The following is a 115,343-nucleotide window of genomic DNA, read 5'->3' as shown; positions in this document are numbered from 1 at the left end:
TGTGACTATAGCGTGTAACGTTATAGTATTGATTGCCAGAGGCTAATACTAAAGGGCAATGAGGGCAAAAGTAAACGGTAACAAGCAGGATTAGCTCATTATCGGAAAAAGTCTGTTTATCTCTTTATAAAGAGAGATAAGGCGTGAAGCAATGCGTCTGTTGTGTTAGATTTAGTTTTAAGTATGGGTGGTTTAGTTTACGTCCCAATAGCATGAGTTGGGAATATAATAGCGCCCCTCATTCACCGAATATACGTAGAGACAGGCCCAATTTAAGGTTGCCTGTGTCTTTTTTTGTCTTGAGAAGAGTAAATAGATCCTTTTCTCTGTGTTGTTAGTATAAAAAATCAGGATGATACCTATTTTTTATTAGGAATAGTATTGAGGTATTAACACATGAATCAGATCCCTATGACAGTTCTAGGTGCAGAAAAATTACGCGAAGAGCTGGAATATTTAAAAGGTATTCGTCGTCCCGAGATCATTGCAGCTATTGCTGAAGCTCGTGAACATGGAGACTTAAAAGAAAACGCGGAATATCATGCTGCAAGAGAGCAACAAGGTTTCTGTGAAGGCCGTATACAAGAAATTGAAGCAAAATTATCGAATGCTCAAGTCATTGATATTACAAAGATGAATAACAATGGTCGTATTATTTTTGGTTCAACAGTCACATTGTTAAATGTTGAAACAGAAGAAGAGCAAACTTACCGCATTGTGGGTGATGATGAAGCCAACATTAAAGAAAACTTAATTTCTGTTAATTCACCGATTGCGCGTGGATTGATTGGTAAAGAGTTAGATGATGTTGTTGTGATTACTACACCGGGCGGACAAGTCGAGTATGAAGTTTTAAACGTAGAATATATTTAATTTATAATTTTACGTTTCTATAGAAAACTAGAGTGCCATCCTGTGGTAATATAAAAAAGGCCTTAAAAGGCCTTTTTTGCCATAGAGTTAGTTATGGCATTTTTATATAAAGATACAGGTTTTATTTCGGTAAAATAATCTTACGTGCTTCTGAAGGACGATAAAGAACAAGAATTTTTCCGATAACTTGTACATTCTGTGCACCGCTTTCGCGTACAATCGCTGCCACGATCAAGTTTTTAACATCTCGATCTTCGCCTGCGATTTTGACTTTGATAAGCTCATGGTGTGCCAGAGCGAGTTCAATTTCTGCAAGAACGCCTTCAGTCAACCCGTTGTTACCAATCATAACGACTGGATTCAGGTGATGAGCGAGCCCTTTCAGGTGTTGAATTTGTTTTTTGTTAAGAGTCATCATTAATTTTTGCTTTGTTGGGATTGAAAACGATCTATTCTAACGCCATCTCTCACTTATCACCATAAAATGTCGTTAATACGGGGTTAAATGAGTGAAAGAGTAAAAATATTGATAGCTAAGTGTATGATAGTTGGAAAACGCAATGGCCAATAAAAAACGTTCGGCAAGCTCTAGCCGCTGGTTACAAGAACATTTTAGTGATAAATATGTTCAGCAAGCACAGAAAAAAGGGTTTCGCTCTCGTGCTTGGTTTAAACTGGAAGAAATTCAGCAAAGTGACAATATCTTTAAACCAGGTATGACCGTTGTCGATTTAGGAGCAGCCCCTGGAGGGTGGTCTCAATACGTTGTACAGCAGTTAGGAAGCAAAGGTCGAATCATCGCATGTGACCTTTTACCTATGGATCCTATAGTTGGAGTCGATTTCCTTCAAGGCGATTTCCGTGATGAACTTGTATTGAAGGCATTGCTTGATAGAGTAGGTGAAAACAAAGTCCAGGTTGTCATGTCTGACATGGCTCCAAACATGAGCGGTACACCCGCGGTCGATATTCCTCGATCCATGTATTTAGTAGAGTTAGCGCTTGATATGTGTCGTGATGTACTGGCTCCCGGGGGAAGTTTTATTGTCAAAGTGTTTCAGGGAGAAGGCTTTGATGAATACCTGGGGCAAATACGCTCCCTGTTTACGAAAGTGAAAGTTCGTAAACCAGACGCTTCGCGGTCTCGTTCTCGTGAGGTATATATTGTAGCCACAGGGCGTAAACTTTAGTACCCTAAAGCTATTTGTTAACACAGTTGTAATATGAGGTTAATCCCTTGAGTGACATGGCGAAAAACCTGATCCTCTGGCTAGTTATTGCAGTCGTTTTGATGTCATTATTCCAGAGCTTCGGACCCAGCGATTCGAATAGTCGTAAGGTGGATTACTCTACCTTTATCAATGAGTTAACTAATAACCAATTACGCGAGGTCAGCATAAGTGGTTATGATATTAATGTAACTAAAACAGATAACTCAAAGTACAGCACGTATATGCCTATGCGTGATGACAACCTGCTGACCACTTTAATGAACCGTAATGTAAAAGTAACGGGTGAACCACTTGAAGGCCAAAGTCTTCTGACTCAAATTTTTGTGTCTTGGTTCCCAATGCTATTACTGATTGGTCTTTGGATTTTCTTTATGCGCCAAATGCAAGGTGGTGGCGGTAAAGGTGCGATGTCTTTTGGTAAAAGCAAGGCGCGCATGTTGACAGAAGACCAAATCAAAACAACCTTTGCTGATGTTGCGGGTTGTGATGAAGCGAAAGAAGAAGTAAGCGAATTAGTTGAGTATTTACGTGATCCAGGTCGTTTCCAGAAATTAGGGGGTAAAATCCCTAAAGGTATTCTGATGGTGGGGCCTCCAGGTACAGGTAAAACATTATTAGCAAAAGCTATCGCGGGTGAAGCGAAAGTTCCATTCTTTACCATTTCGGGTTCTGATTTCGTTGAAATGTTTGTGGGTGTGGGTGCTTCTCGTGTTCGTGATATGTTTGAACAAGCGAAAAAAGCAGCACCTTGTATCATCTTTATCGATGAAATTGATGCGGTCGGTCGTCAACGTGGTGCTGGTTTAGGTGGTGGTCATGATGAACGTGAACAGACACTGAACCAGATGCTGGTTGAAATGGATGGTTTCGAAGGTAATGAAGGTATTATTGTTATCGCAGCAACGAACCGTCCAGATGTGTTAGACCCAGCATTACTTCGTCCTGGTCGTTTTGACCGCCAAGTGGTTGTTGGTTTACCTGATGTCCGTGGACGTGAGCAAATCCTTAAAGTCCATATGCGTCGTGTACCGTTATCACCCGATGTTGATCCCGCTATTTTAGCGCGTGGTACGCCAGGTTTCTCTGGTGCTGACTTGGCTAACTTAGTTAACGAAGCGGCTTTATTCGCTGCACGTGGTAATAAACGTGTTGTCTCAATGGTTGAGTTTGAGAAAGCGAAAGATAAGATCATGATGGGCGCAGAGCGTCGTTCAATGGTGATGACTGAAGAACAAAAAGCATCAACCGCTTATCATGAGGCTGGTCACGCAATTATTGGTCGTTTAGTCCCTGAGCATGATCCTGTGCATAAAGTGACGATTATTCCTCGTGGACGTGCATTAGGTGTGACGTTCTTCTTACCTGAGGGCGACCAAATTAGTGCGAGCCGTCAGAAATTAGAGAGCCAAATTTCAACACTTTACGGTGGACGTTTAGCTGAAGAAATTATCTATGGTGTAGAGCATGTTTCTACAGGGGCTTCTAATGACATCAAAGTTGCAACCAATATTGCACGTAACATGGTGACACAATGGGGCTTCTCTGAAAAATTAGGACCATTGCTGTACGCAGAAGAAGAAGGTGAAGTGTTCTTAGGTCGTTCTGTTGCTAAAGCACAACATATGTCTGATGAAACAGCTCGTACAATTGACGAAGAAATTAAAGCTATCGTTGATCGTAACTATGTTCGAGCTCGTCAGATCTTAATGGATAACCTTGATATTCTGCACTCAATGAAAGATGCACTGATGACTTATGAAACTATCGATGCGCCTCAAATTGATGATTTAATGAATCGTCGTGATGTTCGTCCACCGGCGGGTTGGGAAGGCAATAATGGCAATAGTGGTACAACGACTACTGCCCAGCCAGCACAAACGCATGTCGCGAGTGATCCAAAAGATAAGCCTGAGTCAGAAAGTGATACACCTTCTGATAAAAATACTCACTAATCCTTATTGGGTTATGCCTGAGTAAGTTATAAATATAAACCCCAGGCTTCTGGGGTTTTTTTATGAAGGTATCAATGAAATGAAATTAATGGCGAGAGGAACAGAACTTAACTTATCAACACCTCAAGTTATGGGGATTTTGAATGTCACTCCAGATTCTTTTTCTGATGGTGGCACTCATAATTCACTTAATGATGCAGTAAACCACGCGGCAAAATTAATTGCCGAAGGGGCTTCTATCATCGATATTGGTGGCGAGTCTACTAGACCTGGTGCGAGTGATGTTTCTATTGATGAAGAGTTGCAGCGTGTGGTTCCTGTTGTTGAGGCTATTCGTCAGCGTTTTGATGTATGGATCTCTGTTGATACATCCAAAGCGCAAGTCATTACTGAATCAGCAAATGTAGGTGCTTCAATTATCAATGATATTCGCTCTTTACAAGAGCCAGGAGCACTTGCAGCAGCGGCTAAAACTGGTTTGCCAGTGTGTATTATGCATATGCAGGGTGATCCTAAAACCATGCAACAATCACCACATTATGAGAATGTGATGATGGATGTTGATCGTTTTTTACAAGAAAATATTCAACGTTGTGTTGATGCCGGGATCGAAAAAAATCAAATTATTCTTGATCCAGGATTCGGCTTTGGTAAAAATTTAGCGCATAATTACCAATTATTAGCGCACTTAAGTGAACTTCATCACTTTGGTCTACCCATACTTGCCGGAATGTCACGCAAATCAATGGTTGGACAACTATTGAATGTACCACCACAAGAGCGTGTTGCTGGTAGCGTGGCATGCGCAGTCATTGCAGCGATGCAAGGCGCACAAATTATTCGTGTACACGATGTTAAAGAGACTGTTGATGCGATGAAAGTCGTACAAGCGACTCTTTCTGCAAAGGAAAATAATGAATGAGCGAACGTAAATACTTTGGAACAGATGGTATCCGTGGAAAAGTAGGTGATAGTCCAATTACACCTGATTTTGTATTAAAACTAGGTTGGGCTGCGGGCAAAGTATTAGCACGTCATGGCTCTCGCAAAATCATTATTGGTAAAGATACACGCATCTCCGGTTATATGCTGGAATCAGCATTAGAAGCAGGTTTAGCCGCCGCAGGTTTATCAGCTTCATTCACTGGACCAATGCCAACACCCGCTGTTGCTTATTTAACGCGCACATTCCGTGCGGAAGCAGGGATTGTGATTTCAGCTTCTCATAACCCTTATTATGATAATGGGATCAAATTTTTCTCTATTGATGGGACAAAATTACCCGATGAAGTAGAAGAAGCCATTGAAGCTGAAATGGAAAAGCCAATAACTTGTGTTGAATCAGCAGAGCTGGGTCGTGCAAATCGTATCGTGGATGCGGCAGGTCGTTATATTGAATTCTGCAAAGGGACTTTCCCGAATGAAAACAATCTTAATGGTCTAAAAGTGGTTGTTGATTGTGCGCATGGTGCAACATATCATATTGCGCCAAACGTATTTCGTGAACTAGGTGCTGAAGTGATCACTATTGGTTGTGAACCAACAGGTATCAACATCAACGAAGAATGTGGTGCAACAGATGTTCGTATGTTGCAAAAACGCGTATTAGAAGAAGGCGCTGATGTTGGTTTAGCTTTTGATGGTGATGGTGACCGTATCATCATGGTTGATCATCAAGGTCTAAAAGTTGATGGTGACCAAATTCTCTACATTATTGCGAGAGAAGCATTACGCCAAGGTCAATTACGCGGTGGTGCTGTTGGTACTCTAATGAGCAATATGGGATTAGAGATTGCACTTAAACAACTGGGTATTCCTTTTGTAAGAGCAAAAGTGGGTGACCGCTATGTGCTTGAAAAATTACAAGAGAAAGGCTGGCGTTTAGGTGCTGAAAACTCAGGTCACATTATTTTATTAGATAAAACGACTACAGGTGACGGTATTGTTGCAGGTTTACAAGTTTTAAGTGCAATGGTACGTAACCATATGAGTCTGCATGATCTATGCAGTGGCATGAAACTATTACCACAAATTTTAGTGAATGTTCGCTTTACGGGTAGCCACGATCCGCTACAGACACCTGAAGTTCAGAAAGTCGCTAAAGCAGTTGAAGAAGAACTGGCTGGTAAAGGGCGTGTATTGCTGCGTAAATCAGGAACAGAACCTTTAATTCGTGTCATGGTTGAAGGTGAAAATGAAGAACAAGTCACTGCGATGGCAAATCGTATTGCTGACGCTGTGAAGCACGTGGGTTAATTGATGATTTTTTCTTCAATCAATCACTTTGTAGAAAAATAACCTTGCTTGTCAGTTCAGCTTTGGTTAGTATTCACACCCGCTTAGTAAGGTCTTGAACTAAAGCGGGTGAAGCAATCGAAGGTTATCGTTAAGACGATAAGTTCCATAGAAAAGGTAACGCAAATGTATACGGCACTCATTGTTATTCTTATCATTGTAGCAACAGGGCTAGTTGGTCTGATCCTGTTACAGCAGGGTAAAGGTGCTGATATGGGCGCTTCTTTTGGTGCAGGTGCTTCCGGTACAGTATTTGGTTCGAGCGGTTCAGCTAACTTTATGACCCGTATGACCGCTGTTTTAGCAACAGCTTTTATTGTACTTGCCCTTATTTTAGGTAATCTAAGTGCCAATAAAACTGTGCGTGAAGACAGCAAATGGATGTCTATCGAGCAGACTACAGAAGAAGCTAAAAAAGCTGAGCAGTTAGCAGCGCCTGTAGCGCCAGCAAATACAGATATTCCGCAGTAAACTAAGTAAAGATTTAAATGAGATTGTTAATTTTTACGCAGTAACAGTCTCATTAAGTGCCGAGGTGGTGAAATTGGTATACACGCTACCTTGAGGTGGTAGTGCCTATAAAACGGGCGTACGGGTTCAAGTCCCGTTCTCGGCACCATTATTCCAGATAGCTTGCGTTTTGCTTGTTATCAGCGTAAAATTTGCCACGTTTTTCGAACGCGGGGTGGAGCAGCTTGGTAGCTCGTCGGGCTCATAACCCGAAGGTCGTCGGTTCAAATCCGGCCCCCGCAACCACTTCTAACAATACAGCACTTTTCTCATTAATCATCTTGTTGAACCGATTATGATCCTGAGTGGAATGTGCCGTAAGAAGAGGTTATTCTCGAATGGCAAGTTACAGGGTCCAGTTGCATAAAGCCCCGAATTTCGGGGTTTTTTGTTATCAGAGAATAGAATACTGGGCTATAGGCCCTTTTTTTATGCCTTGGGGGTGGGTTTGTCCACATTAGAGCAAAAATTAACAGCGATGGTTTCAGCACCAGTAGAAGCATTAGGCTTTGAATTTGTCGGTCTTGAGTTTATTCGTGGCCGAGAATCAACATTGCGCATCTATATTGATAGTGAAGACGGTATCACTGTTGATGATTGTGCTGATGTTAGCCACCAGGTCAGTGCTGTGCTGGATGTTGAAGATCCAATTCAAACAGTTTATAACCTTGAGATCTCTTCTCCTGGTTTAGAACGACCTTTATTCACTGCAACGCATTATGAGCAATTTATCGGTGAAGAAGCCGCTATTGTATTACGAATTGCAATGCAAAACCGCCGTAAATGGCAGGGCATTATTAAGTCTGTCGCTGGCGAAATGATCACGGTTACTGTGGATGGTAAAGACGAAGTGTTCGCACTGAGCAACATCCAGAAAGCTAACCTGGTACCCCACTTTTAAGTTTTGAAGAGGCAACTAGGATGAACAAAGAGATTCTGGCTGTTGTGGAAGCGGTCTCTAACGAAAAATCTCTTCCTCGTGAAAAGATTTTTGAAGCACTGGAAACCGCACTAGCGACAGCAACTAAGAAAAAATACGAGCAAGAAATTGACGTTCGCGTTTGTATCGACCGTAAAACTGGTGATTTTGATACATTCCGTCGTTGGGTTGCTGTTGATGAAGTGACTCAACCAACTCGTGAAATCACACTTGAAGCGGCTCAATATGAAGATCCTAGCATCGAACTAGGTGGCTATATTGAAGATCAGATTGAATCTGTTACTTTCGACCGTATTACAACACAAACAGCGAAACAAGTTATCGTACAAAAAGTACGTGAAGCTGAAAGAGCGATGGTTGTTGATCAATTCCGCGAACAATTAGGCGAAATTATCACGGGTGTTGTGAAGAAAGTGAACCGTGAAAATATCACTTTAGATTTAGGTAATAACGCCGAAGCGGTTATTTTACGCGAAGATATGTTACCGCGTGAAAATTTCCGTCCAGGTGACCGTTTACGTGGCGTTTTATACGACGTACGTACAGAAACCCGTGGTGCACAACTTTTCGTGACACGCTCTCGCCCTGAAATGCTGGTTGAACTTTTCCGTATTGAAGTACCAGAAATTGGCGAAGAAATCATTGAAATTAAAGCTGCAGCGCGTGATCCAGGTTCTCGTGCCAAAATCGCAGTAAAAACTAACGACAAGCGTATTGACCCAGTGGGTGCTTGTGTTGGTATGCGTGGTGCACGTGTACAAGCCGTTTCCAGCGAATTGGGCGGCGAGCGAATTGATATTGTTCTGTGGGATGATAATCCTGCACAATTCGTCATTAATGCAATGGCTCCGGCAGATGTTGCTTCTATTGTTGTCGATGAAGACAAATGCACAATGGATGTTGCCGTCGAAAGCAGTAACCTTGCTCAGGCAATCGGCCGAAATGGTCAAAACGTTCGCCTGGCAGCACAGTTACTGAAAAAACATCGTGGTGATGACAAATGGGAATTAAACGTCATGACTGCTGATGAACTGAATGCAAAACATCAGGCAGAAGCAAACGCAGCCATTGAAATATTTACTAAGCATCTCGACATTGATGAAGACTTCGCAACGGTTTTAGTTGAAGAAGGTTTCTCTACCCTTGAAGAGTTAGTTTATGTGCCAATCAGTGAACTGCTGGCTATTGACGGATTAGATGAAGACACCGTTGAAGCTCTACGTGAAAGAGCAAAAGCCGCACTAACAACGATTGAGTTGGCTCAAAAAGAAAGCCTAGGCGATAACCAGCCAGCAGAGGACTTATTAGCTCTCGAAGGCTTGGAGCGCTCTTTAGCATTTGATCTAGCTGCCCGTGGTATCTGCACACTGGAAGATCTTGCCGAACAGGGTATCGACGACCTAACTGATATTGAAGGTTTAAATAGTGAACGCGCAGGCGAACTCATTATGGCCGCACGTAATATCTGCTGGTTTGGGAATGATGCGTAACAACTGAGCAGGAAGGAACAGAATGACAGATGAAACAGTAAAATCACTGGCAGAAGAGATTCAGACACCGGTTGAACGTTTGGTACAGCAGTTTGCTGATGCCGGTATTAAGAAGACCGTCTCTGATTCTGTCTCCCAAAAAGAGAAAGAAACCTTACTGGCTTGGTTGAATCGTGATAAAGACGTATCAACCAACCAACCAGAAAAATTAACGTTACAACGCAAAGTGCGTAGTACGTTAAGTGTTCCTGGTACAGGTGGCAAAAGTAAATCAGTAGCCATCGAAGTCCGCAAAAAACGCACTTATGTGAACCGTGACGCAGTTGAAAAAGCGCAAGCGGATGAGCAAGCTCAGCGTGAAGCGGAAGAAAAGGCGCATCGCGAAGCCGAAGAAAAAGCCCAGCGCGAAGCACAAGAGAAAGCACAGCGCGAAGCTGAAGAAAAAGCAAAACGTGAAGCTGAAAAGGCAAAGAAAGACGCCGAAGAAAAAGCGAAACGTGAAGCTGAAGAAGCAAAACGTGAAGCAGCGGAATTAGCTAAGCGCGAAGCAGCGGAAAAAGATAAAGTGAAACAAAACGATAAACCAAAAGCTGATAAAGCAGCAGATCAGGAAAAAGCACGTCGCAATGCTGAACAGGCTGAACTGAAGCGTAAAACGGAAGAAGCACAGCGCCGTAAAGCGGAAGAAGAAGCACGTATAGCAGCAGAAAAAGCACGTCGCTTAGCTGAAGAAAATGCTGAAAAATGGACTGCTGAACCTAAAGCACCAGAAACTGAAGGCTCAGACTATCATGTAACAACATCACGTTATGCTCGTGATGCAGAAGATGAAAGTGATGCTGAAGTTGAAGGTGGCCGCGGTCGTGGTCGCAATGCTAAGGCTCCTCGTCCTAAGAAAAACAACCGCCATTCTGAAAAAGCAGATCGTGAAGAAGCACGTGCTGCTGGTCGTACTAACAAGAAAGGTAAACGTAAAGGTAGCTCATTACAGCAAGGCTTTAATAAGCCAGCGGCTGTTGTAAACCGTGATGTAATTATCGGTGAGACAATTTCTGTTGCTGAACTTGCTAACAAAATGGCAGTAAAAGGGTCTGAAGTTATCAAAACGATGATGAAAATGGGTGCTATGGCGACCATTAATCAGGTTTTAGACCAAGAAACTGCACAGCTTGTTGCTGAAGAAATGGGCCACAAAGTTATCTTACGTCGTGAAAACGAGTTAGAAGAACAAGTCATGAGCGATCGTGATACTGGCGAAGAAAGCGCAGTATCTCGTGCACCTGTTGTGACTATTATGGGTCACGTTGACCATGGTAAAACATCATTACTGGACTACATTCGTTCAACGAAAGTAGCATCAGGCGAAGCGGGTGGTATCACCCAGCATATCGGTGCTTATCACGTTAAAACTGACAAAGGTGAAATCACCTTCCTAGATACTCCAGGTCACGCCGCGTTTACTTCAATGCGTGCTCGTGGTGCTCAGGTTACGGATATTGTTGTTCTGGTTGTTGCGGCAGATGATGGTGTAATGCCACAAACTATCGAAGCAATCCAACACGCAAAAGCAGCAAACGTACCGGTTGTTGTTGCAGTGAACAAAATTGATAAACACGAAGCTGATCCAGATCGTGTTAAAACTGAACTGTCTCAATATGGCATTCTGCCAGAAGATTGGGGTGGTGAAACTCAGTTTATCCATGTATCTGCAAAACAAGGTTTAGGTATTGACGAACTGCTGGATGCTATTCTTTTACAAGCTGAAGTTCTCGAACTGAAAGCAGTCAAAGAAGGTATGGCAAGCGGTGTTGTTATCGAATCTTACCTTGATAAAGGTCGTGGTCCAGTTGCCACTATTCTTGTCCGTGAAGGTACCTTGAATAAAGGTGACATCGTTCTGTGTGGTTTCGAATACGGTCGTATTCGTGCAATGCGTAACGAATTAGGTCAAGACGTTCAATCTGCTGGCCCATCAATGCCCGTTGAGATTTTAGGTCTGTCTAACGTTCCTTCTGCGGGTGATGAAGCAACGGTTGTACGTGACGAGAAGAAAGCGCGTGAAGTTGCATTATACCGTCAAGGTAAATTCCGCGATGTTAAACTGGCTCGTCAGCAGAAATCTAAACTGGAAAACATGTTTGCTAACATGGAAGAAGGTAAAACTTCTGAGCTGAACATCGTTCTGAAAACAGACGTTCAAGGTACTTGTGAAGCGATTACTGATGCATTAGTTAAACTGTCTACTAATGAAGTTAAACTGAAAATCATCGGTTCAGGCGTCGGTGGTATCACCGAAACTGATGCAACATTAGCTGCGGCTTCTAACGCAATCATTCTTGGCTTCAACGTTCGTGCTGATGCATCTGCTCGCCGTATCATTGAACAAGAAAGTGTTGATTTACGTTACTACTCCGTTATCTATAGCCTGATTGACGAAATCAAACTGGCAATGAGCGGTATGTTGGCACCTGAATATAAACAAGAAATCATGGGGCTTGCAGAAGTTCGTGATGTGTTTAAATCACCTAAATTTGGCGCGATTGCGGGCTGTATGGTGGTTGAAGGTAACATTAAACGTAATAACCCAATTCGTGTTCTACGTGATAACGTGGTTATCTATGAAGGCGAACTTGAGTCACTGCGTCGCTTTAAAGATGACGTCAACGAAGTGCGTAACGGCATGGAATGTGGTATCGGTGTGAAAAACTACAACGATGTCCGTGTTGGCGACATGATTGAAGTCTTCCAAGTTATCGAAATCAAACGTTCTATTGATTAATTTAGTCCGTTTTGTTTTAAAAGGGAGCTCAAGGGCTCCCTTCTTATTCCTTTCTTTGCTCTATTCTCCTTTTATTTCCTCTCCATTTTTCAACATAACCGAAATAGATTGCCTTTCAGTAATTTATGAAAGTGAAATAACAGGGTAAAATAGCACCAAAGAAACATTTTATTTCTAAAGAAAGAAATCAGAGAAGCGGTTGTTAAATACCACTTCATGTATACTCTTTAGATATCATTGATTTTAGATTTGAATTAACAATGACAATCAGGGCGATACCCTATTGTCAGGGAGAAATAAAATGGCAAGAGATTTTAGCCGTAGTCAGCGTGTTTCTCAGGAAATGCAAAAAGAAATCGCCATCATTTTACAACGCGAAGTCAAAGATCCACGTATTGGAATGGCAACGGTTTCCGGCGTTGAAATTTCTCGTGATTTGGCTTATGCCAAAGTATTCGTCACCTTTTTAAACTTATCCGGTGGTGAAAAAAGCGAAGAAGAGATGGTTGCAGAGGGGTTAACTGCACTTAATGAAGCTGCTGGATTTATTCGTTCTTTATTAGGCAAAGCGATGCGTTTACGTATTGTGCCTGAACTGACATTTGCTTATGACAACTCATTAGTTGAAGGTATGCGTATGTCTAACTTGGTTTCTAACGTCGTTAAAAGCGATGAAGAGCGTCGTCATAAAGAGGACAAATAATGGGGCGTCGTCGTAAGGGGCGTGAGATTAACGGTGTATTGTTACTCGATAAACCCCAAGATATTTCCTCTAACGATGCACTCCAAAAAGTTCGTCGTATGTTTAATGCCAGTAAGGCAGGGCATACGGGAGCACTGGACCCTTTAGCAACAGGTATGCTTCCTATTTGTTTAGGTGAAGCAACGAAATTTTCACAGTTTCTATTGGATTCAGATAAGCGTTATCGCGTTATTGCACGTTTAGGGCAACGAACAGATACCTCTGATGCACATGGTGAGGTTATTCAAGAGCGCCCTGTACAATTTACACAGCAAGCTTTAGATGATGCCTTGGATAGTTTTCGTGGCGAAACATTGCAAGTCCCTTCAATGTACTCCGCTTTAAAGCATCAAGGTAAACCGCTTTACGAATACGCCCGACAAGGTATTGAAGTTGAGCGTGAAGCAAGACCCATCACGGTTTATGAACTTCAGTTTATTCGTTGGGAAGGTAATGAGCTAGAGCTAGAAATTCATTGTTCTAAAGGTACTTACATTCGAACAATTATTGATGATCTTGGTGAGAAATTACAATGTGGTGCCCACGTGATTTTCTTACGTCGATTAGAAGTCGCAGATTATCCTAAAGAGCGAATGGTAACGTTAGAGCAATTAAGCTCGATGATAGAGAATGCACAAACTGCACAAGACGATCCTTTCTTGGCACTTGATGCGCTGTTATTGCCTATGGATACCGCTGTTGCACATTTCCCTGTTGTGAATCTAACCACGATTATTGCGGGTTATCTCAAGCTGGGGCAACCTGTTCGTGTTAATCATGACATCGATGAAGGCGAATGGGTCAGAGTCACGGAAGGCGATGAAAAAAAATTCATTGGTCTTGCTATCATTAAAGATGGCCTAGTCGCTCCGAAAAGAGTGGTTGTAGACTATAGCGCACAAGATAACACTTAATAGCAATCTTGCGCTAAAAGTGTTTGAAGCGTAGAATAATACGGCTATCTGTTTAGGTGGCTGAGTTGGGTAGCTGAATTAGAGATTGGCTATCTGAAAATTTTACTTAATTTGGAGTTTATTATGTCTCTAAGTACTGAAGCGAAAGCACAAATCGTTGCTGAATTTGGTCGTGATGCTAACGATACTGGCTCAAGCGAAGTTCAGATTGCACTGCTGACTGCAGAAATCAACCACCTGCAAGGTCACTTTTCAGAGCATAAAAAAGATCACCACAGCCGTCGTGGTCTGCTGCGTAAAGTTTCCAGCCGTCGTAATCTGCTGGACTACCTGAAACGTAAAGATGTTGCTCGTTACTCTGCACTGATTGAACGTTTAGGTCTGCGTCGCTAATCAAGCGAGTTTCAGTGGAAAGGGGCCTGTTGGCCCCTTTTCTACTAGAAAGTGCTATTTTTAATATTAGTCGTTATGTTTTAATGTGGTGATTGTTATTTAGTCTCTCTAGTTACGACAATTCGCGCGGCTAATGAAAGTATTTCTCACGAAGTGGTTAATATTTTCATTAGTCGCGAGGGGACGTAGCGGAGAAAAGATCATTCATCGTCGCTAAACATCTGGCGACAATAAGATAAAGGATATTATTTTGCTGAATCCTACAGTTCGTAAATTTCAATACGGTCAACATACTGTTTCATTAGAAACTGGCATGATGGCTCGTCAAGCAACCGCTGCTGTTATGGTTGACATGGACGGCACCGCTGTTTTTGTTACCGTTGTTGCCAAGAAAAAAGTTAAAGCGGGACAAGATTTCTTCCCATTAACGGTTAACTACCAAGAGCGTTCATACGCTGCGGGTCGTATCCCTGGTAGCTTCTTCCGTCGTGAAGGTCGTCCTGGTGAAGGCGAAACGTTAATTGCACGTTTAATTGACCGCCCTTTACGTCCATTATTCCCAGAAGGTTTTTTAAACGAAATTCAAATCGTTGCTACCGTTGTTTCTGTTAACCCACAAGTTAACCCAGATATCGTTGCAATGATTGGTGCTTCTGCGGTATTAGCACTGTCAGGTGTTCCATTCAATGGTCCTATTGGTGGTGCTCGTGTTGGTTTCATTGACGGACAATATGTTTTAAACCCAACTGTTGATGAGCTGAAAGTTAGTAAATTAGACTTAGTGGTTGCAGGTACTGCAGGCGCGGTACTGATGGTAGAATCAGAAGCTGATTTATTATCAGAAGAAGAAATGTTAGGTGCAGTCGTATTTGGTCATGATCAACAACAAGTTGTGATCGAAAACATCAATGCATTAGTTGCAGAAGTGGGTAAAGAAAAATGGGATTGGGCGCCAGAAGCTATCAACCAAACTTTACATGACCGTATTGCACAACTAGCACAAGCTCGTATTGGTGATGCTTACCGTATCACTGAGAAACAAGAGCGTTATGAACAAATCGAAGCTATCCGTGATGAAGTTATCGCAACGTTAGTCGCTGAAGATGAAACTTTAGATGAAGCTGAAATCAGCGAAATCTTTTCAGGCCTTGAGAAAAACATCGTTCGTGCTCGCGTATTAGCTGGCGAACCACGTATTGATGGTCGTGAAAAAGACATGGTACGTGCATTAGACATTCGCACGGGTTTATTACCACGTACTCACGGTTCAGCACTGTTTACTCGTGGTGAAACTCAGGCTCTGGTAACGGCAACATTAGGTACTGCACGTGATGCTCAAACTATTGATGACATCATGGGTGAGCACACGGATACATTCTTACTGCACTATAACTTCCCTCCATACTCTGTTGGTGAAACAGGCATGATGGGTTCACCAAAACGTCGCGAAATCGGCCATGGTCGTTTAGCAAAACGTGGTGTGTTAGCAGTAATGCCAACAATTGAAGAATTCCCATATACCGTTCGTGTGGTTTCTGAAATCACTGAATCAAATGGTTCATCTTCAATGGCGTCTGTTTGTGGTGCTTCTTTAGCACTGATGGATGCAGGTGTACCAATTAAAGAATCTGTTGCAGGTATTGCAATGGGGTTAGTGAAAGAAGGCGACAACTTTGTTGTTCTTTCCGATATTCTGGGTGATGAAGACCATTTAGGCGATATGGACTTTAAAGTTGCGGGTAGCCGCAATGGTGTCAGCGCATTACAGATGGATATCAAAATCGAAGGTATCACTCGCGAAATCATGCAAGTTGCATTAAACCAAGCGAAAAGCGCACGTCTGCATATTTTAGGCGTAATGGAAGATGCAATTAGCAAACCTCGTGCTGATATTTCTGAGTTCGCACCGCGCATTCACACTATCAAAATTAATCCAGACAAGATCAAAGACGTTATCGGTAAAGGCGGTTCAGTTATCCGTGCATTAACGGAAGAAACTGGCACAACTATCGAAATCGAAGATGATGGTACAGTGAAGATTGCTGCAACAAGTGGCGATCAAGCAAAACAAGCTATCGCGCGTATCGAAGAAATTACGGCTGAGGTTGAAGTAGGTCGTATTTACAACGGTAAAGTCACTCGTATCGTAGATTTCGGTGCATTCGTTGCTATCGGTGGTGGTAAAGAAGGTCTGGTTCATATTTCTCAAATCGCAGACAAACGCGTTGAGAAGGTGAGTGACTACTTGGAAATGGGTCAAGAAGTGCCAGTTAAAGTACTGGAAATTGACCGCCAAGGCCGTATTCGCTTAAGCATGAAAGAAGCTCAAGCTAATCAGCAGGAAGCAACAGAAACTTCTTCTGAAGATTCTGCGAATTAATGATATTCTACTACCGATATCAAGACATAGGTATCGGTAGAGACTTATTATGATTGACAAGTAGGACGTCTTGAACGCTTTTTGTTGAAAGGTCTGACTTTGGGAGTGAGAAATGAAAACATTTCTGCGCAGTTGTTCTATTGCTGTTTTCATCTTTATTTCCGGATGCAGCACTAGTCCAGAGTGGCGCCAGAATGCGATTTTTGCCACACCATTGCAGCCTTCTTTACAACAAGAAGTCATATTGGCTCGTATAGAACAGATCCTTGCGAGCCGCTCATTAACCGAAGATGAGTACGCACAGCTTTTATATGAGCGTGGTGTGCTGTATGATAGCCTCGGTTTACGAGCTTTAGCGCGTAATGATTTTTCAATGGCGCTATCAATACGACCAGATATGCTAGAAATTTTTAATTTTCTGGGTATCTATTTTACGCAGGCAGCGAATTACGATGCTGCTTATGAAGCGTTTGATTCTGTTTTAGAGCTTGATCCAACTTACAATAATGCGCGTTTTAATCGTGGTATCGCGTTGTACTACGGTGGCCGATTGAAATTGGCGCAGGATGATCTGCAGGCGTTTTATCAGGTCGATCCAAATGATCCCATTCGTTCGCTTTGGTTATATCTTGTAGAAAAAGAGATAAACACGGTTTTGGCTAAACAGCAGCTAAAACAGCGATACCAGCAAGCGAATAAAACGGGACAATGGGGATGGAATATAGTTGAGTTTTATTTAGGCGACATTAATGAGAAAACATTAATGTTGAAACTAAATGAGGCTTCAACCGATAACACTTTGCTCGCTGAGCATCTTAGTGAAACTAACTTCTATTTAGGTAAGTATTACCTAAGTCTGGGGGACATGGATAGCGCAGAAGCGTTATTCAAGCTGACGGTTGCTAACAACGCGCATAACTTCGTTGAGCACCGCTACGCATTGTTGGAATTAGCACTGTTAGGCCAACAAGAAGACCTAGCGGAATCGGACCAGCAATAGCTGACGAACATTTCTCTGATCAGTTTGAAGCCATCATCTACATAGGATGAGGGCTTGTTTGTTCGTTTAATAATATAATTTGAGCCAGTTCACATTTTAGATGATAAAGACCGACAAACCATGCGGTATGTTATGTCAACTGGCTGCCATAATGAATGAGGCACAGTGACATGACTACTGAAACCGATATGACTTTTGCTGATCTAGGTTTATCAGCACCTATTTTGACTGCACTGAATGACTTAGGCTACGAGAAGCCTTCTCCAATTCAGCAACAATGTATCCCTTTCCTTTTAAACGGCAATGATGTTTTAGGTATGGCACAGACAGGTAGTGGTAAAACTGCTGCATTTAGCCTGCCATTATTACACAATCTTGATGAATCATTAAAAGCACCACAAATTTTAGTTTTAGCACCTACTCGTGAACTTGCGGTTCAAGTTGCTGAAGCAATTGAAGATTTTTCTAAGCATTTACCAAAAGTAAATGTTGTTGCACTGTATGGTGGTCAACGTTACGACGTGCAATTACGTGCATTACGCCAAGGACCACAAGTTGTTGTGGGTACACCTGGTCGTTTATTAGATCATTTAAACCGTGGCACATTAGATTTATCTAAACTGAAAGGTTTAGTATTAGATGAAGCTGATGAAATGTTACGTATGGGCTTTATTGAAGATGTTGAAAACATTTTAAGTAAGATCCCAGCAGAACACCAAACTGCGCTGTTCTCTGCAACAATGCCAGAAGCTATTCGTCGTATTACTCGTCGTTTTATGAACGATCCGAAAGAAGTACGCATCCAAAGTAGCGTAACGACACGTCCAGACATTAGCCAAAGCTATTGGATGACATTCGGCGCACGTAAGAATGAAGCATTAATTCGTTTCTTAGAAGCTGAAGATTTTGATGCGGCAATTATTTTCGTTCGTACTAAAAACGCAACATTAGAAGTTGCTGAAGCTTTAGAGCGTAATGGTTATAACAGTGCGGCGTTAAACGGTGATATGAACCAATCACTGCGTGAGCAAACATTAGAGCGTCTGAAAAATGGTCGTTTAGACATTTTAATCGCGACTGACGTTGCTGCTCGTGGTCTTGACGTTGACCGTATCAGCCTTGTTGTGAACTATGATATCCCAATGGATTCAGAATCTTACGTTCACCGTATTGGTCGTACAGGTCGTGCGGGTCGTGCGGGTCGTGCAATTTTATTCGTTGATAACCGTGAGCGTCGTTTACTGCGCAATATCGAACGTACAATGAAGATGACTATTCCTGAAGTAGAACTGCCAAATGCAGAGCTTATCAGCCAACGTCGTCAGGAAAAATTTGCACAGCAAATCGCACAACAATTAGAAACTAGCAACCTTGACCAGTATCGTGCTCTGTTACCTAAATTAGCGCCACAAGGTGAAGATGCGCTGGATATGGAAACATTGGCTGCGGTATTACTGAAAATGGCTCAAGGTGAGCGTGCACTTATTCTGCCACCAGATCCCGTTCGTCGTCCTCGTCGTGAATTTAACGATCGTGATGATCGTCGTCGCGGTGATAGCGATCGTGAGCGTTCTCCTCGTCGCGAACGTCGTGATGCTGGCGAAATGGATTTATACCGCATCGAAGTGGGTCGTGATGATGGTGTTGAAGTGCGTCATATCGTGGGTGCGATTGCTAATGAAGGCGATATCAGCAGCCGTTACATTGGTAATATCAAACTGTATGGTTCTCACTCAACCATCGAGTTACCAAAAGGTATGCCAACAGATTTATTAAGCCACTTCACACGTACGCGTATTATGAACAAACCCCTGAATATGCAATTAGTGGGTGATGCTCAATCTCAGCCTTTCCGTGAGCGTCGTAATAACAGCCGTCGTGATGGTCAACCACAAGGTGGTCGTCGTTTTAATAATGGTGATCAACCACAACGTCGTGGTAATAACGACCGTGGTGGTGAGCGTAGCAACGATCGTGGTGGCGAGCGCGGTAACTTCCGTGGTCGTAACAACGAAGGTACACCTCGTCGTCGTAGCAGTTCTCATAACCAATAAGAGTTTGCATTCACTCAATGTTAAATTGAGTTGATACTAAAAAAATTAAAACCAGTCAGCGAAAGTTGGCTGGTTTTTTTATACTTATTTTAATGATATAAAATTTGTCACGACCGACTTCTATTAATCATAGGAAAGTTCATGCAAACCAATCAATTAGAATTACGTTGTATTCAGCAAGATGCTGATACTCAACGTACAGACTTCAATTTTTATATTGATGGTATAGCATTGGATAAATGGTTGGGGTTTGAGAAACAAACAGATTTACGCTTTTCAGATTTTGACTTGGATTTTTTCGTTGTTGATAAAGCTCGTTTCCCGAATTATGACCGTCATAAAATTATTCGCAGTAAAATAGAGCAATATTTAGGAAATAAACCTGTTTATACTCAATTAGATAATAATCGATTGGTGCTGTATCGTTGTCATTGTGGCAGTGATTATTGCTCGGTGATCGCTTGTGATTTAGAAATTACAAATGATTACGTGAAGTGGTTCAATATTGCTTATGAAGACGGATTAGAGAAAGACGACGCACTAGAACTTGATGAACATGGAATTACGCCTATTAAACAGCTTATTTTTAACCGTAAGCAGTACCAACAAGTTTTTGATGAGTATTTAGAACAATACTTATCATTATCTAAATACTCATTTATTACAGGGTGTTATTAATTAGCTTAAACCAATTGCTTCTTTTAATGGTTTTAGATATCGACGGCTAACAGGGATTTGGCTGTTATTGTGTAATATCAATTCAGCTTGCCCATTATCACCAAAAATAATCTCATTAACATAATCCATATTCACTAAATATTGGCGATGGCAACGAACTAATTGTGTGCGTGTTTCCAATGTACGTAGTGTTAATTCTGTAAAACCTTCTTGACCTTGGTTATTGGTAACATAAACACCACTGAGTCTTGATGTTGCAAATACAGCCTCATCAATGGGCATTAACCAAATACGGCTATGACCTGTACATGGAATGCACTTTAAACGCTCTTCAGGCGGTGTTAAGAGATCAATATTCTGTTTATTACCTTGGCGTAAACGATTTAATGTTTTAGTAAGTCGCTCTTGCTCTAAAGGTTTGAGTAAATAATCAAAGGCATGCTCTTCAAAGGCCTGAATGGCATACTCTTCAAATGCAGTTAGAAAAACAATATAAGGGCGATGTTCAGGATCAAGCATTGTGACCATTTCAAGACCAGTAATGCGAGGCATTTGAATATCAAGAAAAACAACATCAGGCTTTTTGCGATGTATTTCTCCTATGGCTTCAATTGCATTACTGCATTCACCAACAATATGAATATCCTTTTCAACTTCAAGTAAACAACGTAAGTTTTCACGAGCCAACGGCTCATCATCAACGATTAATATATTCATTATTATGTAACGTTATCCATGCTTTTTTCGAGAGGTAAACAAATTTTTACCTTTGTGTATTCATCGGCTTGGCATTCCACTAAAACACCGTAAAGCTCGCCATAACGTAATTTTAGTCGCTTATCCACTAGTCTCATGCCTAAGCCTAATTGATGCGATGGGCATTGAAGACGGTAAAGTCCGGCATTATCACAAATTTCGATAATGATTAAATGATGTTCTTGATGTGCTCTAATTGTAATCTTTCCTGTATCTAATAACTGTGACGTTCCATGTTTAATTGCATTCTCAACCATGGGTTGAAGCGAAAAAGCGGGTAGGCGAGCATTAGCTAAGCTTTCAGGAATTTGAATATCAATCTGTAAACGCTCCTGAAAACGTGCTTTCTCTATTTGCAGATAAGCGTTCACATGTTCGATTTCATCACTTAATGTCACCACAGCCTCTGGTCTTTTTAAATTCTTACGAAAGAAAGCCGAGAGAAATTGCACGAGTTGATTTGCTTGTTCACTATCACGGCGAATAACCGCTTGTAATGTATTTAGTGCATTAAAAAGAAAGTGTGGATTCACTTGAGCATGTAAAAGTTTAATCTCTGATTCTAAAAGAGATTGCTTATTTCGCTCATATTGCCCTGCCAGAATTTGTGCAGATAAAAGACTTGCGATGCCTTCACCTAAGGTACGATTAATCGAACTAAAGAGGCGATTCTTCGCCTCATAGAGCTTTATTGTGCCAATGACTTGGTTATTTTCACCTCTTAGTGGAATAACTAAGGTTGCTCCTAGTTTGCAATGAGGAGAAAGGGTGCAACGATAGGGGGTTTCATTACCGTCTGCATAGACAACTTCATTATTATTAATGGCTTGCTTGGATTGATCTGATGAAATAGGTGTACCCGGTAAATGATGATCGGCGCCAATGCCAATAAAAGCGAGCAACTTTTCTCTATCTGTAATAGCAACTGCACTGACTCTCAATTCCTGATAAATCACTTTTGCCACACGGGTGCTATTATCTTGGTTAAACCCTTTACGTAAAATACCTTCAGTACAGACAGCGATTTTTAAAGCTTGAGCTGAGAATGCACTGGTATATTTTTCAAATATAGCGCGCCTATCTTGTAAAATTCGAATAAACATTGCCGCGCCAATGGTATTGGCTACGATCATCGGCGCGGCAATATCTTTCACTAAAGCAAGAGCTTCATTAAACGGACGAGCTAATAATAAAATGATGCTCATTTGTATTATTTCAGCAAAGAAAGTAACGGCGGCAGCTGTCCATGGATTAAATATCCGATGCATCTGCCCGTGTTTTACGTAATAACGGTGGACTAATCCGCCAATTAAGCCCTCTACAATGGTAGAAACCATGCAGCTAAATGCAGTCATACCACCGAGTGAATAACGGTGTAAGCCTCCGGTAAAACCAACGAGAAAGCCGACGTAAGGTCCTCCTAGTAATCCACCTAAGACAGAGCCAATAGCACGTGTATTGGCAATAGAATCATTAATATGTAGCCCAAAATAGGTACCCATAATGCAGAAAATAGAGAAGATGACGTAGCACATCAATTTATGTGGTAGTTTTATCGTGACCTGTAAAAGTGGCGTAAATAGAGGTGTTTTACTTAAAAACCAAGCAATAATTAAATAAACGCACATTTGCTGTAATAACAGCAAAATAAGATCAAATTCATACATAAGTATTGAGTACCGTTCTCTTTTCTATCTGATATATATAAAAATTCAGATAAAACGGGGATATTAATTAGGCGATAAAGTTTGATATAAGAATAACTTAATCGCACTATCAAAGAAAATATTCCTTTGCGTCAGTGATCTGGCGCACAAAATTCTTAAAGAAATTCTGAGTTATTGTGTAATATAACTCTGTCAGTGAGTGTTCTACTTCACTATTAAGGTCTAATCGTTATATGAAAAAAAGAGCCATTTATCTTATTTTATTAATGCTAATACTAATTGCATTAGCCGTACTTTTCCGCGCGCATAATCAATATTTATTATTGCAAGGAGAAGTTGACGCTCCAGAAGTGATTGTTGCCTCTAAAGCCAAAGGTCGTGTTATTGAACGCCATATAGAGCGAGGTGATGATGTCAAAAAAGGGCAATTGATGATCACATTAGAAAGCCCTGAACTCAACGCTCAAGTTGCTGCACTTGAAGCCGCTAAAACTCAAGCACAAGCTCAATTAGACTTGTCATTACATGGTACAAGAGAAGAGAGCATTCGTAACTTAGAAGCGGTGCTATCTCAAGCCAAAGTAGAAGCAGCCAATGCGACAAGAGATTATCAGCGGATCAGCGCAGTGGCTAACCAAGGTTATGTATCAGCGACAGAACTGGATAATGCACGCCGTAGCCGTGATGTTGCATCACAACGAGTCAGAGGCGCGCAAGCAGAGTTGGATGAAGCCAAAAATGGCGATCGCATTGAATTACGCCAGAAATATACAGCAGCAGTACAACAAGCAGAACAACAGCTTATCGAATTGAAGATCCAACAAGACGATTTACAAGTCAAAGCACCTGTTGATGGTGAAGTTGGTCCTATTCCGGCGGAAATAGGTGAACTTTTTAATGCCAATAGCCCGCTGGCTACTCTTATTCGTATTCCTGAAGCCTATTTTGTTTATAACCTTCGTGAAGATATTTTAGCGGATATTCGCAAAGGTGATCGCATTACGATCATGGTGCCTGCATTAGGTAATAAAGAAGTAGAAGCTGAAATTCGCTATATCGCTCCAATGGGTGACTACGCAACAAAAAGAGCGACAAGAGCAACGGGTGATTTCGATCTAAAAACGTTTGAGATCCGACTGTATCCTGTGACGCCAATTGAAGGGCTTCGTCCTGGCATGAGTGCATTATGGCGTTGGGATAAATAAGGACAAACAATGAGAGTAAAGGCAGCTTGGCGTGGCTTTAGTAGCGCATTTTCACGAGAAACTTATATGGCAGTTCGTAGCCCGGTTTTTCACTGGCTAAGCTGGCTATTTCCATTGATGTTATTCACGTTAATTAGTGCTAACTTTTCTGAAGGTACATTGCTGAATTTGCCAGTTTCAGTGATCAATAACGATAATAGCCCGTTATCAAGAACATTGATCAGAGACTTAAACGCGGGCTCTCATGCGCAATTAAATACGCTAGATGGCAATCCTCGTACAGCAATGGAACGGCTTGGTAGTGCAAAAGATTATGCGATACTGACCATCCCTCGACACTTTGAAAGTAAGGTCTTAGCTGGAAAACAACCCACTACACGTATGTATTATAACGGGTTGTATTATGCCGCTGGGAGCTATGCAATACAGGATTTTAGTGGACTCATTGCAGAGCTTAATGCGCAATATCGCACGGTTTTAGCGCAAGAAATGAATAAACCTGTTCCACCATTAGCAAAAGTGACTTTCTCTTATGACAGTTTATTTAATGCCAGTGGCAGTTATATTTATTATCAGCAATTTGCGGCTACCATCCATATGCTTCAACTATTTGTCGTGACCTGTACGATTTATTCGTTGTCACGCGGTAATATGTTATTGAATATTAAGCCCTTCACATTTGCACTTATTGGTAAACTCACACCTTACACACTGTTCTTCTTAACCTTATTAATTGTTGAATTAGCGGCATTAGTGCATTTCTCGGGGGCGAAGGTGAACGGCAATCCGCTCTATATGGTGTTAGTGGGATTCTTCTATATTATTGCTGCTCAAAGTGTGGGATTACTGCTCTTTGCGTTTACCAATAGCGCGATAACGGCATACAGTATGATAGGGATGTTGGTGAGTATTGCATTGGCATTTTCAGGCATGGCTGTACCTGAACTTTCGATGATCTTACCTGCACAGATTATTTCTAATTTAGAACCATTAACTCACGCCTTAAATGCGATGTTTGATATTTTCTTAAGAGAAGTATCACTACAAGGTATTTTATATGTTTGTTCACTCTTGCTGATTTATCCTTTTGCTATCGCCTTCTTAGTTCGTAAGCGTATTTTTAAACGATTGGAATTACAGGTAGGTGTGGCATGATGCAGATGTACTTCCAAACCTTTAAGCGTGTTCTATTGGGTATGCTAGAAAAACCGATGTGGATGTTACTTATCGTTTCTCTATGCATTATGAGTTTGGTGTATGCCAAACCTGTTTTATGGGATTTGCCTGTTGCCGTGATTAATCAAGATCATAGCCCAGCAAGTTATTCACTTATTCGGGCATTAAACTCGACACCTAAATTAAGCATTAAGAACTACGATAATTTAGAGGGCGCTCGCCACGATATGATTATGCGTGAGCTTTTTGCCATCATTATTATTCCAACTGATTTTGAGAAAAAACTACTCAATGGTAAAGATGTCACCGTACCCGTTTTTGGTGATGCCACAAACCGCCTTGCTAGCGGGCAAATTCAGCAGGAATTGATGTTAGCTTATCAACAGTTATTAGATTCTTACAATGGGCGTATTTTACAAAATGCGGGCTTTAGTGTTGAGCAATCAAAGATCCTATTAAAGCCTATTCAGGGTGAAACCATTGCTATGTATAACCCCGGAGTAAGTTTTGCTGCGATCATTTTCCCTGGATTATTAGTGATGTTATTACAACACTCCCTTTTAATTGCTTGTGTGCGTGTCAGCATTGCCGTGCGAAGTACGCCAAAAGGAAAACCACCATTAGCGGTTTATTTAGGGGCGCTATCGGCACTTATTCCTATTTGGTTATTTTTATCTGCCGTCTTCTTTGCATTATGGCCTTGGGTATTAGGTTACCGACAAGAGGCTCCGCTTTACCAAATATGGATGCTTACTTTCCCATTCCTATTGGCAGTATTAGGTCTCGGCAAGCTAATTACAGAATGTTTACGCAGTGTTGAGATGATTTATCTGACACTCGCATTTGTTACAACGCCCGTGTTCTATATTTCTGGTACGATTTGGCCATTACAAGCAATGCCTGATTGGGTATTTGCGATTTCATCCGCATTACCTTCTACATGGGCAGTAAACGCCATGGCAGGAATAAATCAAATGGGATTGTCATTCCAAAGTATATTGGGTGATATCGTGATGATGCTGGTTTTAGGTGTGATTTACACCGTATTAGGTGTGCTGGTGGGTATGTTACGTAATGGTGAATTAAGACATATTACACACCAATTTAAACATTGGTTACATCATCGTGGTGAGTCAAAATAAAAAGCCCATAAGGGCTTTTTATTCCAACATATTATATTTTTACTCTACTAATTCTAATCCAGCCAACTTACGCCAATAGCCATTACAGTCATGGTGATGAACGGTTGTCAGTGGTTGTTGACCTTGTTGATTTTGGCGAAATTGTTGTAATGTATCGAAAATCGCGTCTGATTCTGGTGAAAGGCGAACAATATCAACTAAACCTGCCATTGAAGCTTGATCGTTACCCAAGTTATAACAATAACCACTTTGTGTTTGAATGCCATTAAGCACAAATACTTGCTGATTTTCTTGTGATAATACTTCACGACCTTGTGGGTATTTTACACAACAAGTTTCACAATCGTCTTTAGAACGATTTTCAGAACGAGCAGTAAAACAACGTGCTGAATAGGCTAAAGGAAGATGCCCATAAGCCAATACTTCAACTTCAAACTTATGGCGGATACCTAAGTCTTCGCATTGATTTAAAAGATTATTTAACCACTCACGAGAAAGTTCAACTGGCATACACCAACGCATCATGCCTTGCTTATGCAATAAACGTAGTGCATAAGCGTTGTAGCAGTTAAGCCCATGCCCTGCGACGAAAGGAAGATGGCGCTCGTAAAGCATATTGATCACACCAAAATCATGTGCTTCAACTAAAAATTCACCGTTATCAACTAGCTTAGCAATTTCTTTCAATTCAGAAGGTGCTTGTAATAATGCTAAGGTTGAAAGAACTACTTGTTTGCCACTTGTTGCCACTTCTTTGGCAAGATTTATCCAATCTTGGGGCTTGGTGTCTCGACGTTTACTACAAACCGTTTCACCTAAATAAATAATATCAGCATCACACTGTTTTGCTTTTTCATAGAACGCTTCAAGTGTCTCTTTTTGCCAATAATAAAGTACAGAGCCTAATGCGTATTTCATTTACTTATCCTTATTATTGCCATTTACGGTGATAAGCACCCAATGTTGTTTGTGTTCCTTCTGAAATTTTTCCTAATGCATTCATCCAATGCGGGTTTGTGCTAAAACGTTGAGGATCTTTTTTGCATTGATCAATTGCCGCGCGCCAAACTCGTGCAACTTCTGTGACATAAGCAGGGCTGCGTTGACGACCTTCAATTTTGACGGATGCAATATTCATCGCCATTAACTCAGGTAATAGAGAAAGTGTATTGAGGCTTGTTGGCTCTTCTAATGCGTGATAACAGTGGTCATCAACAAAGTAGCGCCCTTTGCACAATGTGGGGTAACCAGCATTTTCATTGGGTGAATAGCGGTCGATAAGTACATCATTAAGGCGAGATTCCATTCCTTGTGGTGTTTGTTGCCAACGTACAAAACGAGCGGGGGAGCAAGCACCTACCGTATTAGGGGATTCGCCTGTTAAATAAGAAGAGAGATAGCATCGACCTTCCGCCATAATACATAAACTACCAAAGGCAAAAACTTCTAAAGGTACTGGGCTCGTTTGTGCTAATTGTTTGACTTGATGAAGAGATAGAACACGAGGAAGAACGATACGTGCTACATCGAAGTTACGTTGATAAAATTCAATAGCTTGTGTATTGGTTGCTGAAGCTTGCACTGAAACATGACGTTCAATATGAGGGTAACGTTCCGCAGCGTACTCGAGCATAGCAATATCCGCCAAAATAAGCGCATCAGCACCTAAAGATGCCGCCATATCAACAGCTTTTTGCCAGCGTTCAAATCCATCAGGATGAGCAAAGGTGTTTATTGCAATATGCAATTTTCGCTGGTGGCGATGAACATAATTAACCGCTTCTTGTAATTTCTTTTCTGTGAAATTCAGACCCGCAAAATGTCTTGCATTAGTATCATCTTTTAAGCCGATATAAACGGCATCCGCACCATTATCTATGGCCGCTTTTAAGGCAGGTAAATTACCCGCAGGGCACAGCAATTCCATCTTCACTTCCCTTTAGAAATTAAGAATGATCAGAAATTGTAATGAGCAAGATAAAAAAAGGTTTTGATTTAGGGCAGAGAACGCTGTTTTTTGCTTAAGTAAAATCAAAGAACTCAAAATGTGAGCGACGGATTAACTGAATATTGATATAGGATCGCAGAATATCTGTCTATATCTGGCACAATAGCCCGTAATTTTCTTTATAGGAGTCCGAACGTGTTTAACAAAATTCGTACCCACTTGGTTAAAGAGGGACCTCGTTTTTTACGTTATCCCTTACAAGTCACCCCATTTGCCTTGCAACGCGACATCTTAGAGCAGTTTTTAAGTTGGCAGTTTCGTGAATCGTTAGCGGAAGGTGATTTACACTTTTTAGAAGATAAGTGGCTGAAAGTAGAAATAAGAGACTTACATTTACAGTGGTTTATCAGTGTTCGTGATGATAAATTAGTGGTCAGTCGCTTAGAAAAAGAAGATGTCAGCTTTAGTGGAAATGCTAATGATCTTATTTTAATTGCTGCTCGCAAAGAAGATCCTGACACCTTATTTTTCCAACGTCGTCTACAAATTGAGGGTGATACAGAACTTGGGTTATATGTTAAGAACCTGATGGACGCAATTGAATTAGACTCAATGCCATCTGTGTTGCGTTTTGGTTTATTACAACTGGCTGAATTTGTAAAAAGTGGACTTCAAGAAGAAAAAGAAGACACTCTACATAGCCATGAACTGAGCTCAACTTCATGCTAATACGTGTTGAAATTCCCGTTGATATTCCAGCTATTGATAACCTTTTACGTCAAGCATTTCCTACCGGTGCAGAAGCTGATTTAGTGGGACATTTACGAGAAGAGGGACTGCTGACATTAGGTATGGTCGCAGTCGATGATGAAGGTCACGTTATGGGTTACATTGGCTTTACACCGGTTGATATTGATGGTGTAGATTGCCAGTGGGTAGGGCTTGCGCCTCTTGCTGTTGCACCTGATTTCCAGAACCAAGGTATTGGGCGCCAACTGATTAATGAAGGGTTAGATAGCCTAAATGAATTTGGTTATGGCGCCGTGGTGGTATTAGGTGAGCCAGCATACTATCAAAAGTCAGGCTTCATTCCTGCAAAATCACAAGGGTTGCATTGCAAATGGCCTGATACAGAAGAGGCATTTCAGTTCTATGCTCTCGATAATGGTAATGTTGAGAATATTCATGGTTTAGTGAATTTCTCGCCATTATTTGATGAGGTTTAATCGAACAGGTAGCCTATCGTGTTAAATACAACACAATGTCTGAAGGCTGGTCTTTGATCAGCTTTTCTTTTTGTATTTTTTTTAATTGTTTTAATTGGTATTCAAGTTGAGATGCACGTTGCCGAGAGCCTATTTGGCAATGAAACTCTAATAACAATGGTCCTTTCCCTTTCAGTGCTTTAGCACCGGTTCCATTCTGGTGTTGAGTAAAACGTCGCTCAACATTTGTCGTGATCCCTGTATAAAGATAGCCAAGACGATTTCTAACAATATAGAGTGACCACACTGTATCAGTCATCATTTTTTCCTTTTCGTGCTACTTTCTCTTTTGATAAATAATATTTCTTAATTTTTGAATTGAGTAATTTATAGCTTTATTAAAATGAAATCTATTAAGCATATCAATATGTTGTGAAATATTTGTGACAGAAAGATTTGTTATTTATAAAATAATATTCAAATTTTTTGAAAATGAACAGCAATTATTGCTAATTTTAAAGTTAAATTAAAGCGCATAATATGATCCACATCACAGAGAGACACTCCGCGATACCTAACAAAATTAGAATTTATTTGGAGTTTATTATGAAAAAATCTACATTAATCGCTGCTACATTAGCTTTAAGTGCTGTTTCATTTGGTTCATTTGCATCTGATAGTGTATCAAAAAGCCCTTCAGTTAATGGTGAGTATATCACAATCACTGGTAGTGATACTCTGGATGGTTTAACCACCAAAATTGCTCAAATCGCAAAAGATGAAGGCGCAAAAGGTTTTAAAGTTGTTGGCGCAACAGGTGATGATTATCTCACTGTAAATGCTGAGATTTATCGTTAATTTTAACTGATTGCGATAAATAACCTGTAATAAGAGACACGCGGTAAGACGCTCGTTTTGATGATATAATTATCACCTAAACAGCGTCTCTTTTTGTATCTAAACAGGTATATTATGTCTTCTCTAGACTCGATCAAAATAATTAAACAATATATACGTAATAACCATGTATTTACCTTATGTACAACGTGTTCATTAGAGGATATTTGGTGCGCAAATTGTTTTTATTGGTTTGATGAAAATCAGATGAGGCTTGTTTTTCTTTCTGAAAAGAAAACGCGTCATGCTCAAATGATGCAGAAAAATTTATTTGTTTCAGGAAGTATTAGCACACAAGAAATTGCAGTATCCGATCTGCAAGGGATTCAATTTACAGGTTCGGTTGCTTTATTGGCTGGTAAGGACGACATCAACGCAAGAAAACATTATTGTTTACGCTTTCCTGTCGCATTAGCCGCCATCCAGGTGCCTTTATGGGAATTACAATTACAAGAAATTAAGATGGTCAATAATCAATTAGGTTTTGGTACTAAGCTCTATTGGCAACGTGATTAAGCTGATTGTTTTTCTCCAATTTCTTTTATTCCCAAAAGTAATGATTTTTCTGTTCCCACCCTTTTAAAGACATACATGAGGTATAGAAGGTTCTTCTGTCTTCTTAATTGATGTCTTCAACATAGCTTTCTGTCATTGGGACACGTTCAGTGTAGGTTTTTTTATCACCACAGTGGTCTTTATCATCTTTTCGACACGTCTTTTGCACATCATGATAAACGGTACGTTGTAGCACTTCTTTGCGGATAGGGTAGCGAGTATTAGCATCAAGATCGCAAATGAGCTTTGCTTCTTGTAATGTGTAATCGGATATACCTTTGGGTTCCCAAGTACTGCTGCAACCCGACAGTAAAACCATTGAAAATAAAGGGAGGAGTGCTAATTTCATATCAAATATCATCATAAAAAGAATAGTCAAGAGAGTTAATAATAAAACAAAACTAATTACTTTGACTATCTTTTTTGAAAATGATTCGCATTTGATAACGGACGTGATTAGGTCAGAGTGGTAAGAGAAAAAAGCCCATTATATAAATGGGCTTTTAAGGATTACTCAAATGATGAAAGATTTTTTTCTATCTCAGCATCTATTTCAGTATGCTGGAGATGTTTAGCACCGAGTTTCTTTTTCAATTCGGTGCCTAGCTTCACGAGTTGTTCTCGGTTCGCTTTAGATTGCTTCTTACCCCATTTTTTTAAATGGTAGTTCAGTTCATGATCTTCAGAAAAGCTTACATATTTATTATCACTTAAAGGCATACATCCTCCAGTTAATTCAATGTGTATTATTTCAATTTATGGATCACCTGATTACTACTACCACGCCACAGTAATGCGGGATCATAAAGTTCTTGTACGAACTTCCCATCAATCAGTACGTTAATATGGTTAACGACTTCTTGCTGCTCTGGGGTTAAGTCAGCCAGTAAGTAGCCAGTCCAAACCCAAATATCTTTATCAGGGCATTCCGTTTTAATACGTAGTACCAATTTTAATATAGCAGAAAGATTTTGAGGGTGTAGAGGATCGCCACCTGAAAGTGATAATCCTTGTCGTTTAATCCGACTGTCTTGGAGATCAGCGATGATCTGATCTTCCACTTCTTGTGTAAATGGCTTGCCTGACGTTAATGACCACGTTGATTTGTTATAACAGCCTCGGCATTGGTGTATGCACCCTGCAACGAACAGGGTGCAACGAGTACCTGGGCCATTGACCACATCAACAGGGTAATATTGATGATAATTCACACTGTTAACCTAACTGACCATTTGCTAGATGTTTCACACGACGCTTAACTTCTTCTTGTTTACCTGCATTAAATGGACGTGAGTCTGGGCTGCCTAAATATCCACAGACACGACGAATAACAGAGACTCTTGCAGGGTTGTGATTACCACAACGAGGACAAGTAAAACCTTTACTGGTACAAGCAAACTCACCTGTAAAACCACAGTCATAACACTCATCAATTGGCGTATTAGTGCCATAGTAAGGAACTCGGGTATAGCTATAATCCCAAACATCTTCTAAGGCTTTGAGGTTATGTTGTAGGTTAGGGTATTCGCCATAACAGATAAAACCGCCATTAGCTAAAGGAGGATAAGGCGCTTCAAAGTCTAATTTATCGTATGGGTTTACTTTCTTTTCAACATCTAAGTGGAAGCTGTTGGTGTAATAACCTTTATCTGTAACACCAGGAATAATGCCAAATTCAGCTGCATCTAAACGACAGAAGCGATCACATAAATTTTCACTTGGTGTGCTGTAAAGGCTAAAGCCATAACCAGTCTCCGCTTTCCACTGATCTGTAGCTTCACGTAGACGATTGATAATCGCTACGGCTTTTTCTCTTAAGGTCTCGTCGTCAAAAACGTGTGTTTGAGTGCCAAACAGTGCATTAATGGTTTCATGGACACCGATATAACCTAATGAGATTGAGGCTCTGCCATTTTTAAAGATTTCAGCCACATTATCATCTGCTTTTAAGCGAACACCGCACGCTCCCTCCATATAAAGGATTGGGGCAACACGTGCTTTGACGTTTTCTAAACGTGCAATGCGTGTCATCAGTGCTTTTTTCGCTAATTCGAGGCGATCATCAAGTAGTGACCAGAATGTCGCTTCATCACCTTGTGCTTCAATAGCAATACGCGGTAAGTTTAGGCTGATAACACCTAGATTATTACGACCTTCATGGATCATCTCACCATTTTCTTCGTAAACACCTAAGAAGCTACGGCAACCCATTGGCGTTTTAAATGACCCCGTTACTTTAACGACTTGATCGTAATTTAAGATATCGGGATACATGCGTTTACTTGCACATTCAAGAGCAAGTTGTTTGATATCGTAATTAGGATCACCAAATTTATGGTTTAAGCCATCTTTAATGGCAAAAACGAGTTTAGGGAAAACGGCTGTTTTTCGATTTTTTCCTAAACCTGCCATACGATTTTCAAGTATAGAGCGTTGAATTAAACGTGCTTCTTTTGACATGCCAAGGCCAAAACCAAAAGTGACAAAAGGTGTTTGTCCGTTAGCAGTATGTAGTGTATTAACTTCATACTCTAAAGATTGGAATGCGTCGTAACACTCTTTTTCAGTGCGTGCATTAGCATAAGCTTCTTTATCAGCAATTTGCCATTCTTGCGCGACTTTATAGTGTTTGTCATAACTTGATTTTACAAACGGCGCTAATACTTCATCGATACGATTTATCGTCGTACCGCCATAAATATGGCTTGCCACTTGTGCGATAATTTGTGCAGTTACGGCTGTTGCTGTTGAAATGGATTTTGGCGGTTCTATTTCCGCATTTCCCATTTTAAAACCATTGTTTAACATGCCTTTAAGGTCAATCAGCATACAGTTAAACATAGGGAAAAACGGTGAATAATCGAGATCATGATAATGAATTTCGCCACGCTCATGAGCGAGTACCACATCTCTTGGCAGGATATGCAATTTTGCGTAATGTTTAGCCACTATACCCGCAAGTAAATCACGCTGGGTAGGGATAACCTTACTGTCTTTATTCGCATTTTCATGCAGAATAGAGACATCACTTTGTTCGATAAGACCTCGGATTTCCTGAGTTAGTCTTCCACGTTGCTCACGAGCAACATCTCGGTCATGACGGTATTCAATATAGGCTCTGGCGACATCTTTATGCTCACCAGCCATCAGCTGATTTTCTACGGCGTCTTGGATCTCACGGATATCGACATTCGAACGTCCTGCGAGAGATTGTGAAACAGATTGAGCGACGGATACGCAATAATCATCATCAGTGATCTCACAAGCTACGGCGGCTCTTTTGATAGCATCGCTGATGCGGGTTTGGTCAAAAGAGACTTTACATCCGTCTCGTTTTATCACTATGGTTTTCACAATCTTGCTCCTTAACTATTTATCCACAGGCTCAAATCCCATAAAAACAGGTGATGGCACAGCATTCAGGCTTATTGTGGATAAGATGTGTATAATTACTATATGTTGTATGTCGATATGTATTAAAGCACAATATATAGTAATTGAAAGGGAAATAATCTTCATTAAAACTGATCTACATCAAGGTATTTTTGCTACATCAGGCATCAAGAGGGATTGGCAGAATTGTAAATATGTGCCAAAAACAGAAGTGATAAATTATTCATCAAAAAGTGAGAACATAAAAAAAGCAAAGTGCTCATAAAGAGACCTTTGCTTTTTTATAGCTTGCTATTGAGACGAAATTAACGGATAGCGATAACTTCGATTTCTACTTTTGCATCTTTTGGTAAACGTGCAACCTCGACACAAGAACGTGCTGGGAATGCAGCGTTATGCTCTTTAAAGAAAGCTTCATAAGCGGCATTGATTGTACCAAAATCGTTTAAATCTTTAACGAAAACAGTAGTTTTAATAATATTAGCGACAGTTAAACCCGCTTTTTCAATAATCGCTTTCACGTTTTCTAAAGATTGACGTGCTTGTTCTGCTGCATTGTCAGAAACAAATTCACCTGTAGCCGGATCAACAGGTAATTGACCTGATGTAATGACTAAATTACCTAAATCAACACCTTGCACATAAGGGCCGATCGCTGCAGGGGCTTTTTCGGTATTAATCTCGTAAGACATGTATAACTCCTGTTTTTATAAGATTGACGCTAACGTTGGGTTAGCACGTTGCCATTATAGCCAGCGGATAGTATTAGCAATATGATAGATATCAGGCTTTATCATAAAGTCTATGCAGATAAAAAGAAAATGAACGTAGAGTTTTTTTGCGTTTTGACGCTATTTTTAATCCACCAAAATGGTGAAATTATAGCAATATTTTTTATAAAAAAGAGAAAATAGACTATTTCTATTTTTAGTGAAAATAGTATTGGGGATCTTAAGAGGTTATTATTCTATTTTTATAAAAAACTATCTGCTCTTGCGAGCAGATAGTCAAAAGAATTAACGAATAACCGCGTGGCGTTCGAACTCTTTTTCACAGTACTTGCAGGTTAATACAACATCTGAGGCCAGTTTTTTGACACGAAAACTACTTTGTACTGGCTCGTTATGGCTAATACAGTTGCTATTAGGACAAGGCACCACATCTTCAAGTAGTTCAGGCAAGCTTAATGCCATCTTATTAACGACTTGATAATCATCGATAATATTTACAGTTGCTTGCGGTGCATACATCGCTAAACGGTTTGCTTGCTCAGAGGTTAAAAAGACATTTTCGATTTTAATTAAGTCTTTCTTACCTAAATTTTCTGAAGGTAAATTAAAACCTACTGTTATTCTTTCATCAGTTTCTGTTAAACGAAACAAGGAGAGAATTTTAAAGCCCACCTGCGCTGGAATATGATCAATAACAGTCCCACGTTTGATAGCTTCAACTTTTAGTTTGTGATCATGTGTCATGGTGTGCTCCTTATTAAAGAACTAAGTTTTTATTCAGAACTAAGGCAAGTAATGCCTGACGTGCGTAGATGCCGTTGCCTGCTTGTTGGAAATAATAAGCGTAAGGGGTTTTATCTACATCTGTCGTAATTTCATCAATACGTGGGAGTGGATGTAAGATCTTGAGGTTGTCTTTTACATTCACTAAATCTGCGCTAGTTAAAACAAATTGTGCTTTTACATTCGCGTATTCAGATGGATCTAAACGCTCTTTCTGTACTCGTGTCATATAGAGAATATCCAGTTCTGGCATCACTTCATCTAAGGTTTCATGTTGGCTATATTCAACGCCATTTTCTTCCAGCAAGTGAAGGATATGCTCTGGCATCGCAAGTACTTTAGGGGCGATAAAATAGAGATGATTGCCTTTAAACTTCGCTAATGCTTGTGCCAGTGAATGCACTGTTCTGCCATATTTTAAGTCACCAACCATCGCGATATTGAGATTATCTAAGCGACCCTGTGTCTCTTGAATGGTAAACAAATCCAGTAAAGTCTGTGTTGGATGTTGGTTGGCACCATCTCCTGCATTAAGTACGGGAATATCACCCGCAAACTCAGAAGCTAAACGCGCTGCACCTTCTTGAGGATGGCGAATAACAATGGCATCCGCGTAAGTGCGAAGAACCGAAATAGTATCTGCTAATGTTTCGCCTTTTTTCCCCAAGGATGTGTTGCTTCCATCAGAAAAACCGACAACTGATGCACCTAAACGGTGAATAGCTGTTTCAAATGATAAGCGAGTACGTGTTGATGCTTCAAAAAAGCAGCTCGCAATCACTTTGTCTTTCAACAATTCGTTATTAGGTTGCTGTTTTAGTTTGTTAGCAACGTGAAGAACAGACTCCAAATCTTCCCTGTCCAGATCATTGATGGAGATAATATGCTTTTGGTAGAGCGGATTAGTCATTAGAGTTCTCCTTTAGCGATGAATTGTGCGATAGATGGTTTTTTATAGGCCAAAAAAAACCCCTCAATAAGAGGGGTTTTAAAAAATTGGGCTATTGGAAAAAAGAGAATGCGCTTGCGACCAGTTAAGGTGCTTGTTTTTGTTACTAATTGGAATAGGCGCTGTTTCATCTTTCCTCCTGACAAATTGTGGCGCATTATACGCATCTTAGTGTTGTGCGCAAGCGTTTGCTTTTGTTTTTTGCAAAAAAATTTTTTTTAATTTAAAAATCAATAAGCTTGAGGTAAAACGAAGAAAACACCTATTTTTTCATAAATAAAAAATAGGTGTTTTGCATGATTATGTATTTTAGAAAGGATTTGCAAGGGTCGCAACCATCACCGCTTTTATGGTATGAAGACGATTTTCGGCTTCATCAAACACAATGCTGTGTTTCGATTCAAAAACCTCATCAGTGACTTCAAAACCACCATATAGGTTAAATTCTTCCGCTAATGCTTTACCCATCGTTGTTTCTTCGTCATGAAAAGCGGGTAAACAGTGAAGGAATTTAACGTCTGGATTGCCGGTTAATTTAATGACATCCATATTGACCTGATAAGGCTTAAGTAAAGCAATTCGCTCTTTCCAAACTTCTTTGGGTTCGCCCATAGAAACCCAAACATCAGTGTAAAGAAAATCAGCGTTTTTGACGCCTTCAGCGACATTTTCAGTTAGCGTGATATTTCCACCATTTTTCTTGGCAATCTCTTGGCATTGAGCAACTAAACTTGCTTCTGGCCAACATGCTTTAGGTGCAACTAGACGTAAATCCATACCCGTTAATGCAGCCGCTTCCAGCATGGTATTTCCCATGTTATTACGAGCATCACCAAGGTAAGCAAAGGTAGTTTCTGATAACGGCTTGGTTTGATGTTCAGTAATAGTGAGTAAATCGGCTAATAACTGTGTGGGGTGAAATTCATTGGTTAAACCATTCCAAACAGGTACGCCTGAATATTGGGCAAGGGCATCTACCGTTTTTTGTCCGTAACCCCGATATTGAATACCCTCATACATACGGCCTAATACTCGAGCAGTATCTTTTATCGATTCTTTATGTCCAATTTGGCTTCCGCCCCCTAAATAAGTCACTCTAGCGCCTTGATCAAAGGCAGCAACTTCAAATGCACAACGGGTACGTGTTGAATCTTTTTCAAAAATCAGTGCGATGTTTTTTCCAGTAAGATATTGAATTTCTTGACCTGATTTTTTGGCTTTTTTCAGTTGTGCTGACAATGTAAGCAGTTGCTGAATCTCTGCAGGTGAAAAATCAAGTAAACGTAAGAATGATTTTTGATAAAAAGGGTTCATAGAGTGATATCCTGTTATTGAATTTATATTCAATTTATATCAATAAATATTCATCATCAACCCCTAAAGGAAAACTTTTAATTTAAACAGTCTGCGATAAGGGCAGCATATTAAGTATGGAGTGTTGATTCGCCCTGTGGGAGAATGAATAAGATACCTTTTCAGACTATTGCGGAGCATGATTATGGCGGACAGCAAAGAATTAGCAGAACAACGTGAAGAAACACGTCTTATTATTGAAGAATTACTGGAAGATGGCAGTGATCCTGATGCACTGTATGCCATTGAGCACCATATTTCTTGTGAAAATTTTGAAACCCTAGAAAAAGCAGCAGTTGAAGTCTTTAAATTAGGCTACGAAGTGACTGAGCCTGAGGAGATCGAAGTCGAATCAGGTGAGATCCTAGTTTGTTTTGATGCGGTAAGTGAAAGTGGTTTGAATGCTGAACTTATTGATGCCCAAGTTGAGCAATTAATGAATTTAGCTGAAAAAATGGGTGTCTATTACGATGGTTGGGGGACTTATTTTGAAGATCCTGACGCAGAGTATGATGATGAAGAAGGTGAAGACGAAGACGGCGAAGAAGAAGAGTCTGATAAGTCATCACGCTTACATTAATTTTTGCTAAATGTTGTCCCTTGTACTTGATTTATCAGTGCAAAATAATAGCACCAGCCACAAACGTATTGCTTTGTGACTGGTGTTATTGGTTTTAGGGGAAAGCCATTACTCCATTACACCAAATTTGCCATTGTCATAATCATCAAAAGCTTGTTGTAACTCTTCTTGTGTGTTCATCACAAAAGGCCCTTGTCCTGCAATAGGTTCATTAATCGGCTCACCCGTTAGAATTAAAACAATGGTGTTACCCATTGATTCTAATGTCAGCGTATCGCCATGATTATCTAACATCACCATATCGTGTTGACGTGCAATTTCACTGTCATTGATATGTATTGCTCCTTTTACCACAAACAACATTGCATTATGACCTTCAGGAATACGGTAATGTGACACACCCGCGTGATTTAAACGCAGATCCCACACATTTAGCGGTGAGTAGGTCATTGCCACACCTTGTGTATTGGCGTAATCCCCCGCAATCACTCTGACATAACCTTGGTTATTTGGTAATTCAACGTGAGGGATATCTTCTGCTTTCAGCGCCTGATAACGAGGCTGTGTCATTTTGTACGTTGTCGGCAGATTCACCCAAAGTTGCACCATTTCCAATACACCACCCTCTTTGGTCATTTTTTCAGAATGATACTCTTTATGCAAAATGCCAGAAGCCGCGGTCATCCATTGCACATCACCTGCACCGATAGTGCCGGCATGACCTTTAGAGTCATGGTGAGAGACTTCGCCTTGATAAGCGATTGTCACAGTTTCAAATCCACGATGCGGATGCGCGCCGACACCACGGGCATTGGTAACAGGTTTAAACAGTGTTGGTTCAGCATAATCCATCAGCAGAAACGGGCTATGTTTCTCACCATTTTCCTGATAGGAAAATAAGGTGCTGACTGGAAAGCCATTACCTACCCAGTGTGAATTTGGCGCCGAATAAATATGATTAATCTGTCTGATAGTCATGATTGTTCTCCGAGTTTAGGAAAGAAACCGCAATAACCAAGACACAGAAGGAGGTAATACAGATTATTGCGATTTCTTAATGAAGCTGATCATAATGTGTTCGCAAGATGAACAAAATAGGGGGAATTTGTTGATGGTGTTCAAAAAAAATGAATGATGTTTAAAAAAGAAAATAAATAGGAGTATTGATTGAATGGGTAATAGTCTTTCATTTTATTGATAAATTATACTTCTTTTAGTTAACTTTATATTTTCTTAAGGTATATATTAAATTTTTAGAGAATTATAATAATTCTATTTTTCATTACCTCTACATTTTTATATATTTCATATATGAAACATTGTTTTTAACCAAATATTTAATTTTATTCTTTGAATATAAAAATCTAAAGTTAGATAAATATAAAAATAACGTGACGATAATAATCTTGTAGTTATATGTCATATAAGATTACCTAAAATAGATTTCATTAATGGTTAATTTAATCTATCTTGCATTGAAATGGAAACACTAAGCTCTGATTTATGATGATGATGATGAGAAAGAAATGAGAGTTGCGAAAAACAAGTAAAATATAAGACATGAAAAATAAAAACTACACTCTTTCTTAGCAACAATAAGTCAGAATGTAGTTTATTAATACGTTTATTTCTTAAATCTTATTTGCTTGTGTCGCCACAACCGCCAATGATTTTAGAAATAGAAACTGCTGGATGCAGTAAGTAGTCGTAGTTACAGTCTTTTTCTTTATTGTATACGCTACCTGTACAACCAGTCATTACAGTAATTACAGAAGCAATAAGTGCAATTTTAACAAAGTTTTTCATGAAAAAATTCCTTTTAAATTTTAGAGTTATAAAAGCCAACGCATGACTTTATCTGCATAAAGATATTAAATTAGCTATAAATAGCAATATAAAAAAATCTCTTTTTTAAAATACAAAATAAGATAAATGATATTTTATTTAAGAAGGGGATTCTCATTATCTAGAGTGAAATGAAAAACAATTTAAACTTGTGAGTTTTAATAAAATTTAAGATAAAAATTATCATTGATAATATTTTGATGATAATTAATTAAGAAATTAATTGTGAAAATAAGCATAAAAATATACTGTATTTATATCATTTTGATAAACAGAATTTGTGTTAATAGATGCTATTTATTGTTAATAAAAACCCGCATAAAAATGCGGGTAAAATCGAACTTATTTTATTTATTTTTACGTAGGGAACTGCAAGAACACTTAAAGTGGCTTCACCATACGGATTTCACAATCACTATGCCCAGTGTTGCCTAATGCTTCATCAATAAATTCGAATCCTAGTTTTTCGTATAAACCAACCGCCGCTTTTAAGATATCGGTGGTTTCTAAATAGCAACGGCTAAAGCCTTGCTCTTTACCAAATTCTAGAGATTGTAGGACGATTTTTTTTGCAATACCTTTACCTCGTAGTTTGGATGAAAGGTACATTTTTTGTAATTCACAAGTCTTGCCATCACCACCTGCAAGTGGTGCGACACCGCCACCGCCAACAACTTCTCCATCCATCTCAACAACCCAGTAAGCACTGCGTGGCTGATGATAAACTTCATATAAAGTATCTAGAATGGGATCAGCAACAGCAAAGCCTTTATCGGCAGTTAAACCGTGCTCGGCTGAGACTTCACGAATAACGCGTGCAATACCTGCGTTGTCTTTTTCTTCAATTGCTCGGATAACAATACTTGAGGTTATAGTTTGGGTTGCAGTCATAGTTGCACTCATCGTTTTCACTTATTAGTAGAATATTTTTTGATTATTTATTGAGAGAGCACCGGAAAGGAACTTCTTCATTGAAAGTAGCACGGATGGCTACAAAAACTATCTTAATTGATTAAGCGTGTTTGTAAACCGCTAACCTTTTTTCTTTGCTTACTTATTCTTTTTATTTCTAGGGTTATATTTTATTGAATGATTAGATTTAAGCGGAAATAAATGATGGAAATGCATATTAACGAGAATAGCACTGAGAATAATAAGAAATGGAGTGAAAAAGGGTTTTATTTTTTATCTGAAAAAAGCTAAGTAAAAACCCGCGATAAACGCGGGTTTTCATTATCAATCTCAGTGTCTTTAAAACGAAAGTGCTTATAAAGAGGCGATAGAGATTTTCTGTGCGATTAGCTTCTCTTTGGCACTTAAGCATGTTGCTAAGCGTTCACGCTCTTTAGCAACAACGGCTTCTGGCGCACGGCTAACAAAGCCATCGTTAGATAATTTGCTGTCTAACGTAGTGATATCTTTCTCTACTTTTTCCAGTTCTTTATCTAAACGTGCAAGCTCTGCATCTTTATCGATAAAGCCAGCCATTGGGATCAGCAATTCTGCACCGCTAACCAGTTTAGTGACTGATAATGGCGCTTCTTCACCTTCTGCTAATGGACGAATATCCGCTAAACGTCCCATGGCTTTTAAGAAACCAATATTGTCACTAACACGGCGTTTAGCGTTGTCATCGGCACCACGTAAGATAACGTCAAGTGGTTTACCCGGAGCAATATTCATCTCAGCACGAATATTACGAACCGCAACAATCACTTCTTTGATCCATTCAAGATCGTTAAGTGCGTGTTCATCCACCAGCGAAGCATCGAACTCAGGGAAAGCTTGTAGCATGATGGTTTCACCTTCAATGCCTTTCACTTCCTTCACTCGTTGCCAGATGGTCTCTGTGATAAATGGAATAATTGGATGCGCAAGACGCAGTAAGCCTTCTAACACTTCAATCAGTGTATGACGTGCTGCGCGTTTTTGTGCATCATTGCCTTTGTGGACTGCAGGTTTAGATAGCTCAAGATACCAGTCACAGAATTGGTTCCAAGTGAACTCATATAAAATACCCGCAGCGATATCGAAACGATAATTGTCTAACGCTTCACGATAGGCTTTAACTGTATTGTTAAATTCCGCTAAGATCCAACGGTCGGCGAGTGAGTATGTCATCTCACCACCTTGGTAGCCACAATCTTGCTCTTCTGTATTCATCAGAACAAAGCGGCTTGCGTTCCACAGCTTGTTACAGAAGTTACGGTAACCCGATAGACGTTTCATATCCCAATTGATATCACGACCCGTAGAGGCTAATGCCGCTAAAGTAAAGCGTAGGGCATCTGTACCGTGTGCTTCGATCCCTTCTGGAAACTCTTTGCGAGTACGTTTAGCAATTTTTTCAGCCATTTGTGGCTGCATCATATTACCAGTACGTTTTTCTAACAGGTTTTCTAATGAAATACCGTCGATCATATCCAGAGGATCAAGGACATTACCTTTGGATTTTGACATCTTCTGACCTTCTTCATCACGAATAAGACCTGTCATATAAACCGTATTAAATGGAATTTGCGGTTTACCGTCCTCATCTTTGATAAAGTGCATGGTCATCATGATCATGCGCGCGATCCAGAAGAATATAATATCGAATCCACTGACTAAGACATTCGTTGGATGGAATGTTTTCAGTGCTTCAGTATTCTCAGGCCAGCCTAGTGTTGAGAATGTCCATAGTGCAGATGAGAACCAGGTATCCAGTACGTCCTCATCTTGGCGTAATGCAACATCAGCTGCGATATTGTTTTCACGACGAACTTCGTCTTCGTCACGACCCACATAAACGTTGCCTTGGTTGTCATACCAAGCTGGGATACGGTGACCCCACCACAGTTGACGAGAAATACACCAATCTTGGATATCATTCATCCATGAGAAGTACATATTTTCGTACTGTTTTGGTACAAATTGGATATCGCCATTTTTAACTGCCTCAACAGCTGGCTTCGCTAAAGGCGCTGCGCGAACATACCATTGGTCTGTTAATAAAGGCTCGATAACGACACCACCACGGTCGCCGTAAGGTACGGTTAAATCGTGAGGCTTGATCTCTTCTAATAAACCTAGACGTTCAAATTCAGCGACCATGGCTTTACGGGCAGCAAAGCGTTCCATACCTTGGTAGGCTGCTGGAATTTCAGTGCTATAAACGTCAGATTCAACACCATTGGTATCTAAGACTTCTGCACTCACACGGATATTGCCGTCAAAGTCCATGATATTAATCATTGGCAATTGATGACGACGTCCAACTTCATAGTCATTAAAGTCGTGAGCAGGGGTGATTTTTACGCAACCTGTACCTTTTTCCATATCAGCGTGTTCGTCCGCTAAAATAGGGATACGACGGTTAACGATTGGTAGAATAATTTCTTTACCAATTAAATCTTTATAGCGAGGATCTTCTGGGTTAACAGCAACACCAGTATCCCCTAACATGGTTTCAGGACGTGTTGTTGCAACAATAAGGTAATCTTTACCTTCAGCGGTTTTTGCTCCATCGGCTAAAGGATAACGCAGATGCCACATCGATCCTTTAACTTCACGGTTTTCGACTTCAAGATCAGAAATCGCGGTGTGTAATTTAGGGTCCCAGTTTACAAGGCGTTTACCACGGTAGATGAGATCTTCTTTATGTAAGCGAACAAAAGCTTCTTTAACCGCTTTAGATAACCCTTCATCCATGGTGAAACGTTCACGTTCCCAATCAACAGAGTTACCTAAACGACGCATTTGGTTAGAAATGTTACCACCAGATTCCGCTTTCCATTCCCAAATTTTGTCGATAAATGCATCACGACCATAGTCATGACGATTTTTACCTTCTTCAGCGGCAATTTTACGCTCAACAACCATTTGAGTTGCGATACCTGCATGGTCAGTACCTGACTGCCATAGGGTGTTTTTACCTTGCATGCGCTGATAACGGATCATGGTATCCATAATGGTCTGCTGGAAAGCATGACCCATATGTAGGCTACCTGTGACGTTTGGCGGTGGGATCACGATACAGAAGCTTTCTTTCGTTGTATCGCCATTGGCTTTGAAATAGCCATTTTTTTCCCAATGCTGATACAGAGGTTGTTCAATCTCTGCTGGATTATATGTTGTGTCGAGCGATGGCTCTTTCGGTGCGGATTTATTTTCCATATTCTTTACGTATTCAATAGGTTGGCGGCGTAGCCATTGTCAAAGTAAAGCCGACGCTACGATAAATTTTATATCGTTCACGCGCCAACTGTTTCAATTGTTCATCAATAGGTACAAAGTCTATCACTTCATGGAAAGCTGTGGCAAAGTCTACGAATTGGGATTGCAAATTAATCAAGAGATCACGGGGTGCATTACCACGTTTTCCTGGCCAACATAATTCAACAGGAGAGCCATAACGAGGGCCTTCACCTGCAAGATTATGAGGAACAAACTGATGAGGTTCTCTTGCCCATAATGCCTCATCAAGCAATTCAGCTTGAGCTTGAGACTCACAAACCAACAAAATACGTTTGCCTAATCGCCAATGTTCAGCGGTAAGTTGACAGGCAAGCCACTCATGAGCCTGTAAATCATCGTGTATTGATGGGTGTTCCATTAAATAAAACGTGGCGTTTTTCATGATATCCCGATAACAGAAGGGTATTGCGTTGCAATACCCTTCTTGGAGTCTGCTCTATTTACCCTAATAATAAGGTAATACCTTAACCCTGATAATTATGCGGTATTACTCGTCGCTATTCAAACCCGCGCGATTAAGTAAGAACTGAGACAATAAAGAGACAGGACGACCAGTTGCCCCTTTTGCTTTACCAGAACGCCATGCTGTGCCTGCAATATCCAAGTGAGCCCAGTTATATTTAGTCGCAAAACGCGCTAAGAAACAACCTGCAGTAATTGCGCCACCTAAACGGCCACCTGTATTGGCTAAATCAGCAAAATTAGATTCGATTTGTTCATAGAACTCATCGCCTAATGGTAAACGCCAAGCGCGGTCACCGGCTTGCTCTGATGCATTCATTAATTCATGTGCTAATGGATTATGATTAGACATTAATCCGCTGTAATGATGTCCTAAAGCCACCATACAAGCACCTGTTAATGTCGCGATATCGACAACTAATTCAGGCTCAAAGCGCTCAACATAAGTTAACGTATCACACAGTACTAAACGACCTTCGGCATCGGTGTTTAATACTTCAACGGTTTGACCAGACATGGTGGTTAAAATATCACCAGGGCGATAGGCTTTCCCACCTGGCATGTTTTCACAACCCGCAAGTACACCAATGACATTAATTGGTAACTGGAGTTCAGCAACAACACGCATCACACCATAAACTGTTGCTGCACCACACATGTCGTATTTCATCTCATCCATGCCATCAGCAGGTTTGATAGAAATGCCACCCGAGTCAAATGTCAGCCCTTTACCCACTAACACAATTGGACGAGCTTCAGGATCTTTATTGCCTTTATATTCGATAATCGACATTAAAGACTCATTTTGAGAGCCTTGTCCTACCGCAAGGTAAGCATTCATATTTAGCTCTTTCATTTGTTCTTCGCCAATAACACGCGTAGAAACATTTGAAGACGAGTCTGCTAATTGACGTGCTTGAGATGCTAAATAAGCCGCATTACAGATATTTGGTGGCATGTTCGCTAAATCTTTACATGCTTTAATACCTGATGCGATGGCTAAACCGTGCGCGATTGCGCGTTCACCACTAGGTAGCTCACGACGAGTAGGTACATTAAAGACCATTTTACGTAATGGACGACGTAATTCTGTCTTATTGCTTTTTAGTTGATCAAAGGTATAGAGGCAGTCTTTTGCAGTCTCAACCGCTTGACGCACTTTCCAGTAATTATTACGACCTTTAACATGTAACTCAGTCAGAAAGCATACGGCTTCCATAGAGCCAGTTTCATTGAGTGTGTTAATGGTTTTTTGAATGATCTGTTTATACTGGCGTTCATCCAATTCACGCTCTTTACCGCAACCAATCAGTAAAACGCGCTCAGAGAGAACATTTGGTACATGATGTAACAGCAATGATTGTCCGACTTTGCCTTCCAGTTCACCTCTGCGTAACAGGGCGCTGATATAGCCATCACTGATTTTATCAAGTTGCTCCGCGATCGGAGATAAACGACGAGGCTCAAACACCCCCACGATAATACAAGCGCTGCGTTGTTTCTCTGGGCTGCCGCTTTTTACATTAAACTCCATGCGTTCTCCTGAATATTAAAGACAAAAACGGAAAGTATCGTTTAGAATAGTGATCCGCATTAATCTACCCCATAGAAAGTTTACTTTTTATGTTAAGCTAAATGCATTAATTGAACACAACTAATTTAGCTAACTTATAAGCTTGTTCTTATTGGGAACCTGTTTATAGCATGTTTTGATATCATTTGGGCTGCAAGAATGTCTAACTGAGATGCACAAATGATAGATATACAACGAAGTTAGCGATTTTCCTGCAAAAAGACAAGTTTTCACAGGCATAACTAGCGTGATTATAATTCGATATTTAGCTCGGGAAACCCTTAAAAGTCAGATAGCCATCTTATTTATTTTGATGCTTATCTTCTTTAGCCAGAAACTGGTTGAGATTTTAGGGGCTGCTGTAGAAGGTAATATTCCTACAAACCTCGTGATTTCTCTGCTGTGGCTGGGAATTCCTGAGATGGCACAGCTTATTCTTCCATTAAGCCTTTTTCTTGGGCTTCTGATGACTTACAGCAAACTTTATGTTGAAAGTGAGATAACCGTCATGAATGCGTGCGGAATAGGTAAGAAAGCATTAGTGCAAGCTGCACTGTTGCTCTCATTACTGACCAGCGCATTAGCTGCAGGAAATGTCATTTGGCTTATTCCTTGGTCTTCGGTACATCAAGAGCAAGTCCTTGAGGATGCTAAAGCAAACCCAAGTTTAGCGGCATTGATGGAAGGGCAATTTAAAATGTCCAGTGATCGCAATATGGTGCTCTATCTTGGTAGTGTCAAAGGAAATCAATTCCAAGATGTGTTCCTTGCACAACTGCGTCCAACGCAAGATCAGCGTCCTTCTGTCGTGGTGGCAGATAAAGGCTATACCAAAGAATTACCTAACGGGAATCAGATAGTCGTATTAAGTGAGGGAACTCGCTATGAAGGTACGGCAGTGCTACGTGATTTTCGTATTACCGATTTTAATGACTACCAAGCTGTTATAGGACACCGTGAATCGACCATTAGCAGTAATCGTGTAGAACAAAAAACGATGACTGAACTTTGGCATTCGAATGAAACAGAGTCTATCGCTGAATTCCATTGGCGCTTAACCTTGATTTTCTCTGTTGTCATTATGGCGGTGATGGTTGTGCCTTTAAGTGAGGTAAACCCACGTCAAGGTCGCGTATTAAGCATGCTACCTGCCATGCTGCTTTATCTGGTGTTCTTCTTACTACAAAGTTCATTGCACTCTAATGGTGAAAAAGGAAAACTGGACCCCCTCATTGCAATGTGGAGTGTTAATGGTATTTATCTTGCCTTAGCTATCTTATTGAATGTTTGGGATACCTTGCCTATGCGTAAATTCCGTGCTCGCTTTAAGAAAGGAGTTGCCTGATGTTTGGTGTATTAGATAGATATATCGGGCGTACTATTTTACAGTCAATCTTGATGACACTCTTTTTGCTGGTTTCACTATCCGGCATTATCAAATTTGTCGATCAACTTCGTAAAGTAGGGCAAGGGGATTTCACCACACTCGATGCGGGTATTTACGCGATTTTAAATATCCTTAAAGATGTGCAGATTTTCTTTCCTATGGCGGCATTACTTGGTGCGTTATTAGGATTAGGCGCATTAGCAACGCGTAGTGAGTTAGTGGTGATGCAAGCATCGGGATTTACCCGCTTGCAAATTGCGGGCTCTGTGATGAAAACCGCTATTCCATTAGTCCTGTTAACAGTACTGATTGGTGAATGGGGGGCGCCACAAGGTGAACAATACGCACGTAACTATCGTGCCGAAAAAATCATGGGTAATTCTTTAGTTTCGACTAACCGTGGTATGTGGGCTAAAGATGGCAACCAATTTATTCATATCAACCGAATAAAGAGCCAAAATGAGATGCAAGGCATCACACTCTATGATTTTAATAATGATAGAAAACTAGAAACGGTACGTTATGCCTCAAGTGCAACCTACGATGTGAATAAAAAAACGTGGATGTTGAAGCAAGTTGAACTGTCAGATTTAACTGATCCACAAAAAATCACTGGTAAAAAACAGGTATCACTTGAATGGCCAACACGACTCACGCCAGAAAAATTAAGTGTTGTGGCGTTAGATCCAGATGCATTATCGATCAGTGGACTCTATCAGTACGTTAAATATCTAAAACAGAGTGGGCAAGAGTCAGCAAACTATGAGCTGAATTTCTGGAAAAAAATCTTTGCGCCAATCTCTGTTGCGGTAATGATGTTAATGGCATTGTCATTTATTTTTGGTCCATTACGCACTGTACCAATGGGATTAAGAGTCTTAACGGGTATCTCTTTTGGTTTCTTATTCTATATTGTCAATGAAGTTTCAGGACGATTAAGTTTGGTTTATGGCATACCTGCAGTGATTGCAGCATTAGTACCGGGAATACTCTTTCTAACGTTGAGTTTATGGTTATTGATGAAGCGTAATCGCTAAGTAAAGATCAGCCAGAAAAATAAAAAGCGCCTTATAAGGCGCTTTTTTTATCACTAATGAATAGGTGATCACTGATAAAAATCTTTTGCCAATGCACGAACCAGAGCATTAGTCCCCTGAGTCACTTCACTAAATTTAGTGCCATTAGGTTTGCGGGTGATCACCACAAATACACCGATATTTAATTCAGGAATGGTTGCCATATAAGTATTAAATCCACCGCCACCGCCTGTTTTTTGGTAAATCGCCGGAATACCATTGGCGGGTGCCATATAAACCCAACCTAAACCGATACCATCCGCGCGACCTGCAACATCCATTCCTTCTATTGAAGAGAGTCGATTGCGAGGGAAGTAGACAGACTGTTCTTTACTTGCTGTTGCCTTTCGCATGGCATTATGAGAAGTCAAAAAGCCTTGCATCCAACGTTGCATATCGGCAGGCGTCGAGTACACCCCGCCACTTCCTGCGGCTGCAATAGTGTCAGAGCATGGGCTGGGTTTATATCCTACTAATAGTCGTTGGCATTGGGCTGGCGTCGGCGTCAATGTAGTATTCGTCATACCTGCGGGGTGAGTGACATATTGTTGTAAAAGTTGAGGATAACTTTTACCTGATGCTTTCACCAAGGCATCTGCTAATAGATCATAAGCTAGGTTTGAATAAGCCGCTTGTTCCCCTGCGGTAGATGTCAGTGTTGCTTTTTTCAACCAATTCCAGCGGTCGCCATGCGTTGGCCATATAAAAACGGGTCTTCCCCATTTTCCACCAGGTTGTTCTCGCGGAAAACCACTGGTGTGACTCGCTAAGTGATAAAGGCGGATAGGGGATTGAGTGCTGACTAATGGGATGTCTACACCATAGTAGCTGTATTTTTGCAGTGGATCGGTGACTAATAGTTTTCCATCATCTTGTAACTTTAACATCACTTCACTGGTCATCAGCTTTGTAATTGAAGCAATCCGAATAAGCGAGTTCATTGATGGTGCATTGCGGCTTTCTGGGGTTGTCGTCCCAAAAGAACGATTCAAGGTTTGAGAGTTATTGATCATGACAATAACCATACCTTGAGGATGACTCTTTTGATAAATCTGTGAGGCATATTTATCAAACAGCGCACTTGCATTGCTTACATTAGGGCTTAATGCTGTAGGCCATTGCGTTAACTCAGGCACACTGTTCTGTTGATTTAACATAGAGGGTTGTGTCGCTGGTGGCAATGACGAACGTTGGCTACACGCATTCAATGTCAGTAAAGCGACTGGGATCATAAGATATTTTAGAAAATGTTTTTTCATTTTTACTTTCAACAGAAGTCAGTGAGGTGAAAGGAATGCGATCAACATAAAATAGTTTATGTTTTAATTTGGTGCCTTTCTTATCGCGCTATTTTTTCTTTATCATTTTTAATACGGCACCTAAGATAATACCAACAAATATGCCTGTGATAATCCAGCCAACAATGCCCATAACACCGCCTTCTAATCAGATTTAAACCAAATTTTGATTATATTATCAGAAATAAGAATGTCTATCAGTGCAAGAGTCAGTTATCAAAAAGTTGGCATTAAATGTGTCAAATTGTCTCGAAGGAAAAGATAGTGAAGAAAAACTGCATCATAAAAAGACATTTCTCTCATATTTCCCCTCTAAAAACGAAGTAAGTATTACCGTTAAGTTACAATCTTCCTCGGTTTACCCCCATTTCTAACCCTATTATTAGCTTTTCTTTATTATTAAGTTAGGATGTGTATATCAAGAAAATGTTAATGAATGGTGTTATAGTCTTTCCTGTTGTATTCTTGTGGTTTATTATGCTAAATAATATTTTAATTTGATTTAGTTTTGGGTTGTTGTAAAGATAATATAAGTGTGTGTCATATTTTGTAATAATTTACTGATTGTGGAATTGTGAAATTAAATTTATTATAGCTTCATCAAGTCGAGAGACTGAGAATATAAGCGTTACAGAGCAAAGATAACACAGTAATAATAGAGTGAAGTAATAAGAAGGCATTTTATAAAATAGCCTCTTTATAATAAATTAATTATATATTAATAGTAATATTTCAACACCATTATATTAAATAGTCGTACTTTCGTTATAGCCGTAAATAAATACCTTTATATTAGATAGCAGTACCTTTGTAGTAAATAGTAATTTCCTATGTAGTCGTAAGAAGTATCTTATTAAAATAGTAAATCCTTTATATCAATAATATGCAGTATAGATAAAGAAGTACATTATATTAATAAAACATAACTATTTTCTTCCTCACACCAGGGAAGAAAAGGGCAGTGACGCTATAAAAACAACTTATAGTCATTAAAATAAAACTAAGCCCTCGTTTAGCAGTACTGTCGGATCAAAACACTAACCCAAGTTTTGATCCTTTTTTTATTTATCGTTATATATATTAAAATATATCGATTGGGAGGGTTAATTTTAATGAATTTATATAATGACGATGTAGACTTTTAAAAAAAGATAAGATAAGAAAAAAGTAGAAATAAAGTAAAAAATAAACTTAGATACAAAAACAACAAGATAATTGATTTATTGATACAACATGATTAAAGCATTAACGATAAATACCTTGATGTAACCTACAGGTCGTGTTTTATGATAGCAATAACCCCTAAATGCACTTTTTTTCGCCAATCAAACTGAAAACTAACAATAATTGTTGCGAGGGTTCTTTACGCAAGTATAATGGGCAGGTTTTCCAAACACACTTCAGTGCCGGAGTGGCGAAATTGGTAGACGCAGTTGATTCAAAATCAACCGCCTTCGGGTGTGCCGGTTCGAGTCCGGCCTTCGGCACCAAAAATCAGACGCTAAAAGCGTCTTTTTTTATGTCTAAAATTCTAGTGTTACAAATTTTCCACCCAGTTTTATAGTCAATACAGTATTATCATCAATGAGATAAGTTGAGATATTGAGATAAGTTGAGATAAGTGGATAGCCAGTATCCACCGTTTTATATTTTAATGTTTCGCAATTGGGTTGTAGACGTTGTTTTGAAACGTTAGGAAGTCAAAAATTTCCTTTTCTGATTAATGGCGTAAAATACGCAGCAATAACTAATTAAACTCCAATACAAAGTTTGCGGAGGCACTGAGTTTGCCTGGTTTTACTTCATCACCATAACGATAATATTCAGCTTTTAATGGAACGTTATTAATACCACTCGCTAAATCCGCAAGTTTTACAAACTCATTATTAATTAATACAGTATTGCCATTTGAAGGGGATGAAACCACAAAACCGACACCCTTGGCATTATTTCTATCACCTTCATTATCAGGTTTGATAATGGTTTTTTGTCCTTCATAACTTGTGGTGTTATGCGCCATGAGTTTTATTTTAGCGGAGGCATTACCAGTACAATTAATTCTCAGATGATCTTCAGCATATTGATTATCACGAGGAAATCCGATGTCAGAAAATGCAGTGATAGGCATTTTAGGTAGGTTCATTTCAAGGTTCGTATTTTCTGCACTACAAGATGTTGGTGCGCTAATAATATTGACTGATAAACGATAACTAAAACCAACCGCTGTTGTGCCGCCACCTGAATTAAAGCGATTAATTAATATTGAGCCAATATATTGAGTCGTAAAACGCTGTGATTTAGGGTTATCTTTAGTGGAATAAATAATTACAGTAGCATCCCTTGTATTAAGCTTAGGGCTGTTAACAGGAACTTCTTGTCCGGGCTGACTTCTAAATGAAAGGCCTGACTCATTTTCAATGAGAACATAAGCATAATCATCTAAACCTGTAATATGACCATTGCGTACAACATAATAAGCAGGTCTTCCATCGATATCCATATAATAGGTTGGCATTACGCCACTGGCTTCGCTATATGTCGCATAAGCATAGAACTCCGCACCATCGGGGCAATCTGCGACTGCAACATCAGAGCCATCACGCTTAAATGTAAAACGTGCTATTTCTTGATTTTTTTTAATCATCCCTTTTAGTTCAATGGTACCGCCTCTGGCATCCATCGTGCCATGTTTAATCCCGCCATTATTGACACAATCAGGCGCGGCATGGCTGTAAAAAGAGAGGGTAGATAAACTAAGAATAAAAATTAGAAATAATAATTTATTCATTTTATTTTTTAAGTTAGCCATTTTATTTCCTTATTTACACTCAGTATCTAAAATATATAAGCCATTAACAGGCGTTTTATTATCAATGTGATAAGTTGCATGGCAGCTTTTTTGCTCACCGTTAATTATCCATGAAACTTGAATATTGCCTTGTGGTTTATTGGCAACAAAATAGAGTTGATGGAAGCTGGCGACTAATTGCGTATCATCGTTATCAATTTCAGCTTTAGCCCCCATAGGGATGGTACTTTTATCCAGTGTTTGTAATGTCAGTAGGAATTTAAAGCCTTTTTTAGCATCGAAATCAGCCAGCACTAAAGCACCTTTTGTTGGAACAATATTACTAATAATGTTATTCGAAATTTCAGTATCACTTGGAATAGAATTAGTATTAACACTAATGCTATTTTTTTGGTAAGGCGACATTCCAGAAACAACCGCTAATCCACGATTATTCGTTTTAATAGATTGACCATTAATGACTTCTACACCAGAGGTATCTTTAGTCAGTATTAATGCATTCGTTTGTTGCAATGAAGGGGCAAATACTGCGCCATATTGTGTTGCAACCAATGCGCCACTAATACCGTAGTTAATATTTTGCTTATCTTGAGCATATGAATAACCCGCATTAACAACGGCACTTTGTGTTTTATAAGCGCCATTTAACCCCCCGCTATAATTAACACCTTTATTACCATAGCCTTGATAAATATCCCAGTTGGCTTGATTTTTATCACCATAGGTTCCACTTAAACGTGCGGTCTGTAATACTTGGTTATCATTATTCGTTGATATACCGTAATTAGCCCAAATGTAGTTCTCATTCCATGAAAAAGGAATGCTGACATTCATACTCAAATCATGGCTATTTTTTTTATTACTTTCGTTATAACGACTACCATCGTAATAAGTGTAATAGACACTATAGTTAACTTTATTAATGGCACTATTAAAACCCATATTATAAGAATGAACAGTTTTACCGCTAACATACTTATAAATAACTGAATTTAAATTAATCGAAGCGTTATTAGAAAATAAAGGTTGATTAATCGAGAGCGTATATTCATTTTTTAATCCATTGCTTGGATGGTATTTTCTGTCTTTGTGTTCCATCGCTTGAGTAAAATTGAGAAAATTGGCATCAAAATGACGATAGCCTACCAACGAAAGAGTCGTGTCTGTTGCTGATATATTTTTAGAATAATTAACTCTAAAAGCATTGCCATGTAATGGATCATTACCATTATTGGTGGAAGATTTTGCATACAATAAGTCAGTAGTGATCGCGCCATAGCTCCCTAAATTTACTCCAGTGCCCACACCAACAGATTGATATTTTTCACCAACAAGTATGCCGCCATAAAGGGTGACATAGTCAGTTAAACCATAGAAAGCTTCGGTCTGAACAATATAAGCTCCATCCCCGCTATTATTACCGTCGTATTTACCCGTGGAGAAGCTATATTTTAATTCACCTTTTCTTTCTAGATTGGCAATAGAAGAGAAAGGCACAATAAAATTCTTTTCAGAGCCATCTGCTTCAGTCACGCTGACATATAAATCTCCGCCACTGTTCATCGGATAATAATCAGTAATATTAAAAGGCCCAGCAGGTACGCTACGCTTATAAATTACTTGTCCGTTTTGGGTGATAGTGACTATAGATTCTGTATTAGCAATACCCGAAACGCTAGGTGCATAGGTTCTATTCTGTGTTGGTGTCATTAGTCTATCAGTGACTAATTTAATACCTCTAAATTTTACTGAATCAAAGAGTTGTGAAGAAGAGTAGAGATCACCAATCATTAATTCACTATTAATGCGGGTAATTGCTCTAGAAAGAACATTACTTAATGTATTCCATTTTTTATCGCCATTTTCATTTTTCGTCCATGTTGAATAATTATTGAAACGCCAAGGTCCTAAATTAACTTGGGTTTGAATATTACCATAATAGCTATCCGTCGTATTTCCCTGACTACGGCTATTAAATGAAGACAATGCATAATTCACTAATAACGCAGGAATACCTGAATCCCAGTTTTTTATTTCATTTTCTTTCAATCTATCTTCGTTAACATATAATTGTGGTAATGTTAGAACATATTGTTTTCTATTTAAATCTAAATAGCCATTCGCATTATTGATTTCGTTGAGATTAATAAAATCATTATTTTTGTTTTTATTAATCACATCATAAGGAAGATCAACACCCGCGTTATACCACTCTTCTGCTGAAAGACGTGGTGCTAACAATTGGTTACCCTCTTTATCTTCCATCAAAATAAAATCAAAGTCGCGTGTTAATACGCGATTATCATTGATAAAAAGAGTAACCTTATAGTGACCTGGGGCAATATTATTCTCTCTAAAGACATTAAGATCTTCATTTGTTACTTGTTGAGTGCTTCCTTCAATATTTAATAGATTAGCAGGATAATAGTCATTTGCTGATGTATTAGAAGAAGCGAATAAAGCGCCAGCAATAAAAAAATAGAGTGGCGATTTATTAAAATAATTATCCTTTATCTTTTTCATATTGAATAACATCTCTTATTATAATGCAAATTCCATTGGAAGGTTTTTTCCAAAATCGTCGATATAAAATAGTTTTATTTTTTCTTTACCCGATAATGCTTTATTAACGCTAATTGTGGTTTCTGATTTTGGCGAAAGAAAACCAGGTAATTGTTCAATCTCTTTTCCATCAATAAAAAGTTTACTAATATTAATAAAATAAGGTGAGTTATTTGATACTACAAGATTGTTATTCTTTGATGACCACTTTAACTCTTTGATTTCTTTTTCAATATTGTCATTTTTTAGAGATTGTGGTCTGTAAATCAACTTAATTCTATTTGTCATTGAATAACGAAGAACATTTTCTAGATTTTCATTGCTTGGTGCGACAAACTTAACATTGATCCAATACATGGATTCAATATCATTAGGTAATGTTGTATTTTTAGTAACTTGTAGTGTATTTTTTTGTTGCGCCATTAATTTAATTAATGGTGGAGTGATTACAAAATCTTGAGTGAGTTTGCCATTGAGATCTTCAACCCAGGATTGTAATAAGTAATTCGTGTTTTTATCACTATTAAAAGCAACGAAACCTTCGTTCTTACTTGTTTCACTATAAACAACACGAGTTGTTTCTAAACCAAACCCAGCAAAACTTGATGTTATTGAGCTGAATATTAATCCTAGTCCTAAAAGTGTTTTTTTAAATTTCATCGATAAATACCTTTTTAATAATAGCAGGCTAATAGCATTATTAACCTGCTATTTTTATTATTGATAAGTTAATGTGTAATTCAATGTTGCATCAGCACGACCTGCTTCTACGTTATTACTTGTACTAACATATTTAGCAATAAAATAAAGTGTTTTAGATTTCAGGTCACCTGTATCTTTAATTTTATATTCTTTAGTGACATTGAGATTGAAAGGTGTTCCCAAATCATCTCTATCATAAATATGGATGCCAACATTTTTTGCTGTATTTGAATCATCAGGATTATCTAAAGCTAAAATTTGATCAGAGCTGCTGTCTGTTTTACCTTCTAGCTTTAATTTTACCGTACCTTGTGGTGGACAATTAATTAAAGAGATATCTAGTTTTCCATTACCTGATTTTCCACCCACTTCGCTACCTGCGCCGTCAAATTCACTGGTCGCATAACGCCCCATATTAACGTTGCCATCAGAACCTGTGCCATTAATATCAATAGTACAAGTTGATGAATAAATTAAACCGGTAAAAGAAATTTGACCAGATTGCTCTTCAGCAGAAACTGTAGCACTTGCCGTTATTACAGAAATAACGAAAGCCATTGGAAGTAATTTTTTTGTTAAAATAGGCATTTTGACCCCTAGTGATTGATATAAATAGTATTTAATAAGTGATGTTAAGTGCTATTTATTCTAAGATTTTAGGCTAAAGGCATTAGGAAATATAAGTGCCTTAAACAGAGAAACCTAATAAAAATATAATCTTAAATGAAATAGCTTTTACTATTAATCATAAAATTCGTAATCAATTTTCATTGTTTTAAATTTTATAATTAACATTAAATCTGGATATTGAAATTGACTTCAATTTATTCTCAAACGGATTCTATGTGTTTTGTTTAATTCTGTCTTATGGACAGTGTTACAAAAATTTCTTATGTAATTTAGAAAAATCATTAATAAGATAATAAAAATAAAAAAATTTATTATTATTTATCATGTGGTTAGATTTTTGTGTGTTATCAGGAATAAAAGAGGATAGTTTAAATTTACTTTATGGAAAATATATTTTGTTACAAATGGCAGTAAGTTTAAAATATTATCATGACCATGCTTTATAAAAAACAGTCATTAAAAGAAGTATTTCTAATAATCTAGATGGGATAATTAGTAGAAATTATTTTTATTAAAGTTTTTATGCTAATTTAAATCTATTGATTAAGTTATTAATATTTAAAAATTCATTTTAAATACCTTTTATCATATTTTTATTTTTCTATATAAAGTAGCAATACTTATTCCTAAAATTTCTGCGGCTTTCTTCTTTCCTTCTAATGTTGTTCCTGTTTTTTCTAATAGGTTCATAATGGTTTGATATTCTGATGTTAGGCTTTGAGATTTGAGATATTCTTGTGCATTTAATGGTTGAGTTTTATCTTTATTATCTGTTGTAGCTTTTGTAGGGATACGACTGTTTTTGTCCTTTTCTAAAGAAGCAGCATGCGATGTTTCTAACAAATAAGGTGGAAGGTGACTAAGGTTTAAATCAACAGTATCACCTTGCATAACATACATATACTCAATCACATTGCGTAACTCTCTGATATTGCCAGGCCAATCATAGGAATATAAATAGTTAATAACAATGTTGGGGATCTTCGTTGCAGGTCGCTTATAGGTTAATGCTAAATCGTCGGCAAAAAATTGTGCAAGCTCTGCAATATCTTCTCGATGATCACGTAATGCAGGCGTATGGATTGGAACGACATTCAGACGATAAAACAGATCTTCGCGGAATTGCCCTTTATTGACCATTTCACGCAGATCTTTATTGGTGGCAGCAATGATCCTTACATCAATATTGATCATATTATTAGAGCCAACACGAGTGATACTTTTTTCTTGAAGAACACGTAAAAGCTTGGCTTGTAGATGTAAAGGCATATCCCCAATTTCATCTAGAAACAGGCTTCCGCCATGTGCTAATTCAAATTTACCAATACGTCCTTTAGGATCAGCGCCACTAAATGCGCCGCGGACATAACCAAAAAGCTCGCTTTCTAGTAATTGCTCAGGAATAGCTGCGCAGTTGATGGTAATAAAAGGCTGTTTTGTGCGTAGGCTTTGTTGATGGATTGTGTAAGCAACGACTTCTTTACCTGAGCCACTTTCTCCCGTAATTAAAACACTCGCATGGCTCACCGCAACTTTACTTAACATGCTTTTTAAGTGAAGCATATTTTGTGAATTACCAATTAAAGGAGAGTGAGGATCTTCACCAACAGACACGGTATTTACTTGTGTCATATAATCGCGGGCATCATGGAAAATAACCATAGTAAGTTGGTCATTATCCACAGAAGAAAAAGTGATTTTTTTACACAGAACATGATAGCGTTGGTGGTTTAATACCAACCAAGCTTCTTCATCGCCATAAAGAATATCGCCAGTTATATCGATCTCAAGAGATTGCCCTATTAATTCACAATCGAAAAAGCGTAAAGCAGAAAGATTGGCGTGCCAAATTTTACTTTGGCTATCGATTGCAATCACACCTCGGTCCATGACATCAATCAAGTTTCGAAAAGTACCAAATCGCTCTTGCTCTTTAAGCCTTTCAAGACATTCAAAAACACGACTTGAAATCATCTCTGAAAACTGCTCGATAAAAGTGATAAATGCCTGTTTTTGTTTCATCAAAAACATTTTTTGTTCTCGATTTGAACAAATAATTCCTATCACGCCAATAACTTGATTATTGAGAAAAATAGGGGCATTTAGATCAAGCTCTTCGCTACAAGTTAAGCGATTTTGACACAGTTGGCAGAGATCATTTTCTTTGGGATCTTCAATTAAAATGGTCTTTTGTACTTGCAGTACATGACGATAAATATGCCCATTATTAGAGACATCTTGATTGAGCATATAACGGTAACGTCCTGTACCCGCAATACGAATTAAATTGTTATCAATAATTTCAACATCGGTGCCTGTAATGCTTGCTATTGCATCGGTGTATTTGCTGATTTCATCTTGTAGGGTACTCAGTAATGAGTGCATCACATTCTCACCTTAAAATTATCAATATTGATAATAAATTATCACCACTTGTTTTGGGTGTTAAATTTAATTGTTATTTATTAGTTAGTTATATGATTTTTGTATAAAGCTCACACGGTTTCTTATTATTGATAATTTATCACCTAAATAAAACCGCCTAGATCACAGCTTTTCTGCATTATTTATTTCATCTCTTAATGGGTTAAGTCATAAATATATTTAAAATCAAAAGATTACATCTTTATTAAAGGCTTTTTGAGTGAGTTGGCATACATATTGCGATATAGGAGATAACCCTATGTATTCCGATTAATTGCGATATTGGGTTATCGCAAATTTTAAAGTGTGATTAAGAGGTAATTCCATGCAGGAGCAATTGCAGTACCTGATTAACCAGAGTTCTTTTACGCGAAAACCAACCGCTGAGCTTGCCCCTTTTCGTTATGAAGAGTTAGTCAAAGCGTTAGATTTTCATCGAACTATTCCAGGGTACGCGCCTACACCGTTATTTCATTTACCCCAATTAGCGAAAACTTTAGGGGTAGGGGAGTTATATCTCAAAGATGAGTCTTTCCGTTTTGGTTTAAAAGCATTTAAAGCGTTAGGTGGGGCTTATGCGATGGCACGCCATATTGCTGATTTCCTCGAAATGGACATAAGTGAATTACCTTATGAGGTAATGATCAGTGATGAGATCAGGAAAAAGTTAAATGGTGTCACTTTTGCGACAACCACTGACGGGAATCATGGACGTGGTGTTGCTTGGATGGCAAGACAGTTAAAGCAAAAAGCTGTGGTTTATATGCCAAAAGGATCATCACAAGAACGTTTAGATGCCATCTTGCGTGAAGGTGCAGTCGCTGAAATCGTTGATATGAACTATGACGATGCTGTGAGAATGACGGCTGAAATGGCTGAAAAATATGGCTGGATCGTGGTTCAAGACACGGCATGGGATGGCTATGAAGAGATCCCACTTTGGATCATGCAAGGCTATGGCACGTTAATGCTGGAATCTCTCGCACAATTACATGAAGTCCCCCCTACGCATATTTTGGTGCAAGCCGGCGTGGGCTCTTTTGCAGGTATGGTGCAAGGCATGGTAACAGCCGCTTATGGCAAACAAGCGCCAAAAGTGATTGTGGCTGAAGCGCGTATTGCCGACTGTTTATATCAATCTGCGGTATCAGGAAAAGCGGAGGCTGTTCCTGTGGGTGGGGATTTACAAACCGTCATGGCTGGGCTTGCTTGCGGTGAAGCAAATAGTATTGGTTGGAATTTATTACGCGATTATTCAGCGGCATTTTTCTCTTGCCCTGATGCCGTCGCGACTAGGGGAATGCGGATTTTAGGGAACCCTTTACCCGGTGATCCGCACATCATTTCTGGTGAATCTGGTGCTGTGACAACAGGCTTGCTCTCTATTTTGATGCAATCACCTGTTTATCAGAGTGCAAAAGCAGAGCTGGGATTAGATGAAAATGCAAGAGTGCTTGTGATAAGCACTGAAGGTGACACCGATCCTGAGCGTTATCGCGATATCGTGTGGGATGGCGAGTTACCTAGCTTCAAACAATTTTAAAAAACAAATAAGTCTTTTGGAGTGAACAGTATGTTATCAGCAAACCGATTTGATGAAGTTATTAAGAATTGCCAATTATTAATCCAACAAAAAAGCTATTCAGGTGAAGAAGGTAACGTTGTTAAAGTCATAGAAGAGATGATGAAAAACTATGATTTTGACGATATTCATATTGATAAATACGGCAATATTATTGGTGGAATTATAGGTCAACATCCAGGGAAGACCCTTGTTTTTGATGGTCATATCGACACTGTACCCGTTAGTGAACGTGACTGGAAAGAGAAGCCTTATGGTGCAGAAATCAAAGACGGCAAGATTTATGGTCGTGGCACCAGTGATATGAAAGGTGCCGTCGCTGCCATGATTTCAGCGATTGGTTTTTATGGTCAAGATAATCAACGCAACTTTGCCGGTCGTATTTATGTCTCTTGTATTGTGCATGAAGAGTGTTTTGAAGGTGTTGCCGCAAGACTCGTTTCTGAGCGCTACAAACCAGACTATGTGGTGATTGGTGAAGCCTCAGAATTAAATCTCAAAATTGGACAACGAGGTCGTGCCGAAATTGTTGTTGAAACCTTTGGTAAGCCCGCTCACTCCGCCAATCCAGATGCAGGGATCAACTCTGTTTATAAAATGGCAAAACTGATCGAGAAGATCAGAACTTTAACGCCATCGGTTCATCCTGTGTTAGGAAAAGGGATCTTAGAACTTACGGATATTAAATCATCACCTTATCCAGGCGCTTCGGTTGTACCTGAATATTGCCGTGCCACTTACGATCGCCGTTTATTAGTCGGTGAAACTAAAGAGGATGTACTCGCACCATTACAAAAAGCAATTGATGAACTAACTTCTCAAGATGCTGATTTTAAAGCTAAAGTCTCTTACGCCTACGGTACTGAAAAATGTTACACCGGCGCCACTATTGAAGGTGAACGTTTCTTCCCAGGTTGGGTATTAGAAGAGAGCGATCCTTACGTACAAAGCGTTTTAAAAGGGCTGCACGAGTCCGGCTTTAAACCTACTGTCACACAATACTCTTTCTGTACTAACGGTAGCCATTATGCGGGTGAAGCGGGTATTAAAACCATTGGTTTTGGTCCATCTCGCGAAAACTTAGCACATACCATTGATGAGTATATCGAAATTGAACAGTTAAAAGGTGCGGCAAAGGGTTATTACAGCATTATGAACAGCCTTTATCACCTTTAATTCTTACGAAATAAATCCTTACTAGAAGAGTGTCTGGCGAAATAGCCAGGTGCTCTTTGGAGAAATAACAGAATGAAAACAATATTTAAAAACGCCACTGTTATTGATGGAACAGGGGCAAGTGCATTTCAAGCTGATGTTGTGGTTAACGAAGGAAAAATAATAAAAATCGGTCAGTTTGATGCTAAAACGAATGATCAAATTATTGATGCAACAGGAAAGATAGTCTGCCCCGGCTTTATTGATACTCACACTCACTCTGATCTTTCTGCGCTGCTTAATCCCGCTTTATCTGCCAAAATCCGCCAAGGGATCACCACTGAATTGTTAGGGCAAGATGGTGTCGCGTTAGCACCATTACCAGAACAATATATTTCAGCATGGCGCAAAAATATCGCGGGATTAGATGGCGATTCTGACAGTATTGATTGGCATTTTAAAAATACCGAAGGTTACTTAGGGATGTTGGAAGCGAGAGGCTCTGCAACGAATCTTGCTTACCTTGTTCCTCATGGCAACATCCGAATGGAAGCGATGGGATTAGAAGGTAATCCTTCTACTCGTGAAGATGTCGCCAAGATGTGTGAGATCTTAGAGCGTGAGTTAAAAGCAGGGGCATTTGGTTTATCAACAGGATTGATTTATATGCCTTGTGCCTTTGGTGATACCGCTGAAATGATCGCGCTGTGTAAGGTTACAGCAAAACATAATGGTATTTTTGTTGTACACCAGCGTAGTGAAGCTGATGATATTATTCAATCAACTCAAGAGCTTATTGATATCGCTAAAGCATCAGGTGTTTGGTTGCATATTTCCCATATGAAGGTTTGCGGTAAGAAAAACTGGGGATTAATCGACGAAATGCTGGGTATGTTAGAGCAAGCACAAAAAGAGGGCATTCGTATCTCTTTTGACCAATATCCGTATGTGGCAGGCAGTACCATGCTTGGGGTAATTTTACCGCCTTGGGTTCACGCAGGCGGTACAGAGAAATTATTAGAACGCTTAGCTTCTCCTGAACTGCGTAAAAAGATGATTGAAGATATCGAAAAAGGGATTCCGGGTTGGGATAACTTTATTGATTTCGCAGGTTTAGAAAATATTTATGTGACGAGTTCTAAAACAGAAAAAAACCAAGATGCTGTTGGACTTAGCCTTGTAGAGCTAGGCAAATTGAGAGGTAAAGATCCGTATAACGCAACCTTCGATCTGCTATACGAAGAAGAAAATGCGGTAGGAATGGTGGATTTTTACGGTACAGAAGAACACGTTATCAAATTCTTATGTCGCCCTGAACAAAACGTATGTACTGATGGGTTAATGGGGGCAGGCAAACCTCATCCTCGTGTATTTGGTGCATTCCCTCGTGTTTTAGGGAAATACGTCAGAGAAGAAAAATGTCTCACTTGGGAACAAGCTATCCGAAAAATGACAGGTAAACCAGCAGAAGTCCTTCGATTAACCGACAGAGGCTTAATTAAAGAGGGATATGCAGCAGATATTGTGATGTTCGACCCGGAAACCATTATTGATAAAGGCACGTTTGTTGAACCAAACCAATATCCAGAAGGGATTGAGCTGGTGATGGTTAATGGGCGTATTGCTTTAATTAATGGAGTCGAAAGTTACGCCTGTAGCGGTCATGTTTTAAGAGCATAACAACACAATAGCGCTCTTAAACGTTAAACCTTATCTCTGTTTATCACGGTTGTTCTTCAACCGTGATGGCTTCCCCTTACCTGAGGAACAGGAAAATGAGTTCAAATACTATTCCAGACCTTCAACCGAAGAAAACATGGAAAGCTCGTTACACCGTTTTATCCTTAATTTGGTTAGCATGGTTACTCTCATTCTTAGATAGAATGGTAATGAGTGTTTCATTGCCCTTTATTGGACGCGATCTTAATCTTGATACCACACAACAAGGCTTAATTATCAGTGCGTTCTTTGTGGGTTATGCGGCATTCCAAATACCGGGTGGTTTCTTAGCTGACCGTTTTGGCGCACGTAAAATTATGGCAATCGGCATTGCATGGTGGTCAGTCTTCACCAGCTTAACGGGTATGGTGTTTACATTACCGTTAATGTTAGCGGTACGATTCTTATTTGGTATTGGTGAGGGATGTTTTCCATCGGCTTCTTGGAAAATGATCTCGACTTATTTCCCATCTAAAGAGCGTGGTCGTGCTACTGCAATTCAATCAACAGTAAATACTTTAGGACCAGCATTAGCTGTAATTGTTGCCGCCAGTATTATCGGTGCTTTTGGCTGGCATATGGTGTTTATTGTTTTAGGTATTCCTGGATTATTAATTGCAGCGGGTATTTATTTCTTTACTCGTGATAATCCAAAAGATCACCCAAGTATTACTCAACAAGATCTTGATGAGCTAGCAGCGGATGGCACATTAACGGATAAACCTGTTGAAGCGGTACCTTTTAAGGATGTGTTAAAAATGCCAGTGCTGTGGCAAATGGCGGCAATTTGGTTTCTGTTTGATATTACCTTTTGGGGATTCTCAACATGGTTGCCAAGCTATTTAATTACTGTTCGTGAATTCTCTTTGGCGAAAACAGGGGTCATGGCGGCTATTCCATTCTTATTCGGTGCAGGTGGTACATTATTAGGCGGTTATGTTTCGGATAAATGTAAAGCACAGCGTAAATGGTTATATATGATCACCGCAGTGATTGCAGCGGGCTTCTTATATATGACATATACGGTTGAAAGTGCTGATATGGCTGTTGTATATCAGTGTATTTCAGCATTATTTATGTTCTTCGCCATGGCGATGTTCTGGGGTATTTTAATGGATACTATCCCAAATAAAATCATGGGACGTGCATCGGGTATCGTTAACTTCGGCGGTCAAATGGCGGGTGTTGTTTCTGCACCTGTTATGGGCTTCTTAATTAAAGCCAGTGGTGGTAGTTATGACAGTGCATTTATGTTTATGATCATTGCATTAGTCGCCTCTGCTGTTGTGACGTTTACAGTTAAAATGCGAAATACACCTGCAAAAATTTAATTAATGAGTATTAATAATCTTTATATTTAAATAAATGTGATGTTATTAAAAGAAATAAGATTAATTAAATAAAATAAATGTATTAACTATAAGATTTATTTATTAAAACTCACTCTACGCTTTATTGATTTTTTAATTTAAAAAATCTTATTGCAGGATACTTTTGTCTTAAAAAAGCCACGATTAAAAATCGTGGCTTGGCTTTTGTTAGATTAATCACATTATTGGCTTATAAGCACAAAGTCGTTGCCATTAAAACAGAGTGTGGCATCGCCACGAATAACTCGGTGATGGGCAATATGGCGTTGGCTATTTAATGATGCGTGTTGTTTCATCATATAAGCCTCTAAATGCCATGCAATAAGTTGCTTAGCGAGCTTTTTATTAGCGTGCTGGCTACGTTCTGATTGCACTTTGACACTAATACCTGTGGCAATATGTGTTGCTCTGACCGCAGATTCTGTTTTATTCACATGCTGACCACCGGGACCATTTGAGCGCATGGTTTCAAAGACAATTTCTTTGTCATTTATTTCATCAGGTTGTTCAAAACAAGCAACACCAATAAACCAATTTTTCCGTTTATGCCGTGGTCGTAACGTACTTGCACATTGCCATTGCACAGAGCCTGCCCACTGTTGCGCGATAGCCTGTGCATCCGCACCTTCAAGAGACACTAACGCTGATTTTAAGCCATAACGCGAAGGCTCTTTTTCAAGAACCGTGACATTCACTTGCTGTTTTGCGGTTGATTTCAAAAAGTAATTTAAGGCTTTTTCAACCGCTAAACAGCACTCTTCGGGGCCTTGCGCGGAGGTGAATTGTAATAACATTACGCCATCTCCCCACTGGTTTTATAGGTGATCACCGGTTTTAAACGTGCGATAACTTCGATTAATCCAATACTCACCATACTTTCAATCACAGTCTCAATCGATTTATAAGATTGCGGTGCTTCTTCATAAATCAGTTGTTTATTAGCACAAATAATACGGCTACCTAATGCAGTTCGTGAAAGTTGTAGAGGTGTAAAACGGTGGGATAATCGGCCTTTACACTCGGTACGCATCCATTTTCTACCTGCACCATGAGGTAAGGAATAAAGGCTCAATTCGGACACAATGGGCTTAACAATATAGCTGTGATCACCGCGTGAACCCGGAATAACCACCATATCGTGATGTGCGGGTGTTGCCCCCTTACGATGTAACCAACCAGCTTGCCCCTGTAATTCACAAGACTCTACAAGGTTATGATTTACATCAGAAATAACTTCACCTTGAGTGCGAATTTGGCGCATCATTCTTTCACCAATAAGGCGACGATTGATCTTTGCATACTCAAGTGCATGATTGTGAGCGTGCAAATATTGATTTGCCTCTTCGGTGTTAGCAACGAGTCCTTGATGACCAAATTGTTCTGTGTGGGCACGTAAGATAGATTGTCCTAAACCTCTTGAGCCACTGTGAACTAAAAGTAATAACTGTTTTTTGTTGATACCACTTTCAGCGAAAAGTACTTCATTTACCACTTGGTCAATTTGTTGGAATTCAGCAAAATGATTACCACCACCAATAGAGCCTAAAGAGCCCGCGAAAGGGTGGTTTTGCATTTCCGTTGGTAGGTGAGCATCTCGCCATTCTGAAGGTGCAATATCACTCATTTCACTCAACTGTTTCTCTGCTTTATCTAAGTTGAGTTTGCTGTTTTTAAATTCCGTTTGAAAGAGTGTCATACCACAGCCAATATCATTTCCGACTAAAGCAGGGTAAAAACGATTAACAGAAAAAAAGGCTGCACCAATAGGATAACCGCGACCTGGATGTAAATCAGGCATACCTGCAACATAAGCCATATCAGGAAGTTGAGCCGTTGTTTCTAGTTGTTGGATTGCTTTGCTTTCAATCCAAGTATTATCTGATGCGATATAACAAACGCGATCAGATAAATAATGAACACACTTGTCCATATACCAATCCATATAATGTAAAGGATAAAAAAATAAATTGATTGGCGGACAGCAAAAAGAAGAGAAAAGATTACTTCTGAGATTGTCCGCAAAGAGTATTCATATTTGTTGTTGTCATGGGATACCTCCTTGCAGCTAATTAAAATGGGGAAGAAAAATAAATCGCGGGCATAGTAACCACTTTTTTTTGCATTGGCAATTAAAAAGTGGTGTGATTTTTCTTTATTTTTTAAAAAAAGGATGAATAGATTTTATTTAATTTAAGGCTAACTTTATTTTATTTACTGTTTTAAGTTAATACTCTATTTTTAATTAATAAATCACTTTTACTGAGCTTTTTCGGCAATAATCTTCGTAATCATCCGTTAATTTTCTATCAGTAATAACAACATCAAATTGTGCTAAATCGCCCATATTGCCTGTCGCTGTTTCATCGAAATAGTGATATTTAGTAAGTAAGATCTTACGAATAGATTTATCCATCGCTTTTTTCTTCATATAAAGATCGTCGATGTTATAACAAGTAACACCAAAATCGAGATGGACCCCTTCGGCTGAAATAAAGGCTTTTTTAGGATTAATGCTATCAAGATAAGATGGTTGGGTAGGATTGAAGAATGAATCACTTTTAGGACGATATTCACCTCCACAGAGTAATACGGTGGCATTTTTTTTCTGGCTTAATGCCAAAAATACTCGATGAGAATAACAGATCCCAGTGAAATGCAGGTTATCGGGGATCAGTTCAATCAGTGTGGGAATAAACTGTCCATTATCGAAAAAAAGAACATCGCCATCAGAGACCATGCCAGCAGCAAGATTAGGAATATGAAGTTCTTCTGTTTGATCTGGTGTAATAATATCAGAGGATGTTGAGATTAACCCTGAATGAGGTTGGGCTAAAGCAACAATGTAGCCACCTAATAATGACATTGGAAACGGATTTTCAGCGTCAGAACTAAGGTCACGTCTAATGGTCATTTCAGAAACTTCAAGGATCCTTGCGGCGTCTTTAAGATGTATGCGACCTGAGCGTTTTATACATTCACTGAGGCGGCGCAAACGTTCGTGCTGTTTGGTCTCTATCACCGAAGGGTCCTTGTATTAGCGAATAGCGTACTCCAAGAAAATATACGCTAAATAATTAGTAGTTTGATTCAGGCGCATCTGAATCTGTTGCGATAGCGACACTTGCGCTAGCGCCGATACGTGTTGCACCTGCTTTGATCATGTTTAACGCTGTTTGGCGATCGCGAACACCACCGGATGCTTTCACGCCAACTTCATCACCAACTGTTTTACGCATTAAAGCAACATGATGTTCTGTTGCGCCCATTGTACTGTATCCTGTTGATGTTTTCACAAAATCAACGCGGATCTCACGACACATTTCACAAACTAAACGTACTTCGTCGTCAGTTAATAAGCAAGTTTCTAAAATAACTTTCAGAGTAGTATTACCACAAGCTGCTTTTACTGCCTCAATATCTTGTTTTACGAAGTCTAAACGACCACTTTTTAACATACCGATATTGATAACCATATCGACTTCTTGTGCACCTTGACGAATAGCTTCAGCCGCTTCAAATGCTTTTGTTGCTGTTAAACCAGCACCAAATGGGAAGTCGATAACACAACATACTTTTACATCACTTCCTTCAAGGCAAGTTCTTGCTAAAGGAATGTAAGAAGTGTTAATACACACAGAGAAGAAACCGTGTTCAATTGCTTCAGCACACAATTTCTTGATTTGTGCTTCAGTTGTATCTGCAGCAAGAAGGGTATGATCGATATAATTAGCTAATGGACGCATAGTATATTCCTTAATAAGAAGATTGTTATTTTTCACTCATGTTAGTTTGGCAACATATTAGTGCCGTTTTAACGAGATAACAATCACAAATGATATTTAAATAACATGATACTGTTATATATCTATCAACATGTCACTATATTCACATTTATAAATTTCACATAAGAGTAAGAGGCGCTATGGATATCGCAGTGATTGGTTCAAATATGGTGGATTTGATCACCTATATAGATAGGATGCCAAAAGAGGGTGAAACCCTTGAGGCGCCGGCATTTAAGATTGGCTGTGGTGGTAAAGGGGCAAATCAAGCAGTTGCTGCTGCTAAATTAAATTCAAAAGTGATGATGCTAACAAAGGTTGGCGATGATATTTTTGCGGATAATACCATCATGAATTTAGAGTCTTATGGTATTAACACGCGCTATGTTGAAAAAGTGCCTGGTACAACAAGTGGTGTTGCACCTATTTTTGTAACTTCTCAATCATCAAATAGTATTTTAATTGTTAAAGGGGCTAATCAACATTTATCGCCAGAGGATATTGATAGAGCCACAGATAGCCTGAAAAAATGCAAAATAATCGTACTGCAATTAGAAATACCGCTTGAAACGGTCTATCACGCTATTGAGTTCGGCAATAAACACCATATTCCGGTGTTATTTAACCCTGCACCCGCTTCAAAAGCATTAGATCTTAAGATTGCTGCTCGTTGTGATTTTTTTGTTCCGAATGAAACTGAACTTGAAATTTTGACCGGTATGCCAATCACTACAATGGATGAAATTCGCGAAGCCGCTTGTTCTTTACTGCAAAAAGGATTTAAGAATGTCATCGTTACGTTAGGTGAAAAAGGGGCATTATGGATGAACGGCGAAATTGAAAAGTACATTCCTGCTATTAAAGTTGATGCAATAGATACCAGTGGAGCAGGGGATGCCTTTATTGGCTGTTTCTCTCATTATTATGTTCACACCAATAATATTGAAGAAGCGTTACATAAAGCCGTGATGTTTTCAGGTTTAAGTGTTGCCGGAAAAGGTACACAATCTTCTTATCCAAGCATTGAAGAGTTTGGGCAGTTTTTAGCGCAAGCAAAGTAGTACACTTCTGCACTATCACCTCTTTGTATTCCACTTGCTATCTTATTTAGAGAGCGAGTGGAATCACTTTAAAATCAATATATTATTCTATTTTTATAGCCACTAGTGGATTTCTGACAAAGAGAAAGACTTAACTTAATGTGATTGATTTCACAGAGTAGGGATAATTATTATTGAAATGTAATTTCATAAGATGTAATTTTGATTGAAATTTAGTTTCATTGAGGCTGTTATGATGGAAGAAGATGCATTAAGCGAATGTCTTAAAAATGAAAGCAATCAAGAAACAACACAGTTTTCTGAATTAAGCGCTTTAGAGTTGGTTACGCTTATCAATAGTGCAGATATGACGGTTGCAAATGCCGTTAAAAAAGAATTACCCGCTATTGCTAAAGCGGTAGAAAGGATCACTGAGCGTTTGCAAAAAGGGGGACGTATTTTTTATGTTGGTGCCGGAACAAGTGGTCGATTAGCGGTACTAGACAGTGCAGAATGCCCACCTACTTTTGGTGTTTCTCCTACATTAGTGCAGGCGATTATTGCTGGCGGTAATGATGCAATGCTCAAAGCGGTTGAAAATATTGAAGATAGCCAAGAGGCAGCAATTGAAGAGCTTCAACGTCGTCATGTCAGTGATAAAGATGTCGTTATTGGCATTGCGGCAAGCGGTCGTACCCCTTTTACTGTTGCTGCTTTGCAATATGGCAAAAAGCTAAAAGCATTGACGGTATCAATTACTACACGTGGCAAAAGTATGATGAGTGAAATTGCTGACTTATCTATTGCGCCAGATGTGGGTGCAGAGGTGCTAACCGGCTCCACAAGAATGAAAAGCGGTACGGCTCAAAAAATGATTTTGGGTATGTTAAGCACTAGCGTAATGACTAAGCTAGGAAAAGTGCATAAAAACCTTATGGTGGATGTGAGCGCAAGTAATGAGAAATTACAACGTCGCGCTGAAGGTATTGTCAGCGAAGTGTGTGGCGTTTCACATGACAGAGCCAGAACTCTGTTACAAATGGTGAATTATCATCCTAGAAAAGCCATTTTAATGTATGAGCTTCACCTGAGTGTGGAGAAAGTGGATCAAATAACACAGCAATATCCTTATCATTCGCTACAACAGCAACTTGCCTTATTTAATGAATAACAATATGAGTAAACCACTCTGAACTTTAGCAGGCACATATATGGCTAATAAAATAGAACATCTCGACACGTTAGCAATAGAAATAGAAAAACATGCTGGTGGGTTTCAAAATGTGGCAACCCTAACACATTGTATGACGCGTATTCGACTGATTTTAAAAGATAGTGCGTTATTTGATGCAGAGGCGTTAAAACAAGTCGAAGGTGTTAAAGGTGTTGTATTTAATGGCGAACAGCATCAAGTAATTGTCGGAATGGGAACGGCAGCAAAAGTTTATTCCATCATGAATAAGCGTATGCAAAACAGTTCAGCAAGTCGTGAAGATGAGCCTGTGTCAACACCAGTGAAAAAGGGCTTCTCCATTCGTCGTATGCTAAATACATTAGCCGCTATTTTTGTTCCGACAATTCCGGCTTTAATTGGCTGTGGTTTGATTATGGGGTTAATTAATATTATCCGTTTAGTCGCACCCGGTTTAGTTGAGCAATTCCCTGAATTGTTTAAATTATTCAAATTAATAGGTAGTACGGTATTTGCGTATCTCTCTATTATGATTGGGATAAATACCGCTAAAGAATTGGGGGCATCAACTTCAATCGGTGCGGTTATGGCTGGGTTATTAGCCATGCCCGGGCTTGCCGATATCACCTTATTGGGTGAGAAACTACAGCCAAACAGTGGTGGGATCTTTGCCGTATTAATGGTGGTTGTGTTCTCTTCAAAATTAGAATTATGGTTTCGCAGTATCGTTAAAGAGAGCCTCGATCTTATCTTAACGCCATTTGTAACGATTTTAATCTCTTCTCTTGTGGCGATTATGATATTCCAACCTATCGGCCATTATCTTAATCAGCTATTAGCACAAGGCGTATCATTATCACTTTTAAATCAAGGTAGTGGTGCGGTGGTAACGGGTGCAGCGTTAGGGGGGAGTTTCTTATTTTTACTTTTAACGGGATTACATCAAGGGTTAATTCCTATTCATACCGAAATTTTAAATACTTTTGGTTTAAATTACCTATTCCCTATTTTAGCGATGGGCGGAATGGGGCAAGTAGGTTCTTGTTTTTGGGTTTATCTACGTACTAAAAATCAACGGTTAAAGAAAACATTAATGGGCGCATTACCTGTTGGTATTTTCGGTGTCGGTGAGCCTTTATTATTTGGGGTTTCCCTTCCATTAGGAAAACCTTTTATTGCGGGATGTATTGGTGGCGCTGCGGGTGGCGCATTAATGGCATACTTCCAAGTTGGGATCATTATTCCATTTGGTACTGCTGGGTTATCATTAATTCCCTTAGTCGGCGATGGACAAATTATTAAGTTCCTAATCGCGGTATTAGGTGCATGGATTGTCGGTTTTATTGCCAGTATGCTAATGGGATTTACCGATCCAGAGAAATAAGTCAGAAATAAAAAGGATAACAGAATGTCGACACTGACCAAAAAGCTTGAAAGTTTGCGAATACAAGGTAAAGGCACAGAACAGCGTATTGCTCATTATCTATTAGAGAATAGTGAGAATATCGCCAGTATGAATGCGGCTGATCTAGCGCTTAAAGCCGGTGTAAGTAGTGCTTCTGTTATCCGTTTTTCTCGTCAAATGGGATATCGCGGTTATCCGGAATTTAAAATTGATTATCTTTCAGAAGAAAAGCAACAAAAAAGCAGTGGCGATATTCTTTATGGTAATTTAGCAAAAACAGATCCGACGGAGTTAATTATTTCCAAAACGAGCCATCTATTTACTAGTGCTATTCAGGATTCACTTGCGTTATTAGATCCTCATTATATTGATGTATTAGCGCAAAAGATGGTCTGTGCAAAACGGATTGTATTGTTTGGTATTGGTGCATCTGCTGTTGTGGCGAGTGATATTTTTCATAAATTAATTCGTGTAAATAAAAACGCTTTATTTAGTCCAGATCTCCATGCTCAATTGGCTTATTCCGCCAATTTATCGGTGGATGATTTGGCTATTGCAGTGACTGCACGAGGCAATACTGCTGATATTAATCGAATGCTGAAATCGGCAAAAAATGAAGGCTGCTTAACCGTAGCATTAACGCGTTTTGGACAAGATGAAGCCACTCGATTATCAGATTATACATTGCCTTATTTTTATGATGAGCAACACTCTCAATTAGGGGTGATCACACCACAAGTATTACAAATGGTGGCTTTTGATGTGCTGTTTTTTAAATATATGACATTAGCGAGTGAGTCAGCAGAAAAAGCATTATTAAAAGGGCGAGAAGCGGTTATGCAAGGAAATCAATAATGTTACTTATCACCACATTAGCGGTGGGTGCCGCTATTGGTTTAATTATAAGTACGACGGGTGTGGGCGGCGGTGTTATTGTTTTACCGGTATTGACCTATTTTTTTGGTATGAATGCGTTAATGGCAGTGGCAACAGCTAATTTATTATCTATGTTGATGAAAGTCACGTCGTCTTATATGCATTTTCGCCTTGGAAACATTCCTTTTAAAAGAGCGATGATTGTATTAGGAATAATGCTACCAAGTACCTTTTTAGCCAGTGTTTTGGTTAATTATTTAGGTTCGTTAGCGCAGTATCAGCAACAAGTTGAGTGGGGGATCAATGCGCTTGTTGTAGGGGCGATTATTTTTTCTCTATTTCTTTTTGTTCAGAGAATGTTTTTCTCATTACCTTCCGTTGTGGTTGAAAATGCAACGTTAGCGCCTTTAAATATAAAAGCACTTTTACTGCCTGCGATTGCTGCAGGTGTTGTTTTAGGGGCGACTGGAGTAGGTGGTGGTGTGGTTGTATTACCATTATTGTTACGTTATGCAAATCTTTCTATTAAGCAAGCTATTGGTACTTCCATATTTACCACAACATTATTATCGGGATCTTCAGCACTTGCCTATATGCAAGATGGGCATACAGATATTCATTTGGCACTTTTGTTATTCTTAGGTTCGCTAATCTCTATTCCACTGTCTAAGTGGTTGTTGATCAGAATGCCTGACAGAATATTTCAGTATGCGACGTTGATTTTAATTATTTGTAGTGCCGTAATGATGCTGGCTAAATTATTTTAATGTTAAAAGATATCAGTAATGTTAACACTAAAAAATGGAATGAATAATAACTAAATAAATTCTTATTATTTTAGTCGCTATATTTTATATTATCTTGTTAATTTTCTTGAATTAGTTTTTTAATATAAACTTAATTATCCTTAGAGTATATGTGTGTTAATAAAATGTTTTATTTGTTTTTATTTCTACCGATATAAGGTTTTATTTATAAATAGATAATTGAGATGATAATCACATTAATGTTAATTTCTATATGTTTCACTGTAACCCTCATTTAATACCTATAAGTGAAGGTACTAGTATTATGGAAAATAATAATAGGAAAACGCCTCATATTAGACGTATTGCCCACATTATGATGTATAAACAACGTCAGTGCTTCCATTTCTCCGTTTTTAACGGATAAACCCTCTTTCTATTTTCTAGGAATATAAAACATACTTCTTAATAACCTCGGTTATTGAGGTGAGTTTTCTGTTTTTTAAATATCAAACTATTTTTTAACTCTATTATTATCAAAATAATTAGGAGATAGGATTATTATGTCTATTAATATTAAAGGTAGAAGTTTTTTAAAATTACTCGATTTTTCATCTGCTGAAATTCAATACTTATTAAAGCTTTCTAAACATTTTAAATCATTAAAAATGGCGGGTATTCCTCACCGCTCTTTGGCAGGCAAAAATATTGTTTTATTATTTGAAAAAACCTCAACACGTACACGCTGTGCCTTTGAAGTAGCGGGTTATGATTTAGGAATGGGGGTGACTTATCTTGATCCGGGTTCATCACAAATGGGGAAAAAAGAGTCTATTGAAGATACCGCGCGCGTGTTAGGGCGTTTCTATGATGGTATTGAATATCGTGGTTTTGATCAGTCATTAGTGGAGGAGTTGGCGGCAAAATCAGGAGTACCAGTATGGAATGGCCTTACCGATAAATTCCATCCGACTCAGATGTTGGCGGATATGCTAACAGTTGAAGAAAACTTTGGTCATTTAAAAGGGCTTAAGCTGACTTTCTTTGGTGATGCTCGTAATAACGTTGCTAACTCTTTAATGGTGGTTTGCGCTAAATTAGGCTTACATTTTACCGCGTGTGGCCCAGCATCTTTAATGCCAGAAGAACAACTTGTGAAGGCGTGTCGTGCAATTGCGGCTGAAAACGAAGGTTCTATTACATTAACAGACGATATCGAGAAAGGGGCAAAAGACGCTGATGTTCTCTATACCGATATTTGGGTTTCAATGGGTGAGCCAGATAGTGTTTGGGATGAGCGCATTCGCTTACTGAAAGCTTATCAAGTCAATGGATCTATGATGAAAATGGCAAATCCTCATGCGATTTTCTTACACTGTTTACCATCATTCCATGACCGTTTAACAACCATTGGCGAAGATATTTATCAAAAATTTGGCTTGAGCGAAATGGAAGTAGCGGACGATGTTTTTGAGTCTCGCCAATCAAAGGTTTTCGACCAAGCTGAAAATCGTATGCACACCATTAAAGCTGTTATGTTTGCAACGTTAAGCTAAAGCAAGGAGTTAACAATGCCTAAAAAGGTATTTATTGCTTTAGGGGGAAATGCGTTGGGTAGTACGCCACTAGAGCAAAAGCAGATAGTACGAAAAACCGCAAAGCCCATTGTGGATTTGGTTGAGAAGGGCTATCAAGTCATTATTGGTCATGGAAATGGCCCACAAGTTGGGATGATCAATTTAGCTATGGATTATGCATCGCAACAGAATATCGGCACGCCTTATATGCCATTTGCTGAATGTGGTGCGATGAGCCAAGGTTATATTGGCTATCATCTACAACAGGCTATTAATGACGAATTATGTACGAGAAATCTAAATAAAAATCATGGTTGTGCCACCATTGTGACCCAAGTTGTTGTTGATAAAAACGATCCTGCTTTTTTATCACCAACAAAACCGATTGGCGCTTTTTATACTCAGCAGCAAGCTGAGGCTATTCAAAAAGAGCACGGCTTTCACTTTATGGAAGATGCAGGGCGTGGATATCGCCGAGTGATCCCATCGCCTAAGCCATTAGAAATTGTAGAATCACCGATTATTAAACAGCTAGTTGAACGCAATATTGTGGTGATCACTGTTGGTGGTGGTGGTATTCCTGTTATTCGAAAAGGGGATTTATTAGAAGGTATTGATGCGGTTATTGATAAAGATAACTCTAGCTCAAAATTAGCTGTAGAATTAAAAGCAGATATTTTATTAATATTAACGGCTGTTGATAAAGTGGCTATTAATTTTAATAAACCAGAACAAATAAATTTAGATAAATTAACACTTTCTCAAGCTCAGGAATATATTTCTCAAGGACAATTCGCAAAAGGAAGTATGTTACCTAAAGTGGAAGCCTGCCTTAATTTTTTAAAAGAGAGTGATAAAGGTGTACAAGCGATTATTACTTCTTTAGAGAATGCATTATCTGCTTTAGAAGGAAAAACAGGTACAACAATTATTTCTGGTTAATATCATACTTATCATTATTCTAAATTTCATTCTAATAATAGACTCTGCCAAATAGATATTATTTCTACTGGCAGAGTAGCCTCTTATTTAAGTCGAGGACGCTTATGAAACTTAAAAAGTTTGCGTTTCCGACCGCATTTACTATTTTATTTGCCATTACAGTAATTGTGGTTGGCTTAACGTGGATAATTCCAGCTGGCGAATATCAACGATTAAGTTATAACTCAGCAGAGCCATCATTAGTGGTTGCGAAAATAGATGGTTCTCATGAAGTGTTACCAGCAACTCAGGCAACATTAAATGATTTAAATGTCTCTATTGAGATTAATAAATTTACTGATGGGACAATTAAAAAACCCATAGCGATACCCGGAACCTATGAACGCGTAGCACAGCAACCCAAAGGAATAATGGATATTACCGAAAGTATGGTGAAAGGGACGATAGAGGGGGCGGATGTTATTGTTTTCATTCTTGTCTTGGGGGGATTGATTGGGGTTGTTAATCAAACCGGCGCATTCAATGCAGGTTTAACAGCGCTGGCGAATCGAACCAAAGGTAAAGAGTTTTTAGTGGTGTTTGGGGTCACGATTATATTATCTATAGGTGGGACAAGCTGTGGGATTGAAGAAGAAGCCGTTGCTTTCTATCCCATATTAGTACCTATATTCTTAATCTTGGGTTATGACGCTATTGTGTGTGTCGGGGCTATTTTCCTTGCCTCTTCAATGGGGGCAGGCTTCTCAACTGTAAATCCTTTCTCAGTGGTTATTGCATCAAATGCTTCTGGGATCAGTTTTATTGAAGGGATCGGCTTTCGTACTATTGGGTTGGTGATTGGTACGGCGGGGGTTTTGGTTTATTTATATTGGTATTGCAAGAAGATCAAAAAAGATCCGACTTTCTCTTACAACTATGAAAATGCCGAAAGTTTTAAACAGCGCTTTTTAAGTCATTACGATCCGAATGAGATATTAGAATTTTCGTGGCGCCGTAAAGTGATCCTCTGCTTATTTGTTGCTGCTTTTCCTATTATGGTTTGGGGTGTTATGGACATGGGCTGGTGGTTTCCACAAATGGCGGCTCTTTTCCTTGCTATCGCAATCATCATAATTTTCCTATCGGGATTAAAAGAAAAAACAGCCATTGATGGATTTATTCACGGGGCATCTGAATTAGTGGGGGTTTCATTAATTATTGGTTTAGCGCGCGGTGTTAACCTTGTGATGGAACAAGGTAAAATTGCTGACACTATCCTTGAATTTATGTCTCATATGGTTGCAGGAATGCCACCGAGCCTATTCTTATTAGCACAGCTCGTTGTCTTTATTTGTTTAGGTTTTATTGTTCCTTCCTCTTCTGGCCTTGCGGTTTTGGCGATGCCAATTATGGCGCCATTAGCCGATGCAGTGGGTGTTCCTCGTTATATGGTGGTATCAGCATATAACTGGGGACAATATATTATGCTGTTCTTAGCACCAACGGGATTGGTGTTAGCAACATTACAAATGTTAGATATCTCCTATAACAAATGGCTTAAATTTATTATGCCGATGGTGATATTTATGTTTGTCCTTTCGGCAACATTATTATTGGTTCAAGTTGCTTTTTTATAAAATAGAATCGATGTGTTTACGTTGAGAAAAGAATTTTTTGATTATTCTGTAATATGAAATTAATCTGGTTTTTTATGCTGCCATTAGGGGTGTTTTTTGATTTTCACTAGAAGTGATCTAGCTCTCGTTTTTAGTGGTGATAAAAAATAAACCGAAAAAAAAGGTTGTTAATTTGTAGAAGTTATGTTTTTTTAAATACAGATAACACGTAAACACATCATTAAATTAATTGATAGGTAACCCATGATCATCACTACTCTACTACAAAGCCTACGACTAACAGCGCATATCGCGGCTGTGGTTGTCGTGCGTGTGGTGGTGGTCGTCGGCAAAGCGCCGTAACGGGTCCGAATCAACACAGTTTCGAAACCCCGCCGGCGCACTAACCGGGCGGGGTTTTTCTTTTCTACCTGCCCATCAAGTCCGGCTTAGAACAAAGGACAGATAAAAATGGGTGATCAACAAGAAAACGCCACAACAAGTAGAACGTTTACTGGTGCGCAATTAATCGTTTATTTACTGGAACGGCAAGGCATCACAACAGTTGCAGGTATCCCTGGTGGGGCTGCACTCCCTTTGTATGATGCATTAAGCCAAAGTAAATCTATTCGACATATCTTAACTCGTCATGAACAAGGTGCTGGTTTTATTGCGCAAGGTATTGCCCGTGCAAATGGTAAACCTGCGGTTTGCATTGCTTCGAGTGGACCGGGTGCAACAAACTTAGTGACAGCAATTGCCGATGCTAAACTTGATTCAATTCCTTTAGTTTGTATTACCGGTCAGGTATCTTCAGCGATGATTGGAACGGATGCTTTCCAAGAAGTTGATACCTATGGCATGTCGATTCCTATCACAAAACATAACTATTTAGTTCGTGATATTGCGGAGTTACCGGAAATTATTTGTGATGCGTTTCGTTTAGCAATGTCAGGAAGACCGGGGCCTGTTTGGGTTGATGTACCAAAAGATATTCAGCAAGCCACTATTACATTAGAAGCGTTACCCCCTATTCCACAAAAAGATCCTGTTCCCGCATTTAATACTGATTTAGTCATACAAGCGGCGCAAATGATTAATCAAGCTAAAAACCCTGTTTTATATTTAGGTGGCGGGATCATTAGCGCTGAAGCATGTAAAGAAGCAATTGAATTAGCAGAGAAGAATAACCTGCCCACAACCATGACCTTAATGGGATTAGGATTAATGCCACCTTCGCATCCACTGTATTTGGGGATGTTGGGTATGCATGCGACTCGTAGCACCAATTTTATTTTAGAAGAAGCGGATCTGTTGATTGTATTAGGGGCGAGATTTGACGATCGTGCCATCGGTAAAGCAGAGAAGTTTTGCCCAAATGCCAAAATTATTCATGTTGATATCGATCGTGCGGAAATTAGCAAGATCAAACGCCCAGATATCGCGATCCACGCTGATGCGAAATCAGTGTTATCACTGTTATTACCATTGATTAATACAAACAAGCGTAATGAATGGATTGATCGTGTTACGACACTGAAACAAGAATATCCATTAGAGATGAAAAATGCTGAAAATATCCTGAGTGGTTATGGCATTGTATTAGCGGCTGCAAACTGTGTTGATGATGATGCCATTATTACAACAGACGTTGGACAACATCAGATGTGGGTAGCACAAGCGTATCCGTTAAATCGACCTCGACAATGGTTAACATCGGGGGGCTTAGGTACGATGGGCTTTGGTTTACCAGCAGCGATTGGTGCTGCATTGGCTGAGCCAAGTAAGAAAATCCTCTGCTTCTCTGGTGATGGTAGCATTATGATGAATATTCAAGAGCTTGCTACGGCGGCAGAGCACCAATTAGATATCAAAATTATTTTGATAAACAATCAGGCATTGGGATTGGTTCACCAACAACAAACGCTATTTTTTGAAGAGCGTATTTATGCTGCGGCTTACCCTTATCAAACTGATTTTATTCGTATTGCGCAAGGTTTTGGTTTAGATACCTGTGACTTAAATCAGGAAGCAGATCCTGCGAGTGCATTAAAAGCAGCAATTGACAAACCCGGTCCTTGCTTAATTCATGTCATGATTGATATTCATGAAAAAGTATTTCCAATGGTACCGCCAGGGGCGGCAAATATTGAGATGATAGGAGCTTAATTTATGTCACACCAATCACAACCTATCGCGCTGGAATTGATTGTTCGCAACCATCCCGGTGTTATGACCCATATTTGTGGGCTATTTGCTCGCCGTGCATTTAACGTCGATGGTATTTTGTGTTTACCGATGAAAAACAGCGATAAAAGCCGTATTTGGCTATTAGTGCAAAAAGATGATCGCCTTATGCAAATGGTGAGTCAGGTAGAAAAGCTTGAAGACGTAAAAGAAGTGAGATTCAGCGACGATTTACGTGTTTTTGAACAAATGGAAAGTTATTTAAACTAACTCGTCATTTTTCTTTCATGGGTGGCTTTATTCTTCATTAAGAGGAATAAAGCCATATTTTTATCTGAAATAAAAAATGTTAAGGACGATGATGGTAATGCTGTTGATTTGGGCTAGACATGATCACTGAGGCTCGTAAATGCCCTTCCACACAAATATAAGAGTGGGGCGCATTACCATGAAAAGCGTAAAAATCTCCCGTTTCTAATAAAACTGTTTCGTCGTTCTCAAAACGCATCATTAATTTACCAGAATAGACCATGATGTGCTCTTGAGTTCCATCAGCGTGAGCAGGGCTATTAATAATTGCACCATGCTTCATTTCGATATGCCAAATTTCAGTAATATTGCCGATGCCAATACGAAATTTAAACTCTTGGGCATAATCACCAACGATAGGTTTATGTCGTTCTAAACGAGGGTACTCTTCACGTGTAAAACTGAATAAATCTCCCAAAGGAAAGCCAAGCGCTATTGCGATAGCCTCTAAGGTATCGATTCTAGGATTAGAATCACCCGATTCTAATTTTGACAACGCAGCCTTAGATATTCCCGATTTTCTTGATAACTCATTAAGCGACAAGTTTCGAGATTGTCTTAATTGTTTGACTTTATTACCAAGGTATTCATTCGTTTTTTTAGGAGGTTGTGGGTTCATTGCCAATTCAAAATATTGTTAGTTTAAAAGTGCCATTCTGATTAGATAATAACACTAATTAACCGTATTCGGAAAAATGAGATCCTGTTTCTACTGTATTTTGTGAATAGTCTTACGATCACTGTTCGATTTTTAATAATTACGCTAACATCCTTCATCAAATGATAATTATTCAAGGTCTATTATGATGGATTTACTCAGTTGGTCTGATCTTTTTATCTGTCTACTTACCTTATTCTTTGCTTATGTTATTTTCGGTATGGCTGGGTTTGGCTCTGCGTTAATTGCAGGGCCTGTATTAGCACTTTATTTACCTCTTTCAATGATAGTGCCTTTATTGGCATTAATTGATTTAAGTGCTGCGATAGTGAATATCTTGAGAGATGGAAAACAAGCTGATTTTAAAGAGATACGCTATCTTATTCCGCTTATTATCATTGGTAGTCTTGTCGGTGCAACGATTTTATTAACCACACGACCTGATTTACTTTCTCTGCTTTTAGGTCTCTTTGCTGTTTGTTATGCAATTTATGCCCTGTTTTGGAAAAAACAAGAAAGCCAATTTTCTCAACGCTTGGTTTATCCTTTTGGATTAATTGGTGGCGTGTTTAGTGCGTTGTTTGGCAGTGGTGGTTTTTTATATGCGATCTATTTATCAGGCAGAATTGCCGATAAAAACAAGTTTCGCATTACACAAACGACATTGATTGGCTTTAGTACACTAACGCGAGTAGTCATTTTCTTATTTGCAGGTATTTATTGGCAATTGGCGATCCTTAAGTTAGCCATTATTTTCTTACCTGCGATGCTTGCTGGTGTATGGTTAGGACGCAATTTAACATTACGGATGTCAAAATCACGATTTATGAGTGTGATTTATACTATTGTATTGGCGTCAGGTACTGTGCTTATCTATCGTTATTTTTCTTAAGCGTTGCAGGATAAATAACGATGAAGTGAGAATATTGTGAAAGGCGAAGATCTTCATGAGTCAAATGGAGATCTTTCTCTGATTAATGCTACTTTTTAAGCATGTTTATCTATTTCTTATCCCCTATAATATAACAATATTTTATTTAACTACCTTCCTTTTATTACAGAGGTTTCTGTTATTCGCAGAAACAAAACAACATGTCACATCAAAATTATCGCCAATCTGAAGTTTTTGCGATAACAACTATCACGGTAAGCATTGGGGTTATCGGAATTGTTATCGGATTAACTATCCCTATGGTTGCACTGCGCCTTAATTTAGCGGGTATTAGTGAATCCCTCATTGGGCTTATTTCCGCGGCACCGGCTATTGGAATGTTAATTATTTCACCCTTTGCTCGGCACATTGTCCAATGGATTGGTAAACGCTTTGCCATGCTATTAGCAACGATCGTTTCTGCAATAAGTTTATTACCTTTAATGGGGAGCTTACCTCTAGAGTTGCTATTTCCTTTACGATTAATCACGGGTATTGCCAGTGGTGTGATGATTTGTTTAGGAGAAACATGGATTAATGAGCTTTCACCAGATAATAAACGTGGGCGGATTTTAGCGGTATATACCACCGTATTTACGATTAGCCAGTTACTAGGACCTTCAATTATTGCGCTTTATGGCGTCGCAGATAAGACACCTATTTTAATTAGTGTCTTTATTCATATTATCTCTATTGTCCTGTTTTTAATGATGGATCAGAAAACAGGAGATAAATTACCGAAAGATACACAAGCGCCTAATTTTTCTATTATCCGATTTGTTAAGGTTGCCCCCGCAATATGTGGCGGTATTGTTTTCTTCGCTTTTTTTGATGGTACCGTGCTTTCTATGTTTCCTATTTATGGACTAAGTATGGGACACACTGAAGCTATTGCTGCAATGATGATAAGCGCTATTTTAGCGGGTGATGCCATTATGCAAATGCCATTCGGCTGGCTTGCTGATCATATGAACAGAACACGGTTATATCGAATTTGTGGTGTAGTGACTTTACTTGCAAGCTTATTATTACCTATCACTATGTCTCATACCTTTTTGATTTGGCCTTTATTACTGGTATTAGGTGCAACAGCGGGTGCGATATACACCATTGCGTTGGTACAAATAGGGCAATATTTCTCAGGTAATGATCTGATGGTTGCTAATGCGTCAGCTGCGATGTTATGGGGAATAGGTAATTTAGCAGGACCTTTGTTGGCGGGGGCGATGTCAGAAATTTCGTCATCCTCACTACCTTTCTTATTGGTTGTTATGACAGGGTTATTCTTAGTTTCAACGATGGAACGTTGGAATATGGGTGTTGAAGAACTCAATAGCAGCTCATCTTAATATTATTTCTTCTCTATCGTGTTCCCTTTAGGGTGATAGGAATGCGATAGAGGAAGTCTTTTTTCTCGATTTCTAAATATTAAATTCTTATCTTATTGTTTCTTATAAATGATTATAATTATCTTTCGTAATTGTATTTATTTTGAAAGTTATTAAGAATAATCTAGAAATACTTATTTAAAACGGAAAATATTTGTTAAAACCGCGTTTATTCATCTAACGTTAGAAGTAGAAGATGACACGATCTTCAGATAAAAATAACGAATACTGCAAACCACGAATCGCCACACATTGGGAACGGGAGGTATTATTTATCTTGGTAACTTATTAAAGTTACTAATAATAGATAGAGATACCTAGTTATCATGTAATGCAATGTAAATTCAATAAAAACAATTAATTAAGCTGTTTTCTACTGTGAGATAAGTATGACATTGGATAATTGTACAAAAGTAGAATGATGGGGAAAGCCGGTAGTGGCTTTCCTCTTTTTCTGTTTTTCTCACTTTAAATTATCTTTTTATGACATTTTTATTAAAAATGTATTTTTTCACTTGATTCTTACCCTAAAAGCACCAGATAATCGTTTGCGTCAAATTCTCTCACTCAATCCACACAAAAAACCAAACGTTTGCTTTTTGACTCCCTCTTAAGATTTTTATCGATAAGAGGTTATTCTAATTGGTACGTAATCGTTTTCGTTTTTGGGAGAGTGAACCGTTTTTATGTCAGAGGAATGTAATGTCTGCTAATCAATCAGCAAGCACAGGTAAACTGGATAACTATTTTAAACTTACAGCACGCGGCACAACTGTTCGCAAAGAAATGATCGCGGGTTTGACGACATTTCTGGCTATGGTGTACTCCGTGATTGTTGTTCCTAGTATGTTAGGACAAGCCGGTTTTCCACATACAGCCGTTTTTATTGCAACCTGTTTAGTCGCGGGATTGGGCTCTCTTCTAATGGGATTGTGGGCAAATCTTCCTATGGCAATTGGTTGTGCTATTTCTTTAACTGCATTTACCGCTTTTAGCTTGGTTTTGGGACAAAATATCTCTGTACCCGTTGCATTAGGTGCCGTATTTTTAATGGGATGTTTATTTACCGTTTTCTCATTAACGGGCATTCGCACTTGGATCTTAAAAAATATTCCAATAGGGATTGCGCATGGTGCGGGAATAGGGATCGGGCTTTTTCTGCTTTTAATCGCAGCGAACAGTGTTGGATTAGTGATTAAAAATCCATTTGATGGTTTGCCTGTCGCAATGGGGAAATTTACATCATTTTCTGTTTTGATGTCACTTGCAGGATTAGCGGCCATTTTCGGATTAGAAAAACGTAAAGTACCGGGTGGCGTGCTATTAGTGATTGTGGCTATTTCGATTATAGGCCTTATTTTTGATCCTAATGTGAAATATCAAGGCATCTTTAAAATGCCTCAATTAGGTGAAGAAGGGCTGTCTTTATTGTTCGCAATGGATATTAAAGGAGCCTTACAACCTTTAGTGTTACCGAGTGTGCTTGCGCTAGTGATGACGGCTATTTTTGATGCGACAGGGACTATCCGTGCTGTTGCAGGTCAAGCAAACTTATTAGATAAACGCGGGCAAATTATTAATGGCGGAAAAGCGCTCACTTCTGACTCTGTTAGTAGTATTTTTGCGGGTGTTATTGGTGCTGCACCTGCTGCGGTTTATGTTGAATCTGCCGCAGGAACAGCAGCTGGTGGTAAAACAGGATTAACCGCAACAGTGGTTGGTATTTTATTTTTACTGATCCTTTTCTTATCGCCTCTCTCTTATTTAGTTCCCGCTTATGCAACGGCGCCAGCACTAATGTATGTGGGTTTATTAATGCTAGGTAACGTCACTAAGTTAGATTTCAGTGATTTTGTTGATGCGATGTCAGGCATGGTATGTGCTGTATTTATTGTTTTAACATGTAATATCGTCACCGGTATTATGTTAGGTTTCGGCTGTTTGGTGATTGGGCGTGTATTTGCAGGTGAATGGCGTAAACTCAATATTGGCACAGTATTAATTACCCTTGCTCTAGTGGCATTTTATGCGGGTGAATGGGCAATTTAATTTAAATAATCGTTTTTAAATATAAAAGGCGGAATATATCTTTATTCCGCCTTTTTGCTATTTATTTATCTATTTTTATTCGCTATTGTCGAAATTAAACCTAGTGATTAAATTTTTGGTAGAATATATGCAAGAAATAAAAATACGTCATGGTGAACCTGACGACGCTTCAGCAATTCAACAGCTATATACACATCCTGATTTATATATTTGTACTTGCCAATTTCCTTATCCTTCAGTCACGATGTGGAAGAAAAGATTACTTGAATTTTCAGAACAAAATATTCCTAATTTTGTTGCAACCATTGATGAGCAAGTCGTGGGGCATTTAGCACTGATAATTGATAACCATCCTCGTCGTCGTCATATTGTCAGTTTTGGTATCGGTGTTGGCGCTGAATACTCCGGAAAAGGAGTCGGTAAATTACTTATCAATACAGCAATTGATTATGCTTTCAATTGGTTAGCTGCCACACGATTAGAATTAGAAGTCTATTCAGATAACGAAAAAGGTTTACATCTGTATAAGAAATTAGGTTTTGAAATTGAAGGTGTACGCCGTAAAGCCGCTTTTAGAGCGGGTAAATATTGTGATGTTGTCATGATGTCGATGTTAAGAACAATTGAATAATCATTAGCATTACGAGTTACCTCTCAAATTTAATCGTTATTGTTATTTATCTATTGTTTTTTATTTAATGACTTAACGTTTTACGTTTTTATACGGTCTATTACATTGCTTAGACTGAAAAAGAGAAATAAAAACGTATGCTTTCTATAATTAATGCCGTTAATAAATAGAGAGCAATAAATTGTGTACGATGTGCGGTTTTAGATACGATTAATCTTAATTTTTAAATATTCTCACAGAGACTGTGTGGGATCTGTTTAAAATAAGCATAGATGTATAGATGAAGAGAGATATGATGCGCATATTTTACATAATATGTTTCTTTATCGTTCGGTAGGTTTCCCTTTTATAAGGGAAAGAGGGTCGGTTTTCAGGATAAAATAGGCATGTAAGGGTAACATGGAAATTTTCTTTACTATTTTGATTTTAATACTGGTGGTTTCAGTTTCGGGAGTGATCACAAAATTAATTCCCTTTCGTGTTCCGTTACCATTAATACAGATTGTGATAGGGGCTTTATTGGCATGGCCTCAGTTTGGTTTACATGTCACTTTTGATCCTGAATTATTCCTCGTTCTATTGATCCCACCTTTACTTTTTGTTGATGGTTGGAAAACACCGACACGAGAATTTATCCAAAATGGGCGTGAAATTTTTATTCTTGTGCTTGTTTTAGTCATGGTGACAGTTGTTGGTATCGGTTATCTGATTTATTGGATGATGCCAAGTATCCCTCTTATTTCGGCATTTGCATTGGCAGCAGTACTTTCGCCAACGGATGCGGTTGCTCTCTCTTCCATTGTTGGTAAGGGGCGAATACCTAAGCGAATAATGGGCATCTTAGAGGGTGAAGCATTAATGAATGATGCTTCGGGTCTGGTTGCCTTGAAATTTGCGGTTGCTGTGGCAATGGGAACGATGGTGTTTACTGTTGGTGGTGCAACCCTTGAATTTTTCAAAGTCGCTGTCGGCGGATTACTGGCAGGTATCGGTGTCACCTTAGTTTACAGTAAATCTTTACGATTGATGAGCCGTTGGAGTGGAGACGACCCCGCTACACAAATCGTCTTTATGTTACTTCTGCCTTTTGCCTCTTATCTTATTGCAGAACATATTGGTTTTTCTGGTATTTTAGCTGCCGTTGCCGCCGGTATGACTATCAGTAAATCCGGGGTTATCAGAAATGCGCCTCTTGCGATGCGCTTACGTGCTGATAGCGTGTGGTCAATGCTTGAATTTGTCTTTAACGGCCTTGTCTTTATCATGCTTGGCTTACAGCTTCCTATTATTTGGACAAGCTCTGTTATTCAAGCAGATCTTGACCCAGAAGTTGAAGTCTGGATGCTGTTTGCTGCTGTTTTCGTTATCTACTTTGCACTACTGATCCTACGATTTACGTGGTTATGGCTAATGAAGAAAATTAGCCGGATCTTTATGAAAAAGCATCCACTTGATTTCGCTAATTATACAACGCGTGAATTGTGGTTATCGTCATTCGCAGGTGTTCGTGGTGCTATTACGCTTGCCGGTGCGCTTTCTATTCCACTCTTTTTGACCGATGGCAGTACTTTCCCAGGGCGTTATCAAATTATCTTTATTGCTGCGGGTGTTATTTTACTGTCGATTTTAGTGGGTATCATTTCGCTTCCTTTTCTATTAAAAGGTGTGAAAGCAACTGACAAAGAAGCCGATAAAAACGAAGTTCGTTATGCGCGTAAAGTGATGGCAGAAGTGGCGATTGTCAGTCTGAATAAAATGGAAGAGCGCTTAGCTGCAAGTACCGAAGAGCAGTTGGATGCGGAAGAAATTAATGAAGTTGCTTCTCGCGTAACGGGTTATTTAAGACGCCGTACTGCGGATCAAGATGAAATGATCCATAACGCGTTAGAAGAAGATCTCGAAAGACGTTTTCGTTTAACAGCATTACGTGCTGAGCGTGGTGAACTTTATCACCTAAGAGCGACGCGAAAAATCAGTAATGAAACGCTCCAATTATTGCTACATGAGTTGGATTTAATGGAAGCCTTATTAGTAGAGAAAGACAGTTAATTATGTGGTTGCTCGTTATTACAACACTGTTATGGGCAGCCTCTTTTAGCCTGATCGGCGAATACCTCGCCGGTCAGGTTGATAGCTGGCTTTCTGTTTTGATCCGCGTTTCTCTGGCGGCTTTGGTCTTCTTACCTTTTTTACGTTGGAAGGGGCTTCGCTTTAAGGTAATTTTGCTTTATATGCTTGTGGGGGCTTGCCAACTCGGTATTATGTATCTGTTTGTCTTCCACGCTTATAACTATTTGACGGTTGCAGAATTTTTACTTTTTACTGTATTAACACCGCTTTATGTCACGTTAATTTATGATTTATTAGAGCGTCAGAAATTACGTTGGGGCTATGTATTTAGCTCATTATTAGCAGTATTAGGTGCAGCTATCATTCGTTATGACCATTTAAGTGATGATTTTTGGTATGGATTATTATTAGTTCAACTCGCTAATATCTTCTTTGCTATTGGTCAGGTGGGGTATAAACGATTAATGGAAGTGCATCCTATTCCACAACATCATGCATTTTCTTGGTTTTATCTTGGCGCAGTTGCTGTTTCACTGGTTGGTGCATTGTGTTTTGCCGACTGGCAGAAAATGCCAACCACATCTCTACAATGGGGTGTCTTACTCTGGTTAGGCATTGGCGCTTCTGGAATAGGGTATTTCATGTGGAACTATGGTGCCACACAAGTTGATGCTGGAACCTTAGCGATTATGAATAACATGATGGTTCCAGCAGGATTATTAGTGAATTTTTCTATTTGGCAGCAACATCCAAATTGGCCAAGTTTCATCATAGGCGCGAGCCTGATTGTTGCATCACTTTGGATCCATCGACGCTGGATACGCCGACCTGCTTTACAAAAGGAAGATTGTTAACAGCATGCTGGCCTGATAAGCGAATAAACTCTCGGATAGCCGGTTGATGTTGCTCTCCATGACGGTTAGCAGCATATAATCGGCTCCATAATCCCTCACCTAATGTTTTTGTCACCACTAATCCTTGTTTTTCAAAATTTTCAACAGCCCAATGAGGTAATGCCGCAATTCCCATGCCGGCTGCAACCATTTGAATTAACAACAATGTATTATCGACATGTTTAAAATGTGGGGTGATCCCCGCGGGTTGTAAAAAATGGCGCCATACATCAAAGCGCTCTCTTTGTACGGGATAAATAAATAAGGTTTCTGCAATTAAATCTTGCGGCTGAATATGTAAGCGATTAGCAAGAGGGTGATCCGGTGATAAAACTAATTTGACTTCATAGTCAAATAACGGCGTGTAGTGTAAACGAGGGTCATCCAAGATATCGGATGTTAACACGACATCTAATTCACGCTGTAATAATGCGGGTTGTGGATCAAACGTTACGCCCGAATGAAAATCGACAGTCACTTCAGGCCATGTTTGGCGATATTGTTGTAATGCGGGAGTTAACCATTGAATACAACTGTGGCATTCAATAGCAATATTCAAATTCACACTCCCCGGTTCATTACATGTATCGAGCGCTCTACGAACGATAGGCAAGACTTCTTCTGCTAATTTAACGAGTACGTCCCCCTGTGGTGTGAAACGCAGTGGTTGGCTTTTACGCACAAAAATTCGATAACCAAGGCGATGTTCTAATTCACTAAATTGATGTGAAAGAGCCGATTGCGTTTGATGTAACTGATTTGCTGCGTTAGCAAGAGAGCCTGTGTGCTTCAAGGCTAAGATCGTTTTTAAATGTTTTATTTCTATCATGAGAAACCTTCAAGTTATTGATGAAAAATTTGCGCTTGTGATTTATACACTACCTGTAGATTATGGATGTGTAAACATCTAGACGGCTAAAAATAGGATTTTAATTATGACAATTCGCAATCACACACTCGGCTTCCCTCGTATTGGCTTAGATCGCGAGCTAAAAAAGGCGCAAGAAAATTATTGGGCAGGTAAGATTTCACAGGAAGAATTGATTGCGGTGGGTAAAGCGCTTCGTGCTCGCCATTGGCAACAACAAGCAGAGGCAGGTGTTGAATTATTACCTGTCGGTGATTTTGCTTGGTATGACCAAGTATTAGGTACAAGTCTACTGTTAGGTAACGTACCACCTCGCCATCGTAATGAAGATGGGTCTCTCGACCTAGATACGCTATTCAGAGTTGCTCGTGGGAGAGCACCGACAGGTAAACCCGCTGCTGCATCTGAAATGACGAAATGGTTTAATACTAACTATCATTATATCGTACCGGAATTCCAACAAGGTCAATCATTTACCTTTGCATGGAAAGAGTTATTAGATGAAGTCGATGAAGCATTAGCGCTTGGTCATAAAATAAAACCTGTGTTACTGGGGCCTGTGACTTATCTTTGGTTAGGCAAAGTGAAAGGGCCTGAATTTGATAGATTAACGCTTCTAAAAGATATTTTACCTATTTATCAACAAGTTATTTCTGCATTAAAAGAAAAAGGTATTGAGTGGGTGCAAATTGATGAACCGGCTTTGGTACTGGATTTACCTGTTGAATGGCAAAATGCGTATCAAACAGCTTATCAAGCATTAACAGGACACACTAAATTACTACTGACGACCTATTTTGATGGTATTTCTCATCATCTTGATATTATTAAAAATTTACCTGTTAATGGGCTTCATGTTGATATTTCAGCAGGGCAAGATGATTTGCAGCATTTACACCAAGCATTACCTAAAGATTGGGTACTGTCATTAGGTGTGATTAATGGTCGAAATGTGTGGAAAGCAGATTTAAGTGCACGTTATCAGCAAGTAATTGCATTAAAAGGGAAACGTCCATTATGGATTGGAACTTCATGTTCATTACTCCATAGCCCAATTGATTTAAATGCAGAAACAAAACTTGATGATGAAGTAAAAAGCTGGTTTGCTTTTGCCATTCAGAAATGTGAAGAAGTTGCTTTGTTAGCTAAGGCATTGAATGCGCCAGAAGGTGAGTATGCTGAACAATTGGCACAGTACAGTGCGCCAATTCGTCAACGTCAACACTCGACCCGTGTACATAATGCAACCGTTGAAGCTCGTTTACAGGCAATTGAAGCGCGAGATAGTGAAAGAAATTCACCTTATACCCAACGCGCAGAAGTACAACGTACTCGGTTTAATTTGCCATTATGGCCAACGACTACGATTGGCTCATTTCCACAAACAACCGAAATTCGTACTGTCCGTTTAGATTTTAAGAAAGGGCGTATTGATACGGCTGCTTATCGCACAAATATCAGCGAACATATTAAACAAGCAATATCCGAGCAAGAAAACCTTGGTCTAGATGTGTTAGTTCATGGTGAAGCAGAACGTAACGACATGGTGGAGTATTTTGGTGAGCATTTTGATGGTTATGTGTTTACCCAAAATGGTTGGGTACAAAGCTATGGCTCTCGTTGTGTAAAACCCCCGGTGATTATTGGTGATATTAGCCGACCAGCCCCCATCACTGTGAATTGGGCAACTTACGCGCAGTCGTTAACTGAAAAGCCAGTCAAAGGCATGTTAACGGGTCCTGTGACAATCTTATGTTGGTCTTTCCCTCGTGAAGATGTGACGCGTGAAACAATTGCAAAACAGATCGCGTTAGCACTGCGTGATGAAGTGGATGATTTACAAAAAGCGGGTATTGGTATTATTCAAATTGATGAGCCTGCGTTACGTGAAGGATTACCACTACGTCGTAATGAGTGGCAGGCTTATCTTGACTGGGCAGTCGATGCTTTTAAATTAAGTGCCGCCATTGCCGATGATGAAACACAAATCCATACCCATATGTGTTATTGCGAGTTTAATGACATCATGGATTCTATTGCAGCACTGGATGCGGATGTTATTACTATTGAAACTTCACGTTCAGATATGGAGCTTTTAGAGGCTTTTGAACACTTTGATTATCCAAATGAAATTGGGCCAGGTGTTTATGATATTCATTCACCTAATGTGCCAAATGTGGAATGGATCGTCGGTTTATTAAGAAAAGCACAATCTCGAATTCCCGCAGAACGTTTATGGGTAAATCCAGATTGTGGATTAAAAACACGAGGCTGGCCTGAAACACGCGCAGCATTAGCGAATATGGTTGAGGCCGCTAAATATTTACGCCAGAACGCGTAATAAAATAGAGAATTGTTTATTAGCCTGTTATTTTTGATCTGCTACTTTAGATAAGCCGCATAGTCAAAATAGCAGGCTAAACTTATCTAAACTTTTAAAAAAATATTCATTAAAACCTAGCGTAAATCTTATTATTGATATTCTTGGGAGTTGCTATACTGCGAACACTCTCTAATTTATGGATATAATTATTGTGCAAACTAGCATTACACTTTCGAATAAAATATTAGATGCTTTCCCATCGCGACCTTTGAAATTAGTTCCATTAAGAGGAGATGGTGGATTATTTCGCACCTTATTCTTAGTTATTTTCATGCTAGCGATGACGGTATTTAGTGCTTATCAAATTCCCAATATTCTTTATGATTATAAAATCAGTGAGAATGCCGTACCTGTTGATGCGACGGTGAATGGCTCTTGTCGTTCTCAACTGTTTGTTTTGACTAACTGTAGTGTTGATCTACGTTATAAAGGCAATGAAGTTTCGCGTAATTTTACTTTTTTAGATTTAGGCACTAAAGATGTGTTAGTTGAACCCGTCGCTGATGCAAATGATCTCAGTAAAATGACTGTTGATGTGGCGATAGATAATATTTGGCTTCGTTTAATTAGCACGATTATTTTTGTCGGATTATTTGGTTTTTGTGTGATATTTTTTATTTATCGTCAAATACTGACAAGTAAAGTGAGAAAAGCATTATTATCAGTGGGAACGCAACCTTTAAAATTAATCGCTGTTCCTGCAAAAATGGTTGTGAGTAATAAGCAATTTATTGCTACTTATCATCTTAATCTAGAGGGTAAAGATATTCGTATTGCTTATTCAGGGAATAAGAAAGCGCCTCCAATTGTGATTGAGCAAAATGGAAATACCTACGTATTAGCCGTTTATTCACCGCAACAGAATATCCCTTATGCTTTGGATGTTCCTTTAGAACGTATTCAGGCAACACCTGAAGAAAAACAACGTTTTCATGACGCGTTGATTGAAGAAGGTTTGCTGTAATCAATTTTGATTATTAAGAATGGGTGCGTTTTCTCTTATGGGATGTAAGGGAAAACGCATTAAAACCGTCTGTTTATTTAGCCACCAAAAATTTTTGCTTTTAAAATATCCATCCCCGCACTGGCTAAATCTAAGTCTTGAGGTACAACGCCATCCGGTGTGACTTTATCAATTAATTTAGGTAAGTATTGCGCCGCCATTTCAGAAGCCTCTGTCGCACTTAAATTAATTTTTGACGCAAGTTCGTTAATCACCGGTGATGAAAAAACTGCGACGATTTGTTCTGCACTGATAGGTAAATTTGTATTTGTACTTATCCAAGATTGAATAAGCTCACTTAAACCCGCCGTATCAAATTGCTTGATTAAGCCTTCAATGCCACCTTGGGAGCCAACCCAGTCAAGGACAGTTTTATATTGATTGATTTTCTCGCCACCTAGTAGGCTCGCAATTTGGTTAAATAAGCTCATATTCACTCCGGTGACGATCTGTTTGTCACATTAGATGTTTATTTTAAGGGCGGGTAGTTTACTCGCTATAATCGTTATACTTCAAGTTACTCGTCATACTTCAAGCTGTCGCGTTGTTGACTTCGTTCATTCGCACTAGTCACATACTACTGTATGCTCCTAGCAACTCATTCACTTGTCGCCTAGCGACATCTTGAATTATTTAGAGTATCTACTCGTCAACTTTTAATTAATCGCGTTGTTGACTTCGTTCATTCGCACTAGCCACATACTAATGAATGCTCCTAGCAACTCATTCACTTGTCGCCTGGCGACATCTTGAATTATTTAGCGTAGATTTTGAAATCGTTTAGAGTAGAGATTAGGGTATTTATATTCGATAAGGTGTTTATTGCATCTATACTAATTAATTAGGATGGATGCATGAGTATCTTGCATGATTGAAGTAAGTGAATATCGATAATGTATTTGCTGATAATGCATTTCAAATGCTGTTTTTCGTGATTTTTATCACAATTTTATGAAATTGTTACTTCGTATGGTTTCTTGTAAGTGACATTAGTCACTAAAAAGGTCTGAAAAACTGATACAGTAACTTTTAATTTAATGATCATTGGTTTTGTCCCATTGAGGAGTCCGATATGTCTGATGTATTTCACTTAGGTTTAACCAAAAATGACCTACAGGGTGCCACTTTAGCAATTGTTCCAGGTGATCCTAAGCGTGTTGAAAAAATTGCAAAATTAATGGATAACCCAGTTCATCTGGCTTCTTTACGTGAATACACGTCATGGCGTGGCGAAATTGATGGCAAAGCTGTCATTGTTTGTTCAACAGGTATCGGTGGCCCATCTACCTCTATTGCCGTTGAAGAATTAGCACAGTTAGGTATCCGTACTTTCTTACGTATCGGTACAACTGGGGCAATTCAAGAACATATCAATGTAGGTGATATTCTTGTGACTACGGCGGCGGTTCGTTTAGATGGCGCAAGTTTACATTTCGCACCAATGGAATTCCCTGCTGTTTCTGATTTTGAATGTATGAACGCATTGTACAAAGCCGCTAAAGATAATGGCTCAACGGTACACGTAGGTGTTACCGCATCTTCAGATACATTCTATCCAGGACAAGAACGTTACGACACCTATACAGGTCGTGTTGTTCGCCGTTTCAAAGGCTCTATGAAAGAGTGGCAAGAAATGGGTGTAATGAACTATGAAATGGAATCTGCAACTTTACTGACAATGTGTGCAAGCCAAGGTTTACGTGCAGGTATGGTTGCCGGTGTTATCGTAAACCGTACTCAGCAAGAAATTCCAGATGCGGAATTACTGAAGAAAACTGAAAATAATGCACTAGGTATCGTTATCGAAGCCGCGCGTATTTTAATGAAATAAGTTTTTTTTAATTCAATATGAAAGCCCCTAATACCTTGGTATTAGGGGCTTTTTTTGTATGGTCATTCATCACGTTAATGTGTCAACAGACGCTGATTTCTGTTAAGGTCTTTGAGGTCTTAACAATACAAAAAATGAGAAGAGGCATTATGACTGATATCTTACAAACACATCCTTCGGTGTTGCCTTTAGTTGGCGGAATTAATTTTCGTGATTTAGGGGGCAAAAAATTGAGTAACGGTGGTGTTATTAGACCCGGAATGCTCTTTCGCTCAGGCTCACTGGACAGATTAACCAATACAGACCAATCTCTGCTCATTGATAAAAATCTTTTTCAAATCATTGATTATCGTGATAGTGGCGAGATTGTTGATAAACCAGACCGTGTCTGGGAAGGGGCGCAATATTATCACGCTCCTGCAAACCCGCTATCCAAAGAAGTTTCTGCAAACCTTGAAAAGCTGACACCGGAAATACTTGAGCAGTTTGATGCTAAAGCCTTTATGTTTCAGTTATATCAATTATTACCTATTAATAACCCCGCCTATAAACAATTAGCTATGTTGTTAAAGCAACCAGAAAAAGGGGGCGTTGTGCAACATTGTGCGGTAGGTAAAGACAGAACAGGTATTGGCTCCGCTTTAGTACTGTTTGCTCTTGGTGCCTCTTTAGATGTGGTGATGGAAGATTACCTACTTACCAATGAAACACTAGCACCTTATCGCGCTTATCTTTTAGAAGAACATGCCAAAACAATGAGTGATAACATTGTTGATAAATTTGCCTATGTTTATTCAGTACAAGAAGCGTTTTTGCAAACGGCATTGGCGAGTATTAATCAGCACTACGGTAATGTGGATACTTGGCTAGAGAAAGATATCGGTTTAGATGCTTCGAGCCGCGATGCCTTACAAAATTATTTTCTTGAATAATAAAGTAATTTATATTCGGTTAATCAAAATGTTTTATTTTACTTAGATTAACCGAATTTAAGGTCTCTATTTTGACAATACAAGACATTATTCATACCATCACTCTCTTTGTAAAAGAGCACGAAATTTGGGCTATTCCGATCGTGTTTTTGCTTGCTTTTGGTGAATCACTCGCATTTATTTCTTTGCTTATTCCTGCCACGGTTATTTTATTGGGATTAGGTGCCTTAATTGGTGAGAGTGGTCTGTTTTTCTGGCCGATTTGGCTTGCTGCTGCATTAGGTGCTTTCTTTGGTGATTGGATCTCCTACTGGGTCGGTTTTCACTATAAAGAGGGGGTGAGAAACTTATGGCCAATTTCACGTTCACCACAAACATTGGTGAGAGGACATCAATTCTTTAATCGTTGGGGAATTTGGGGGGTGTTTATTGGGCGATTTTTTGGACCTTTTCGTGCAATTGTCCCATTAGTTGCGGGTATTTGTGCGATGCCACAACGTTATTTTCAAATTGCTAATTTAACATCAGCCATGATCTGGGCATTTGGTATTTTGGCGCCGGGTGCTTTTGGTTTGCAATGGCTTGCGAAATGGATGGGATAACTGCGTCCTTTATCGCAAATCAAGTCATGATGTAAATTGTTGCTAGACAATATAGCCTATGCGTTTTAACGTAGCCCGCTGGAAAGTAAAAAGGTCACTTTAGTGGATATTCAGTTGTTATACGGGATCATTGGTTTATTGGGAGGAGTGCTTGTTGGTGGCGCGCTGGTTTGGTGGTCTATCCAACAACGTTTATCCGATAAAGAAACCATGCTACGTGAAAATCATACACAGCTTGCTATTGCGCAAGAAAAAGCGGTGATTATCCCTTCTTTACAACAACATATAGAACAACTAGAGCAAGAATTACGTGCTCAGAGAGAAATTATTACTTCTCAAGAAGCGGAGTTAAGAGAAGTGACGACGCGTTGGGAAGAAAGCCGAATATCCGCAGAAGAAAAACAGCGATTATTAATGAATAGTGAGCAGCGGCTCGCGACACAGTTTGAGAACTTAGCTAATCGTATTTTTGAACAGAGTGGACGTAAAGCTGAAGAGTTAAATCGCCAAGGGTTAACCCATTTACTTTCACCATTTCGCGAACAGCTCGAAAGCTTTCGGCGACAAGTTCAAGAGGGTTTTGGGCAAGAGGCGAGAGAGCGACATACCTTAGTTCATGAAATTCGTCAGCTCCAACAATTGAATGTAAAAATGGCACAAGAAGCGGTTAACTTAACTAATGCCCTAAAAGGGGATAATAAAGTTCAAGGTAACTGGGGCGAAACGGTATTAGCACGGATATTAGAGTCTTCAGGATTACGTGAAGGTCATGAGTTTGAAACGCAGGTAAGTATTCGACATGAAAATGGTAGTCGCTATCAACCTGATGTGATTGTGCATCTACCTCATGGTAGAGATGTGATTATCGACGCTAAAATGTCGCTAGTGGCATATGAAAAGTATTTTAGTAGTGATAATGATAATGAACGTAAACAAGCGCTTTATGCGCATGTGAACTCAATTAAAGCGCATATTAAAGGATTGAGTGTAAAAGATTATCATAAACTACCGGGTGTAACGTCTTTAGACTATGTTTTAATGTTTATACCTATTGAGCCCGCTTATCTTGTTGCAATTGGTCATTCTCCAGATTTGCTAGAAGAAGCATTGAAAAACAATATTATGTTAGTTGGGCCATCTACTTTACTTGTTGCTTTACGTACAATAGCTGCATTGTGGCGTTATGAATATCAGAGCCAAAACGCACAAGAAATTGCCGACAGAGCGGCTAAAATGTATGACAAATTAAGACTTTTCGTTGATGATATGCAAGGGCTAGGAAACAGTATTCAAAAAGCGCAGTCTGGCTATCTATTAGCGATGAAAAAACTCTCTGAAGGTCGTGGAAATCTTATCAGTCAAGCGGAAAGCTTTAAATCCTTAGGGGTTGAGATAAAAAAAACGATTGATAATGATCTCATTGAAAAATCAGCATCTGATTGATTTGATAAAATAAAGAGATAGCGATTTCTGAAAATGACCAGTACTGAATTTACTAAATTTTGATTAATTAGCGGGCAAATAATATGACTCAACAAACTAAGGAAACAACAGATTTTGGTTTCCAAACCGTTGACAAAGATGATAAACAAACCATGGTTGCAAGGGTTTTTCACTCTGTCGCGTCTAAGTATGATTTAATGAATGACTTGATGTCTTTCGGTGTTCACCGTATTTGGAAACGCTATACCATTGAAGCTAGTGGTGTAAGACGTAACCAACGTGTTCTTGATCTTGCTGGTGGTACGGGTGATTTAACAGCTAAATTCTCTCGCCTTGTCGGCGAAAATGGGGAAGTTGTTTTAGCTGATATCAATGACTCAATGTTGAAAATGGGACGTGAAAAGCTACGCGATCACGGCATTGTTGGGAATGTTAACTATGTACAAGCGAATGCTGAAGAGTTACCTTTCCCTGATAACCATTTTGACTGCATCACAATCTCCTTTGGCTTACGTAATGTGACCGATAAAGCCAAAGCGCTACGTTCAATGTTCCGTGTATTAAAGCCAGGTGGACGTCTGCTGGTACTCGAATTCTCTAAACCTGTTCTTGATCCTTTAAGTAAGATTTATGATGCTTACTCTTTCCATATCCTACCGAGAATTGGTCAAGTGATTGTGAATGATGCTGAAAGTTACCGTTATTTAACAGAGTCAATTCGCATGCATCCAGACCAAGAAACATTAAAAGGTATGATGGAAGAAGCGGGATTTGATCAAGTTACCTATACCAATATGACTGGAGGTATAGTTGCATTACACAAAGGATTTAAATTCTGAGATGGAAAAAGCCACCTTTTCTCATGATATTGCTTCTCAAGTCCTGTATCCGCTGCTAACAGCATCAATGGAAACAGCACTTAATCACGTTTTATATCAGGAAAATGTGCTTAAACCTGCCCGCAATCGCCTTGCGGGCAAAGTGTTGGCGCTTTCTATCAATGAGTTTCCTCGTTCCATCTACTTAGTCTTTAGCGAGCAACAAGTGGATGTATTAAGTCAGTGGGATGATGAAACTGATTGTTTGATAAAAACAAAACTATTAACTCTGATTAAACTTCGTGATCGTCAAAAGATGTCAGAACTCATCAACCGTGGCGATATCATTATTGATGGTGATATGCAGGTTGTTCAAAATTGGTCTGCATTATTAGATATGGCGCAGTGGGACCCCGCGCAATATTTAGCACCTTATATTGGTGATATTGCGGCGCAAAGTCTGACTGTTGTTGCAGGAAAGGGCGTTCAGTTATTTTCTTCACTCTTAAGTCACCAAAAAGATTATTTACGTGATGCATTAATTGAAGAGTGGAAAACCGCACCGAGTGCATTAGAAACAGTCCATTTTTATGATGAAATAGAAAAACTTGCACAGCAAACCGCCGAACTGGAAAAACGGTTAGGCACATTGGAGAAAAAATAATGCTCCTTAGTGAGTTAAAGCGCCTCTATCATATTATTCAGGTATTTTTATCTTATGGGCTTGATGAGTTAATTCCTAAACACCGGATTACTTTACCTGCAAGATTAGGATGCCGAGCACTATTTTGGATCAAAAATAAACATCCAGAAAAACCATTAGGTGAACGCTTACGACTCGCATTGCAAACATTAGGCCCTGTTTGGATTAAATTAGGTCAAATGTTATCAACTCGACGTGATCTTTTCCCTCCTCAAATCGCTGACCAGCTTGCTTTATTGCAAGACAAAGTGGCTCCTTTTGATGGTAAGAAAGCACGACAATACATTGAAAACTCATTTGGTGGTCCTATCGACCAATGGTTTGACGATTTTGACGAAACTCCACTGGCTTCCGCTTCTATTGCACAGGTTCACACTGCAAAATTAAAAGAAAATGGCAAAGAAGTGGTACTAAAGGTTATTCGTCCCGATATTCAACCTGTGATCAAAGCGGATATCCGTTTGATGTATCGCTTGGCAAATCTATTACCGTTTTTACCTGATGGCCGTCGTTTACGACCAAAAGAGGTGATCCGCGAATACGAAAAAACATTACTTGATGAGCTAAATTTACTGCGTGAAGCTGCGAATGCTATTCAACTACGTCGTAATTTTGAAAATAGCTCTATGTTGTATATTCCGGAAGTGTATTCAGATTATTGTCATGAAAATGTGATGGTCATGGAGCGTATTTATGGTATTCCGGTTTCTGACATTGAAGCGTTGAATGCACAAAAGACGAATATGAAGCTTCTTGCTGAGCGTGGTGTAAAAGTCTTTTTTACTCAGGTATTTAGAGACAGTTTTTTCCATGCTGATATGCATCCCGGTAATGTGTTTATTAGCTATGATCACCCTGAAAATCCATATTATATCGGTATTGATTGCGGTATCGTTGGTTCATTAAATAAAGAAGATAAACGCTATTTGGCTGAAAACTTCTTAGCATTCTTTAACCGTGATTATCGAAAAGTTGCAGAATTACATGTTGATTCAGGCTGGGTGCCAGCAGATACCAATGTGGAAGATTTTGAATTTGCGATCCGTACTGTGTGTGAACCGATTTTTGAAAAACCACTTTCTGAAATCTCATTTGGACATGTGTTACTTAATCTTTTCAATACAGCACGTCGCTTCAATATGGAAGTACAACCGCAGTTAGTTTTACTTCAAAAAACATTGCTTTATGTTGAAGGGCTTGGGCGCCAGTTATATCCACAATTGGATTTATGGAAAACAGCAAAACCGTTTTTAGAAGATTGGTTACATAGTCAAATTGGTATCACAGCATTAGTGAATGGTATAAAGAGTAAAGCGCCTTACTGGATTGAAAAAATGCCAGAGATACCAGAGCTGGTTTATGATAGTCTGAAGCAACATAAAAATATGAAGTTAACGCTAGACAAATTGACGGAACAAATAAGTTCGCAAAGAGTCAAACAGAGACAGTCTCTATTTTTATTGGGTATAGGTACAACACTGTTTTTATGCGGTAGCCTGTTTTTTGTTTCTGGTTTTAAAACATTATTCAGTGTTTTTATCAGTTTAGGTCTTCTTGCATGGATTTTGGGTTGGTTTAGATCTGGTAATGCACAATAAAAACACATCAAAGTTTGTCTTTGAGCAAGTTAAAAGATGAATTCGAGATTCCCGAAAATTGAATTCGTTGTATATAATGGGCACTGTTATTAAGTATAACCCCGAAAATAGTTGAGGAACATAAAATGGGCGGTATTAGCATTTGGCAATTACTTATCATCGCTGTCATCGTTGTCTTATTATTTGGTACAAATAAACTGCGCACATTGGGCTCAGATTTGGGTGCATCAGTAAAAGGCTTTAAAAAAGCGATTGGTGACGAAGCTGCAGATAAAGACACCAACAACGCTGAAAAAACAAATAACGACGCAGATTTTGATACTAAAAATTTGGCGCAGAAGACTTCAACCGATGAGAAGTCTACAACTGAGAGCAAAAACAAAGAGCAGGTATAAACCGTGTTTGACATTGGTTTTAGTCAGCTGCTATTGGTCATGGTGATTGGTCTTGTTTTTCTGGGGCCAGAACGTTTGCCCGTAGCAGTAAAAACAATTGCTGGCTGGGTAAGGGCGCTACGCTCTTTGGCTGCGAATGTACAAAATGAACTGACTCAAGAACTAAAACTTCAAGAACTCCAAGAGAGCTTGAAAAAAGTTGAAGAGAAAGCGAATTTACAAACGTTATCGCCAGAGCTGAAAGCGTCTATGGATGAGTTAAAAGAGGCTGCACAGTCTTTAAAACAAACTTATCAAGCACCTACAACGCCAGACTCCACGAAAGAGCAGTCTGTAAAAACCGACTCTACGGAACCGTCACCTTCTGATTTAGCCGCACTTGCTGAAGCTGATGAAGTTAATGATGATGCTAATCGCCATAAACCTGTGGCAGACAGTGTTATAAAGACAGAAGTTCCTGTTACTCAGCCAGTAACAATAGAGAAAAAAACAACTGATCAGGTCAATGGTGAGCATTAAAACATGGCAGTAAATGATACCCAACCGCTGATCAGCCATTTAATAGAATTACGCAAGCGTTTGATGTATAGCTTGGTGTCAGTTCTTGTGGTTTTTTTAGCGCTGGTTTATTTTTCTAACGATATCTATCAATTAGTCTCGGCTCCATTACTTGATAAGTTGCCACAAGGGTCAAATATGAGTGCGACGGATGTTGCCTCTACATTTTTGACTCCGATTAAATTGACAATCATGGTATCCGTTTTTGCTTCTGTACCTGTAATTCTTTATCAGGTATGGGCTTTCATCGCACCAGCATTGTATAAACACGAACGCCGCTTAATGCTGCCATTACTTGTTTCAAGTACAGTATTATTCTATCTCGGTATGGCGTTTGCTTATTTTGTTGTGTTTCCTCTCGCGTTTGGTTTCTTTGTTAATACAACCCCTGAAGGGGTTAACTTTATTCCAGATATCAGTAAATATCTAAGTTTCGTAATGACGCTATTTATGGCGTTTGGTGCAGCTTTTGAAGTACCGATTGCGATTATTTTACTGTGCTGGAGTGGTGTAACAACACCTGATGCGTTAAAGAAAAAACGTCCTTATATTCTTGTGGGTGCCTTTGTCGTTGGTATGGTATTGACACCGCCAGATGTTTTCTCTCAAACCTTATTAGCAATACCTATGTACTTACTGTTTGAAATCGGTGTCATGGTATCGCGCTTTTATGTAGGTAAGGGAAGAAGAACAGAGGAAGAAGAAGCTGAGGAAGCAGAAACAGAAGCAGAACAGCAAAAATAATTTTAGAAACGATTTTCTAAAATCATATGATATTAGCCCAGCAATTGCTGGGTTAACTTTTTCTAGAGTGACTCTTTTTTAAACTCTTTATTTCCCACTGATTTTTTCACTTCGCTATTTAATATATTTAAAAGCAAAATTGAACGGGCTTCACCATCAGGCTCTTGGTATATGGCTTTGATCCCTTGAAAAATCCCTTCTGTAATTAACACACTGTCGCCACTGTGAGGTACATTTTCTTCACTATAAGTGAGAGAAGAAAGCTGAGGTATTTGTAGTGTATCAATCACATCTTGAGGCACTGTGACTGGATATTGCCCAAACCGTACAAACGAGTTAACTCCACGCGTTGAGTTAATAGTCGTGGTATGGATCACTTCAGGATCAAATTCGATAAAAAGGTAATTAGGGAAAAGCGGTTCTGTTACGGTTGTGCGTTTTCCTCTTAATACTTTTTCTATGGTTACCATCGGAGTAAAACAGCCCACTTGCTGACGTTCTAAGTGTTCGATAGCACGAGGAATTTGTCCTCGTTTACAATACAGCAAATGCCAGTTTTTCATAATAGAGACAATAGGTTAGTTAAATTTAATTTAAGTGATGATAGCAAATTTATCATTAAGGTAACAGTTATCTCTCGGGGATTAAATAAAAAATAGAGTAACGTGGTTTTATACTGAAAAAAGAACAGAAAAGCTGTGTTTATACGCAATAAAAGGACCTGTTTTTGTTACTTTCACTTGGATCTCGGATAGAGGTAACAAGTTGACAAAAAAGTGATGGTAAAAACAAGAAAAAGCTTTCAAGATAATTATCTTAGAATTTTGTTCATAATTATAAAGAGGTTCTGTAATGGAAGTTTTTTTATTAAGTAACGGAAAAATTGCCGGGGATCCACGTTGGTTAAGTTATGCAAAAGATAATATCGATAGCATGATTAAAAAACGTGGTATTCGTTCTGCCGTATTAATTGCTTATGCTGTTATTCGCTCTGATCATGACCAACGTGCTCGTGATTTATCAGAAGTGTTAGGTATTGAAGTTACTTGTATTGAACATTTTGATTCCGAAGTTGATGCAATCAATAATGCAGAATGTATTTTAGTCAGTGGTGGTAATACTTGGTTATTAAACCAAATGCTGCATGAGAAAGGATTGGTTGTGCCAATTCAACGCGCAGTACGTGAGCGCAATATTCCGTATATTGGTTGGAGTGCAGGTTGTAACGTCGCAACACCAACAATTCGTACCACTAATGATATGCCAGTACGCTCCTCTGTTATTATGCCTTCATTAGGTCTGTTCCCGGTTCAAATTAACCCACATTACATTGATGCCTCTATCAGTGGTCATATGGGGGAAACTCGCGATGAACGTATTGCAGAGTTTTGTGCAATTAACCCCGAAGAGATTGTTGTGGCTATCCGTGAAGGAAGCTACTTATATATTCAAGGCGAAGAATTACATTATTACAGCGCTAAAAATGAAGGTTTTAAAATCTTCCAACATGGAAAAACATTCCCTGAACAGTTTGATACTAAATTACTGTCAGAGTGGGTTCCATTCCGCTGTTTATAAGTATAGTGAACGCGACTAAATAAAAAGCATTGCATTTTAGTGAGTTATGCGTTTAGCTTATAGCGTCTCAAAGAGGGCATTGGCCCTCTTTTCTTTCACTCACTGGCTCGTAAGATTATGATGAAATACCGCGATTTAAGAGATTTCCTTTCATTATTAGAAGAAAAAGGTGAATTAAAACGTATCACCTATGAAATAGATCCCTACCTTGAAATGACCGAAATAGCGGACAGAACTTTACGTGCCGGTGGACCAGCGCTGTTGTTTGAAAATCCTAAAGGGTATGATATGCCCGTGCTTTGTAACTTATTTGGTACACCAGAGCGTGTGGCAATGGGAATGGGGCAAGATGATGTTAAAGCCTTACACGAAGTTGGAAAGTTATTGGCTTTTCTAAAAGAGCCTGATCCTCCGAAAGGTTTTCGTGATCTCTTTGATAAGTTACCCAAATTTAAGCAAGTCTTAAATATGCCAACAAAACGCTTGAGTAAAGCACCTTGTCAGGAGGTGGTTTTAACAGGTGATGATGTTGACTTAACCAAGATCCCTGTAATGCATTGTTGGCCTGAAGACGCGGCACCTTTGATTACGTGGGGATTAACGGTGACTCGAGGTCCATTGAAAGAGCGCCAGAATTTGGGTATTTATCGCCAGCAAGTGCTGGGTAAAAATAAAGTGATTATGCGTTGGTTATCGCATCGTGGTGGTGCGTTAGATTTCCAAGAGTGGTGCCAAAAACATCCCGGTGAACGATTCCCTGTTTCAGTCGCATTAGGCGCAGATCCCGCCACTATTTTAGGTGCTGTAACACCAGTGCCCGATACATTATCTGAATATGCATTCGCTGGCTTATTACGGGGTAATAAATCAGAAGTTGTAAAATGCCTTTCAAATGATCTTGAAGTACCAGCAAGTGCTGAAATTATCCTTGAAGGTTACATTGAACCAGGCGAATTAGCCCCAGAAGGGCCATATGGTGATCACACGGGATATTATAATGAGATTGACTCTTTCCCTGTGTTTACCATTACGCATTTAACGCGCCGCAAAGATGCAATTTATCATTCAACCTATACAGGGCGTCCACCTGATGAACCTGCCGTATTAGGTGTTGCGTTGAATGAAGTGCTTGTTCCGATATTACAAAAACAGTTTCCTGAAATTGTAGATTTTTATTTACCTCCTGAAGGGTGTTCTTACCGTTTAGCCGTTGTGACAATGAAGAAACAGTATGCGGGTCATGCTAAACGCGTAATGATGGGAGTTTGGTCTTACTTACGGCAATTTATGTACACAAAATTTGTGATTGTCTGCGATGATGATGTCAATGCAAGAGATTGGAAAGATGTGATTTGGGCAATCACGACCAGAATGGACCCGGCGAGAGATACCATTATGATGGAAAATACGCCTATTGATTATCTCGACTTCGCTTCGCCAGTTTCAGGATTAGGATCAAAAATGGGTCTTGATGCGACTAACAAATGGCCGGGTGAGACAGATAGAGAATGGGGTAGACCTATTGTAATGTCTGATGAAGTTAAGCAACGCGTCGATACTATTTGGGAACAGCTCGATATTCTTAAATAATAACAGAGGAACAACATGGCAATACTGAATTGTAAAGTCTCACTTGTTGAGCCGATGACAGATACGGTTTATCGGGTAAGGCTATTACCTGATGGCGAATTTGATTTTCAGGCTGGGCAATATCTTTTAGCCGTTATGGATGAACGTGATAAACGTCCTTTTTCTATTGCATCTATACCTGAAAACAAAGACTTTATTGAACTTCATATTGGTGCGTCTGAACTCAATCTTTATGCGATGGCTGTGCTTGATGTGATATTAGAAAAACAGCAGCTTACCATTGATATTCCTCATGGGAATGCATGGTTTAAAAAAGAGAGTCAACGTCCTCTACTCTTAATTGCCGGCGGTACAGGATTTTCTTATACCCATTCAATTTTATTGGCTGCATTAGCTGAAAACCCACAGCGATCTATTACGATTTATTGGGGGGGAAGAGAAAGTATTCACCTCTATGATCTTAATGAATTACAAGAATTATCAGAATTGCATCCATCTTTAACAGTTGTTCCTGTGGTTGAGCAACCAGATGAAACTTGGCGTGGACGCAAAGGGACGGTATTAACGGCAATCAGCGAAGATTTTGGTGATTTGTCAGAATATGATATTTACATCGCAGGACGTTTTGAGATGGCTAAAATTGCTAGAGATCGCTTTTGTAATGAGCGCAATGCAGATAAGACACGTCTATTTAGTGATGCTTTTGAGTTTATCTGATAAAACGTGAGTACCCCGCTATTTGTTATTATTTTCGTTTTTAAAACCATAAAAAAACCCGCCCCTGACGGCGGGAAAATGGTTTCTAACCATGCAATCGAAAAGAATACGCTCCTAACGATCAGAACGTGGATATACAGAATGTCGTATTAAACACGTTCTATAATCGTTGCAATACCTTGCCCTAATCCAATGCACATTGTGGCTAAGCCAAATTGCGCATCTTTACGTTCCATAATATTTAATAATGAAGTGGTTATTCGAGAGCCTGAACAACCTAAAGGATGCCCTAAGGCAATCGCTCCGCCATTTAAATTAATTTTGTCATCGATGCTATCAAGTAAATCCATTTTCTTCATGCAGGCTAATGACTGTGCGGCAAAAGCTTCATTTAGCTCAAAAATATCAATATCACCTAAGGTTAATCCTGCTTTTTTCAATGCGATTTCTGTTGCAGGAACAGGGCCATAACCCATAATAGCGGGATCACATCCGGTTACAGACATAGCACGAATAATGGCGCGAGGCGTTAAATTGTGCTCTTTAGCGTAACGTTCACTGGTGATAAACATGGCGGAAGCACCATCAGAAACTGCGGATGAATTGCCTGCCGTTACGGAGCCTGTCGCAGGATCAAACACAGGTTTAAGCTGTGCTAACTCTTCAAGGCTAGGGTTATAACGAATAACTTCATCATTTTTGACATTGATAAAATTACCCATTGCATCATGACCATTGATAGCGACTATCTCATTATCAAAATAGCCTTGCTGTGTCGCAATCGCCGCTAAATGATGTGAGCGATAAGCAAATTTATCTTGCTCTTCGCGTGAAATTTGGAATGATTTTGCGAGCATTTCTGCTGTTAATCCCATTGAAAATGAGGCTTTAGCAACAGAAAGATTAAGTGATGGATTAAAATCTGCATTATAAGTCATCGGTACGTGACCCATATGTTCAACGCCACCGATTAATGCGACTTGACTATCACCCAGCATAATTTGGCGAGCACCATCATGTAATGCTTGCATTGATGAACCACATAACCGGTTAATGGTAACTGCGGGAACCCTGTGTGGAAGCTCAGCCAATAACGCCGCATTACGAGCAATGTTAAAACCCTGCTCTAACGTTTGTTGCACACAACCCCAAATCACATCACCGATATCATTGGGATTAATATTCGGATTACGTGTTAGTAGTGCTTGCATCAATTGTGCAGAGAGATTTTCCGCTCTGACATGGCGAAATGCACCGCCTTTTGAGCGACCCATCGGAGTACGAATACCATCAATTATGACAACCTTTTCCATTTCATATCTCCTTAGGCGAGTTCTCTGATGTTTACATCGACTTTTGCGGGCTTGGGATAATAGGTTTCGTTACGTAGCGCTTTCTGTTTCAAGCTTTCGGGAATTTGATAAAGAGGCCCTAATGATGCGTATTGTTGTGCATCTGCAACAAATTGCGCTAATCCGATGGTATCAAGGTAACGGAATACACCACCTCGGAAAGGAGGGAAGCCTAAACCATAAACTAACGCAATATCAGCTTCTGCTGGTGAGGCAATAATACCTTCATCTAAACAACGGATAACTTCATTGATCATGGGGATCATCATGCGAGCGATAATTGCGTCTTGGCTAAGCTCTTGTGTTTTGCCAGCATTCTGTTGAATAAGTGTTTGAATTTGACTATCAACAGACTTCTGCTTTTTACCCCGTTTATCAACAGTGTAATTATAGAAACCATGATTATTTTTCTGACCATATCGCTGTTGCTCATATAAAAGAGCAATAGCATCTCGCTCAATTGTCCCCATTCTGTCAGGGAAACCCTGAGCCATTACGGCTTGAGCGTGATTTGCCGTATCAATACCCACAACATCAAGTAGGTATGCTGGGCCCATAGGCCAACCAAATACCTTTTCCATCACTTTATCAACAGCAATAAAATCAGCACCATCTCTTAGTAATAGAGAGAAACCTGCAAAATAAGGAAAGAGAACTCGGTTTACAAAGAAGCCGGGACAATCATTAACGATAATCGGTGTTTTACCCATTTTACTGGCGTAACTGACAATACGGTTAATCGTCTCTTCACTGGTTTTTTCACCTTTAATGATTTCAACCAGTGGCATTCGATGAACAGGGTTAAAGAAGTGCATCCCACAGAAATTCTCAGGACGCTTTAAGGATTTTGCCAGTAATGAAATAGGGATGGTTGAAGTGTTAGAAGCCAGGATCGCGTTATCGGCTAATAGTGCTTCTGTTTCTGCAAGTACAGTTGCTTTTATTTTGGGATTTTCAACAACAGCTTCAACAACAACATCCGCATCACTGACAGAAGCATAATTCAATGTCGGTTGAATTGCGGCGAGTGTTTTCGCCATATCTACGGCACTCATTCGACCTTTTTCTTGGCGTTTTTGTAACAGGCTTAACGCTTCATTCATACCCAGCTCAAGGGATTTGGGGTTAATATCCTTCATGACAACAGGAATGCCTTTTAAGGCGGATTGGTAGGCGATCCCACCGCCCATGATCCCAGCCCCTAATACAGCAGCCTGTTTAGGTAACTCGGCATGGCGTTTTTTCGTGATATTTTTGACATACTGATCATTAAGAAAAATACCAACTAAGGCTTTTGCAACATCAGTGCGTGTGAGCTTAACAAAGTTTTCAGTTTCGAGAGCCAGCGCTTCATCTCTATTTAGGAAGGCGGCTTTTTCAATCGTTTTTACTGCGGTAATAGGGGCTGGATAATGAGGCCCCGCTACTTTCATCACCATACCTTTAGCCACATTGAAAGACATTTTATGTTCAAGCTCTGTCAGTCTTAATGGTGCTGTTTTTGGATGACGTGCCGCTTTCCAATCAATTTTACCTTCAATTGCTTGCTCGATTAGCGAAATAGCACTTTCTTTTAAATTTTCTAGCGGGACAATTGCTTGGATTAATCCATTTTTAAGCGCTGTTTGGGCATCGACATCTTTACCCGCAGTTATAATTTCTAATGCGTTATCGACACCAATCAAACGAGGAAGACGTACTGAACCGCCGAACCCCGGCATGATCCCAAGTTTTGTTTCTGGTAAACCGATACGTAAATCAGGAGAAGCAATACGAAAATCAGTAGCAAGTACGCACTCGCAACCACCGCCAAGTGCATAGCCATTGATAGCGGAAACGGTAGGAACAGGTAGGTCTTCAAGTCGACTAAAAATCTGATTAGAGAAATGTAGCCACTGAGTCAATTCTTCTTCAGGAGCATCAAAAAGGGATAAAAACTCGGTAATATCAGCACCGACAATAAAAGCCGGTTTTTCGGAACGCAAGATAACACCTTTCATGCCCGGTGTTGCTTCTAATACTGTTAAAGCTTCACTTAGCATTGCAACTGTTTTGGTATCTAATTTATTAATAGAACCTTTGGCGTTAAAAATGAGTTCAACAATACCTTGTTTCACCCAATCGGCTTGAATATTTTCGCTTTGATAGAGCATTTGTATTCTCCCTAAATGTATAGACTGGTATGACCAGATAATGAGAGTGTGAATACTATGTTAAATAAATGCAAATATTTGATTAAAAAACTGCAAGGGTGATCACAGTGAAATTACTCAACTTATTGAATTTTATGTTGTTGCTCAATTTGATAAAAAGAGGAGAGATAAATCGGCAATAATCTATTTTTGTTATGGGGTTAGCCACTAAAAGAGTTGGCGTGTTAAGCTGAATCATTAACAATGAATAAGATAAGGTAATTAATAATGGAAAAATTGCTCTCTCTGTACCAAGAACATATCAAAACTCTACAAAATCGTACTCGTGATGCTTTATCCAGACACCATCTTGATTCTGTATTAATTCATTCTGGTGAGCCTATCCGTATTTTCCTTGATGACAGTGATTATCCTTTTAAAGCGAATGCTCATTTTAAAGCATGGGTGCCTGTCACCGATGTGCCTCATTGTTGGCTATTCGCGGATGGTGTTAATAAACCTAAATTATGGTTCTATTCCCCAGTTGACTATTGGCATAGTGTTGAAGCTTTACCAAGTAGCTATTGGACGCATGAAATTGAGTTAATTCATCTCAAAAATGTTGATGATATTCAAAAAGAGCTAGCACCTTATATTAATAAAAACACCGCTTATATTGGTCCAAATACACAGCGAGCAGAATCATTAGGTGTGAGTATTGAGAATATTAACAATCAATCTCTTCTTAATTATTATCATTACTATCGTGCATATAAAACAGGTTATGAATTAGCTTGTATGCGTGAAGCACAAAAAATGGCTGTCAACGGACATATTGCCGCTCGTGAAGCTTTCCAAGCGGGATTAAGTGAATTTGATATTAATATGGCGTATTTAATGGCTACGGGTCATCGTGATACAGATGTTCCTTACGGTAATATTGTCGCCTTAAATGAACATGCCGCGGTTTTACATTACACCAAATTAGATCATGAATCCCCGGATGAATATCGTAGTTTCCTTATTGATGCAGGGGCAGAGTATAATGGCTACGCAGCCGATATCACTCGTACTTATAGCGCAAAAGAAAATCATGAATTTACTTCGTTAGTTAAAGATATGAATGATGCACAACAAGCGCTGATTGCAACTATGAAAGCGGGTGTACGTTATACTGAATATCATGTTCAAATGCATCAACGCATTGCTGGGCTACTTAATAAGTACGGTCTTGTTAAAGGCGTGAGTGAAGAAGAGATGGTGAGTGCTGGATTAACTACACCATTTTTACCCCATGGTTTAGGGCATGCTTTAGGTCTACAAGTTCATGATGCCGCGGGTTTTATGCAAGATGATAAAGGCACCCATTTAGCGGCTCCTGCAATGTATCCATTCTTACGTTGCACACGTATTGTTGAACCGGGCATGGTATTGACAATTGAACCGGGATTTTACTTTATCGACTCTCTGTTAGCGCCTTGGAAAGAAGGGAAATACAGTACTCATTTCAATTGGAAGCTTATTGAGCAATTCAAACCATTTGGTGGTATTCGTATTGAAGATAATATTATTATCCACGATAACAAAATTGAAAATATGACCAGAGACTTACATTTAGCCTGATGAAAGCGTATTTGATCCCCGCTGAAACTGTAGAATTCAGTGAAGAAATAAAGAAGAGCCGTTTTATTACATTTATTGCTCACACTGAAGGTATTGATGCAGCAAAAGCTTATATCCAGTCTATCAAAGAACAATTTCCTGATGCCCGACACCACTGTTGGGCTTTTGTCGCAGGAAGACCCGATGACTCACAACAGCTAGGTTTTTCTGATGATGGTGAGCCAACAGGTACTGCGGGAAAACCTATTCTTGCCCCTCTTTTAGGGAGTGGAATGGGCGAAGTTACAGCCGTCGTTGTTCGGTATTTCGGTGGGATCAAATTAGGAACTGGTGGGTTAGTTAGAGCTTACGGCAGTGGCGTTCAACAAGCATTAAAGCTGTTGCCAACAAAAATGAAAGTGCCACAGCTGCGTTTTAGTGTAGCGTGTGAATATTCACTTGTTTCATTACTTGAACAAGTCGTTGAACAATATCATGGGAAAGTGCTTTCAAGTGAATACACTGATAAAGTCACTTTTATACTTTCATTGCCTGCAGTGCATAGCGGTGAAGTGGAAGTTAAACTACGTGATATAAGTCGTGGCAGTATGCAATTAATCCCGTTAGATAAAAATGAATAATCTTTGCTACCAAGGAAATCGCTAAATGCATTTTCGTTCAATAACCCGTATTGTCGGACTGCTTGTTATCTTATTTTCTGTCACGATGATCATTCCTGGTATTGTCGCATTAATATATCGAGATGGTGCTGGGCGTGCATTTAGCCAAACATTTATCGTAGCCTTGATTATTGGGTTAATGCTGTGGATACCCAATCGACATAAAAAAAGTGAGCTTAAACCTAAAGAAGGTTTTCTTATTGTTGTCTTATTTTGGACGGTACTGGGTAGTGTAGGGGCATTGCCGTTTATCTTTTCTGAACAACCTCATCTTTCTATTACTGATGCCTTTTTTGAATCTTTCTCAGGACTGACTACAACGGGTGCTACGACGCTTGTAGGGTTAGATTCATTACCTAAAGCTATTTTGTTTTACCGTCAAATGCTCCAATGGTTAGGAGGGATGGGGATCATTGTATTAGCTGTCGCTATTCTTCCACTTTTAGGTGTTGGGGGAATGCAGTTATATCGTGCAGAAATGCCAGGTCCATTGAAAGATAACAAAATGCGACCTCGAATTGCAGAAACAGCGAAAGCACTTTGGCTTATCTATGTCTTATTAACGATCATTTGTGCTTTAGCATTATGGATTGCAGGCATGGATGTGTTTGATGCTATTTCTCATAGTTTCTCCACTATTGCAATTGGTGGGTTTTCTACTCACGATGCCAGTATTGGTTATTTTAATAGTCCAACTATTAACATCATTATTGGTGTATTTCTTCTTATCTCCGGTTGTAACTTTGGTTTGCACTTTGCCGTACTAACGGGAAGAAGCTTAAATATCTATTGGCGTGATCCTGAATTTCGGATGTTTATCTCAATTCAATTGGGATTAGTCATTATCTGTAGCGGTATTTTATGGCTTTATTCTGTATACGACACAGGATGGATAACTATAAATCAGGCTTTTTTCCAGGTTGTTTCTATGGCGACAACAGCGGGCTTTGCCACGGATAGTTTTGCACAATGGCCAGCATTTTTACCTCTCCTATTATTATGCTCGGCATTTATTGGTGGTTGTGCAGGATCAACGGGTGGGGGATTGAAAGTTATTCGTATCTTGCTGTTATTCCTACAAGGGAACCGTGAATTAAAACGCCTGGTTCACCCTAACGCTGTTTATACCATCAAACTTGGTCATCGAGCATTACCCGAACGTATCATTGAAGCCGTGTGGGGATTTTTCTCTGCTTATGCATTGGTCTTTATTATTAGCTTAATGTTGTTGATAGCGACAGGCGTTGATGAATTTTCTGCATTTTCTGCTATTGCTACCACATTAAATAATCTTGGTCCTGGACTAGGTATTGTCGCTGACAACTTCACGACAATGAATCCAGCGGCAAAATGGATATTGGTCGTGACAATGTTATTTGGACGACTAGAAGTTTTCACACTATTGGTTTTATTTACCCCAACGTTTTGGCGTGATTAACCTAATACAAGGAGTAATGTATGAGTGCGCTATTGTTGTATTGTAGTACTGATGGCCAAACAAAAAAGATAATGACGCAAATTGCGAATGAATTAAGACAGCATGGCCATGATTGTGATGTGAGAGATTTAACCTCTGTTCAGCAGAGTTTAAATTTATCTGCTTATAATAAAGTCTTAGTCGGCGCTTCAATTCGTTATGGTTACTTTAATAAAGCTCTCGATAAATTTATCACTCGTCATCTTGCACAATTGAATAGTATGCCGTCCGCATTCTTTGGCGTGAATCTTACGGCAAGAAAAGCAGAAAAGAATACACCCGAGACGAATGCTTATATGCGCAAGTTTTTAGATAAGACTCCATGGAAGCCAACGTTAACGGGTGTCTTTGCTGGCGCACTTTTTTATCCTCGCTATAAATGGATTGATAGAGTCATGATCCAATTAATTATGAAGATGACTAAAGGCGAAACTGACCCAACAAAAGAAATCGAATATACAGATTGGAATAAAGTAAGCGAATTTGCGACGCATTTTGCTAAAATTGAGTGATATTTAATCTTTATTGTGGGGTTTTTATACGTCTTGTTGGAGTTTTGAACGAACAGAAAATTATTTAAAAAAAACACTTGCGCTAATCCGAGATCTCCCTATAATGCGCATCCACTGACCGGCGATGAGCAAACAACAAGCCACGCAGGACG

At 39.2% G+C, this 115,343-nt stretch carries 104 protein-coding genes and 3 tRNA genes; 70 read left to right on the top strand and 37 right to left on the bottom strand.

Going from position 1 to position 115,343, the window contains the following annotated elements:
* The first annotated feature begins 396 nt into the window (after positions 1-396).
* Complete coding sequence (greA, locus tag DK865_RS15920) at positions 397-873, top strand: transcription elongation factor GreA (protein ID WP_023583579.1); 477 nt, start codon at positions 397-399, stop codon at positions 871-873.
* Positions 874-994: 121 nt separating this feature from the next.
* Here greA and yhbY read toward each other — a convergent pair whose 3' ends face one another.
* On the bottom strand, positions 995-1,288 hold the full coding sequence (yhbY, locus tag DK865_RS15915; RefSeq protein ID WP_036914752.1) for a ribosome assembly RNA-binding protein YhbY: 294 nt from the start codon (positions 1,286-1,288) through the stop codon (positions 995-997).
* Positions 1,289-1,433: 145 nt separating this feature from the next.
* On the opposite strand from yhbY, the gene rlmE reads away from it, so the two are divergent.
* The 17 genes from rlmE to DK865_RS18910 all read left to right on the top strand — a co-directional run bounded on the left by rlmE (position 1,434) and on the right by DK865_RS18910 (position 20,232).
* Entirely contained in the window at positions 1,434-2,063 is a 630-nt protein-coding gene (rlmE, locus tag DK865_RS15910; RefSeq protein WP_023583577.1) for a 23S rRNA (uridine(2552)-2'-O)-methyltransferase RlmE, read from the top strand.
* 47 nt (positions 2,064-2,110) lie between these two features.
* Positions 2,111-4,057, top strand: a complete 1,947-nt coding sequence (gene ftsH, locus DK865_RS15905) for an ATP-dependent zinc metalloprotease FtsH (protein ID WP_071788574.1) — start codon at positions 2,111-2,113, stop codon at positions 4,055-4,057.
* 79 nt (positions 4,058-4,136) lie between these two features.
* Positions 4,137-4,979 carry a dihydropteroate synthase gene (gene folP / locus DK865_RS15900; RefSeq protein ID WP_109392337.1) on the top strand — a complete coding sequence of 281 codons (843 nt, stop codon included), beginning with the start codon at positions 4,137-4,139 and terminating at the stop codon, positions 4,977-4,979.
* The gene (glmM, locus tag DK865_RS15895; protein ID WP_023583574.1) at positions 4,976-6,313 is read left to right on the top strand and encodes a phosphoglucosamine mutase; all 1,338 of its coding nucleotides are present in this window, start codon (positions 4,976-4,978) and stop codon (positions 6,311-6,313) included. Before folP ends, glmM begins: the two co-directional genes overlap by 4 nt.
* A 165-nt stretch (positions 6,314-6,478) precedes the next feature.
* Positions 6,479-6,823 (top strand): preprotein translocase subunit SecG, encoded by a 345-nt coding sequence (secG, locus tag DK865_RS15890; protein WP_036914692.1) that lies wholly within the window; start codon positions 6,479-6,481, stop codon positions 6,821-6,823.
* Positions 6,824-6,881: 58 nt separating this feature from the next.
* Positions 6,882-6,971: transfer RNA gene (locus DK865_RS15885), tRNA-Leu, on the top strand.
* 60 nt (positions 6,972-7,031) lie between these two features.
* Positions 7,032-7,108: transfer RNA gene (locus tag DK865_RS15880), tRNA-Met, on the top strand.
* Between the two features lie 202 nt (positions 7,109-7,310).
* Entirely contained in the window at positions 7,311-7,763 is a 453-nt protein-coding gene (rimP, locus tag DK865_RS15875) for a ribosome maturation factor RimP (RefSeq protein WP_036914691.1), read from the top strand.
* Positions 7,764-7,783: 20 nt separating this feature from the next.
* Positions 7,784-9,292, top strand: a complete 1,509-nt coding sequence (gene nusA / locus DK865_RS15870; protein ID WP_006535691.1) for a transcription termination factor NusA — start codon at positions 7,784-7,786, stop codon at positions 9,290-9,292.
* Between the two features lie 22 nt (positions 9,293-9,314).
* Positions 9,315-12,071 carry a translation initiation factor IF-2 gene (infB, locus tag DK865_RS15865; protein WP_109392336.1) on the top strand — a complete coding sequence of 919 codons (2,757 nt, stop codon included), beginning with the start codon at positions 9,315-9,317 and terminating at the stop codon, positions 12,069-12,071.
* Positions 12,072-12,372: 301 nt separating this feature from the next.
* Positions 12,373-12,774, top strand: coding sequence for a 30S ribosome-binding factor RbfA (gene rbfA / locus DK865_RS15860; RefSeq protein ID WP_006535687.1), 402 nt, complete (start codon positions 12,373-12,375; stop codon positions 12,772-12,774).
* Positions 12,774-13,727, top strand: coding sequence for a tRNA pseudouridine(55) synthase TruB (gene truB / locus DK865_RS15855; protein ID WP_109392335.1), 954 nt, complete (start codon positions 12,774-12,776; stop codon positions 13,725-13,727). Before rbfA ends, truB begins: the two co-directional genes overlap by 1 nt.
* Before the next feature lie 123 nt (positions 13,728-13,850).
* Positions 13,851-14,120: a 30S ribosomal protein S15 gene (rpsO, locus tag DK865_RS15850; protein ID WP_023583571.1), complete on the top strand. Its 270-nt coding sequence runs from the start codon at positions 13,851-13,853 to the stop codon at positions 14,118-14,120.
* A 250-nt stretch (positions 14,121-14,370) separates the two neighbouring features.
* Complete coding sequence (gene pnp, locus DK865_RS15845; RefSeq protein WP_036914690.1) at positions 14,371-16,500, top strand: polyribonucleotide nucleotidyltransferase; 2,130 nt, start codon at positions 14,371-14,373, stop codon at positions 16,498-16,500.
* A 112-nt stretch (positions 16,501-16,612) separates the two neighbouring features.
* Entirely contained in the window at positions 16,613-17,500 is an 888-nt protein-coding gene (gene nlpI, locus DK865_RS15840) for a lipoprotein NlpI (protein WP_109392334.1), read from the top strand.
* Between the two features lie 170 nt (positions 17,501-17,670).
* Positions 17,671-19,554, top strand: coding sequence for a DEAD/DEAH family ATP-dependent RNA helicase (locus DK865_RS15835; RefSeq protein WP_109392333.1), 1,884 nt, complete (start codon positions 17,671-17,673; stop codon positions 19,552-19,554).
* A gap of 141 nt (positions 19,555-19,695) precedes the next feature.
* The gene (locus DK865_RS18910; RefSeq protein WP_228407805.1) at positions 19,696-20,232 is read left to right on the top strand and encodes a hypothetical protein; all 537 of its coding nucleotides are present in this window, start codon (positions 19,696-19,698) and stop codon (positions 20,230-20,232) included.
* Here DK865_RS18910 and btsR read toward each other — a convergent pair whose 3' ends face one another.
* Positions 20,233-20,949, bottom strand: a complete 717-nt coding sequence (gene btsR, locus DK865_RS15820) for a two-component system response regulator BtsR (RefSeq protein ID WP_023583566.1) — start codon at positions 20,947-20,949, stop codon at positions 20,233-20,235. It lies immediately after the preceding gene.
* Between the two features lie 2 nt (positions 20,950-20,951).
* Entirely contained in the window at positions 20,952-22,655 is a 1,704-nt protein-coding gene (locus DK865_RS15815) for a sensor histidine kinase (RefSeq protein WP_023583565.1), read from the bottom strand.
* A gap of 233 nt (positions 22,656-22,888) precedes the next feature.
* Here DK865_RS15815 and DK865_RS15810 point away from each other — a divergent pair, with 233 nt between their 5' ends.
* From DK865_RS15810 to DK865_RS15800, 3 genes are read left to right on the top strand one after another with little or no spacing between them, the layout of a single operon-like run.
* A complete protein-coding gene (locus DK865_RS15810; RefSeq protein WP_023583564.1) occupies positions 22,889-23,860 on the top strand; it encodes an HlyD family secretion protein in 972 nt (323 codons plus the stop codon).
* Positions 23,861-23,869: 9 nt separating this feature from the next.
* Positions 23,870-25,015, top strand: a complete 1,146-nt coding sequence (locus tag DK865_RS15805) for an ABC transporter permease (RefSeq protein ID WP_109392332.1) — start codon at positions 23,870-23,872, stop codon at positions 25,013-25,015.
* Positions 25,015-26,178: an ABC transporter permease gene (locus DK865_RS15800; protein ID WP_109392331.1), complete on the top strand. Its 1,164-nt coding sequence runs from the start codon at positions 25,015-25,017 to the stop codon at positions 26,176-26,178. The genes DK865_RS15805 and DK865_RS15800 overlap by 1 nt, the downstream gene beginning before the upstream one ends.
* Before the next feature lie 39 nt (positions 26,179-26,217).
* Here DK865_RS15800 and DK865_RS15795 read toward each other — a convergent pair whose 3' ends face one another.
* Complete coding sequence (locus DK865_RS15795; RefSeq protein WP_023583561.1) at positions 26,218-27,096, bottom strand: U32 family peptidase; 879 nt, start codon at positions 27,094-27,096, stop codon at positions 26,218-26,220.
* A gap of 13 nt (positions 27,097-27,109) precedes the next feature.
* Positions 27,110-28,105 carry a ubiquinone anaerobic biosynthesis protein UbiU gene (ubiU, locus tag DK865_RS15790; protein WP_023583560.1) on the bottom strand — a complete coding sequence of 332 codons (996 nt, stop codon included), beginning with the start codon at positions 28,103-28,105 and terminating at the stop codon, positions 27,110-27,112.
* Positions 28,106-28,321: 216 nt separating this feature from the next.
* Here ubiU and ubiT point away from each other — a divergent pair, with 216 nt between their 5' ends.
* A complete protein-coding gene (gene ubiT / locus DK865_RS15785) occupies positions 28,322-28,855 on the top strand; it encodes a ubiquinone anaerobic biosynthesis accessory factor UbiT (protein WP_006535669.1) in 534 nt (177 codons plus the stop codon).
* Positions 28,849-29,352 carry a GNAT family N-acetyltransferase gene (locus DK865_RS15780; protein WP_023583559.1) on the top strand — a complete coding sequence of 168 codons (504 nt, stop codon included), beginning with the start codon at positions 28,849-28,851 and terminating at the stop codon, positions 29,350-29,352. Before ubiT ends, DK865_RS15780 begins: the two co-directional genes overlap by 7 nt.
* A 13-nt stretch (positions 29,353-29,365) precedes the next feature.
* On the opposite strand, the gene DK865_RS15775 is transcribed toward DK865_RS15780, so the two are convergent.
* Positions 29,366-29,650, bottom strand: a complete 285-nt coding sequence (locus tag DK865_RS15775; RefSeq protein WP_109392330.1) for a GIY-YIG nuclease family protein — start codon at positions 29,648-29,650, stop codon at positions 29,366-29,368.
* Positions 29,651-29,937: 287 nt separating this feature from the next.
* On the opposite strand from DK865_RS15775, the gene DK865_RS15770 reads away from it, so the two are divergent.
* Positions 29,938-30,189: a YdgH/BhsA/McbA-like domain containing protein gene (locus DK865_RS15770; RefSeq protein ID WP_036914682.1), complete on the top strand. Its 252-nt coding sequence runs from the start codon at positions 29,938-29,940 to the stop codon at positions 30,187-30,189.
* A gap of 114 nt (positions 30,190-30,303) precedes the next feature.
* Complete coding sequence (locus tag DK865_RS15765) at positions 30,304-30,744, top strand: YhbP family protein (protein WP_023583556.1); 441 nt, start codon at positions 30,304-30,306, stop codon at positions 30,742-30,744.
* Positions 30,745-30,847: 103 nt separating this feature from the next.
* On the opposite strand, the gene DK865_RS15760 is transcribed toward DK865_RS15765, so the two are convergent.
* From DK865_RS15760 to argF (DK865_RS15720), 9 genes are all read right to left on the bottom strand, one after another.
* Positions 30,848-31,132: a hypothetical protein gene (locus DK865_RS15760; RefSeq protein ID WP_228407804.1), complete on the bottom strand. Its 285-nt coding sequence runs from the start codon at positions 31,130-31,132 to the stop codon at positions 30,848-30,850.
* Between the two features lie 161 nt (positions 31,133-31,293).
* Positions 31,294-31,503 carry a hypothetical protein gene (locus tag DK865_RS15755; RefSeq protein ID WP_023583554.1) on the bottom strand — a complete coding sequence of 70 codons (210 nt, stop codon included), beginning with the start codon at positions 31,501-31,503 and terminating at the stop codon, positions 31,294-31,296.
* A gap of 26 nt (positions 31,504-31,529) precedes the next feature.
* Positions 31,530-31,994: an anaerobic ribonucleoside-triphosphate reductase-activating protein gene (gene nrdG, locus DK865_RS15750; protein WP_036914677.1), complete on the bottom strand. Its 465-nt coding sequence runs from the start codon at positions 31,992-31,994 to the stop codon at positions 31,530-31,532.
* Positions 31,995-31,998: 4 nt separating this feature from the next.
* Positions 31,999-34,137 (bottom strand): anaerobic ribonucleoside-triphosphate reductase, encoded by a 2,139-nt coding sequence (gene nrdD / locus DK865_RS15745; protein ID WP_109392329.1) that lies wholly within the window; start codon positions 34,135-34,137, stop codon positions 31,999-32,001.
* A 344-nt stretch (positions 34,138-34,481) separates the two neighbouring features.
* The gene (locus DK865_RS15735; protein WP_004246200.1) at positions 34,482-34,868 is read right to left on the bottom strand and encodes a RidA family protein; all 387 of its coding nucleotides are present in this window, start codon (positions 34,866-34,868) and stop codon (positions 34,482-34,484) included.
* A 324-nt stretch (positions 34,869-35,192) separates the two neighbouring features.
* The gene (pyrI, locus tag DK865_RS15730; protein ID WP_006535648.1) at positions 35,193-35,651 is read right to left on the bottom strand and encodes an aspartate carbamoyltransferase regulatory subunit; all 459 of its coding nucleotides are present in this window, start codon (positions 35,649-35,651) and stop codon (positions 35,193-35,195) included.
* 13 nt (positions 35,652-35,664) lie between these two features.
* Positions 35,665-36,600, bottom strand: a complete 936-nt coding sequence (gene pyrB / locus DK865_RS15725; RefSeq protein ID WP_023583551.1) for an aspartate carbamoyltransferase — start codon at positions 36,598-36,600, stop codon at positions 35,665-35,667.
* Positions 36,600-36,770: a hypothetical protein gene (locus DK865_RS18680; RefSeq protein WP_162556637.1), complete on the bottom strand. Its 171-nt coding sequence runs from the start codon at positions 36,768-36,770 to the stop codon at positions 36,600-36,602. Before DK865_RS18680 ends, pyrB begins: the two co-directional genes overlap by 1 nt.
* Positions 36,771-36,948: 178 nt before the next feature.
* A complete protein-coding gene (gene argF, locus DK865_RS15720; protein WP_109392328.1) occupies positions 36,949-37,953 on the bottom strand; it encodes an ornithine carbamoyltransferase in 1,005 nt (334 codons plus the stop codon).
* Positions 37,954-38,137: 184 nt separating this feature from the next.
* Between argF (DK865_RS15720) and rraB the strand changes: the two genes are divergently transcribed.
* Positions 38,138-38,572 carry a ribonuclease E inhibitor RraB gene (rraB, locus tag DK865_RS15715; RefSeq protein ID WP_036914673.1) on the top strand — a complete coding sequence of 145 codons (435 nt, stop codon included), beginning with the start codon at positions 38,138-38,140 and terminating at the stop codon, positions 38,570-38,572.
* Positions 38,573-38,680: 108 nt separating this feature from the next.
* On the opposite strand, the gene DK865_RS15710 is transcribed toward rraB, so the two are convergent.
* From DK865_RS15710 to pepA, 6 genes are all read right to left on the bottom strand, one after another.
* A complete protein-coding gene (locus DK865_RS15710) occupies positions 38,681-39,550 on the bottom strand; it encodes a pirin family protein (protein WP_023583547.1) in 870 nt (289 codons plus the stop codon).
* A gap of 660 nt (positions 39,551-40,210) precedes the next feature.
* On the bottom strand, positions 40,211-40,378 hold the full coding sequence (locus DK865_RS15705; RefSeq protein ID WP_036914671.1) for a YhfL family protein: 168 nt from the start codon (positions 40,376-40,378) through the stop codon (positions 40,211-40,213).
* 420 nt (positions 40,379-40,798) lie between these two features.
* Positions 40,799-41,308 carry a GNAT family N-acetyltransferase gene (locus tag DK865_RS15700; protein WP_036914748.1) on the bottom strand — a complete coding sequence of 170 codons (510 nt, stop codon included), beginning with the start codon at positions 41,306-41,308 and terminating at the stop codon, positions 40,799-40,801.
* Positions 41,309-41,683: 375 nt separating this feature from the next.
* A complete protein-coding gene (locus DK865_RS15695) occupies positions 41,684-44,572 on the bottom strand; it encodes a valine--tRNA ligase (RefSeq protein WP_023583545.1) in 2,889 nt (962 codons plus the stop codon).
* A 13-nt stretch (positions 44,573-44,585) separates the two neighbouring features.
* Positions 44,586-45,035 carry a DNA polymerase III subunit chi gene (locus DK865_RS15690; protein WP_023583544.1) on the bottom strand — a complete coding sequence of 150 codons (450 nt, stop codon included), beginning with the start codon at positions 45,033-45,035 and terminating at the stop codon, positions 44,586-44,588.
* Between the two features lie 105 nt (positions 45,036-45,140).
* Positions 45,141-46,649 carry a leucyl aminopeptidase gene (gene pepA / locus DK865_RS15685; protein WP_006535637.1) on the bottom strand — a complete coding sequence of 503 codons (1,509 nt, stop codon included), beginning with the start codon at positions 46,647-46,649 and terminating at the stop codon, positions 45,141-45,143.
* 286 nt (positions 46,650-46,935) lie between these two features.
* Here pepA and lptF point away from each other — a divergent pair, with 286 nt between their 5' ends.
* Positions 46,936-48,033: an LPS export ABC transporter permease LptF gene (lptF, locus tag DK865_RS15680; RefSeq protein ID WP_036914669.1), complete on the top strand. Its 1,098-nt coding sequence runs from the start codon at positions 46,936-46,938 to the stop codon at positions 48,031-48,033.
* Complete coding sequence (lptG, locus tag DK865_RS15675; RefSeq protein WP_023583543.1) at positions 48,033-49,112, top strand: LPS export ABC transporter permease LptG; 1,080 nt, start codon at positions 48,033-48,035, stop codon at positions 49,110-49,112. The genes lptF and lptG overlap by 1 nt, the downstream gene beginning before the upstream one ends.
* 68 nt (positions 49,113-49,180) lie before the next feature.
* Here lptG and ampH read toward each other — a convergent pair whose 3' ends face one another.
* Positions 49,181-50,410, bottom strand: coding sequence for a D-alanyl-D-alanine-carboxypeptidase/endopeptidase AmpH (ampH, locus tag DK865_RS15670; protein WP_109392327.1), 1,230 nt, complete (start codon positions 50,408-50,410; stop codon positions 49,181-49,183).
* 1,444 nt (positions 50,411-51,854) lie between these two features.
* Here ampH and DK865_RS15665 point away from each other — a divergent pair.
* Positions 51,855-51,939: transfer RNA gene (locus tag DK865_RS15665), tRNA-Leu, on the top strand.
* Between the two features lie 257 nt (positions 51,940-52,196).
* On the opposite strand, the gene DK865_RS15660 is transcribed toward DK865_RS15665, so the two are convergent.
* The 5 genes from DK865_RS15660 to DK865_RS15640 form a co-directional block, all read right to left on the bottom strand.
* Complete coding sequence (locus DK865_RS15660) at positions 52,197-53,258, bottom strand: fimbrial protein (protein ID WP_109392326.1); 1,062 nt, start codon at positions 53,256-53,258, stop codon at positions 52,197-52,199.
* A gap of 9 nt (positions 53,259-53,267) precedes the next feature.
* On the bottom strand, positions 53,268-55,781 hold the full coding sequence (locus DK865_RS15655; RefSeq protein ID WP_109392325.1) for a fimbria/pilus outer membrane usher protein: 2,514 nt from the start codon (positions 55,779-55,781) through the stop codon (positions 53,268-53,270).
* Positions 55,782-55,799: 18 nt separating this feature from the next.
* Positions 55,800-56,480, bottom strand: a complete 681-nt coding sequence (locus DK865_RS15650) for a fimbrial biogenesis chaperone (protein ID WP_109392324.1) — start codon at positions 56,478-56,480, stop codon at positions 55,800-55,802.
* 57 nt (positions 56,481-56,537) lie between these two features.
* Positions 56,538-57,110 (bottom strand): fimbrial protein, encoded by a 573-nt coding sequence (locus DK865_RS15645; protein ID WP_109392323.1) that lies wholly within the window; start codon positions 57,108-57,110, stop codon positions 56,538-56,540.
* 627 nt (positions 57,111-57,737) lie between these two features.
* Positions 57,738-59,537 (bottom strand): sigma-54 interaction domain-containing protein, encoded by a 1,800-nt coding sequence (locus DK865_RS15640; protein ID WP_109392322.1) that lies wholly within the window; start codon positions 59,535-59,537, stop codon positions 57,738-57,740.
* 364 nt (positions 59,538-59,901) lie between these two features.
* Between DK865_RS15640 and dpaL the strand changes: the two genes are divergently transcribed.
* The 4 genes from dpaL to DK865_RS15620 all read left to right on the top strand — a co-directional run bounded on the left by dpaL (position 59,902) and on the right by DK865_RS15620 (position 65,363).
* A complete protein-coding gene (gene dpaL / locus DK865_RS15635; RefSeq protein ID WP_109392321.1) occupies positions 59,902-61,119 on the top strand; it encodes a diaminopropionate ammonia-lyase in 1,218 nt (405 codons plus the stop codon).
* Positions 61,120-61,149: 30 nt separating this feature from the next.
* A complete protein-coding gene (locus DK865_RS15630) occupies positions 61,150-62,334 on the top strand; it encodes a YgeY family selenium metabolism-linked hydrolase (protein ID WP_023583526.1) in 1,185 nt (394 codons plus the stop codon).
* 72 nt (positions 62,335-62,406) lie between these two features.
* A complete protein-coding gene (locus DK865_RS15625; protein WP_023583525.1) occupies positions 62,407-63,993 on the top strand; it encodes an N-acyl-D-amino-acid deacylase family protein in 1,587 nt (528 codons plus the stop codon).
* 95 nt (positions 63,994-64,088) lie between these two features.
* Entirely contained in the window at positions 64,089-65,363 is a 1,275-nt protein-coding gene (locus DK865_RS15620) for an MFS transporter (protein ID WP_023583524.1), read from the top strand.
* Between the two features lie 221 nt (positions 65,364-65,584).
* Here DK865_RS15620 and prfH read toward each other — a convergent pair whose 3' ends face one another.
* The 4 genes from prfH to deoC all read right to left on the bottom strand — a co-directional run bounded on the left by prfH (position 65,585) and on the right by deoC (position 69,145).
* Positions 65,585-66,196: a peptide chain release factor H gene (gene prfH / locus DK865_RS15615; RefSeq protein WP_023583523.1), complete on the bottom strand. Its 612-nt coding sequence runs from the start codon at positions 66,194-66,196 to the stop codon at positions 65,585-65,587.
* The gene (locus tag DK865_RS15610; RefSeq protein ID WP_109392320.1) at positions 66,196-67,332 is read right to left on the bottom strand and encodes an RNA ligase RtcB family protein; all 1,137 of its coding nucleotides are present in this window, start codon (positions 67,330-67,332) and stop codon (positions 66,196-66,198) included. Before DK865_RS15610 ends, prfH begins: the two co-directional genes overlap by 1 nt.
* 312 nt (positions 67,333-67,644) lie before the next feature.
* Complete coding sequence (locus tag DK865_RS15605; protein ID WP_036914658.1) at positions 67,645-68,421, bottom strand: DeoR family transcriptional regulator; 777 nt, start codon at positions 68,419-68,421, stop codon at positions 67,645-67,647.
* A gap of 55 nt (positions 68,422-68,476) precedes the next feature.
* Positions 68,477-69,145 (bottom strand): deoxyribose-phosphate aldolase, encoded by a 669-nt coding sequence (gene deoC, locus DK865_RS15600; RefSeq protein ID WP_036914656.1) that lies wholly within the window; start codon positions 69,143-69,145, stop codon positions 68,477-68,479.
* A 179-nt stretch (positions 69,146-69,324) separates the two neighbouring features.
* Here deoC and rbsK point away from each other — a divergent pair, with 179 nt between their 5' ends.
* The 12 genes from rbsK to ilvN all read left to right on the top strand — a co-directional run bounded on the left by rbsK (position 69,325) and on the right by ilvN (position 81,014).
* Positions 69,325-70,245, top strand: a complete 921-nt coding sequence (gene rbsK, locus DK865_RS15595) for a ribokinase (RefSeq protein ID WP_023583521.1) — start codon at positions 69,325-69,327, stop codon at positions 70,243-70,245.
* Positions 70,246-70,480: 235 nt separating this feature from the next.
* Positions 70,481-71,395, top strand: a complete 915-nt coding sequence (gene murQ / locus DK865_RS15590; RefSeq protein ID WP_109392319.1) for an N-acetylmuramic acid 6-phosphate etherase — start codon at positions 70,481-70,483, stop codon at positions 71,393-71,395.
* Positions 71,396-71,435: 40 nt separating this feature from the next.
* Positions 71,436-72,800 (top strand): PTS transporter subunit EIIC, encoded by a 1,365-nt coding sequence (locus DK865_RS15585; RefSeq protein ID WP_023583519.1) that lies wholly within the window; start codon positions 71,436-71,438, stop codon positions 72,798-72,800.
* A 24-nt stretch (positions 72,801-72,824) separates the two neighbouring features.
* Positions 72,825-73,676 (top strand): MurR/RpiR family transcriptional regulator, encoded by an 852-nt coding sequence (locus tag DK865_RS15580; RefSeq protein WP_109392318.1) that lies wholly within the window; start codon positions 72,825-72,827, stop codon positions 73,674-73,676.
* The gene (locus DK865_RS15575) at positions 73,676-74,464 is read left to right on the top strand and encodes a sulfite exporter TauE/SafE family protein (RefSeq protein ID WP_023583517.1); all 789 of its coding nucleotides are present in this window, start codon (positions 73,676-73,678) and stop codon (positions 74,462-74,464) included. The genes DK865_RS15580 and DK865_RS15575 overlap by 1 nt, the downstream gene beginning before the upstream one ends.
* A gap of 304 nt (positions 74,465-74,768) precedes the next feature.
* Positions 74,769-74,870 (top strand): leader peptide SpeFL, encoded by a 102-nt coding sequence (speFL, locus tag DK865_RS19080; RefSeq protein WP_109372621.1) that lies wholly within the window; start codon positions 74,769-74,771, stop codon positions 74,868-74,870.
* 136 nt (positions 74,871-75,006) lie between these two features.
* Complete coding sequence (argF, locus tag DK865_RS15565; protein ID WP_023583516.1) at positions 75,007-75,999, top strand: ornithine carbamoyltransferase; 993 nt, start codon at positions 75,007-75,009, stop codon at positions 75,997-75,999.
* Positions 76,000-76,014: 15 nt separating this feature from the next.
* Positions 76,015-76,962, top strand: a complete 948-nt coding sequence (gene arcC / locus DK865_RS15560; RefSeq protein ID WP_023583515.1) for a carbamate kinase — start codon at positions 76,015-76,017, stop codon at positions 76,960-76,962.
* Positions 76,963-77,066: 104 nt separating this feature from the next.
* A complete protein-coding gene (locus tag DK865_RS15555) occupies positions 77,067-78,578 on the top strand; it encodes a YfcC family protein (protein WP_023583514.1) in 1,512 nt (503 codons plus the stop codon).
* A gap of 243 nt (positions 78,579-78,821) precedes the next feature.
* Complete coding sequence (gene ivbL, locus DK865_RS15550) at positions 78,822-78,920, top strand: ilvB operon leader peptide IvbL (protein ID WP_071788573.1); 99 nt, start codon at positions 78,822-78,824, stop codon at positions 78,918-78,920.
* Between the two features lie 108 nt (positions 78,921-79,028).
* Positions 79,029-80,726 (top strand): acetolactate synthase large subunit, encoded by a 1,698-nt coding sequence (ilvB, locus tag DK865_RS15545; RefSeq protein ID WP_023583513.1) that lies wholly within the window; start codon positions 79,029-79,031, stop codon positions 80,724-80,726.
* 3 nt (positions 80,727-80,729) lie between these two features.
* Positions 80,730-81,014: an acetolactate synthase small subunit gene (gene ilvN / locus DK865_RS15540; protein WP_023583512.1), complete on the top strand. Its 285-nt coding sequence runs from the start codon at positions 80,730-80,732 to the stop codon at positions 81,012-81,014.
* Between the two features lie 79 nt (positions 81,015-81,093).
* On the opposite strand, the gene DK865_RS15535 is transcribed toward ilvN, so the two are convergent.
* Entirely contained in the window at positions 81,094-81,672 is a 579-nt protein-coding gene (locus DK865_RS15535) for a helix-turn-helix domain-containing protein (RefSeq protein WP_023583511.1), read from the bottom strand.
* Between the two features lie 184 nt (positions 81,673-81,856).
* Between DK865_RS15535 and DK865_RS15530 the strand changes: the two genes are divergently transcribed.
* The 6 genes from DK865_RS15530 (at position 81,857) to DK865_RS15505 (ending at position 89,634) form a co-directional block, all read left to right on the top strand.
* The gene (locus tag DK865_RS15530) at positions 81,857-82,603 is read left to right on the top strand and encodes a sulfite exporter TauE/SafE family protein (RefSeq protein WP_023583510.1); all 747 of its coding nucleotides are present in this window, start codon (positions 81,857-81,859) and stop codon (positions 82,601-82,603) included.
* A 200-nt stretch (positions 82,604-82,803) separates the two neighbouring features.
* Positions 82,804-83,991 carry an MFS transporter gene (locus tag DK865_RS15525; protein ID WP_109392317.1) on the top strand — a complete coding sequence of 396 codons (1,188 nt, stop codon included), beginning with the start codon at positions 82,804-82,806 and terminating at the stop codon, positions 83,989-83,991.
* A 741-nt stretch (positions 83,992-84,732) separates the two neighbouring features.
* Complete coding sequence (locus tag DK865_RS15520; RefSeq protein ID WP_109392316.1) at positions 84,733-86,079, top strand: NCS2 family permease; 1,347 nt, start codon at positions 84,733-84,735, stop codon at positions 86,077-86,079.
* 127 nt (positions 86,080-86,206) lie between these two features.
* On the top strand, positions 86,207-86,710 hold the full coding sequence (locus DK865_RS15515; protein ID WP_109392315.1) for a GNAT family N-acetyltransferase: 504 nt from the start codon (positions 86,207-86,209) through the stop codon (positions 86,708-86,710).
* A gap of 399 nt (positions 86,711-87,109) precedes the next feature.
* Entirely contained in the window at positions 87,110-88,759 is a 1,650-nt protein-coding gene (locus DK865_RS15510) for a Na+/H+ antiporter (RefSeq protein ID WP_023583506.1), read from the top strand.
* Positions 88,760-88,761: 2 nt separating this feature from the next.
* Positions 88,762-89,634, top strand: coding sequence for a carboxylate/amino acid/amine transporter (locus tag DK865_RS15505; RefSeq protein WP_036914651.1), 873 nt, complete (start codon positions 88,762-88,764; stop codon positions 89,632-89,634).
* On the opposite strand, the gene metR is transcribed toward DK865_RS15505, so the two are convergent.
* Positions 89,549-90,502 carry an HTH-type transcriptional regulator MetR gene (gene metR, locus DK865_RS15500; RefSeq protein WP_023583505.1) on the bottom strand — a complete coding sequence of 318 codons (954 nt, stop codon included), beginning with the start codon at positions 90,500-90,502 and terminating at the stop codon, positions 89,549-89,551. The two genes, DK865_RS15505 and metR, sit on opposite strands and share 86 nt — an antisense overlap.
* A gap of 106 nt (positions 90,503-90,608) precedes the next feature.
* On the opposite strand from metR, the gene metE reads away from it, so the two are divergent.
* Complete coding sequence (gene metE / locus DK865_RS15495) at positions 90,609-92,882, top strand: 5-methyltetrahydropteroyltriglutamate--homocysteine S-methyltransferase (RefSeq protein ID WP_023583504.1); 2,274 nt, start codon at positions 90,609-90,611, stop codon at positions 92,880-92,882.
* 178 nt (positions 92,883-93,060) lie between these two features.
* Positions 93,061-93,888 carry a hypothetical protein gene (locus DK865_RS15490; RefSeq protein ID WP_109392314.1) on the top strand — a complete coding sequence of 276 codons (828 nt, stop codon included), beginning with the start codon at positions 93,061-93,063 and terminating at the stop codon, positions 93,886-93,888.
* Between the two features lie 77 nt (positions 93,889-93,965).
* On the opposite strand, the gene DK865_RS15485 is transcribed toward DK865_RS15490, so the two are convergent.
* Entirely contained in the window at positions 93,966-94,358 is a 393-nt protein-coding gene (locus DK865_RS15485) for a YidB family protein (protein WP_023583502.1), read from the bottom strand.
* Between the two features lie 641 nt (positions 94,359-94,999).
* Between DK865_RS15485 and udp the strand changes: the two genes are divergently transcribed.
* From udp to tatC, 10 genes are all read left to right on the top strand, one after another.
* Complete coding sequence (gene udp, locus DK865_RS15480; protein ID WP_023583501.1) at positions 95,000-95,758, top strand: uridine phosphorylase; 759 nt, start codon at positions 95,000-95,002, stop codon at positions 95,756-95,758.
* Between the two features lie 149 nt (positions 95,759-95,907).
* Positions 95,908-96,690: a tyrosine-protein phosphatase gene (locus tag DK865_RS15475; protein ID WP_036914649.1), complete on the top strand. Its 783-nt coding sequence runs from the start codon at positions 95,908-95,910 to the stop codon at positions 96,688-96,690.
* 71 nt (positions 96,691-96,761) lie between these two features.
* Entirely contained in the window at positions 96,762-97,292 is a 531-nt protein-coding gene (locus DK865_RS15470; protein ID WP_036914647.1) for a DedA family protein, read from the top strand.
* A 102-nt stretch (positions 97,293-97,394) separates the two neighbouring features.
* Complete coding sequence (gene rmuC, locus DK865_RS15465; RefSeq protein WP_109392313.1) at positions 97,395-98,735, top strand: DNA recombination protein RmuC; 1,341 nt, start codon at positions 97,395-97,397, stop codon at positions 98,733-98,735.
* A gap of 83 nt (positions 98,736-98,818) precedes the next feature.
* Complete coding sequence (ubiE, locus tag DK865_RS15460) at positions 98,819-99,574, top strand: bifunctional demethylmenaquinone methyltransferase/2-methoxy-6-polyprenyl-1,4-benzoquinol methylase UbiE (protein ID WP_109392312.1); 756 nt, start codon at positions 98,819-98,821, stop codon at positions 99,572-99,574.
* 1 nt (position 99,575) lies between these two features.
* A complete protein-coding gene (locus tag DK865_RS15455; RefSeq protein ID WP_023583498.1) occupies positions 99,576-100,217 on the top strand; it encodes a ubiquinone biosynthesis accessory factor UbiJ in 642 nt (213 codons plus the stop codon).
* Positions 100,217-101,854: a ubiquinone biosynthesis regulatory protein kinase UbiB gene (ubiB, locus tag DK865_RS15450; protein WP_023583497.1), complete on the top strand. Its 1,638-nt coding sequence runs from the start codon at positions 100,217-100,219 to the stop codon at positions 101,852-101,854. Before DK865_RS15455 ends, ubiB begins: the two co-directional genes overlap by 1 nt.
* A gap of 125 nt (positions 101,855-101,979) precedes the next feature.
* Complete coding sequence (gene tatA / locus DK865_RS15445; protein ID WP_023583496.1) at positions 101,980-102,249, top strand: Sec-independent protein translocase subunit TatA; 270 nt, start codon at positions 101,980-101,982, stop codon at positions 102,247-102,249.
* 3 nt (positions 102,250-102,252) lie between these two features.
* Positions 102,253-102,768, top strand: coding sequence for a Sec-independent protein translocase protein TatB (gene tatB, locus DK865_RS15440; RefSeq protein WP_036914644.1), 516 nt, complete (start codon positions 102,253-102,255; stop codon positions 102,766-102,768).
* Between the two features lie 3 nt (positions 102,769-102,771).
* Positions 102,772-103,551 carry a Sec-independent protein translocase subunit TatC gene (gene tatC / locus DK865_RS15435; protein WP_023583495.1) on the top strand — a complete coding sequence of 260 codons (780 nt, stop codon included), beginning with the start codon at positions 102,772-102,774 and terminating at the stop codon, positions 103,549-103,551.
* Positions 103,552-103,613: 62 nt separating this feature from the next.
* Here tatC and rfaH read toward each other — a convergent pair whose 3' ends face one another.
* Positions 103,614-104,114: a transcription/translation regulatory transformer protein RfaH gene (rfaH, locus tag DK865_RS15430; RefSeq protein WP_023583494.1), complete on the bottom strand. Its 501-nt coding sequence runs from the start codon at positions 104,112-104,114 to the stop codon at positions 103,614-103,616.
* Positions 104,115-104,403: 289 nt separating this feature from the next.
* Between rfaH and pepE the strand changes: the two genes are divergently transcribed.
* The 3 genes from pepE to fre all read left to right on the top strand — a co-directional run bounded on the left by pepE (position 104,404) and on the right by fre (position 107,436).
* Entirely contained in the window at positions 104,404-105,129 is a 726-nt protein-coding gene (gene pepE, locus DK865_RS15425) for a dipeptidase PepE (protein WP_023583493.1), read from the top strand.
* 120 nt (positions 105,130-105,249) lie between these two features.
* Positions 105,250-106,719 (top strand): 4-hydroxy-3-polyprenylbenzoate decarboxylase, encoded by a 1,470-nt coding sequence (ubiD, locus tag DK865_RS15420; protein ID WP_036914642.1) that lies wholly within the window; start codon positions 105,250-105,252, stop codon positions 106,717-106,719.
* 15 nt (positions 106,720-106,734) lie between these two features.
* Entirely contained in the window at positions 106,735-107,436 is a 702-nt protein-coding gene (gene fre, locus DK865_RS15415) for an NAD(P)H-flavin reductase (protein ID WP_023583491.1), read from the top strand.
* Between the two features lie 149 nt (positions 107,437-107,585).
* Here fre and fadA read toward each other — a convergent pair whose 3' ends face one another.
* Both fadA and fadB read right to left on the bottom strand, forming a co-directional pair.
* Positions 107,586-108,749 carry an acetyl-CoA C-acyltransferase FadA gene (gene fadA, locus DK865_RS15410; protein ID WP_023583490.1) on the bottom strand — a complete coding sequence of 388 codons (1,164 nt, stop codon included), beginning with the start codon at positions 108,747-108,749 and terminating at the stop codon, positions 107,586-107,588.
* 11 nt (positions 108,750-108,760) lie between these two features.
* Complete coding sequence (gene fadB, locus DK865_RS15405; protein WP_109392311.1) at positions 108,761-110,941, bottom strand: fatty acid oxidation complex subunit alpha FadB; 2,181 nt, start codon at positions 110,939-110,941, stop codon at positions 108,761-108,763.
* A gap of 267 nt (positions 110,942-111,208) precedes the next feature.
* Here fadB and pepQ point away from each other — a divergent pair, with 267 nt between their 5' ends.
* From pepQ to hemG, 4 genes are read left to right on the top strand one after another with little or no spacing between them, the layout of a single operon-like run.
* Positions 111,209-112,543 carry a Xaa-Pro dipeptidase gene (gene pepQ, locus DK865_RS15400; protein WP_023583488.1) on the top strand — a complete coding sequence of 445 codons (1,335 nt, stop codon included), beginning with the start codon at positions 111,209-111,211 and terminating at the stop codon, positions 112,541-112,543.
* Positions 112,543-113,163: an IMPACT family protein gene (locus DK865_RS15395; RefSeq protein ID WP_023583487.1), complete on the top strand. Its 621-nt coding sequence runs from the start codon at positions 112,543-112,545 to the stop codon at positions 113,161-113,163. The genes pepQ and DK865_RS15395 overlap by 1 nt, the downstream gene beginning before the upstream one ends.
* A 25-nt stretch (positions 113,164-113,188) precedes the next feature.
* Positions 113,189-114,640 carry a Trk system potassium transporter TrkH gene (gene trkH, locus DK865_RS15390; RefSeq protein WP_036914641.1) on the top strand — a complete coding sequence of 484 codons (1,452 nt, stop codon included), beginning with the start codon at positions 113,189-113,191 and terminating at the stop codon, positions 114,638-114,640.
* Between the two features lie 20 nt (positions 114,641-114,660).
* Positions 114,661-115,191 carry a menaquinone-dependent protoporphyrinogen IX dehydrogenase gene (gene hemG / locus DK865_RS15385; protein ID WP_023583485.1) on the top strand — a complete coding sequence of 177 codons (531 nt, stop codon included), beginning with the start codon at positions 114,661-114,663 and terminating at the stop codon, positions 115,189-115,191.
* The last annotated feature ends 152 nt before the right edge of the window (positions 115,192-115,343 follow it).

This window comes from Proteus cibi (genome assembly GCF_003144405.1).
Taxonomy (GTDB): Bacteria; Pseudomonadota; Gammaproteobacteria; order Enterobacterales; family Enterobacteriaceae; genus Proteus; species Proteus cibi.
The sequence above is the reverse complement of the archived record's forward strand: the minus strand, read 5'-3'. Positions and strand labels throughout refer to the sequence as shown.

Bases quoted from the DNA above. Each gene is read 5' to 3' on its own strand.
- DK865_RS15735 (WP_004246200.1), bottom strand. From the start codon at position 34,868: ATGTCTTACGAGATTAATACCGAAAAAGCCCCTGCAGCGATCGGCCCT.
- DK865_RS15520 (WP_109392316.1), top strand. From the start codon at position 84,733: ATGTCTGCTAATCAATCAGCAAGCACAGGTAAACTGGATAACTATTTT.
- DK865_RS15525 (WP_109392317.1), top strand. From the start codon at position 82,804: ATGTCACATCAAAATTATCGCCAATCTGAAGTTTTTGCGATAACAACT.
- DK865_RS15795 (WP_023583561.1), bottom strand. From the start codon at position 27,096: ATGAAATACGCATTAGGCTCTGTACTTTATTATTGGCAAAAAGAGACA.
- DK865_RS15815 (WP_023583565.1), bottom strand. From the start codon at position 22,655: ATGTATGAATTTGATCTTATTTTGCTGTTATTACAGCAAATGTGCGTT.
- DK865_RS15710 (WP_023583547.1), bottom strand. From the start codon at position 39,550: ATGACTATCAGACAGATTAATCATATTTATTCGGCGCCAAATTCACAC.
- DK865_RS15580 (WP_109392318.1), top strand. From the start codon at position 72,825: ATGTCGACACTGACCAAAAAGCTTGAAAGTTTGCGAATACAAGGTAAA.
- yhbY (WP_036914752.1), bottom strand. From the start codon at position 1,288: ATGACTCTTAACAAAAAACAAATTCAACACCTGAAAGGGCTCGCTCAT.
- truB (WP_109392335.1), top strand. From the start codon at position 12,774: ATGGGGCGTCGTCGTAAGGGGCGTGAGATTAACGGTGTATTGTTACTC.
- murQ (WP_109392319.1), top strand. From the start codon at position 70,481: ATGGAAGAAGATGCATTAAGCGAATGTCTTAAAAATGAAAGCAATCAA.
- DK865_RS15760 (WP_228407804.1), bottom strand. From the start codon at position 31,132: ATGAAATTAGCACTCCTCCCTTTATTTTCAATGGTTTTACTGTCGGGT.
- DK865_RS15625 (WP_023583525.1), top strand. From the start codon at position 62,407: ATGAAAACAATATTTAAAAACGCCACTGTTATTGATGGAACAGGGGCA.
- DK865_RS15810 (WP_023583564.1), top strand. From the start codon at position 22,889: ATGAAAAAAAGAGCCATTTATCTTATTTTATTAATGCTAATACTAATT.
- DK865_RS15535 (WP_023583511.1), bottom strand. From the start codon at position 81,672: ATGAACCCACAACCTCCTAAAAAAACGAATGAATACCTTGGTAATAAA.
- secG (WP_036914692.1), top strand. From the start codon at position 6,479: ATGTATACGGCACTCATTGTTATTCTTATCATTGTAGCAACAGGGCTA.
- ubiE (WP_109392312.1), top strand. From the start codon at position 98,819: ATGACTCAACAAACTAAGGAAACAACAGATTTTGGTTTCCAAACCGTT.
- tatA (WP_023583496.1), top strand. From the start codon at position 101,980: ATGGGCGGTATTAGCATTTGGCAATTACTTATCATCGCTGTCATCGTT.
- DK865_RS15485 (WP_023583502.1), bottom strand. From the start codon at position 94,358: ATGAGCTTATTTAACCAAATTGCGAGCCTACTAGGTGGCGAGAAAATC.
- prfH (WP_023583523.1), bottom strand. From the start codon at position 66,196: ATGTTATTACAATTCACCTCCGCGCAAGGCCCCGAAGAGTGCTGTTTA.
- DK865_RS15630 (WP_023583526.1), top strand. From the start codon at position 61,150: ATGTTATCAGCAAACCGATTTGATGAAGTTATTAAGAATTGCCAATTA.
- DK865_RS15490 (WP_109392314.1), top strand. From the start codon at position 93,061: ATGGATATAATTATTGTGCAAACTAGCATTACACTTTCGAATAAAATA.
- rlmE (WP_023583577.1), top strand. From the start codon at position 1,434: ATGGCCAATAAAAAACGTTCGGCAAGCTCTAGCCGCTGGTTACAAGAA.
- trkH (WP_036914641.1), top strand. From the start codon at position 113,189: ATGCATTTTCGTTCAATAACCCGTATTGTCGGACTGCTTGTTATCTTA.
- DK865_RS18910 (WP_228407805.1), top strand. From the start codon at position 19,696: ATGCAAACCAATCAATTAGAATTACGTTGTATTCAGCAAGATGCTGAT.
- DK865_RS15640 (WP_109392322.1), bottom strand. From the start codon at position 59,537: ATGCACTCATTACTGAGTACCCTACAAGATGAAATCAGCAAATACACC.
- deoC (WP_036914656.1), bottom strand. From the start codon at position 69,145: ATGCGTCCATTAGCTAATTATATCGATCATACCCTTCTTGCTGCAGAT.
- DK865_RS15505 (WP_036914651.1), top strand. From the start codon at position 88,762: ATGTGGTTGCTCGTTATTACAACACTGTTATGGGCAGCCTCTTTTAGC.
- arcC (WP_023583515.1), top strand. From the start codon at position 76,015: ATGCCTAAAAAGGTATTTATTGCTTTAGGGGGAAATGCGTTGGGTAGT.
- DK865_RS15695 (WP_023583545.1), bottom strand. From the start codon at position 44,572: ATGGAAAATAAATCCGCACCGAAAGAGCCATCGCTCGACACAACATAT.
- pepQ (WP_023583488.1), top strand. From the start codon at position 111,209: ATGGAAAAATTGCTCTCTCTGTACCAAGAACATATCAAAACTCTACAA.
- DK865_RS15575 (WP_023583517.1), top strand. From the start codon at position 73,676: ATGTTACTTATCACCACATTAGCGGTGGGTGCCGCTATTGGTTTAATT.
- pyrI (WP_006535648.1), bottom strand. From the start codon at position 35,651: ATGACACATGATCACAAACTAAAAGTTGAAGCTATCAAACGTGGGACT.
- fadB (WP_109392311.1), bottom strand. From the start codon at position 110,941: ATGCTCTATCAAAGCGAAAATATTCAAGCCGATTGGGTGAAACAAGGT.
- DK865_RS15585 (WP_023583519.1), top strand. From the start codon at position 71,436: ATGGCTAATAAAATAGAACATCTCGACACGTTAGCAATAGAAATAGAA.
- folP (WP_109392337.1), top strand. From the start codon at position 4,137: ATGAAATTAATGGCGAGAGGAACAGAACTTAACTTATCAACACCTCAA.
- ilvN (WP_023583512.1), top strand. From the start codon at position 80,730: ATGTCACACCAATCACAACCTATCGCGCTGGAATTGATTGTTCGCAAC.
- DK865_RS15805 (WP_109392332.1), top strand. From the start codon at position 23,870: ATGAGAGTAAAGGCAGCTTGGCGTGGCTTTAGTAGCGCATTTTCACGA.
- DK865_RS18680 (WP_162556637.1), bottom strand. From the start codon at position 36,770: ATGAAACAGCGCCTATTCCAATTAGTAACAAAAACAAGCACCTTAACT.
- hemG (WP_023583485.1), top strand. From the start codon at position 114,661: ATGAGTGCGCTATTGTTGTATTGTAGTACTGATGGCCAAACAAAAAAG.
- tatC (WP_023583495.1), top strand. From the start codon at position 102,772: ATGGCAGTAAATGATACCCAACCGCTGATCAGCCATTTAATAGAATTA.
- DK865_RS15610 (WP_109392320.1), bottom strand. From the start codon at position 67,332: ATGGACAAGTGTGTTCATTATTTATCTGATCGCGTTTGTTATATCGCA.
- DK865_RS15765 (WP_023583556.1), top strand. From the start codon at position 30,304: ATGTCTTCTCTAGACTCGATCAAAATAATTAAACAATATATACGTAAT.
- rraB (WP_036914673.1), top strand. From the start codon at position 38,138: ATGGCGGACAGCAAAGAATTAGCAGAACAACGTGAAGAAACACGTCTT.
- DK865_RS15510 (WP_023583506.1), top strand. From the start codon at position 87,110: ATGGAAATTTTCTTTACTATTTTGATTTTAATACTGGTGGTTTCAGTT.
- glmM (WP_023583574.1), top strand. From the start codon at position 4,976: ATGAGCGAACGTAAATACTTTGGAACAGATGGTATCCGTGGAAAAGTA.
- pepE (WP_023583493.1), top strand. From the start codon at position 104,404: ATGGAAGTTTTTTTATTAAGTAACGGAAAAATTGCCGGGGATCCACGT.
- nusA (WP_006535691.1), top strand. From the start codon at position 7,784: ATGAACAAAGAGATTCTGGCTGTTGTGGAAGCGGTCTCTAACGAAAAA.
- nlpI (WP_109392334.1), top strand. From the start codon at position 16,613: ATGAAAACATTTCTGCGCAGTTGTTCTATTGCTGTTTTCATCTTTATT.
- DK865_RS15660 (WP_109392326.1), bottom strand. From the start codon at position 53,258: ATGGCTAACTTAAAAAATAAAATGAATAAATTATTATTTCTAATTTTT.
- dpaL (WP_109392321.1), top strand. From the start codon at position 59,902: ATGCAGGAGCAATTGCAGTACCTGATTAACCAGAGTTCTTTTACGCGA.
- DK865_RS15515 (WP_109392315.1), top strand. From the start codon at position 86,207: ATGCAAGAAATAAAAATACGTCATGGTGAACCTGACGACGCTTCAGCA.
- DK865_RS15690 (WP_023583544.1), bottom strand. From the start codon at position 45,035: ATGAAAAACGCCACGTTTTATTTAATGGAACACCCATCAATACACGAT.
- DK865_RS15770 (WP_036914682.1), top strand. From the start codon at position 29,938: ATGAAAAAATCTACATTAATCGCTGCTACATTAGCTTTAAGTGCTGTT.
- ampH (WP_109392327.1), bottom strand. From the start codon at position 50,410: ATGAAAAAACATTTTCTAAAATATCTTATGATCCCAGTCGCTTTACTG.
- pepA (WP_006535637.1), bottom strand. From the start codon at position 46,649: ATGGAGTTTAATGTAAAAAGCGGCAGCCCAGAGAAACAACGCAGCGCT.
- rbsK (WP_023583521.1), top strand. From the start codon at position 69,325: ATGGATATCGCAGTGATTGGTTCAAATATGGTGGATTTGATCACCTAT.
- DK865_RS15650 (WP_109392324.1), bottom strand. From the start codon at position 56,480: ATGAAATTTAAAAAAACACTTTTAGGACTAGGATTAATATTCAGCTCA.
- DK865_RS15780 (WP_023583559.1), top strand. From the start codon at position 28,849: ATGCTAATACGTGTTGAAATTCCCGTTGATATTCCAGCTATTGATAAC.
- greA (WP_023583579.1), top strand. From the start codon at position 397: ATGAATCAGATCCCTATGACAGTTCTAGGTGCAGAAAAATTACGCGAA.
- argF (WP_023583516.1), top strand. From the start codon at position 75,007: ATGTCTATTAATATTAAAGGTAGAAGTTTTTTAAAATTACTCGATTTT.
- ubiB (WP_023583497.1), top strand. From the start codon at position 100,217: ATGCTCCTTAGTGAGTTAAAGCGCCTCTATCATATTATTCAGGTATTT.
- btsR (WP_023583566.1), bottom strand. From the start codon at position 20,949: ATGAATATATTAATCGTTGATGATGAGCCGTTGGCTCGTGAAAACTTA.
- ubiD (WP_036914642.1), top strand. From the start codon at position 105,250: ATGAAATACCGCGATTTAAGAGATTTCCTTTCATTATTAGAAGAAAAA.
- speFL (WP_109372621.1), top strand. From the start codon at position 74,769: ATGGAAAATAATAATAGGAAAACGCCTCATATTAGACGTATTGCCCAC.
- ivbL (WP_071788573.1), top strand. From the start codon at position 78,822: ATGATCATCACTACTCTACTACAAAGCCTACGACTAACAGCGCATATC.
- fadA (WP_023583490.1), bottom strand. From the start codon at position 108,749: ATGGAAAAGGTTGTCATAATTGATGGTATTCGTACTCCGATGGGTCGC.
- DK865_RS15755 (WP_023583554.1), bottom strand. From the start codon at position 31,503: ATGCCTTTAAGTGATAATAAATATGTAAGCTTTTCTGAAGATCATGAA.
- DK865_RS15775 (WP_109392330.1), bottom strand. From the start codon at position 29,650: ATGACTGATACAGTGTGGTCACTCTATATTGTTAGAAATCGTCTTGGC.
- DK865_RS15395 (WP_023583487.1), top strand. From the start codon at position 112,543: ATGAAAGCGTATTTGATCCCCGCTGAAACTGTAGAATTCAGTGAAGAA.
- rbfA (WP_006535687.1), top strand. From the start codon at position 12,373: ATGGCAAGAGATTTTAGCCGTAGTCAGCGTGTTTCTCAGGAAATGCAA.
- infB (WP_109392336.1), top strand. From the start codon at position 9,315: ATGACAGATGAAACAGTAAAATCACTGGCAGAAGAGATTCAGACACCG.
- DK865_RS15475 (WP_036914649.1), top strand. From the start codon at position 95,908: ATGACTGATATCTTACAAACACATCCTTCGGTGTTGCCTTTAGTTGGC.
- DK865_RS15700 (WP_036914748.1), bottom strand. From the start codon at position 41,308: ATGACTGCAACCCAAACTATAACCTCAAGTATTGTTATCCGAGCAATT.
- argF (WP_109392328.1), bottom strand. From the start codon at position 37,953: ATGAACCCTTTTTATCAAAAATCATTCTTACGTTTACTTGATTTTTCA.
- DK865_RS15555 (WP_023583514.1), top strand. From the start codon at position 77,067: ATGAAACTTAAAAAGTTTGCGTTTCCGACCGCATTTACTATTTTATTT.
- pyrB (WP_023583551.1), bottom strand. From the start codon at position 36,600: ATGACTAATCCGCTCTACCAAAAGCATATTATCTCCATCAATGATCTG.
- ilvB (WP_023583513.1), top strand. From the start codon at position 79,029: ATGGGTGATCAACAAGAAAACGCCACAACAAGTAGAACGTTTACTGGT.
- lptG (WP_023583543.1), top strand. From the start codon at position 48,033: ATGTTTGGTGTATTAGATAGATATATCGGGCGTACTATTTTACAGTCA.
- DK865_RS15835 (WP_109392333.1), top strand. From the start codon at position 17,671: ATGACTACTGAAACCGATATGACTTTTGCTGATCTAGGTTTATCAGCA.
- metR (WP_023583505.1), bottom strand. From the start codon at position 90,502: ATGATAGAAATAAAACATTTAAAAACGATCTTAGCCTTGAAGCACACA.
- rpsO (WP_023583571.1), top strand. From the start codon at position 13,851: ATGTCTCTAAGTACTGAAGCGAAAGCACAAATCGTTGCTGAATTTGGT.
- DK865_RS15655 (WP_109392325.1), bottom strand. From the start codon at position 55,781: ATGAAAAAGATAAAGGATAATTATTTTAATAAATCGCCACTCTATTTT.
- rfaH (WP_023583494.1), bottom strand. From the start codon at position 104,114: ATGAAAAACTGGCATTTGCTGTATTGTAAACGAGGACAAATTCCTCGT.
- DK865_RS15705 (WP_036914671.1), bottom strand. From the start codon at position 40,378: ATGAAAAACTTTGTTAAAATTGCACTTATTGCTTCTGTAATTACTGTA.
- DK865_RS15455 (WP_023583498.1), top strand. From the start codon at position 99,576: ATGGAAAAAGCCACCTTTTCTCATGATATTGCTTCTCAAGTCCTGTAT.
- DK865_RS15645 (WP_109392323.1), bottom strand. From the start codon at position 57,110: ATGCCTATTTTAACAAAAAAATTACTTCCAATGGCTTTCGTTATTTCT.
- DK865_RS15530 (WP_023583510.1), top strand. From the start codon at position 81,857: ATGATGGATTTACTCAGTTGGTCTGATCTTTTTATCTGTCTACTTACC.
- DK865_RS15620 (WP_023583524.1), top strand. From the start codon at position 64,089: ATGAGTTCAAATACTATTCCAGACCTTCAACCGAAGAAAACATGGAAA.
- metE (WP_023583504.1), top strand. From the start codon at position 90,609: ATGACAATTCGCAATCACACACTCGGCTTCCCTCGTATTGGCTTAGAT.
- DK865_RS15800 (WP_109392331.1), top strand. From the start codon at position 25,015: ATGCAGATGTACTTCCAAACCTTTAAGCGTGTTCTATTGGGTATGCTA.
- fre (WP_023583491.1), top strand. From the start codon at position 106,735: ATGGCAATACTGAATTGTAAAGTCTCACTTGTTGAGCCGATGACAGAT.
- ubiU (WP_023583560.1), bottom strand. From the start codon at position 28,105: ATGGAATTGCTGTGCCCTGCGGGTAATTTACCTGCCTTAAAAGCGGCC.
- udp (WP_023583501.1), top strand. From the start codon at position 95,000: ATGTCTGATGTATTTCACTTAGGTTTAACCAAAAATGACCTACAGGGT.